Below are 113,056 nucleotides of genomic sequence, written 5' to 3' on the forward strand. Positions count from 1 at the left end.
CCCCCTGCAGGGCGATCCCGGAGGACCTACCTCCATCTCTTGCACAGCACCGCTTCCAGAAGCTCTTACATCAACGCCTCCTTCAGCGTTCGTGGCACACGACCTGCGGGAACACGCGGACGCGGCCGGGTTGATCAACTGGGACCCGCCGGTGGATTCACGATCGCCCGGGCGCACCAGCACGCAGTCGAGGTGCGCAAAGGGGGGCGAAAAAGGGGGAAACCCGGTGAAATCTACGCCGAGTCAGCCGACCATGGGCTCGGCCGAACCCGGGGCGGGTTGACCACGAAGATACACGTGGCCGCCGAGCAAGGCCAGAAACCTCTCTCAGCGTTTGAGACCACCGGCCACCGAGACGACAGCCCGTAGTCAAGATTTTTTGTTTTGGGACGAAATGGTGAGGCCTCATCGACCAATGAAGAGGGCGTTCGCATCCCGTATCGAGTGGAGGACGTCACGATGGGAACCGCCCGTGCCAGATGACACCGACAGGTTCGAAGCCGTCTATAGGGCGACCTACGACCAGATCATCGCCTACGCCGGACGTCGCTGCGACTCCCCGCAGGACGCAGCCGACGTGGTCGCCGAGACCTTCACCATTGTCTGGCGCAAGATGGACGAATTACCTCCAGGCGCGGAGGCCAGGCTCTGGGTGTACGGAGTGGCGCGCAACGTGCTGGCCGACCACCGCCGCAGCACGCTCCGACACCAGGCACGTCACCGGGAGCTCGACGCGGAGATGGCCGACCTCTATGGCGATCCCGCTGACCACAACGTCGAGCTGAACGCGATCGCCCAGGTGTTCAGAACGCTTTCCGACGACGACCGCGAGCTCCTCTCGCTGGTCGCGTGGGAGGGCCTGGACCGCAAAGAGATCGCCACGATGCTGGGGCTCTCCCGCAATGCCGTACGCATCCGGCTGTACCGGGCCCGCAAACGCTTTTCCCTTGCCCTCGACGAAGCCGATGTCCGATTCACGCCAACCACCGCCATCGTTCCCGCCGGGAGAGCACTATGAAGGACATTGATGAGATCAACGAGCTGCTGAGGCCGCTAGCCCGGATCGGGACCGACGAACCGGGCGGACGTGCCGGCGGCACCCGCGCACAAGCGTTGTTCACGGACATCATCGCCCAGGAGCGGCAGCCGACGCCGTCGGAGCCCTCGCGACGCCTGCGCGACCGGCACTGGGCTCGTCGCACGCTGCTCGGACTCGCCGCCTCCGTCGTCCTCGCCCTCGGCGTCGTCCTCGGACCGAGCCTGCTGGGACACGGCGGCGGTACCGCGATCTCCTACGCCAACTCCGCAGTGGAGATCCGGGAAGAGGCGGACACCTATGTCGCCCGGATCAAGGACCCATATGCGGATCAGCGGAGATTCTCCGAGGCGTTCCGGGCTCTTGGCCTCAACGTCGAGCTCAACGTGATCCCCGTCTCGCCGACAGCGGTGGGCAAGATCGTGAGAATGGGCGGGACTATGCGCTCGGCGATTGAGAATGTGCCCTTCGGAGCCAACCGGGAACCGGCAGACTGCGATTTGACCGACAGCGGCTGCTTCATGGTGGTGACCGTCCCAGCAGCGATCAAGGGCACCTCCGACGTGATGCAGTTCGAGTTGGGCCGACCGGCCAAGCCAGGCGAGTCCTACACCAACGAATGGCAGTCGGCCACTCGTGCCGGAGAGCAACTGGCCGGGGCCAAGGTGAGCGGCCGGACCGTCGGTGATGTGCTGGCCGAGGTACGGAAGCGCGGCTTGACCGCCGACTTCAACCTCGTCGCCGTCCATGAAGGCGGGTACGAACTCAAGCCGCTGGCGGCGGATCAGGTCGGCGCCAAATGGATCGTCTACAAAGTCGCGTCGGTGCGCGTCGGTGTGGTCCGTCTGCAGGTAACCCCCGAGCGCAATCCCGCCCTCGAATACGAGCAGGACTGAGCAGAGTCGAGCGGCCCGCCAACCGGGGGCCGCTCGATAGGGGCGTTCTGGCTCGGCCTCTGGAAGAGTCATCAGCCGGAGAATGGCCGAATTGGGTGCGGACCGACGCTGGCTGACCCCGGGTCCGCGCCAAACGGCTTAGCGCTGGGTAGGAGCGACGACCACCTCGACGCGCTGGAACTCCTTGATGTCCGAATAACCCGTCGAAGCCATCACCCGCTTCAACGCCCCCATCAGATTCATCGACCCATCAGCCACGCTGGACGGCCCGTGCAGGATCTGCTCCAAGCTGCCCACCGTGCCGAAAGCCACCCGCCGCCCGCGAGGCAGGTCCGGGTGGTGCGCCTCCGAGCCCCAGTGGAAGCCGTGGCCGGGCGCCTCGGTGGCGCGGGCGAGCGGGGAGCCGACCATGACCGCGTCGGCGCCGCAGGCGATGGCCTTGGCGATGTCGCCCGAGGTGCCCATGCCGCCGTCGGCGATCACGTGCACGTAGCGTCCGCCCGACTCGTCCATGTAGTCGCGGCGGGCGGCCGCGACGTCGGAGATCGCCGTGGCCATCGGCACGGCCACGCCCAGCACGTTGCGGGTGGTGTGGGAGGCGCCGCCGCCGAAGCCCACCAGGACGCCCGCCGCGCCGGTACGCATGAGGTGCAGGGCGGCCGTGTAGGTGGCGCAGCCGCCCACGATGACCGGCACGTCGAGCTCGTAGATGAACTGCTTGAGGTTCAGCGGCTCGGCCCGGCCCGAGACGTGCTCGGCCGAGACCGTGGTGCCGCGGATGACGAAGATGTCGACGCCCGCGTCGATGACGGCCTTGTGATACTGCACCGTACGCTGCGGAGACAGGCGGACGGCCGTGGTCACGCCGGACTCCCGGATCTCCGAGATCCGCTGCCCGATCAGCTCTTCCTTGATCGGCGCCGCGTAGATCTCCTGCAGCCGCTTGGTCGCGGCCTCGGAGTCGAGCGAGGCGCACTCCTCCAGCAGCGGCGACGGGTCGTCGTAGCGGGTCCAGAGGCCTTCGAGGTCGAGCGGCGCCAGGCCGCCGAGCCGGCCGATCTCGATCGCGGTGGCGGGCGAGACCACGCTGTCCATGGGCGCGACGACCACGGGCAGTTCGAACCGGTAGGCGTCGATCTGCCAGGCGATCGAGACCTCCTCCGGGTCACGAGTGCGCCGGGAGGGTACGAGGCCGATCTCGTCGAGCGCGTAGGCCCGGCGACCGGTCTTGCCCCGGCCGATCTCCACCTGCTGAGTCATTTCTTACCTTCTGTGATAGTTCGGGGCTTCCACGGTCATCTGAATGTCGTGGGGATGGCTCTCCGTGAGACCCGCCGCCGTGATCGGCATGAGCTCACAGTCGGTGTGCATCTGGCTGATCGTGCGGCAGCCGGCGTACCACATGCCCTGGCGCAGTCCGCCGATCAGCTGGTGGGCCACGGCCGCGACCGGGCCCCGGAAGGGGACCTGGCCTTCGATGCCTTCGGGGATGTACTTGTCGTCGCCGCCGACGTCGGCCTGGGCGTAGCGGTCCTTGCTGAAGGACATGCCGCCGCGCTCGCGGTTGCGGACCGCGCCGAGCGAACCCATGCCGCGGTACGACTTGAACTGCTTGCCGTTGATGAAGATCAGCTCACCGGGCGACTCCTCGCAGCCGGCGAGCAGTGAGCCGAGCATGACCGTGTCGGCGCCGGCGGCGATGGCCTTGACGATGTCGCCGGAGTACTGCAGGCCGCCGTCGCCGATGACCGGCACGCCGGCCGGCCCGCACGCCAGCGACGCCTGGTAGATGGCGGTGACCTGCGGCGCGCCCACCCCGGCCACGACGCGGGTGGTGCAGATGGAGCCGGGGCCCACACCGACCTTGACCGCGTCGACGCCCGCGTCGACGAGCATCTGGGCACCCGCCCTCGTCGCGATGTTGCCGCCGATGACGTCGACCTTGCTGTTGGCCTTGACCTTGGCGATCATCTCGGCGAGGCCCTTGGAGTGGCCGTGCGCGACGTCGACCACGACCACGTCGACGCCCGCCTCGATCAGCGCCTTGGCCCGCAGCTCCGCGTCGCCGCCGACACCCACCGCGGCGCCGACGACCAGGCGGCCGTCGGCGTCCTTGGTGGCCAGTGGGTACTGCTCGCTCTTGGTGAAGTCCTTGACCGTGATCAGGCCGCGCAGCTTGCCGTCGGGGTCGACCAGGGGCAGCTTCTCGATCTTGTTGCGCCGGAGCAGCGCGAACGCGTCGTCACGCGACACCCCCACCGGAGCGGTGACCAGCGGCATCTGGGTCATGACCTCGCGCACGGGGCGCGACTGGTCGGTCTCGAAGCGCATGTCGCGGTTGGTCACGATGCCGACGAGTACGCCGGAGACGTCCGTGACGGGCACCCCGGAGATCCGGTACGTCGCGCACAGCCGCTCCACGTCGGCCAGGGTGTGGTCGGGAGTGCAGGTCACCGGGTTGGTGACCATCCCGGCCTCGGACCGTTTGACCAGGTCCACCTGCTGGGCCTGCTCTTCTGCCGACAGGTTGCGGTGCAGGATGCCGATGCCGCCCTGGCGGGCCATCGCGACGGCCATGCGGGCCTCGGTGACGGTGTCCATCGCGGCGGAGACCAGCGGGATCGACAGTCTGATCCCACGGGAGAGACGCGACCCGGTATCCGCGTCACCGGGTTGCAGATCTGAGTAGCTCGGGACGAGCAACACGTCGTCGAAGGTCAGACCTGTCTCGGTGAACTTGGACATGCTGCGGCCCCTCCTGCCGATGCTGATGCAGGCAAGTCTAGGGCCTACGTGCAAAACGTCTTGAGACCGGGAGCACGATGGCCCCCACGGCCCGTCGTACCCCCGGCATCCAAAAGTGCCGAGGGATGGGGCGGTCGGTGATCCGCCCCATCCTCCGGCCACCGGCATCCGGGCGGAAGCGCGTAAAGCGCCACCGAACCCCCCTCCGCGTCCTGATGGCCAGCGCTGCCAGCTCAAGTGGATGCCGACGCTGGGTTAAGCCTGCGTTACTCATCGGCACACCGCAATGTGAAAACGTGCAATTGCACGAAGTTGCACATGTGACCAGGGAGTCCAACGCAAGGAGCGGACAAGGACGTATCGCCGAGTTATTCTCACGACACGCCCGTGTCCTCCCTACGGAGCCCCTTATATGCGCACCGAGTCCCACACCCTGCCCGATCCCTTGGAGACGCTGGGCCTCGACCCGGCTCAGACCGCGCTGTACACGGCGGTGCTGCGCCTGCACAGGACCACGCGTACCGAGCTGGCCGAGGCCATGGACGGCCCCGTGGACAAGGTGAGCAGGCAGCTCGACGACCTGGTCAGGCTTGGTGTGATCGACGAGCAGTCGGGCGAGTACCTGGCCAGGCACCCCGCCGCCGCGCTCGGCCGGCTGATCGCCGAGCGCCTCGACCGGCTGGCCGAGGAGAGCAGGCGCATCGACTCCGCGCTGGGCTCGATCCGGGGGCTGATCCGCGACTACGACGTGGGGCACGACTACCAGAACGGTGCGTTCCGGGTCGAGATGGTGAGCGGGGCCGACGTGCTCTACGAGAGCGTGGTGGGCATGGCGGTGCAGTCCCAGTCCCGGCCGATGCGGCTGCTCACCGCGATCCCCGACGAGCGCACCATGGCAGACTTTGTACGAAAATTTGCCGATCCTTGGATCGATGCACAGCAGCGGAAACTCCTGAACGTGCGGGCCATCATCCCGGTCTCCACGCTGACCCTGCCCGGCGTACGCGACCAGCTGACCAGGCTGCTGGCGACCGGCGGAACGGTCCGAACGCTGGACCGGGTGCCGAGCTGGTTCATGACCGCCGGTTCCGACGCCGCCGGCCTGCCCGCTTTATGGGGCGGCAACCTGCCGGATCACGCTTACAACTTCTACTTGGTACGAACGCCGATCGTCGTCGGCGTGCTCCGATCGCTCTTCGAGGAGCTGTGGGGCCGGGCCGTACCCCTGCCCTGGGGTCGCCGGGGCGAGGGCGTGGTGCAGGTGCTCCGGCTCGCGGCGCAGGGCATGTGCGACGACTCGATCGCCCGCCAGCTCGGCGTCTCGGTGCGCACGGTACGGGCCAGGTTCGCCGACGCCATGGTTCAGCTCGGCGCGCAATCACGCTTTCACGCAGGTGTGGAGGCCGCGCGGCGTGGCTGGCTGAGCTAATAGCCACCGCGCCGGCCGCATCGGTCATATGGTGGGAAGGTGCTGGAAGACGTCCCCCGCGACCCGTTCGCGGACGACCCGAACGACCCTTCCTCAGCGATGGGCGAGCTCGACGACGCCGAACCGCTGACCGCGAGCGAGCGCGACGAGGCCATTACCGACTTGGCCGACGTCGAGGTCTTTCGCTCCTTGTTAGAGCAACAAGGAGTGCTGGGACTCGTGCTCGACTGCCCGGAATGCGGCGAGCAGCACTTCTTCGACTGGGAGCTGCTGCGCGGCAATCTGCGCCAGATGATCGACAAGGGCCAGCCCCAGATGCACGAGCCGGCCTTTCTTCCCGACCCGGCCGACTACGTGACCTGGGAGTACGCCAGAGGCTATGTCGACGGTGTCATCGACACCGAGGAGCGCCGCTGATCCACGTCGTCCAGCAGCACGGCGAGCAGCCGTGCGGCCGGATCGCGCGAATCAGGCAGCTCGCCGCGGGCTAGCACGTCGAGGAGCGCGTCAGTCTGCTCCTCCGGCGTCAAGCCGACTCCAGTTCGGCCATCTGCCGCAGCCTCGCCAGCGCTCGATGCTGGGCGACGCGGACCGCACCTGGTGACATACCGAGTACATTACCGGTCTCCTCCGCTGACAACCCCGACACCACTCGCAACAGCAGCAACTCACGCTGGTTGTCGGGCAGCCTGGCGAGCAGCCTGCGGGCGTACTCCACCTCGATGTAACGGACTACCGTCTCCTCGGGCCCCGGTCCATCGTCGGGCCCGTCCGGTAGATCCTGAGTCGGTACGGCCGAGCGGACCGAACTCCGCAACGCATCGGCCACCTTATGCGAGGCGATACCGAAGACGAAGGAGGCGAAAGGCCGCCCCATGTCTCGGTATCGCGGCAGCGCGGACAGGACCGCGATGCACACCTCCTGGGCTACGTCATCGGCAATGTGATATTGCCCTGAAACCCTGCCCAGCCTGGCGCGACAATAGCGCACCACCATCGGACGCAACTCGCCCAGCAGGGATTCGATCGCAGTGCGATCTCCCTGCACGGCGAGGCTCGTCAGTTCCCTTAGGTCGGAGTCATCCGTCCGTGCCGGAAGTCTCGACGCGAGCCTTACCCCAATTTTGGCGTCGGCGACGCTTCCCTCGCTCACGATAGGCATGATGCCCGCACTGATCGGGCCTGTCGTCATCGCGAACGGCTACGGATTGGTCACATTGACGAGACGATAACGGGCAGTAATCAAACGACGACACTAAGCCTTTATTGCGGAAGAATATTTCATCCCATAACCCGAAATGTGCAGAAATTGCCAGGCGGCTAGACGTTTACGGCACACATCAGGTTTACCCGAATAAAGGACTTTTCCCACTTCATCATCGTTCGGACACCTCTCCAGCAGCCTGCCTGGATTGAGCGTATGTCATATGCCATACCCGGTGCCGGGGGTTGGGCCAACGTCGGCGACCCGTGAGAGCGGCCCGGAGTACGCCACGCGCGGGGCCTCAGCGCCCGAGGAAGCGAGGGGACGGCAACCGAGCAAGAAGGGGATGGCCGTGGCCCACTGTGCGCGCGTCACGGCGCTCAGCCACCTCCACCGGAGGAGCGTGCCCCTGGATAACCATCGGCCTTCCGGGGGCGGTGGCGAGACGTCGTTACCGCCCTGGTCGGGGGTTGTTCTATGCCGTGACCTGGGGAAAAAGGGAGAGCGCGAGACTTGGCTGTCTCATAGAGTCCAACAGAGTCTCACTGTAGCTCACGGTTTGTGGGCCATACGCGGGCCGGATCGTGGCGGCCTTCCCCAGGTCGGGGGCCTGCCCCTGGAGCGGCGGGGAGGGGGTTGACGAATCGTTGCGGTGGCGCTGACTTCATGGGGCAAGATCACCAAAGGGGGGCATTACAATCGTCCGCTAATCGGGGAGGGGCAGCGCCCCCACCCCGTATCTCCCTCCCGGCCCCCCTTTGGTGATCTTGGAGGGGTCCCCATGAAGTTGGCTCCGAAACGATTCGGTGACCCCCGTCGTGCTCCGATGCCGGGTCTACGGTGAGTCCAGCGGGCCGTAGGCGCGCATGGCGGCGGTTAGCCCGAGGGGTTTCCCAAAAGAATCTTTCGCCTTTGCGTCGGGTCTTGGGCTTAGAGGTCGTCCGACACTCCCGCAGAGGCTAGAAGGTCGGGCCAAGCCGTTGTCCAGTACTCGATGGCGGTCCGGCTGAGCGTCCACGGCCGGTAGATCACTATGGACGGCTCGTCGGACCAGTCCGAGCTGGAACAGTGAGCTTGATGCGGTTGCCACTGGATACGTCGTAGTACCTCGTCTAGCGGCTCGGTGGATGCTATGGACCAGTCGATCAGTGTCTGCACCATCTCGGGATAGATGAGGGGATGGTCAACACGATGACCCTCGGCGCAGATCCCCCACGCGTACTCGCCTAGGGCCCACTCTGACGCTCGCTCGATGTGGAGCGTCCACCCGTGAGAGGCACCGCACCGCGGACATGACACGCGGTAGCTGCCCCATCGGATGTCGTCAGTCTGGACAGTGTCTATCAACGGTGGTCCTGGAGGTGGGAAGGCGTCAGTTGAGTGGAACGGCATGCCCTGTCCTCCTTGGGGATGGCGCTGTTGATCCCGTAATCGTGTTCGTGGCCAAGTGGGGACGTCAAGGCTTGTAACGTCGGGTATCTGCGCTTGACCTCGTGGGGTTGCGTCCAGATGATCAGATGCTATGGCACTTCTGACTTCGGCCGGCTGGGCAGCCTTGCTAGAGGGTTTTGAGCGGGAAGCCCTGCACCTTGAGATGCGAGACGTCTACACCATGGCAGCAGAGCAAGAGAGCTATGGGGACTTCCTGGCAGGTAGACCCAGAGGTCGGGAGCAGGAAGCAGAGAGGCGGAAGGAATGGCTCTCCTTGGTACGTCAGGCTGTCACAGCAGGCAAGGCCATGCGACGCGCCAGGATCGTCTCAGAGCCCGTCAGTGACTACGTCCGTTGGGAGTGGCACGGGTCGGAACTCAGTATCGAAGCGGGGGAAGAGATCCGCTGGCTGACCCGGCAGAGAGTGGGGGCGATCGGGCTTCCAGCGAACGACTTCTGGCTGTTCGACGGGCGAACGTTGGTGGTCAATATTTTCGACGGAGACGGCAGACTCATAGACAATGAGGTGTCAACCGAATCAGACTTGGTAGACCTGTGTAGCACGGCGTTTGAGAAGGTATGGGCGAAAGCAATCACGCATCGGGCCTACTGTCCACTGTGACCAGCCCGGCCGAGAAGGCTAGGCAGGCGCTCGGCTTGCGTCTACGGGCGCTGAGGACGGACGCCGGGCTTCTAGGCAATGGTCTGGCGAGCCTCGCAGGGTGGCAGCCCTCCAAGGTGAGCAGGATCGAACGCGGACTACAGAAGGTGAGCGAGAGCGATCTGCGGGCGTGGTGCAAGCATTGCGATGCTCCGTCTGGCGAGTTGGAGAGCCTGACCGCAGCGCTGCGCAACGTGGATCAGATGTACTCGGAGCTGCGGCGAAATGTAGCGAGCCTGAAGCGGTTCCAGGAAGTCTTTGCGGTCATCTGGCGCGATGCGACCAGTTTTCGCATCTACGAACCCGGTCTGGTTCCTGGGATCTTTCAGACACGCGACTACGCGCAAGAAGTCCTGAAGACAGCGGGCACACGACTGGGGCTCACTGATCATGAGGCGGCAGCAGACGCGCGCGTGGCTCGCCAAGATGTCCTCTATAGGGGAGCCAAGCGGTTCGTCGCGGTAATCGAGGAGCAGGCACTACGAACCAAGGTTGGCGACCGTGGCGTGATGCTTGGCCAGTTGGACAAGCTGATGAACCTGTCCGCGTTGTCCAATGTGAGTCTTGGGATCATTCCGAGGGGCGCTGAGAGGCTGGCATGGTGGTCAGAGGGGTTCTGGATCTACGACTCCAGGCAGGTAATGGTGGAGACTAGGACAGCTCAACTGACGATCACACAACCTGCCGAAGTCGCTGTGTACGCGGAGATCTTCGACCGACTGCAACAGTCGTCCTTGCGCGGTGAGCCCGCGAGAGAACTGATCAGAGAAGCTATCGGCGCAATTTAGCGCAATTTCATTGAGTGCAGCGTTTGCGCGCTCCTAGCCTCTCCGTATGAGCAATGGTGCTGGCCGAGAGGCCACCGCAGGATCTCCAAGCGGGGGTCTAGTACCCAACCTGTCGGTGCCCAACACGCCCAATGTGGCGCGCATCTACGACTGGTTCCTCAGTGGTAAGGACAACTTTGCGGTAGATCAGGCGGCGGCCCTAGAGGTCCTTCTGGCATACCCGGACGCTCAGTTGGCCGCGATCCATAACCGGAGCTTTCTCGGGCGGACCGTACGCTATCTGGCTGGGGTGCAAGGGATAGATCAGTATCTCGATTTCGGTACCGGCCTTCCCAGCATGGGCAATGTGCATGAGGTCGCCCAAAGCCTGATCCCCCATGCCCGTGTCGTATACACAGACGTGAGCCCACTTGTGTGCTCTCATGCGCGGGCGCTACTGGCGACCGATCACCGCACCGTCGTGGTACAGGAAGATCTGCGCAACACAGAGAAGGTCTTGGAAGCCAGCTCCTCCCACCTGGATTTCTCCATGCCGGTGGTCGTCCTCTACGTGGCGTCACTGCACTTCATCGAGGATGAGGATGACCCGTACAAGATCGTGAAGACGGTTATGGACGCAACAGCTCCGGGTAGCTTCTTGGTGCTCTCGCATGGCTTGAGCACGCCGCAGACCACGGCGGCGGCTGGCGCGTATGCCACGGCGAACGCTCCGGCAGTGATGCGCTCCAAGGAGCAGATTCAGCGGTTTTTCACATATCCCAAGTTGGGGCTCATACGTCCAGGTTTGGTGCCGGTGCCGCTGTGGCGTCCCGAGGACGATCTATACGCGGACGAGGACGCCGAGAAGGTCTTTGTCCTGGGCGGCGTGGCGAGGAAGTCATGAACGCGACAGGTGAACTGACTACCTCTCCGGCTGGCCAGATGGCATGCGAACTAGCTCGGCAGTTGGAGTGTCGTCGGATCGTCGCCACGGTCTCCGAGGTTAAGGGAGTGGCGTTGGTCGGGCTGTGGGCGGTCGGCCTGCCCGTGTGGTGTGAGTGGGACCAGACTTTTGGCTGGCGTTACCGCTGGTGGACGGACACTAACACTGACACGGGAGACAGAAAGTTTGCCCAGTGCGCCGGTATCGCCACGGACACGGCGGTGCGCCGGATCGTTGATCGGTACTGGGAGCTGCACGGGGCACTGGTCGCGTCGCCAAAGTTGCGCGTGCCCGGCGAGAACGCCGTCTCTACCGGCGGCTGACACCAAAGAGCTGCCTTAACCCGCCGTCATCCCAATGACTCTATGCGACGGGTTGGGGCTTGGTCCCGCACTGGTCGCTGGCGTGCCCAGTGCGGGGCCTTCCACCTCCGGCAGTTTCGCGCCCCCGCTGCTGCCGGATGCGGCCCTGTACTCCGGGATAGGGCCGCTGGCCGGGGGCCACGTTGTGTTGGCTCGCGTGGTCCTCGGCCTCTCTCGCCTGACGGAAGCGCAGCCGTCAGGTAGCAGCGCGGCGGCGTTGGCGTCGAAAGGTCCGCCGCCGCGCTGCGGAGCCTTCGAGAACGCGATGATCAGGAAGGAGGCCGTTCGTATGTTAGAGATCAATGTCGTTTCATTGATCATGCCAGCGTGGGGTTTCGTCGGCGTCTGGTTAGTACTCAGGCGGGACGCACGCCTGCATAACGGTGATCCAGCGCTGATGTGCAAGGGATGCAAAGCACGACGGCAATCCATGGAAGAGGACCGGTTCGGCTTGGCCCTGCTGGGCGCCGTGGGGCTCGCGGGTCTGGTCTGCCTGAAATACCTGGAAGCCTGGGAAGCGCTCGTGCCTGCTGGCATCCGTAGGCGCCTTGGGAGTGAGGTTCCGCCTCGCTGCGTCGGGCCGTCCTGCTCCGCCCACCGACACCACACCGTTGCAAGGCTCGCCCAGAGAGCTTGAGTTCCCTGTTCGGCAGGGCGGCGACAGACGTGGTGTGTCGGCGTCCGCATCTTCGGAGGAGATCACACCTTGAACGAATACACGATGCCTGGCACCGGCGCGAGCGTCGGCGCCATCGCGTTCGACTACGGCGGCACTCTGGCGCGCGGTCGTATCGATCACGAGCTTGGGCAACGGCCGGTGGACTCGACCGTCATAGGCGCCTTGCGCGCCCTACACCGAGCGGGCGTACGCCTGCTGCTGGCGAGTAACACCCTGCCGGGAGAAACCCGGTGGCCAGCACTCCAGAAAGCCAACGTGCACACGCTGTTCAGTGCCGCGCTGCTGTCATACCCGCTAGGCGTAGCCAAGCCAGAGAAGCGGTTCTATGACCTCGTGGCCGCTGCTGCCGGATGCCCGCGTGATCGGGTGTTGTGCGTTGGCGATCACCTGATCAATGACGTAGAGGCGCCCCTTGCGTGTGGTCTTGGGGCCGTGCTGATCCGTCCTAACGGGTTGCTGCCCACCGAAGAGTTGCCCCAGGGTGCGGTGACGGTGAGCGATGTCGCTGCCCTGCCTGGACTACTGGCCAGGCACGTTTCTTGACGCTCTAGTGCATAGCCTCGAATCTCGCGTTTCGTCGGTTAACCCGTTCGGAGGTGACTCGATGTCGTCCGATGGCCTTCTCAAGATTGCAACCTGGAACTTCGAGACGTTCGGTTTCGATCAGGCAAGTCGCCTCTTCGAGCGGCTGCATCTGCTACCAGGCGTGATCAGCGCGGTTCCGGACGTGGATATTCTGATCATGCAAGAGGTGTGGCAGGGGGCGGTGGATGGCTCCCGCCTGTTGTTCGAGGTGGAAGAACTGCTGAGCCCGTTCACCAATTGGCGTGGCGCGCTGCGGGCGTTTCATAGCCCTCCCAAGCAGGGGGATAGCTGTCTTGGGGAAGTCGTCGTGCTGCGCTGGCCGCGCATCCGGCCGGTGCGGCATTACGTCAACGGGGCTCCGGACCTCTTCCATGACCAGGCCGGTTTCCTGCATGTGGTGGTCGAGGGGCTGAAGTGGTCGCTCAAGGGTCCGCTGAAGATCAAGAGCCTGCATTGGCCGTACTGGAGCGGTGATGAGCGCTTGAGCCAGGCATTGAAGCTGACCGGGCATGCCGCTGGCCTGAGCCTGCTGGCGGGTGACTGCAATGGCCTTTGGCCAGGTGAGGCCGAGTTCGAGCCAGATTGGGAGGTACGGCCGCCTCACAAGCGCCATCACAAGACCCTGCCGCCTGGCATGCACCCCACTGGTCAGCGGTGGCTTTCCGATCGGCGGGCGTTGCAGGTGCTCGCGGAGTCAGAGTTCGTCAACGCTGGAGCGCTGGCGAAGGACTTCACACCCACAGTCCTCGGGCATATCGACGACGGGCAGGGGGCGAGGATCGATCACATCCTGTACTCGCCGGGACTAGCGGCAGCCGTCGTCCCCAACCGTTACCGGGTGCACCATGAGGGCGCCATCAATCGGGCGGGTGATCACGCACTGGTGGAGGACACGATGGACCTCGACCGTTTGGCCGCATAAGGGCAAGCGGGCGTTCGACGAACTTGAAAGCGGGGAACATGAAGGACGCAAAGGTCGGGAGAGAACGTCGGCTCGATTCATAGGGGCGCGAATAAGTCGCCGAAGTTGACATGCTAAAGGGCGGATGGCCATTACCGGCCATCCGCTCTTTGCGTTTTTAGCGGGGCTAGATCACGCGCACACAGGTGGCGGGGACGTGACCGGTGACACCGGTCCGTGAGCGGACGGCGTACCAATCGTGGCCGCCACTGCCACACTTGATTTCGTAGCCGTTCGAGCCGTTGCCGCGCAGGAATCCACATGACGTGAGGAGGGTCCCGTGCGGGACCGTAGCGAGGATTTCCCCGTTCGTGAACGGGAATTCGCGAATGGCGACTTTCCCTCCGGTTACCTGGATGGTGCGGCAGGCTGCGGCGGCTTGCGAGGTGGAGGACTGCGCGTTCGCCGCAGCCGGTGCGAGGATCGCGAGAGCGGCCGGAATGGCAATGCAAACGGCGCTGATTGAACGAAACATGAACTTCTCCCTGTCTCGGAGGGGATGGAATGACAAGCCGTACGCACGCAAGCGGCGGAGGGGTTCAAAGTTTTTGAATTTTTTTCAAGAGATGCCGCTAGGGCATCAATCGGCCGTCGGATATGTTTATCTCTCTAGAGAACATGTATTTCTTTCCCGTTTTGTTTCGCCAACTCGGTGCCATTGCTCGGCGTAGGTGAGCTGCGGGAGGCGCCGGTGGAGACGGGGCGATGAGGCCGCGTCTGAGGGCGGAGAGTGGCTCGGAACCCTCATGCGGACACAGCACCGTGGCCAGCGGAATGCCGTAGGCACCCGAAGGGCGAGCGTTGAGCGAGTTCGGCCGGCGACGGTGCGGCCGAACGGGTGAGACGGGTGTGACTCGCTGGCCACTGTCGGCGGGGACGGTTGGGTCCTGGGGAGGCTTGCGGCTCGTGCCCGCGCGGGTCCCCCGTGCGAGACCGGCCTCCAGGCCGCATGCTCGCGCGGGGCGGGCCGCGCGGGCGCGGCGGCGTAGCCGCCGCCTTGATACCCATAAGGGAAATTCGGCAATGAGGCGGGCGCGTCGTTCAGCAGGTGCGCGAGAAGGTCGCTCAAGGTCGATGTGGAAGTTATGGTGGTGGAGATCCACGGACGGTACCTGACTGCGCTGGGAGAACGACCGTGAGTGACGTGGCGGCTGAGGCGAGCAATGAAGTGCCGGGGTCCAGAAAGGGACGTTTCGGGCAAGACCTATCGCGCGTTTTGGGCGAAGGGCGCAAATCGGAACGAGTCAGGATCCTGGTAGAACACGTTCGTTGGCTGGTAGGGGAAGAGGGGTTTCCCTGGATTAGCGAGCTAGCCCGGGTAGGGAAGAGCGAACGGCTTACGGTGGCGGAGATCAGAAACGTCACGTCAGACATCGCGTGGATTAGCCGTGAGGCTGGCGAAGCCATACCGGAAAGGGATCTGAGACCGGACGACGACATTGACAAAGATGTCTTCGGGCTGGTGCTCGTCTACGTACGCGGTCAGCGACTCCGCTTCGATTTCCGATTCCGGGAACTCTTCCATTGCGCGGAGGAATGGCGGAGAGAATATGACGATGCGCTGATTTGTGCGTTCGGCGCTTTCGCCGCTTGCGGGCTTCGACTGCCCGACGCTCTAAGCATCTATAAGCGGTCCATTGAGATGGACGACGTGGATAAAGTGTCGCGCCACGTTAGCCTCACGGCAATCTGGATGGCCCAACAGGTGCCTAATCAGGCGGCGCTATTGCTTGAGCTGGCAGATAGGATGATCACCCTCGGCGAGGGAAATGCGGTCCTCTACTTCAGGCGGGCGCGAGCATATTCACGGCTAGGTGACTACGAGCGGGCGCTAGATGACATCTATCAGGCAATGGATCTGGTAGGGCCGGATAACAACCTAGTACACGCGGATTATGTCAGAGAGTGGCAGATAATAGTCACCAAGATGGACTTCGAGGAGACGGCTAAGAGACTAGTCGGGGAGGTGGTAGAAGAAACAGCAAAGGAAGCAATTTCGCGGATCCAAGAAGCGGAAAGAGCTTTGTCCGATGGACAGCTCAGGATGGTGGAAATTCTGGGCCTTTTCATGGCTCTGGTCGGATTCTTGGTAGCAGGCGGCTCGACCTTTCTTCAAACGGCGAGCTGGCAGCAGGCGGTAACAAACGTAGTCTTAATTGGACTGGGATCCATCAGCTTCTTCATGGTGCTGCGCTGGATCATTCATTTTAGACGGAGCTGAACGTCATGCAGGTGTACTACCCCAAGCTCATTGCGCCGACACGGAGAGTGGGGACGCGAGAATTCGACCTAGCGCGGCACATAGTCGTGATGGGAATTGTTAATCGTACGCCAAACTCGGGCCTAGATCCGAATCGGTCGATGGACGTTGGCGAGGCGATTGCGACGGCGGAGCGGGCACTACGGGATGGCGCGGAATGGCTTGATGTAGGGGGTCGGGCGTTCCGCTCTGATCAGCCACCGTTGTCGGTGGCGGAAGAGATAGACCGAGTGGTGCCCGTAATCAAAGGCATTCGGGAGAAGAGCGACGCTGTGATCAGCGTGGACACCCACCTGCCGGAGGTCGCGGAGGCGGCTTACAAAGCGGGCGCCGACGTGATCAATGACACGAACGGGCTCAGGGCGCCGGGGATGGCGAGCCTTATAGCCGAAACGGGGATGAGCGTTGTCATTACACACAGCATCGGCGGGCCGGGGGAGGTAGTAGCGACTCCCCACTATGACGATGTCATCAGCGAGGTGACGGAATTCCTTCGTCAACGGGCGGACGCCGCGGTTGGGCATGGCATCAAACCGGAGAAAATCTTTATCGATCCAGGGCACGACCTGAACAAGACCACTGAGCACTCAAACACGATAACTCGCCGTTTGGGGGAGATCGCGGCGATTGGATATCCGGTGCTCGTGGCATGCAGCAATAAGCATTTCATCCGGGAAAGCCTCGGAGTAGAGCGAGATAGCGAAGCACTGAAAGTAGGAACGATCGCGGCGAACACGATGTGCGTTTACGGGGGCGCGAGGGTCGTGCGGGTCCATGACGTTGCAGGGAATGTCGCTGCGATGAGGGCGGCGGAATCACTGCTCGGTTTGGCGTAAATCTGTGCGATGGGAGCCAAGCCGCCCGCCTAATGCGTAGCATCCGAAGGGCGAGCGTTAAGCGAGTTAGGCCGGCGGCTTGGCGGACATTTTTCTGAGGCGCGCGGCCGGTGCGTGGGCTTGGCGAGTCGAGCGGGCCAACGGCACGCAGTGCGGCGCCCAACCCGGGGGTTCCCCAAAGAGCCTTAAAAGGCGAGATGACGCGGCGGTGGTCAGCTTTGAGAAATTTGCTGACTCGTGTGGAGAATGATGCGGTCCGCGCGAAGCACACTGTGAGTTAGAGCAAGAGGCGTTTTGTTAGCGTAGTGGATACGCTGAATCTCAATTACGGGAACGCCTGGACGGACACTCATCAGGTGAGCCTCCTCCGACGTCGGCATTCGCGCACTGGTCGTCTCCTCCACGTCGGTTACCTGAACTCCTGCGCGTGCGAACCGCGCTATTACGTCGTGGTCAAAGGATGAGCCTTTCGGAGCGGGACGGGCGGTAGCGTGCCCTGGAATGGCAAGCGGCTCGTAATACTCGGACGTTTCAACGACTTCGTCATTGACGGTCCAGCGGTAAAGGATTTGAGTCACGTGGTCGTCGCTAGAAAGACCGAGAGTCTTAGCGACGTGGAAAGGAACAACCACGTCCGAAACGTGCGCAGAGAGTAGGCGGTCGTCGCCTTCGGGCCGGAGATCGCGCCCATCGCGGAGACTCACGATGGGCTCGGGCTGCTCGGCGACGAAACTGCCCTTGCCTTGCCGACTGACGATCAAGCCTTGGCTGCGAAGCCTGCTGATCGCAGCTCGGGCCACGTTTTGTGAGACGCGGTGCTGCTCTGTGATCTCCCGTTCCCCGGGGACCTGGTCCCCGGGGCGCAGCTCTCCACGGTGGATCTGAGCGGCGATGCGGTCCGAGATCTCAACGTATGCGGGTGTGCGCCCTGTCACAGTCATACCTCCTGAGCATGAATTCTACCACTAACCCCACTTAGTGGGTTAACCTCCTAACACCACGAAGTTCGTGGAGGCAGGTAGACAAGAGGAGCGACGTTGGCCTTATCTGGGCCTATCCCGGTGCACATGGAGACGGTGTTCCCACACGGGTGTTACCTCGTGGGCGAGGTGGAGCCGGTGAGGGACTTCGAGAAGTCCACGAAGGAGCGCTTCGTGCAGTCGCGCGACAAGAACACCAATGAACTGGTGTGGCAGGTCGCGGTCATGGACGGCGATCCCAAGGTCAAGGCCGCCCAAAAGACGGTCGCGATCAAGATGGTGGGCAACGAGGAACCGCAAACTCCGGCGTTCCCCCCGGGGATGCCGTTCGTGCCGGTCGCGTTCGACCAGATCGCGGTTACGCCGTACGTGCACCAGGGAACCGGACGGCTGGCCTACGCCTACCGGGCGAAAGGGCTGCGGCCGGTCCGCACCACCACGGGGACGGGGACGGCGACGGCTAGCGGGAGTGCCTCGTGATGCAGGCACAGAACGCGCCGTACACGTACATCGCGAGCACTGACAAGGGCGGTTGCTCGTACGGGGTGAGCTTCTACGACGCAAGGTTGAGGGCGTCGGCGGGAGTGGTAGCCGAAGAGTTCCGACCGTACCTGTACCTGGGCACGCGGAACGCGGAAGTCACGGTCTCGACCACGGGCGGCGGTCCCGTCTCGCTGGCAGACGTGGAGACGGCCGAACGGATCCTGCGGGCGGCCAAGAGGTACAGAGACCTGGTGAAGCTGGCGTACAAGCGGCAGACGAACGCCGCTGAGGTCGTCAACGAGGCGTAGACGAACGCCGGGGAGGCTGGCGAGTGGTCAGCCTCCCCCTTAGTCGCACAAGACATGATCACCTAGCCAAGAAAGGACTGAGCGACTAAGTGTTCCGACGCCTGCCAGGCGAAACGGCGGGGCTCGTCACGACCACGCCAGAGACAAGCATCGTTTTCCGGCCAACCGTCGTCAGGACTCCAGCAATCGTCACGCTGGCGATCTGGGGATACCGGCTGATCGCGGGAGTAATCCGGCTCGTCGTGCGCCACCCCATAGCGGTGGGACTCACAGGCGGGACGGCGGCACTGTGGTGGCACTACGACTGGCAAGAAGCCGGTTTCGTCACTGCGGCGACTCTGGCGGAGGTCGGCCTGTGGTGGATACTCGCGCCACGGTTATGGGCTCGCTGGGTGGGCTGGCCACTCGTCGCCTGGTGGCGACTGGTGTGGATCTACCGGCCACGCTGGCACTCAGTCATGGCGATAGCTGGACTGACGGGCACGATCAAGGGACGGCTTTTCGCTCCTCGGCTGGTGCGAGTGCGCTCGTCCTCGTGGGCGGACACGCTGACGGTGCGCATGCTGCGAGGACAAGCGGCGCAGAGCTGGGGCGAGAGAACCCCGAACCTTACTCAGGCGTTCGGGGGGCTGGGGTGCCGGGTGGCGGTGCTCAAGGGCGGACGGCTGAAAATCACGATGCTGAGACGAGATCCCTTGATCACACCGCTGAGAGCAGTACCGATCCCCCGCAGAGCCACGGTCGGGCCGGTGGAGATCGGCCTACAGGAGGACGGCACACCGTACAAGCTGCGCGTGCATGGCACACACCTGCTGATTGCGGGCGCAACGGGGGCGGGGAAGGGGTCCTACCTGTGGGGCATCGTTCGCGGGCTGCTGCCTGGGATGCGGGCTGGCCTGGTGGTGGCGTATGGGCTGGACCCCAAGCTGATGGAGCTGTCTTTCGGGCGCGGTCTGTTTGGAGACCGGTACGCGGCGAAGCCGGAGGACTGCGCGGAGCTGCTAGAGCGGGCCGTGGAAGTGATGCAGGAGCGGGCCGCCCGGTATGCGGGGAAACGGCGCTCCCACGTGGCCACGACAGATGATCCGTTCGTCCTGGTGATCGTGGATGAGGTGGCGTTCCTGACGGCCTACCAGCCGGACAGGAACTTACGGCAACGGATCATGGCGGCGCTCGCGACGCTGACCACGCAGGGGCGTGCGGTGGGCGTGGGCGTGGTGGCGGCACTACAAGATCCCCGCAAGGAGGTGCTGAACATCCGGAACCTGTTCCCGGACAAGATCGCGCTGCGACTGGACGAGTCAGAACAGGTGGACATGGTCCTGGGAGAGGGCGCGAGAGAGCGCGGGGCACTGGCGGACGAAATCTCAGAGATCCCGGAAGAGGGCGCGGGCATCGGATACGTGCGGCTAGAGGGATCACCCGAGCCCATGCGCGTTCGGGCGGCGTACGTCTCGGATGCCGACATCCGAGAGATGGCAGCGATCTACCTCAGGGACGGCGGCAAGTGAAAGAGCGGCTAAGCGGTCTGCGGTGCGCCGAATGCGGCACGGGCGAGAGTCTGACGCTCGACGTCGTACGAGGGGCGGTGAGCTGCGGAGAGTGCGGAGCAACAGCGCACGTCGCGAGTGAGACGGAGACGGTGTCACAGCGGGAGCGACCGTGGCCGGTCGATGCCGTAGGCACCCGTCAGGGCGAGCAAAGCGAGTCAGCCGGCGACGGGCGCGGCCACGAAACAGAGAGGGAGGAGCGGGCGTAGCGCTGAACGAGAAGGAGGAAGGGGGCGTGCTGGGAGAGCCGGAGATGTCGGCGCGGGGCTTGCTCTCGCTGGCGGTAGTGGAAAGGGCGGCGGTCGGGCTGGGCGTCTGTGTCCGGCCGTTGGCCTTCCGGGTGTACGACGCAGACAGCGGAGAGACGAAAGTCGTAGAGGTCGCCTGCGGGGCGCTGGTGGCGGCCAAGTGCCCGTCGTGTGCACAAGCCGCACGCAAGATGAGGGCGGCGCAGTGCCGCGAGGGGTGGCACCTGGAGGCGGAGCCAGAAGGGCGGCCGAAGAGGCGGAAGAGTGCGGAGGAAGAGGCGGAGACGGTGAACAGGCGGCGAGTGCGCTCGACGCGGCGACGCCAGGACACGCCAGAACTGCCCCGGCGAGAGAAGCGGGAGGGAACCCTAGGGCAGACGTACACCGGGCGCGACGGCAGGGTGTATCGGCCGTCGATGTTCGTAACGCTGACGCTGCCGTCCTACGGCAGGGTCAAGGATGGTGCGCCGGTTGACCCACGGTCGTACGACTACACGGGGGCGGCGCGAGACGCGATGCACTTCGGGCGGCTGGTGGATCGGTTCGTACAGAACCTTCGGCGGGTGGCGGGCTACGCGGCTCAATACTTCGCGACCGTGGAGCCGCAACGCAGGCTCGCTCCCCACCTGCACATGGCGATCCGGGGAACGCTGCCTCGGCGAGAGCTGCGGCAGATCGTTGCAGCGACGTACCACCAAGTGTGGTGGCCTGCCGACACCGGGAGAGTTCTGGTGGGAGAGCACCTGCCGGTCTGGTGTGAGGGCGTGGGCTACCTGGATCCCGCGACCGGGGAAGTCCTGGAGACCTGGGAGGAGACGTTAGACGGCCTGGACGCGCCGCGTCACACCCTGAGGTTCGGCACACAGATGAATGTCCGGGGGGTGCTGATCGGGAGTGCAGAGGCAGATCGACGGGTCGGGTACTTGGCGAAGTATCTGACCAAGAGCATGGCCGATGCTCTGGTGAGCCAGTGGGGCACGCTGAGCTGGGCGGAGCGGCAACACGTGGCGCGGCTGATCGAGACGGTGACGTACGAGCCGTGTTCGGCGGAGTGCCCGAACTGGCTGCGATACGGGATCCAGCCGAAGGGCGCGCGGAGTGGCCTGGTGCCTGGCAAGTGCACGCGGCGGGCACATCGGCCGGAGCGGATGGGCTATGGCGGACGGCGGGCGCTGGTCTCGCGTAACTGGTCTGGGCGGCGGCTCACGGACTACGCGGCGGAGCGGCGGGCCTGGGTACTGCAAGCGCTCGGGGAGGAGGAGGCAGAGGAGTCAGGTGGACGGCACGTGTGGGAGGCGGTGAAGGACGGAGACGAGGGTTTGCCGTCGCGGACGCTGCGACTGTGGCGGCTCGTGCGAGAGCGACAGGCGGCGTACGCGGAGATGGAGAAGCGACGCAGGGGTGATGCGGGACGGCGCGATGGGGAGGCGTGAGGGCCGCCCAGAAGGAAGGCGCGCCGAAGGCACGATTCAGGGGTTGAAGGGCCTGTATGTGCCCTGAAGTGCAGACTCCTGGCGGCGGTCAGCGGCCTACGGACCCCTTGGGCGGGTGGGAGGGCCCCCCAGCGCACACGCAGAGTAGCCAGTGATCACGGAGAGAGTGCAAGGGGGCGGGCTGTTACCGCTGGCGGGCGGCGGCTCGGCCACTGCCTGCGGGCGGATGGCTCGCCTTTCTCGGCGATAAACGCCATTCAGTCGAAACGCTTTCCCGTCATTCGTGAATGGTGTAGATGCATTCCGGTTCCGGCAATTAATGGAAGGGTGAAAGGCGTTCGACGCGAAGCGCTTAGAGGCGAATTCGAGTGCTCCCTCTGCTGGCCCGTGGTTGGCCCGTGGCTGGCCCGTAGGTGCAACTCGGAAAGGGGCGTCTGATGAGTCATGACGACTTTCTGACCGTGGCTGATGCCCTGCGTATCCTGCATGTTCCTCGCTCGACGTTCTATAAGTGGCTAGCGGTCGGATGCGGTCCAGAAACATATAAGCTGCCCAACGGGAAAAGGCTTATAAAGCACGATGATTGGGTAAAATGGTTAGAGGAGCGGAAATCGGAATAGAGGGGCGGCTAAATGTCTACCATTCGAATCCAATTCTGGACCATCCGGAAGCGTGCGGGTCGAAAGAAGCCGTACGAACTTCGGTGGCGGCTCGGCGAACGGTCCTACTCTAGGTCGTTCTTGTTAAAAGCAGAAGCGCAGAACCATCAGGCCAAGCTCACCAACGCGGCACAGCTCGTCGGCCAACTCTGGGACGTCAAGACCGGTGAGCCCGTCTCCTGGGGGCGTGAGCAAGTCACCTGGTTCGATCACGCGTTACTGGTCGTCAAAGAGCACTGGGCGGGTACCTCTGCTAGCGCTCGGCGCAACACGGCGCGAGACCTGACAGAGATCATGCTCGCCATGATCGACGATACGGCCAAAGCGCGGCGTACCCGGCCCGACGATGCGATCCTGCGGCGGGCTCTGATGAACTGGGCCTACCGGTACGGGCGGCTGGAGGCCGAAACGCCTCCCCCGGAGATCGCCTCGGCGCTGGCCTGGCTGGCCGAACACTCTCGGCCCGTGGCAGACCTCGGCACCGATGAGCACATCCGTACCGTCCTGGCCAAGCTGGCTACCCTGCAAGACGGCAGGAAAGCTAGCGCAAGCACCATGCGCACTCGGCGGGCGATCCTCTTTCAGAGCGTGGACCTCGCGGTTCAGCGCAAGCTGATCACGGTCAACTTGCTGGTGACCATCAAGACCAAGCGTCGGCATGCCGATGATGCGGTCTCTCCGCTGCTTGTGCCCACCCTGGTGCAAGCGCGACGGATCATCGAGGCCGTACGAGAGCTGCCCTTCTACGCGCACACTGCCCATCGGGGGCCGATGCTGGCCACCTTCTTCTATGTCATGGCGTTAGCCGGGCTGCGCCCTTCTGAGGTGCTGGCCCTGACCGTCGGCAACTGCCAGCTACCGCTGAAGGGCTGGGGGCGGCTCACCCTGACCGGCGCGGCGCCCGACGTCGGCGCCTTGTGGACGGACGATGGCGAACGGCACGATAAGAAGGGGCTCAAGCAACGCGCTAAGACGGCCGTGCGCATCGTCCCTATCCCTCCGGAGCTGGTGGCGATCCTGCGTCGTCACCTGATGGCCTACCCTCCGGCTCCCGATGGCCGCCTGTTCTATGACGGACCAAGTCACACCTACTACCGGGCGCGCGTCTATCAAGACGTGTGGCGACGTGCCCGCAAAGCGGCCCTGAGCGACGCTGAGCACGCCTCCCAGCTCGCCCGACGTCCCTATGACCTCCGGCACTTCAACGCCTCTACGCTCATCCTGGCGGGCGTAGACACTGCCCAGGTCGCTCGCAGGCTCGGCCACTCCATCCAAGTTCTCCTCACGGTTTACGCGCACTGGATCGACACCGGGGAAGACGCAGCGAACGCGAAGATAGAAGCGGTGCTGAACTCGCAGACGCTTCCGATCAAGGCGCTGACCAGCGAAAACGCAGATCGCGGGCCATACGCGGGCCAAATGGCCCAAAACGCGCCCATTCCGGCGTAAACCCCCAGGTCAACCCCCTGATCGTGGACGGACCGATGTTCTCCCTGGACAGGCCCCGGCCCCGGACGGCGGTTGGGGCCGGCCCATGCCGGCCGTAAAACCCCAGGAAACCAAAACACGGCCCGCACCCAGAGAACAGGCGTGGACCGTGTAAGGGAGAAACAGATCAGTGACCGTGGCCGTGACCGTGGCCCCCACCGGCAGGAGCGGACTCCTCCTCCGGCTTGTCGACGACGAGCGCCTCGGTGGTGAGGAGCATGCCGGCGATGGACGCGGCGTTCTGCACGGCCGAGCGGGTGACCTTGACCGGGTCGATGACGCCCTGGCTGAGCAGGTCGCCGTACTCGCCCGTGGCGGCGTTGAGGCCGTGGCCCGCGGACAGCTCCGAGACCTTGTGGGTGACCACGTAGCCCTCGAGACCGGCGTTCTCGGCGATCCAGCGCGTCGGCTCGACCAGCGAGCGGCGGACGATGGCGACACCGGTCGCCTCGTCGCCCGTCAGGCCGAGGTCGTCGAGGTCCTTGGAGACGTGGATCAGCGCGGAGCCACCGCCGGAGACGATGCCCTCCTCGATCGCGGCCCGCGTAGCGGAGATCGCGTCCTCGAGACGGTGCTTCTTCTCCTTGAGCTCCACCTCGGTGGCAGCGCCGACGCGCAGCACGCACACGCCGCCGGCCAGCTTGGCGAGGCGCTCCTGCAGCTTCTCGCGGTCCCAGTCGGAGTCGGACTGCTCGATGGCGAGCTTGATCTCCTTGACCCGGTCCTCGATCGCCTTCGCGTCGCCGGCGCCGTCGACGACGGTCGTGGCGTCCTTGGTGACGACGATGCGGCGAGCGGTGCCGAGCACCTCAAGGCCGACGTTCTCGAGCTTGAGACCGACTTCCTCGCTCACGACCTGGCCACCGGTGAGGATGGCGATGTCCTGCAGCATGGCCTTGCGGCGGTCGCCGAAGCCCGGAGCCTTGACGGCCACGGAGGTGAACGTGCCGCGGATCTTGTTGGTGACCAGAACGGCCAGGGCTTCGCCCTCGACGTCCTCGGCGACCACGAGCAGCGGCTTCTTGGTCTGGGCGATCTGCTCGAGCAGCGGCAGGAAGTCCGCGATCGAGGAGATCTTGCCCTGGGTGAGCAGAATGTAGGCGTCCTCGAGGACGGACTCCATGCGCTCGGGGTCGGTCACCATGTACGCCGACAGGTAGCCCTTGTCGAACTGGAGGCCCTCGGTGAACTCGAGCTCCATGCCCATGGCGTTGGACTCTTCGACGGTGAGAACACCGTCCTTGCCGACCTTGTCGAACGCCTCGGCGATCAGGTCGCCGATCTTGGCGTCCTGGGCGGAGATGGTCGCGACGTTCGCGATCTCCTTCTTGTCCTCGACCGGGCGCGCGCTGGCGAGCAGCTTGTCGCTGACCGCCTTGGCGGCCTTGTCGATGCCGCGCTTGAGCGACAGCGGCGAGGCGCCGGCTGCCACGTTGCGCAGGCCCTCGCGGACCATCGCCTGGGCCAGGACGGTCGCGGTGGTGGTGCCGTCACCAGCGACGTCGTTGGTCTTGGTGGCGACTTCCTTGGCGAGCTGGGCGCCGAGGTTCTCGTAGCGCTCCTCCAGCTCGATCTCACGAGCGATGGTCACGCCGTCGTTCGTGATCGTCGGAGCACCGAACTTCTTGTCGATGACGACATTGCGGCCACGCGGGCCGAGGGTTACCTTCACGGCGTCCGCGAGGGCGTTGACGCCGCGCTCAAGCGCGCGGCGGGCGTCCTCGTCGAACGCTAGGATCTTCGCCATGCTGAAAGTCCTCTCCTAGCGTCGACAGCCCCGGCCGCACGCGCTCAAACGAGAGCGCGCGCCCGGGGCCCGACGCATCCGGCTTACTTCTCGATGATCGCGAGAACGTCGCGGGCGGAGAGCACGAGGTACTCCTCGCCGCCGTACTTGACCTCGGTGCCGCCGTACTTGCTGTAGAGGACGATGTCGCCCTCAGCGACGTCAAGCGGAATACGCTTGTCGCCGTCCTCATCCCAGTTGCCCGGGCCCACCGCGAGGACCTTGCCCTCTTGCGGCTTCTCCTTGGCGGTGTCAGGGATGACAAGGCCGGAAGCGGTCGTCTGCTCGGCCTCAAGCGGCTGAACCACAATGCGGTCGCCGAGCGGCTTAACGGGAACCTTGGTGGCGGTCGTCACGATCGGACCTCCCCTTCAGATTTGAATGATCTAGAAGAGGCGACCAGCGGGGCCTGCCGTCGCGGGTGTCAGACCTGCCTCGTCGCACGTTGGCACTCTCAAGGGGAGAGTGCCAACAGGAAACATATGCAAGAGGGGCTTGACAGTCAACACGAACGCGTCTGCTCAGAGCGATCAGGCCCAAGAGCTTGCCCAAGGTTGGGGGTAAATGGGGTGACACGCACCCGTGGGGCACGGCGGATGTGTGAGTACGCACGACTACCCGCTTTACGCGCACAGCGGACAGCCGACTTCGCACTCGTCAGGCCACCCGCCGCACACACGGGCAGACCCGTCAGGCCGCCTGCCAGACCCGGACGGGCACACCCGTGAGGCCACCCGCCACACGGACGGGCGTACGCATGAGGCCACCAGTCAAGCCACCCGCCAGACCCGGAAGGGCACACGCGTGAGGCTGCCCGTCCCTTCACCATCGCCTTCGCACCTATGGGGTCACGGACGGGCCGGGGCCTGGAGTGCGGCGGGAAGGCGCTAGCGTGGTGTTACGTGGATCTCGACGCCTTCACCGAGTTGCTCACCCCGCGCGGGCAGCGCGCTCTCGCTGAGGCCGTCGAGCTGGTGGGAGCCGACCCGGTGGCCGCGGCGACGAGACTGCGCAAGACGTACGACGCCGCGCTCACCTCGGCCGCGCTCACCCAGGCGGGACTACGCGACCGCGCCAGAGCCAAGTTCGGCGCCGACGCGGCCAGCATGTACTTCACTCCGCACGGCCTGGAGCAGGCCACCCGCGCCGAGGTCGGCGCCCACCGCGCCCGCCGCCTGACCGCACTCACCGACGGAACGCAGGCCGCATCCGGTGGAGCGCAGAGCACGGCCAGGGAAACGCGGGTTGCGGCCAGTAGGGCGCCTGGCGTCTCCGCAGAAACGCGGGTCGTGGCCGGTGGAGGGCAGGGCGCGGCCGAGGGACCGCGGGTGGTGGACGTCTGCTGCGGCATCGGCGGCGACTTCATCGCGCTGGCCCGCGCCGGGTGCGTCGTGGACGCCCTGGACCTCGATCCGCTGACCGTCGCAGTCGCTCGGGCGAACGCCGAGGCGCTCGGGCTCGGGGATCGGGTCACCGTCCGGGTGGGCGACGCCGCGACGGTCTCGCCGGAGGACTACGACTGGCTGTTCGCCGACCCCGCCCGCCGTACGAGCCGGGGCAGGACGTTCGACCCCATGGCCTACTCCCCGCCGTGGCCGGTCGTGCTCGACCTGGTCGCCAGAGCCCCGCGGGCCTGCCTGAAGGTGGCTCCGGGGATCCCGTACGAGTTCATCCCGGCCGGCGCCGAAGCCGAGTGGGTGTCGTACAAGGGCGAGGTAAAAGAAGCGGCCCTCTGGACAGGCTCCACCGACGCCGCAGACACAATCGGCGCTGTTGAGCGGCCGGGCAGTGCGGTGCCACCGACGACAGTGCCGGGTGGTGTGGTGCGGCGGGCGACGTTGCTGCCCGGTGGGGAGACGCTCGTCGCCCGCGGGGTCGAGGCGCCGATCGGCCCCGTCGGGCGTTATGTGTACGAGCCCGACGGGGCCGCGATCCGTGCACACCTCGTCGGGGAGGTCGCCGAGATGGTCAATGGCCGCCTCCCCGACCCGATGATCGCCTACATCACGAGCGATGAGGCGTTCGACACCCCGTGGGCCGCGCGTTACTCGGTGGAAGAAGTGCTGCCGTTCTCGCTGAAGCGCCTCCGGGCCACCCTTCGCGAGCGGCAAATCGGAAATGTCGTTATCAAGAAGCGGGCCTCGGCGGTCGACATCGAGCGGCTCAGAAATGACCTCCGGCTTTCTGGCGATAAATCAGCGGTAATCGTCCTTACCCGCATCATGAATAAGCCTTCCGTTTTGATTTGCCATGCCACCCCACCTGCGTAGATGACAAATCCGGGCACTCCCGGGCCAATACCTATCTTTCACTTCGCCCCTGACGTACCTTGATCGAGAGGCTAAGGTGGGCACGCGGGAGTCCTCCCCCTTTGGCGGTTAGCCGCGCTCTCTTTCTTCCATCTGCAAACCGGACCTATCCCACCGCTGCGCGGCAGACCGTCGGCGAGCGAAGGAGCCTTTCGGTGGATCACTCCAACCACACCACCCTTCTACAGGCAGGCGGCGATTCCGCCATCTCCGAAAGGATGCGGGACCTGCTCGCGCGTGCTTCCCAGGATCACGTGTACGAGCAGCGCACCCAGGGCGCCGTCCTCGACGAGATCCGCCAGCGCCTCGAAGGTATGGAGTGGCTGCTCCGCGAGGTTCGCGAACGGGAGCTTGGAGGGCTGAGCGGCACGCTCGAGACGGTGAGCGGGCGGCTTGAGGAGATCGCGGCCAAACCGCCGATGTGGGCCGAGGGTCTCGCCCAGCATGTGGAGGCGGTACGCGACCACGTTGACGCCGTCGGCGAGCAGGTGGGCACCGTTGACGCGCATGTGGAGTCGGTTCATCAGCGGGTGGCGCCGGTGTCGGAGTTGCCGGGGCTCTGGGCCGAGGTCGGCAGCGTCGGCGACAACGTGGATGAGGTGCTCAAGAAGCTGCAGTCGGTCCTCGACTGCACCGACGGCATCACCAAGCGGATGGGCGACCTGGGCACGAGGCTGGGCCAGCTCACCACGGGCATGGAGGCCGCCGCCAGCCGCTTCACCCGCATCGACAAGTCGCTCGCCGAGCTGACCGCCCGTACCGACCGCATCGAAGGCGCGGTGCTGGAGCTGCCCGACGACTTCGACGGCAAGCTCGCCGCCACCGCCGCACAGCTCGACGGCAAGTTCACCGCCACCGCCGCGCAGCTCACCGCCGCCACCGACCAGTTCGACAGCAAGTTCACCGCCACCGCCAACCAACTTGGCGGCAAGCTCACCGCGGCGACGGACCGGCTCGGCGCCCAGGTGGACGGCACCGAACAACGCCTCACCGGACGCCTCGACGAGACCGAGCAGCAGCTGGCCGACCTGGACCAGCGGCTCACCGGCCGCCTCGACAAGACCGAGCAGGCCCTGACCGCGCGTCACGACAAGACCGAGCAGGCCCTGACCGCGCGTCTCAACGAGGCAGGGCAGACCCTGGCCGAGACCCGGCAGAGCGTGACAAGCCGCCTCGAAGAGACCGAGCAGCGTTTGGCCGGTCGCCTCGACGGCGTCGACAGCCGGATCGGCCGGCTCGACGGCAAACTCCTCGGCATCGACAGCCACATCGAGGCCGCCGACGGGCACCTGACCGGCATCGACACCCGCCTCGACGGCATCGACGGCAAGCTGCTCGACGCCCACAGCGGGCTCGACGACCGGCTCGGCGGCTTCGACCAGCACCTGAGCTCCGTGAACAGCCACCTGACCACGGTGAACAGTCACCTGTCCCGCCACGACGACCGGTTCGACGCACTCGACGGCCGCGTCGACGGCCACTTCATCCGGCTCGACGAACGCCTGGCCGTCGCCGACCGGCACCTCACCGAGTCCGCCACCCGCAACGAGGGCCGCTTCAACCAGCTCGACAACGGCCTGGAGTCACTCGACGAACGCCTGGGCGAGGTGGAGGAGCGCCTGACCACCCGCTTCGACGGCCTGGACAACCAGCTCACCAGCGTCAACACCACCGTGACGGGCCTGAGCGAGAGGCTCACCGACGTCGACACCTCGATCAACGGCCTCGGCACCCAGATCGACAGCGTGGAGACCAACCTGACCGGTCTCGCCGTACACACCGAACAGGCCAACGAGCACCTCGAAGCCGTCGACGACCGCATCGAGGCGGTCAACCAGCGCATCGGCCAGCTACCCGCGACGCTCAGCATCGGCGAGCGGATGAGCGAACTCCTCGACTCCCAGACCACCGACCAGGGCGAGCGCCTGACCGCCGCCGCGTCCGCGCTCACGGAGCTGGTCACGGCGCGCCCCGACCGCTCCGAGCTCACCCAGACGGTCACCGACATCGTCGAGCCCGCCACCAGCGACCTCACCAAGCGCCTGGGCGCCCTGGAGGAGACCATGCTCGCCCTCGCCGAGGCCCTCCTCCGTCCCACCAGAAAAGACTGACCTTCCTGTACGGCACAGCCAAGGTCACCCGCACGCGCCGCCCTGGGCGCGCGACCTTCCTGGCCGGTCGTGAACGCTCACGGGGTTCTCGCCGTGACGACGCGTATTCTCAGCCGTCGCCGGGGCAGGCCGACACCCCGTCACGCCGGCAACGCGCGCCAGGAGCTCGGCTGGGCGCCCGCCTACCCTTCCCATCGCGACGGCCTGTGAGCTGCCACAGGCGCAGTGGGCCGGGCGCGGCGGCGCCGCCAGTACACGACGGTGACCGCTCCCAGCAGCGGGCCACACAGCAGCAGCGGCGCATAGGCCGCATTCCCTCACACGCCCGAAGACCGATCGCACTCCATCACACGCCCGAAAACACACGCCCGAAAACTCCGTCACACGCACCGAGGACCGGTGCAACGCCTCATACGTGCACGGTCGTGATCGGCATCGACGAGTCAGCCGGAATGTCCAGCCTCGACGGGGCGACCCCCGCCGCGACCAGATCGGACCCCAGCGCCGCGACCATGGCGCCGTTGTCGGTGCACAGCCCCGGACGCGGCACCCGCAGCCGTACGCCCGCCGCGTCACACCGCTCCTGAGCCAGGGCGCGCAGCCGGGAGTTGGCCGCGACACCCCCGCCGATCAACAGGTCGCGCACCTCGTACTTCCGGCAGGCCTGGAGCGCCTTGCGGGTCAGCACGTCGACCACGGCCTCCTGGAATGAAGCCGCCACGTCGGGCACGTGGATGGACTCGCCGGCCGTCTCGCGGGCCTCCACCCAGCGCGCCACGGCGGTCTTCAGCCCGGAGAAGGAGAAGTCGAGCGTGCCGTCGTCGATCTTGCCTCGCGGGAAGGTGATGGCCGTGCCCGAGCCGGCGGTGGCCGCCTTGTCGATGTGCGGGCCGCCGGGGAACGGCAGGCCGAGCACCCGCGCCACCTTGTCGAACGCCTCCCCGGCCGCGTCGTCGACGGTGGAGCCGAGCGAGATCACGTCATCGGCGACGTCGGGCACGAGCAGCAGCGACGAGTGGCCGCCCGACACCAGCAGGGCGATGCACGGTTTGGGCAGCGGGCCGTGTTCGAGCTGGTCGACGGCGACGTGGGCGGCCAGGTGGTTGACGCCGTAGAGGGGCACGCCGAGGCCGAGTGCGTAGGACTTGGCCGCGGCGACGCCGACGAGCAGCGCCCCGGCCAGTCCCGGACCCGCGGTGACGGCTATCGCGTCGATGTCTGCGAACTTCAGCCCGGCCTGCGCCAGCGCGGCCTCCACCGTCGGCGTCATCGCCTCCAGGTGGGCACGCGAGGCGACCTCGGGCACCACGCCGCCGAACCTGGCGTGCTCTTCCATGCTGGAGGCGATCGTGTTGGCCAGCAGCGTGTGGCCTCTGACGATGCCGATGCCGGTCTCGTCGCAGGACGTCTCGATGCCCAGGACCAGGGGTGCGTCAGCCATCCAGCTTCCTTCTCATCATGATCGCGTCCATGCCGTCGTCGTAGTAGCGGCGGCGCCGGCCGATCACCTCGAACTCGAAGTGCTCGTAGACCCCCCGCGCCTGCGGGTTGTCGGCGCGTACCTCGAGGAAGATCTCCCGCGCCGCGCGCCGGGCGGCCTCGGCCAGCAGTTCCGTCAGCAGCGCGCCGCCGATGCCGGTGCCTTGATGCGGGTGATCGACCGCGATGGTCTGAACGTCGGCCTGGTCGGCCGCGGCGGCCAGGCCGGCGTAGCCGACGATCTCCTCGCCGACGACGGCCACCACGTAGTGCCTGGTCCGCGGCTGGTCGGCCAGCTCGCCGCGGAGCATGCCCTCGCTCCACGCGTCCATCGGAAACGTGTCGCGTTCGATCCCCATGACCGCCGGCAGGTCGGCCTCGGTCATCTGCCGGAGCTTCACGTCCATCTGCCGGGGCTTCATGCCGTCACCCGCTTGGGCGCGCCGGGCACCACCGCGTCGGGCCGCCGCAGGTAGATCGGGCGCGGCGGGCCGAGCGCCACCCCCGCCGCGATGCGCTCGGCCGCCAGGGCGGCCAGGAACCCGGCATAGGGGTACGGCGGCGCATCGGATCGCCCCAGGAGGTCGGGGTAGAGGCCGGCTCCGGCGCCTGCCACGGGCAGGCCGTCCACCGGCACGTCGGCGGGCCGGTCGACGAACGGCCCGTCGAGTCTGGTGCGCGCGTCGGAATAGCGGGCCCAGAACACCTCCTTGCGCCGCGCGTCGGTGGCGACCAGGAACGGTTCGGTGAACCCGCTGCCGTAGGCGACGGCGTCGAGGGTGCAGATGCCGTACGCGGGGATGCCCAGCGTGGTGGCGAGCCCCTGCGCGGTCATCAGCCCGACGCGCAGCCCCGTGTAGGGGCCGGGGCCGCTGCCCGCGACGACGGCGGTGACCTCGGACAGGGCGGTGCCCGCCTCGCGCAGCACGGTTTCGATGGTGGGGACGAGCAGCTCTCCGTGTCGCCGGGCGTCGATCGTCGTCGACTCGGCGAGCACTCGCTGCCCGTCATGGAGGGCGGCCGTGACGGCGGGCGTCGCGGTATCAAAGGCCAGGACCAGCACGACTGTTTAGCCTACCTGCCTGTCGGGTCACACCCAGCCGGTGCGCTGTTTCAGCCAGTCGAGCGCCACGACGCCCTGCGCCCGCTGGAACGCCCTGACCGTGGGCAGACCGGGTGGCGGCGGCCGGCGGCCCTGCCGTACCAGGTAACCCGTGAACGCGGCGATCACCGCGGTGGCGGCGGGATCGGGGTCGGGGAACAGTTCCTGCGGCGGCGGGCCGCCCTGCATGGCGACCGAGGGCAGCATGCCCAGGAAGTCGAACCAGCTCGCACCGACGCAGGCCCACGGCCAGTCGACCACGTAGACACGGTCTTCGGTGAGCAGCAGGTTGTCGGCTCGCAGGTCGGCGTGGAGCAGCGTGTCGCCGGCGGCGGCGGCGGCCCAGCCGGACTCCAGCTCGGCCAGCGCGCCGAGGTGGCGCAGCGCCCACGGGTCGAGGCCGGTGGTGTCCTCGTCGAGCAGGTCGCGCCAGCCGCGGAAGGCCTGCCCGAACAGCTCCGCGATCGGCGGCGCCTCGATCGGCGAGGGCGTGAGCGCGGCCGACATGCGCCGTACGGCCTCCATCACCCGGTCGAGCTCGTCGCGGCGCCAGGGCAGCTCGGGGTGGCGGCCCTCGACGTCCTCGAAGACCAGCACCACCCAGCCCTCGATCTCGAAGTCGGTCAGCAGCCGCGGCGCGGGCACGGACTCGGGCAGGGCGGCGGCGATCTTGGCCTCGGCCTGGTAGAGGCGGACGCTGTCGGGGTTCGGCTCGGGGCCGACAGCCTTGACGAAGGCGCGCCGGCCGTTCGCGGCGCGGAGCCGGGCCGCCGCCGCGGGCGAGAACCCGCCCTGCTGCGTCACGGCCTCGATCACGGGAGCGCCGATGAACTCCTCGACGGCCGCGCGGGCGGCCGGGTGCACTTCCTGCCAGGGCACCCGCGCCCCTGAGGCGGGCGGGTTGGTCTCTTCGCTCACGCTCGGGAAGCGTAGACGATGATGTTGTCGAGGTATTCGCCCTTGGCGTAGTCGAACTTGCCGCCACAGGTCACCAGCTTGAGGCCTTCTCCGCCGTAGACGCGATCGGCCGGGAAGTGGTCCTTCGACACCTGCTCGATCGAGTCGACCTTGTACTTGACGACTTTGCCGTCACTCCGCTCGACCTTGACGATCTCGCCCTTGCGTACCTGCTTGAGCTTGTAGAACACCGCCGGGGCCGTCTTGGTGTCGACGTGGCCGATGATGACCGAGGCGCCCTTGTCGCCGGGCACCGCGCTGCCGGTGTACCAGCCGGCCATCTTGGGCTTCTCGTACGGCGGCAGCTCGACCTCGCCGTCCTTGCTCAGGCCGAGCTTCATCAGCGGCGCCTCGACCTCGATCGACGGGATGTCGATGCTCTGGGGCACGACGGAGCCGGTGGTCTTGGTGGAGGTCTGGTACGACTTGCCGAACGCGACCAGCAACAGACCGGTGACGGCTCCCGCGAGGACCACGCGTCCAGGGCGGGCCACCGGCTAACCCCGGATGCGGCGCTTGATCAGCAGCCCGGCAGCCGCCAGCACGGCCACGCCGGCCAGCACGCCGCCGACCGGCATCCCCGAGCCCTCGTCGAGGTCCTTGCCGAAGGTGCCGCCACCGCCCGCTCGGGGTGCCTTGGTGGGCTTGGTGTCGTCGTCCGCGGCGTCCGCGGTCGCTCTGACGACCTGCAGGGTGGCCTTGCCGGTGTCGTTGGTGCCGTCGCACTTGACGTCGACCACGTAGGAGCCGCGCTTGACGGTGCTCGACACCTGGGCCTCGCCGCGTACCCACGGGTTGGCGGCCGTGACGCGGCCGGTCGGGGTGGGCGTGGCCGTGGCGCCGGTCGGCGCGGTGGTCAGCGGCACGCCGCTGAGGAACGCCTTGGACGTGGCGGTGCCCGTGTGCGCGGGGCCGCCGCTGGGGACCGGGCAGTTGGCTAAAATCCACACCTTGGAGTTCTCACCCGCGGTGACCTTCGTTGGGCTCAGCCGGACGAGGATGGGCTTCCTGCTGGCGGTCGGGGTGGCGACCGCCGGGCTGGTGCTGACCGAGGCTGATGGTGTGGTGGTCGGTGTGGTTTGGGCGGAGGCTGAGCAGCCGACCGCGCCGATCATGACGATGGCTCCCGCATACGCGACTCGCCTGACCCTGAGCACCGCCGCACCCCACTCCGCGCCGTCCTGCACCAAGCATCCACCAAAAAAGTAGACGCCGCCCCTCCTGATACCCAGATTTTCTGGGCGAACCCCTTACCAATGATCATGATTTCTGTCGATGGTGAGGTAGGTCAAGGGTGACAGCTTTGCCGGAAGTCAGGGCGGATTTTACTTTTCCGCAGGTTCGGACGGCGTGTCGGCCCACCGGGCGCCGACACCGCGCAGCGTCACGACGCGGATGTCGTCGCCGCCCTCGCGGTCGATGTGGATTTCCAGCCGGTCGTCGGACAGCCCTTCGACCAGTCCCTCGCCCCACTCCACGACCGTCACCGACTCCTCGAGCGAGGCGTCGAGGTCGAGGTCGTCGACCTCCAGGTCACCGCCCAGCCGGTAGGCGTCGGCGTGGACGAGCGGCGGGCCCTGCCGGAGCGACGGATGCACCCTGGCGATCACGAACGTGGGCGAGGTGATCGGGCCGCGTACCTTGAGCCCTTCGGCGATGCCCTGCACGAGCGTGGTCTTGCCCGCGCCGAGCGGGCCGGACAGGATGAGCAGGTCGCCGGGGCGCAGCGTGCCGGCCAGGCGGGCGCCGTAGGCGCGCATGTCCTCGGCCGTCGGGAGCCTTTCCGCCACTACAGCTCCACCCTCTTGATCAGGTCGCGCAGCGCGTCGTTGACCACGCCCGGGCGCTCCAACTGGATCAGGTGCGACGTGTCCGGCACCTCGGTGAGCTGGGCCTTGGGCAGCGCGGCGGCGATCGCCTTGCTGTGCTCCGGCGGCGTCAGCCAGTCCTTGTCGCCGACCAGGATCGCGGTCGGCACCGGGTCGAGGACGTGCAGGGCGGCCAGCTTGTCGTGGTTCATCAGTGCCGGGTAGAAGTCGGCGAACACCTCGGTCGGCGTCGCCCTGATCATCGTCTCGGCGAAGTCGACCAGGGTCGGGCTGACGTTCTTGGAGTCGCCGAAGCCCATGAGACGGGTCATCAGGAACGCGATGTCGCTGCCCGCGTGACGGGTCTTGTCGACGAACGAACCCCGCTTGCCCAGCATCGAGATCGTCGGTGGGGCGATCTTGTGCACGACCTTGGACAGCAGCGCGGGCAGGCCCAGCGTGAGCTCGGCCAGCTTGCCCGCCGAGGTGGCGATGAGCGACACCGCGCGGATCTTGTCACCGAACAGCTCGGGGTGGCGGTCGGCGAGCGCCATGATCGTCATGCCGCCCATGGAGTGGCCGACCAGCACGCACGGGCCGGGTACGAAACGGTCGATCACCTCGGCCAGATCGTCGCCCAGCCGGTCGATCGTGCTGTCCTCGGCGGTCGCGCGCTGGGAGCGGCCGTGGGAGCGCTGGTCCCACAGCACCATGCGGTAGCTGTCACGCAGGTCGCGGCGCTGGTAGTGCCACGACTCCAGGCTGAGGCAGTAGCCGTGGCAGAACACGATGGTCAGCGGCGCGTCCTCGGGCCCGTCGACCTCGATGTGCAGGGCCGTGCTGTCAGAGGTGATGAGCGTGCGGTCCCGGCCGCGCAGCTCGCCGAACGGCTCGCTCGCCTCGGCGTCGGGGCGCAGCCTCATGCGGCCCACCGCGTAGCGTTTGGCCAGCGCCGCGGCGGCCACACCGGCCGAAGCGGCACCGACGATCGCGCCGGCGATCCCGACCTTCCGCCGTGTTGTCGTCGTCATGTCCCTGATCCCCTATACACCCGCGGCACCCGCGAACCGATCCTGGTCACGATCTCATGCGTAATCGTGCCGAGGTTATCCGCCCACTCCTGAGCGGTCGGCTCACCTCTCCCACCTGGCCCGAACAGGATGACCTCGTCCCCCGCGGCCAGCGGGTCGTCGCCCATGTCGATCATGAACTGGTCCATGCACACCCGGCCGGCTATCGCCCTGCGGCGACCCCCTGCCAGGACCTCCGCCTGCCCCGTCGCGTGCCTGAGGATCCCGTCGGCGTACCCGAGCGGTACCAGCCCAAGCGTGGTCTCAGAACTCGTGACATAAAGGTGTCCGTAGGACACTCCTGAGCTCTCCGGCACCCGCTTGGCCAGCGCGATCCGCGCCACCAGCGTCATCGCCGGCCGCAGCCCGAAGTCGCCCAGCTCGGGGACCGGGCTGAGCCCGTACATCGCGATGCCGGGCCGGACCATGTCGTAGTGGGTGCGCGGCAGCGTCAGGATCGCGGCGGAGTTGGCCAGGTGCCGGATGACGTGGGACCCGGCGGCGCCGGCCTGCTCGGCCTGCTTGAGCGCCGCCTCGAACGCCTCGATCTGCCGGTCGATCGAGCCATGCCCCGGCACGTCGGCGCAGGCGAAGTGCGACCACAGGCCGACGATCTCGATGACGCCCTCGGCCTGGAGCGCGAGCGCCCTGGCCAGCAGCCCCGGCCAGGCGGCGAGCGGTGCGCCGCCCCTGCTCATGCCGGTGTCGGCCTCAAGGTGCGTACGGGCGGTCCGTCCGGTGCGCCGCGCAGCGGCGGCGATCTCGTCGAGCAGCCCCTCGTCGGCCGCCGACAGCTCGATCTCGGCTTCGAGCGCCTCGTCGAGCGGTTCCCCCGGTGTGATGATCCAGGCCAGCAGCGGCGCGGTGATGCCACCGGCCCGCAGCGCGAGCGCCTCACGGATGTAGGCGGTGCCGAGCCTGCTGGCGCCGCCCTGCAGCACGGCCTCGGACGTCGGGACGAGCCCGTGCCCGTAGGCGTCGGCCTTGACGGCCCCCAGCACTTCGGCGCCGCCCGCGCGCTCCTTGATCAGCGACACGTTGTGCCTGATCGCGGCCAGATCGACCTGCGCCTCGGCGGGCGTCGCCATCGGGGATGTCATCCCTCCAGTCTGGCAGCTCACTCGCGTGGTCGAGCGCGATTCGCCCTCTTGAGGCCAGCCGACCGAACGGGATTCGCCTTCCGGCTCACCTGGGAGAACGAGCCGCGCCCCGCAGCGTACGGATCGCCGCCGGAACCGCCTCGGCCACGTCGGCGGCGGTCAGCGGGGCGTCGTCGGCCGCGATCCGCCCCGCCAGCCCGTGCAGGTAGGCACCGCACGAGCCCGCGTCGTAACAGTCGAGCCCCTGCGCCAGCAGCGCGCCGGCCACGCCGGAGAGCACGTCGCCGGTGCCGCCGGTGGCCAGCCACGCGGTGCCGGTCCCGTTGACCCGTACCGGCAGGTCCCGCGCGGCCACGACCGTGGTCGAGCCCTTGAGCAACACGGTCACGCCCAGCTCCGCGGCCGCCCGGCGGGCGTGTTCGAGCCGCCCCGCCTCGATCGCCGCGCGGTCGGCCCCCAGCAGCCGTGACAGCTCCCCCGCGTGCGGCGTGATCAGCACCGGCGCGGTACGGCGGAGCAGCGCCCTGTCCTCGGCGACCAGGGTCAGGGCGTCGGCGTCGATCAGGACGGGCACGTCACTGGCCAGCACCCTGGCGGCCAGCTCGTGCGCCCAGTCGCCGGTGCCCAGACCCGGCCCCAGCACCCATGCCTGCACGCGGCCGACCTCGTCGATCGACGGCTCGCTCAGCTCGGCGACGACCGCCTCGGGCCAGCGGGCGCGTACCTGGGCCACCGGCTCTTCCGGCCCCACGTAACGCACCATCCCCGCGCCCGCGCGCAGCGCCCCGCCCACGGCGAGCACGGCGGCGCCCGTGTAGCGGTCACTGCCCGCCGCCACGCCCAGGACGCCCCTGCGGTATTTGTCGGACTCGCCCATCGGGTGCTTCAGCAGGCCGTCGACGTCACGATAGGAGAGCGCCACCACGTCGGGGTCGGGCAGGTAGGGGTCGAGCCCGATGTCGACCAGCTCGAGCTCGCCCACGTAGCTCGCGCCCGGATCGACGAGCAGCCCGGTCTTGCGAGCCCCCATGGTCACCGTCACCTGAGCCGCGACGGCCGACCCGGCCACCTGCCCGGTGCTCGCGTCGACGCCGCTGGGCAGGTCCACCGCGACGACCAGGCCGGGCGCGGCGTTGGCCGCCTCGGCCAGCCGTGCGTACGGCTCCCGCAACGCGCCGGTCGCCCCGATGCCCACCAGCCCGTCGACGATCAGCTCGGCCCGGTCGAGGGCGTCCGGCCCGGCTATCGTGCCGCCCGCCCGGCGGAACGCCTCCAGACCGGCCTCGTGGGTCTTGGCACCCGCCAGGACGGCCTCGACCCGGGCGCCGCGTCCGGCCAGCCGGGCCCCGGCGTAGAGGGCGTCGCCGCCGTTGTCGCCGCTGCCGACGAGCAGCAGGACGCGTGTGCCGTACACCTTGCCGAGCAGGCCGGCGCAGACGGCGGCGAGCCCGGCGGCGGCGCGGTCCATGAGCGTGCCGTCGGGCAGCCGCGCCATCAGCGCGCGCTCGGCGGTCCTGATCTGGTCGGCGGTGTAGGCGGTAGGCATGATCCGAAGCTATCCTTCCGCGATCACGTAGGCCATCGCCACACCCGCGTCATGGCTGAGGGAGACGTGCCAGCGCTTGACGCCCAGGCCGTAGGCGACTTCGGCGGCCTTGCCGGTGACGTGGAGCTCGGGCTTGCCGGTCTCGTCGCAGCGCACCTCGGCCTCCAGGTGCCCGAGCCCTTTCGGCGCGCCCAGCGCCTTGGCGACGGCCTCTTTGGCGGCGAACCTGGCCGCCAGCGAGTGCACCGCGAGCGGCCGTTCGACCTCGGTGAACAGCCGCTCACGCAGCCCCGGCGTGCGCTCCAGCGCCGACTCGAACCGCGCGATGTCGACGACGTCCACGCCGATGCCCAGGATCATCCCCCCAGGTTAACGGCCGCGCCTACAACCAACTGGCCCGGACGCTGTCGGCCGGCCCGTCGTCGGGCAGCGTGCCGAGCTCGCCCTTGGCCACTCTGGCGAGCAGGCGGCTGACGCTGTCGATGATCTCGGGAACGCACGCGCGCAGCTCGGTCACGTCCGCCGCGATCGACTCGTCGCGCTCCACCGCCGCCTTCTCCAGCACGGCGTCCAGATCCGCCAGCTTGCCCGCCAGCCACGTCAGGGGATCACTCGACAGTTCCTTGTCGAACACGCGGGGGCCCGGGTTCCATTCGGTGAAGACCGGATGGTGATGGGTCCGGTCGAAGCTGCCGGGGCGGCCGTCGACCGATTCCAGCAGATCGACGCGCCAGATGGGCCGGTCGAGGTTGATGGGCCGCGCCGAATAGATGGAGCCTTTCAGCCGCCCTTGTTCGAGCATCCGTACTTCGAGACGTACGCCGTGCTCGGCTCCCTCCTGACCCTTGCCCGGGTTCGGGTCGACGAAGTACAGATCGCTCACTGCCACGCCGATCCGCTCGAAGCCGAAGATGTACAGCACGAGGCGCCCTCCTATCGCGGGTGTCCCTCGGAGTATGAACAACCCCTTGGTCGCCTTCAACAGACGTGCGCCAGCCTCCGTACGCCCTCGACCAGCTCGGCGGCGTCGGCCGTGGCGGCGAACCCGAGGCGCAGCCACGCGGCGGGCACCTCGGTGGCGAAGTAGCGGCTGCCCGCGCTGACCGCGACCCCGAGCTGCCGGGCGGCGCCGGCGACCGCCGTGTCATCCAGCCCCTCGGGCAGGCGGACCCACAGGTGCAGCCCACCGGCGGGCACCCGCGTGATGGTCCAGCCGGGCAGTTCGCGCGAGACGGCGGCGGCCAGCTCCCCGCGCCGGTCCCGCAGGGCCGTGGCCAGCGTGCGGAGGTGCCGTTCCCAGGCCGGCGAGCTGACCAGCTCCAGCGCGGCCTCCTGGAGCGGCCGGGTGACGAAGAAGTCGTCGACCAGGCGGACCGCCCGCAGCCGTGCCATCACGGGCCCGCGCGCGATCAGCGCTCCGATGCGCAGGCTCGGCGCGGCCGGTTTGGTGAGCGAGGTCAGATAGACGACGGTGCCGTCACGGTCGCCGGCCACCAGCGGAGGCGGCACGGGCCCGCCGTGGCCGAGGTGCCTGGCGAAGTCGTCCTCGATCACGAACGCGCCCGCCGCCCTGGCCACCTCGACCACCTGGCGGCGCCGCTCGGGCGCCAGCACCGCGCCGGTCGGGTTGTGGTGGACCGGCTGGCAGTACAGCGCCCGCGCGCGGGTCAGCTCGAACGCCTCGGCCAGCAGGTCGGGCCGCAGGCCGTCGGCGTCCATGGGCACCGGCACCGGGCTGAGCCCGGCCGCGCGGGCGGCGGCCATGGCTCCGGGGTAGGTGGGCGATTCCACCAGCACCGGGTTGCCGGGGCCGGCGATGGCGCGGAACGCCATCGACAGCGCGCTCTGCCCGCCCGCCGTGATCAGCACATCGTCCGGGGTGATACCGCCACCCGCCATGGTGGCGAACACGGCGCGCAACGGCGACAGGCCGCTCGCGGGCGCGCGGTCCCACGCGTCGGGGCGGCGGGCCGCGCGGCCCAGTGCCGCGGTCAGTTCGCGCGTCGGCTGCAGCGATCGATGCAGGTAGCCGCCGTCCAGCATGATCGTCCCGGCGGGCGGCGGGCCGAGCGCGTCGGTCAGCGAGCGGGTGTCCACGGCCCGGTCGGTGAGCGCGACCGTCTGCCAGGCGGTGTCGGCGACCACGGCGCCCGCCCTGGCGCGCGGCGCCACGAACGTGCCGCTGCCCGGCCGGGTGATCACCGCGCCCTCGGCGGCCAGCGCGGCGATGGCCTGCGACACGGTCACCGGGCCCACCCGGTAGCGCTGGACCAGGTCACGGCTGCTGGGAAGGCGGTCACCCGGCGCCATCCCGGACAGCAGGGCACGCAGCCGCACCGCGAGTTCCGCCGAACTGCTACTATCCGACATGAAACTTGATAATAGCGCTTTCAACACAAGCCCTGAACCGCTACTCGACGTCGAGAGCCTGCGGGCCGACACTCCAGGGTGTGCGCAGGTCGTGCACTTCAACAACGCCGGGTGCGGGCTGCTGGCCGCTCCGGTGCTGGCCACGATGCTCGATCACCTGCGGCTGGAAGCCCAGATCGGCGGCTACGAGGCGGCGGCGGCCCGCGCCGGCCAGGTCCGCGAGTTCTACGCGGAGCTCGCCGGCCTGATCAACTGCGGACCGGAGAACATCGCGTTCTCCGGTAGCGCCACCCACGCCTTCGCCACAGCCTTGTCCGCGATCCCGTTCGAGGCCGGCGACGTCATCCTGACCACGCGCAACGACTTCATCTCCAACCAGATCGCGTTCCTGTCGCTGCGCAAGCGCTTCGGCGTACGCGTCATGCACGCGCCGGACGCGCCGGAGGGCGGTGTGGACGTGGCGGCGATGGCCGCGCTCATGCGGGCGCACCGCCCCCGGCTGGTGAGCGCCACCCACATCCCCACCAACTCCGGGCTGGTCCAGCCGGTCGCCGAGATCGGCCGCCACTGCCGCGAACTGGACCTGCTGTACCTGGTCGACGCGTGCCAGTCGATCGGCCAGCGCCCCATCGACGTGGCCGAGATCGGCTGCGACCTGCTCACCGCCACCTGCCGGAAGTTCCTGCGCGGACCGCGCGGCTCCGGCTTCCTCTACGTGTCGGACCGGGTCCTGAAGGCGGGGTACGAGCCGCTGTTCATCGACATGCACGGCGCCCGCTGGACCGGACCGGACCGCTACCAGCCCGCCGAGTCCGCCTCGCGGTTCGAGGAGTGGGAGTTCCCGTACGCGACCGTGCTGGGCTGCGCGGCGGCCGCCCGCTATGCCCGCGGGGTCGGCGTCGAGGCCATCGCGCGCCGCTCACCCGCGCTCGCCGCCCGCCTGCGCGTCCTGCTCGACGCCGTTTCGGGGGTACGGGTGCTCGAACACGGCCCCGAGCTGGGCGCCATCGTCACCTTCACCATCGAGGGGTGGCGGCCGGAGCCCTTCAAGGCGGCGATGGACGCGCGGAAGATCAATTCGGCGCTCAGCTTCCGGGAGTTCGCGCAGTTCGACTTCGGCGACAAGGACGTCGACTGGTGCCTGCGCCTGTCACCGCACTACTACAACACCGACGAGGAGGTGGACCAGGTGGCCGCCGCGGTCGCGGAGCTGGCCGTCTAGAACGAGCCCTGCTGCCAGGGTCCCCAGATGGCGAAGGACATGCCCTCTTTGGACTGGATGTTGACGTACAGGGTGTGACCGCCGGGGCCGAAGGTGGAGCCCGCGAACTCCGCGCCCGGGTCTCCGTCCACCGGCTCCAGGCGGGCGAAGTCGAAGATCTCGCCCTTCTTGGTGAGGCCACGCAGGAAGTTGTCGCCGTCGCCGTCCTCGCAGAGCACCAGCGTGCCGCGGGGACTGGCCGTCACGTTGTCGGGCAGGTCCAGCACGGACGAGCGCGGCGACTCGTACACGAGCCTGAGCCGCCCGGTCCACGTCTCGTACGCCCACACCTGCCCGCGCCCCTTGCCGAACCCGGACGGCGGCGTGTCACCGTCGGCGGTGGCGCCGCCCTGGGTGGAGCAGAAGTACACGGTGCCCTGGTGGTAGATGGCCCCTTCGAGCCGGGCGAAGATCGCCGCGCCCTCGGCCCGGCCCTGCTTGCCGACAGCCTGGACGGCCTCGTCGTTCGACGGCTTGCCGGTGAAGGTGGGGTCGGGGTCGTCGATGGTCACCCATACCGTGTTGTACGTGGCGCCGGCCCGCTGCCCCTTGGACAGGTCCTTGCGCGGGGAGCCCTTGATCGCGAGCATCTGCAGCCGGCCGCCGTCGAGCAGCCGCCCGGCCTTGAGCGGGTGCTTCGGCGGCGTGTAGCGGTAGAAGCCGGAGGCGAACGCGAAGCAGTCCTCGGTCAGGTAGAGGGCCCCGGCCTGCGGGTCGAAGGCGGCCGACTCGTGCGCGAACCGGCCCGCCGCCTTGATCGGCTTGGCGTTGGAGGTGCCCGACACCGGCACCTCGAAGATGTAGCCGTGTTTGCGGGTCAGCTTGCTGTTGTCGTTGCCGGAGAAGTCGTTGGCGATGTCGGGGCCGTTGACGGTCTCCTCGCAGCTCACCCAGGCGTTCCAGGGCATCGGGCCGCCCGAGCAGTTCATCATGGTGCCGTTCAGCGACGGGGCGCTCTTGAGCACCTCGCCGTAACGGGTGACCTGGAGGGTCGAGGTGCCGCCGCCGGCCGCCGGGTCGTAGGCCTTGTCCTTGTTCCCGAACGCGCCGACCGGCCCGGCGACCTCGTGGTTGCGCACCAGGATCGCGGTGTCGCGCGGCCCGCGGAAGGCGGCCATCCCGTCGTGCTTGCCCGGCACGATGGAGCCGTCGGAGTATTTGCTGCCCGCCGGGCTGAAGGAGCGGTACTTGAACCCGTCCGGCAGGTTCAGCCTGACCTTCCCGTCACGCGCGTCGCGCACCGCTTTCAGCGGCCCGTACCCGGTCGCCCGGGCGACGCCGCCTCTGGCGCCCGCGCAGGCGACTCCGGCGAACGGCCCGGCGATGCCGGCCGCGGCGGCCAGACCTGCTCTGGTCAGAAAGCGACGACGATCCACAAGACCTCCCAGGGCTCGGTATCCGAACAGTAGCCTCTGACAAATCGCCGCATGCCCCGTTTCACCGAGATCCCAGGCGGGAGCCGCCGCTCATACCCAGAACTGCGACAAAGTAATCCCATGTCTTTATCCACAGGCTGTGGATAAAGACGGGTACCCGGTCGAGAGCGCGTTTGGACGTCGTCGCTACGCTGCCAAGGTGAACAACGGCTACGTTGAATTGAGCAGGGAGCAGTGGAGCGAACTCCGCAAGAACACGCCCTTGACTCTCACCGCGGCAGAGCTGGAAGAGCTGCGTGGCGTCGACGATCCCATCGACCTCACCGAGGTCACCGACATCTACCTCCCTTTGACCCGGCTGCTCAATCTCCACTTCACCGGGTCCAGACAACGCAGTAGCGTGCTGACCGCGTTTCTCGGGCATCCGGAGCAGCGCGTGCCGTACATCCTGGGCATCGCGGGCAGCGTCGCGGTCGGGAAGTCGACGACGGCGCGACTGCTGCACACGCTGCTGGCCCGCTGGCCCGAGCACCCGCACGTGGAGCTGCTCACCACCGACAGCTTCCTCTACCCCAACGCGGTGCTGGAGTCCAAGGGGATCATGCATCGCAAGGGGTTCCCGGAGAGCTACGACCGCAGGGCGCTGGTCAGGTTCGTGGCCGAGGTCAAGGCCGGGCAGTCCGAGGTGTACGCCCCGATCTACAGCCACCTCGAATACGACATAGTCCCCGGCGCAAAACAAGTGGTGAAAAATCCGGATATCTTGATCATCGAGGGGTTGAACGTGCTTCAGCCTGCCCCGCCCACGTCCCTCGCGGTCAACGACTACTTCGACTTCTCGATCTACGTCGACGCCAAGGTGGAGGACATCCGGGCCTGGTACGTCGACCGCTTCCACAAGCTCCGCCGCACCGCCTTCGAAGACCCGCAGTCGTACTTCAAGTACATCGCCGACCTGTCCGACGAGGAGGCGACCGAGTTCGCGGTCAACGTCTGGCGCGACATCAACGAGCGCAACCTGGTCGAGAACATCGCCCCCACGCGCGGCCGCGCCAGCCTGGTCATGCAGAAAGGCGCCGACCACTCCGTCAGGCGGGTACGGCTTCGCCGTACCTGAACATCTCCTCGAACAGGTAGGCAGCGAACCTGCCCGCGCACCCCTGATCGTCGATGTCGGCGAACCAGCAGTCCTCGCCGTCGTCGTGACACCTGAACGTCTGCCTCATGCGAGAAACCCTCGCGTACCACTGTCAACACATCATCAACATCCGATCGACAAAAACGACCTAGTGCTACATCTGTGATTGATCCGCCCATACCGGCGAGGTGACGACCGTGCTCGACGAGTGCACGGGCGTCACCGACGTCGCCGTGCCGCCCGGCGCGATCACGGCCATCTGCTGCGGAAATTCCGGCCTCAAGTAGGACATCGTTCATCCGTGTGAACGAGGCCACGCCCCATCCCCGGCCGGTAGGGTCCGGACCATGCACATCCTCGCTACCGAGGGGCTGACCAAACGCTTCCCGACCGTCACGGCAATCGACCAGCTGACGGTCACCGTCGGGTCCGGCGTCACCGGCCTGGTCGGGGCGAACGGCGCGGGCAAGTCGACGCTGATCAAGATCCTGCTGGGCTTACTGCCACCGACCGGGGGCGGCGCGCGCGTGCTCGATCTCGACGTGACCACGCAGGGCGCCGAGATCCGCAGGTTCGTGGGCTACATGCCCGAGCACGACTGCCTCCCCCCTGACGTGTCCGCCACCGAGCTGGTCGTCCACCTCGCCCAGATGTCCGGGCTGCCGCGCACGGCCGCCCGAGAGCGCGCCGCCGACGTGCTGCGCCACGTGGGGCTGGCCGAGGAGCGCTACCGCGCCATCGGCGGCTACTCCACCGGCATGAAGCAGCGCGTCAAGCTGGCGCAGGCGCTCGTGCACGACCCCAAACTGATCTTCCTCGACGAGCCGACCAACGGGCTCGATCCGCGTGGCCGCGACGAGATGCTGGCGCTGATCCGGCGCATCGGCACCGACTTCGGCATCAGCGTGCTCGTCACCTCGCACCTGCTCGGCGAGCTGGAGCGGATCTGCGACCACGTGATCGTCATCGACGCGGGCCGGCTGCTGCGCTCGTCCGCGATCGCCGAGTTCACCCAGGCCACGCAGACCGTCACGGTCGAGGTCGAGGAGGGCACGCAGCCGCTCGTCGAGCGGCTGTCCGAGCTCGGCCACACCGCCACCCAGCACGGCCGCCTGCTGGTGGTCAAGGTGACGGGTCCGGAGACGTTCGACGCGATCCGCGACGCGGCCGTCGATCTCGACCTCTGCCTGATCCGGCTGGAACAGGGCCGCCACCGCATCGAGGACGTCTTCAGGGAGGAGGCGGCGAATGTCTGAGATCTATGACATCGGTTACCGCCACTACGACGGTCCGCGACTCGGCCGCGGCTATTCGACGCGCGCCCTCACCGTCCACAGCCTGCGCGGCGTCTTCGGCCTCGGCCGTACGGCACGCAGCAAGATCATGCCGTTCGCCCTGGGCTTCATCATGCTGCTGCCGGCGATCGTGTCGATCGCGATGATGGCCCTGATGAAGCAGCGCGGCATGGCCTACAGCGGCCTGGCGGTCTACATGCAGACGGTCGTGGCCATCTTCCTGGCCGCGCAGGCGCCGACGGTCGTCGCGCCCGACCTGCGCTTCCGGGTGTTGCCGCTGTATCTGTCACGTCCGGTCGCGATCGCCGAGTACGTGACCGCCAAGGTCATCGCCATGACCGTGGCGCTGTTCCTGCTGGTCGCCGTACCGCTGACACTGATCTACGTGGGCGAGCTGCTCATCGACCTCGACGGGCCGCCGCAGACCAAGGAATACCTCGGGGCCATGGCCATGGCGCTGCTGGTCTCGCTCCTGCTGTCGTCGTTCGGCCTGGCCATCGCCGCGCTGACGCCCAGGCGCGGCCTCGGCGTCGCCTCCATCATCGCGGTCTACCTGCTGACCTCGGCCTCAGCTCCGGTCATGTACGCCACGCTGGAGTCGACGAACAACTCGTCGGGTGCCGCCTGGGCCTGGCTGATCAACCCGTTCTGGCTGGTCGACGCCGTGCAGGTGTGGCTGTTCAGCACCACGCCCAACATTCCCGACGGCAGCTACCCGCCGGGCCCCCTCCCGGCGATCATCGTGATCGTGCTCATCGCGATCGGACTGGCGGCGCTCGCGGCGCGCTACCGGAAGGCGGCCGCCCGATGAACATCGAGCTCGCACAGGTCTCGCGCTGGTACGGCAACGTGGTGGCGGTCAACGACGTCACGATGACGATCGGCCCCGGCGTCACCGGCCTGCTCGGCCCCAACGGCGCGGGCAAGTCGACACTGCTGCACATGATGGCCGGGTTCCTGGCCCCCTCGGGTGGCACGGTGACGATGGACGGCACGCGGATCTGGAAAAATCATCACATCTACCGGAACATCGGTCTGGTTCCTGAACGGGAGGGTGTCTACGGGTTCCTCACCGGCTGGCAGTTCGTTCTGTCCGCCGCCAGGCTGCACGGCCTGCCCGATCCGGTCGAGGCCGCGCGCAAGGCGCTGGCCACGGTCGAGATGGAGGAGCCCAAGGACCGTCGCGTCGAGACCTACTCCAAGGGCATGCGCCAGCGGGTGAAGGTCGCCGCCGCGCTCGTCCACGACCCGCCGGTGCTGCTGCTCGACGAGCCGTTCAACGGCATGGACCCGCGCCAGCGGATGCACCTGATGGACCTGATCCGCTCGATGGGCACGGCGGGCAAGACGATCCTGTTCAGCTCGCACATCCTGGAGGAGGTCGAGCGGGTCGCCCAGCAGATCGAGGTACTGGTCGCGGGCAGGCACGCCGCCTCGGGCAACTTCCGCGAGATCCGCCGGCTGATGACCGACCGGCCGCACCTGTTCAGGATCCGGTCGAGCGACGACAGGAAACTCGCCGCCGCCCTGATGCTCGACAGCTCGGCGGGCGGCGTCGCGCTCGGCCCCGACGGGCTGGAGGTCCAGGCGGCCGAGTTCCGGCGCTTCGCGCGACTGCTGCCACGCGTCGCCCGCACCGAGGGCATCCGCCTGCACCAGGTCTCCCCCGCCGACGAGGACCTGGAGAGCGTGTTCGCCTACCTGATCAACCGGAGTACCTGATGAACCCACGAGAGCGCCAATGAATACCGTCGTTGCGGGTATTACCTACCGGGCGCTGCTGGGCAGGCGCAGGATCATTCTGCTGCTCCTGCTGCCGCTTGCGCTGATCGCGCTGGCCGTCCTGCTGCGCGTGTTCGGGGCCGCCGACCCGCGCTCGGCCAAGATGCTGATGGACAATTTCGCCATCGCTATAATGCTCCCGTTGCTCGGCCTCATCGTGGGGACCGGGGTGATCGCCCCGGAGATCGACGACGGCACGATCATCCACCTGATGTCCAAGCCGATCTCGCGGCCGGTCATCGCGCAGACGAAGTTCCTGGTGGCCGCCTCGCTGATGGCGGTGTTCGCGGCGGTCCCGACGTACTTCTCGGCGTGGCTGCTGGTGGGCAACGAGGACGGCCTCGCGGCGGGCTTCGCGCTCGGCGCGCTGGTCGCGGGCTTCGCCTACGTCGCGGTGTTCCTGCTGCTCGGCACCATCACCCGCCACGCGGTCACGATCGGGATCATCTACGCGCTGCTGTGGGAGACGCTGGTCGGCACGGTCGTACCGGGAGCGCAGAAGTTCTCCATCCAGCAGTGGGCCAAGACGATCGCCGTCCAGATCTCCGACAACCCGTTCCTGACGGCCAACGTGACACTTGGCTTCGCCATACCGGCGCTGATCATCGTGACGCTGGGCGCGGTGTTCTGGGCGGGACAGCGGCTGCGGGTCTTCGCCCTCACGGGCGACGAATAGCCGTACGCAGCGCCGCCCGGTCGAGCTTGCGCCTGCTGGATCGCGGGAAGTCCGCGAGCACCGCGATCCGGTCGGGCAGCGCGCCCGCGTCGACCAGCGCGGGCAGCCGGGCGCGTACGGCCGCCTCCTGGAAGCCGTCGCCGGGCACCAGCGCCAGCACGACCTCCTCGTCGCCGGTGACCGGATCGGCCAGGCCGACGATGGCGGCGTCGGCCACGCCGGGCAGCGCCGCGATGGCCGGTTCGTACAGGCTCGGGTAGATGTTGAACCCGTCGCGAAGGATCATGTCCTTCTTCCGGCCGAGTAGCACGAGGCGGCCCTGTCCGTCCAGACGTACCAGGTCGCCGGTGGCCACCTCGTCGTGCGGCGGCTCGCCCAGGTAGCCGCGCGCCAGGTGCGAGCCGCTGACGATCAGCTCCTGATCCTCGGTGAACCGCACGCCGACGCCCGGCAGCGGCGCGCCGAGCAGGTCTCCCTCGGTGCAGGCCAGCTTCTCCGCCGCGCTCGCCAGCGCGATCGGCAGCACCTCCGTCATCGCGTAGATGCTCAGCACCTCCGCGCCGGGCGCGGCGGCGATCGCCTTCCGCAGTACGGCCGGCGGCGCGGGAGCCGAGCCGAGCAGCAGGTGGCGCAGGCTCTCCGGCAGCCGTTCCACCCGCTCGACGAGGGCGGCCAGCTCGACGGGCACGCAGTACAGGTGGGTCACCCGGCGCTCGAAGATCAGCTTGTCCGGGCCGGGCATCGACCAGGTGGCGCCCCCGATGAGCGCGGGCAGGCCCAGCATCAGGCCGTCGGTGTGGACGACGTCGCCGGGTTCGACGGGGAAGCGGTCCCTGAAGATCTCCAGCCCGGCGGCGAGGGACGCCCGGGTGTGCACGACAGCCCTGGGGTGCGCGGTGGTGCCGGAGGTGAAGATCACCGCCGCCGGATCGTCCGCATCGCCCCGGCTCGCACCGGTCGGTGGGCCGTTCAGGTCGCGTAACCGTACGGCGTCCCTGGGCACACCGGGCAGCCAGCGGCCGGTGTAGGCGTGGCGCAGATCCAGCTCGGGCAGCGGATCGCGGAGGCCGGGCAGGAGCACGCCCCGGCGCCTGGCCAGGGCGCGCAGCGGCGCGAACGACGTGACGGCGTACAGCAGCGACCCCGCCACCACCCAGCGCGGCCGGGCCAGCCGGAGCCGGGCCTGCAGGATCTCCGGCGCGAGGCCGGGATCGGCGAGCACCAGCACCCCGCCCGCGGCGACCACGCCCAGCGCCACGGCGATCGCGTCCGGCGAGGGCTCGACGGCGTAGAGCACACCGTCCCCGCGCGCGAGCCCGTCAGCCACCAGCCGGTCGCGGATGCGCAGCGCCCGCTCGCGCAGCCCGCCGAACGTCAGCTCCCGCCCCCGCGCCCCCACGATCGCCGTCGCCCCCGGCGTACGCTCACAGGCGGCGAACACCTGAGCCAGCAGATCGCTCCCCATCCCACTCCCTCAAAGCTCATATCCCTCAAAGCTCCTGTCCCTCAAAGCTCGTAACGCCGCATGACCGGCACCGCCACCCGCTTGAGCAGCCAGGCCAGCACCACCCAGCCCGTACGACGCCGCCACGGCAGATGCCCGACGTGCACGGCCCGGTACTCGATCTCCGGCACCCCGCCGCGCAGCCGCTTGAACTCCCCCGCACCAGCACTGTCGTTGACCGCGAGCCCCTCGTCCACCGCGATCTGATAGACCAGCGCGCTCAGCATCCGGTACAGCCCGATCTGCTGCGGCAGCGCGGTGTCGTACCCGAAGATCGGCGTGGTCAGCGTCCCGTCACGGTGGAAGTAGCCGAGCACCCCGGAGATCCGCCCGTCCCTGGCCAGCGCCCAGTAGGTGATCGTCCCCGCCCGCATGGTCTCGCGGACGAACCGCTCGGTGAACTGCGGATTGTTCCGCGAGTATTTATCCAGATAAAGCAGGTTATAGAGCTCGACCACCCGAGCCGCGTCATCCTCGCCCGGCCGCACCACCTCGTACCCCCGGCGCTCGATCAGCCGCAGATCACGCCGCCACTTCTTGCGCTGCCGGGCCCCCTGCTCCCCCGGCCGGACCAGGTAGACCCGCCGCCCCGGCACCATCACACAGCCGTCGATCCGCCGGTTCACCGAGCAGAACCCGACGGCGTGCCCGGGGAACCGCTCGCGCAGGAACCGGATGGCGGCCTGCTCATGGGCGGGCTCGATCGCCGGATAGAGGTTCGTGGACAGCAGCCAGTTGTTGACCAGCACCACCCGGTCCAGCTCCGTCCACCGGCACAGCGCCCCCAGCGCGGACAGCGCCGCCGCCAGCACCACGCGCAGCACCCCGCTTCGGAGCACGCGCAGCTCCTCACCGGCATAGGTCACATAGTGCGTGTACGGCGAGCACACCCACGCGTTCCCCTGTTCGCCGTCGTTGACCGACACCGGCAGCACCACGCGCCCGTCCACCAGCAGAACCCCGTAGGTCGTGGCCACATTGCCGACGAACGCCTCGGTCCCGCCCTCGACCAGCGGCACCAGGTAGTCCCGCGCGTAGGCGCCGTCCTCGGTCTCGGGCCAGGGCAGCTCGCCGAGGTCGTCCCGCGTGTACAGCTCGGCCTTCACCGGCCGTTCCACTCGATGTCGTACGTCGAGCACTCGATCAGCGACCGCCGCGTCCACAGCGAGCGGATCCAGTTCTCCCACAGCACCCCGAACTGCGCCACGAACGGCCCCCGATCGCCCTTCACCGCGATCACGTCGTCAGCGGACGACACCACGCTCACCCACCGGCGCAACTCCGGCCAGGACCGCACACCGGCCAGCCCGAAGCCGAGCATCGCCAGCCCGATCATCGCCCGCGCGCCGGGCGCGGGCCGCAGTGGCTCGTCCGGCAGGTCACCGAGCAACACCCCGGCCAGCTCTTCGCCCAGCAGATGGACCCCGCTGGTGGCCCGCGGATTGCACTCCATCGGCAGCACCCGGTCGCCGGCCATGAAGTCGAAGGCGATCTGCCCGCTGAAGTTGGCCCGCTCCACGAACCGCGTCACCCAGGCATCCACCTCGGCATGCTCCACCGGCTCAAAACTGACACAAGCCCCGGAAGCCGTGAACTCCACCGCGTAGGCGGCATGAGCCACCACCCTGCCCTTGACGGCCACGGAGTACGTGCAGATCTGCTCCCCACCGAGCAACTCCTGAGCCACCCAGGGCCCCTCATCCACCCTTAACCCGATATTTCCCCGCACCACCTGCACCTTCGTACCAAAGCGCGAAAAAACCGGCTTTAGCACGAAGGGGCGTCGGATCCCCACCAGGTCGTCCTGCGACGTCACCAGCACCGTCTCCGGCACCGGCAGCCCGAACCCCTTCGCCAGCTGGACGAACTCCCACTTGCTGTGCAACGCCCGCAGCGTCCCGAGCGGCTCGGCCAGCACCTCGCAGGGCAGCCGCTTCCGCCCCCGGGCGACCCAGAAGATCTCCTCGCAGGTGGGCACGACCAGCCGCACGCCCTCCAGCTTGACGATGTCGGCCAGGGCGTCGATGAACGCCTCGGGGGCCCGGTTGGGCGGCGGCACCCGATGGCTCACCGCCACGGCCGCGGACCGCGCGCAGAGCTGCGCCCGCGAGCTCTCGGCCACCACGACCCGCGCGCCCGACCTGGCGAACTTCCTGGCCAGGTCCAACGCCACAGGGGCCCGCCCACCGGTGATCAGCACAGTCACGCTCACCAGCCGCAGAATACGCGTGAGGGGCACGGCGGTGCCGTGCCCCTCACCGGAAAAGACTCAGACGCAGGCGGCCCGCACCACGTCGGCCAGCCGGCCCGCGACCTCGGAGGCGTGCTCCTCGGACGAGGCCTCGACCATCACGCGGATCATCGGCTCGGTGCCGCTGGGCCTGATCAGCACCCTGCCGGTCTCACCCAGCTCCTTCTCCGCCAGCGCCACGGCCTCGGTGAGCTCGGGCACCGACGCCTTGCCCCGGTCCACGTCCTTGACGTTGATCAGGATCTGCGGCAGCGCCGTCATCACCGTGGCCAGCTCGTGCAGCGACTTGCCCGACCTGGCCACGACCGAGAGCAGGTGCAGCGAGGTGAGCAGACCGTCTCCGGTGGTGGCGTGGTCGAGCATGATGACGTGACCCGACTGCTCGCCACCGAGGTTGTAGCCGCCGGACTTCATGCGTTCGAGCACGTAGCGGTCGCCCACCGCGGTCTCCACCACCTGGATGCCGGCGTCGCGCATGGCCAGTTTGAAGCCCAGGTTGGACATGACGGTCGTGACCACGGTGTCCTTGGACAGCGTGCCCTCGGCGTGCATGTCGGCCGCGAGGATCGCCATGATCTGGTCACCGTCGAGGATCGCACCGGTGTGGTCGACCGCCAGGCAGCGGTCGGCGTCGCCGTCGTAGGCGATGCCGAGGTCGGCGCCGCGCGAGACGACGACCTGCTGCAGCTTGGGCAGGTAGGTGGAGCCGTAGCCGTTGTTGATGTTGAGGCCGTCGGGCCGCGCGCCGATCGCCTCCACCCTGGCTCCGGAGCGCACCAGCGCCTCGGGGGCGACCATGTGGGCCGCGCCGTGAGCGCAGTCGACGACGATGTCCAGCCCGTCGAGCCGGCCGCTGACGGTGGTCAGCACATGGGAGATGTAACGGTCGGCTTCACCGTACGCGTCGCGGACCCGGCCCACGGCGGAGCCGACGGGAAAGGTCCAGTCCTCGCCGAGCCGTCGCTGGATCTCGTCCTCGACCGCGTCGGACAGCTTGAAGCCGCCGCGGGCCAGGAACTTGATGCCGTTGTCCGGCGCGGGGTTGTGCGAGGCCGACAGCATGACGCCGATGTCGGCGCCGAGTGCGGCGGTGAGGTAGGCGACGGCCGGGGTGGGCAGCACGCCGAGGCGCAGCACATCCACTCCGGACGACGCGAGGCCGGCGACCACGGCGGCCTCGAGGAACTCCCCCGAGGCACGCGGGTCCCGGCCTACGACGGCCACAGGACGACGTCCTGTGGCCGAGAACGCGCCCGCATCGCCGAGGACGTGAGCCGCCGCGACCGAAAGGTCCATGGCGAGCTCCGCCGTGAGATCGCGGCCAGCGACCCCACGAACCCCGTCGGTGCCGAAAAGGCGCGCCAATTTAGCGCTTGCTGTACTGCGGAGCCTTGCGGGCCTTCTTGAGGCCGTACTTCTTCCGCTCCGTGGCGCGGGCGTCACGGGTGAGGAAGCCGGCCTTCTTCAGAGGCGCCCGGTTGACCTCGACATCAAGGGCCGTCAGCGCACGGGACAGGCCCATGCGGAGCGCGCCGGCCTGGCCGGTCACGCCGCCACCGTCGATGCGCGCGATGACGTCGAACGCCTCTTCGGCGCCGAGCACCACGAAGGGCTCGTTGACGATCTGCTGGTGGACCTTGTTGGGGAAGTAGACGTCCAGCGAACGACCGTTGATCGTCCACTTGCCGGTGCCAGGGACGATGCGCACGCGGGCGATCGCCTCCTTCCGGCGGCCGGTTCCGTACGAGTTGCCCGTGGTGACGGGCTTACGCACGGGAGCGTCAGCGCTGGCGGTGGACTCGGTGGTGTACTCGGAAGGGAACTCCTCGCCGGAGAAGCCTTCCACCTCGGCCTCGACGGCCGTCTCGACACCGGTGGGCTCAGCCACGGTTCTCCTCTAAATCTTTCGGAAACTACTGGGCGATCTGGGTGATCTCGAACGGCACCGGCTGCTGGGCCTGGTGCGGGTGCTCGGACCCCGCGTAGACCTTCAGCTTCTTGGCCATCTTCCGGCCGAGGGAGTTCTTCGGCAGCATGCCCTTGACGGCCTTCTCGACGGCCTTGTCCGGCCGCTTGTCCATGAGCTCGCCATAACTGACGGAACGCAGACCGCCCGGGTAACCCGAGTGACGGTAGGCCTTCTTCTGCTCACGCTTGTTGCCGGTGAGCGCGATCTTCTCCGCGTTGATGATGACAACGAAGTCACCGGTGTCGACATGGTTGGCGAAGATCGGCTTGTGCTTGCCGCGGAGCAGGATCGCGACGTGGCTGGCCAGCCGGCCCAGCACGACATCGGTCGCGTCGATGACGTACCACTGACGCTGGACGTCGGCGGGCTTCGGTGAGTACGTGCGCACGGTCGTAGCCTTCTTATGCTCGCGTCTTCGGCGCTGTCGGAAGTGACAGCTCTAGGGTCGGTTGGTGCGGGCACACGACGGCCCGGACCTTCCGTCTCCCCGCCCGATGGGCTGATGATGGGAGATGACGCCGGACGCGCCGCGCATTGGTCACGCTGGACCTATGCACACAACGATTGATTAGGCTACCCGCACTTAAGGGTGCTGGTCAAAAGACCGGTAACCCGAGGTCGAGTCTACCTGACACAGAACGGTTCGATTTCGGTTCCCTGGGATCCCTTCTTTCCCAGGACCAGACATCTCTATCGTTGGCCATGGCATGGGGCACAACTCTCACACCCGGCACACCCAGCGGAGCGCACGGCGCCGGAACCATCTGGGGGTGCTCGCCTGCCTCATGGCGGTTCTCTTCACGGGCGTGTTGATCGGGCGGATGACCGACGAGGCGGAGCCCGCCGGCCACATCTACCTCAACGAGACGGCCCCGCCCGCCGCCGCGGCCAAGGTCACGACCACACCCAAGCCCAAGAAGGCGCAACCGTACGCCGGGCGCATCGCCAGGGAGACCACCACCGGGATCCCGCGCGGCAGGGCCAGCATGCGGCCCACCAAGAGCCCGGACAAGAACACGGTGCCCGGCTACACCGCGGAGGACCCCACCCGGGTGCTCGGCGAGCAGACCGTCGAGGTGTCGCCGGCGATGGCGGCCAAGGTCGTCAGCCTCACCAACGCCGCCAGGGTCAAGCGCGGCTGCGGCCCGCTCCGGACGGACGCGAGGCTGACCCGCTCGGCCCGCGCGCACTCCATCGAGATGGCGGAGAGCGGCCGCTTCACCCATGACTCTCCCAACGGCTCGTCACCGTGGGACCGGATGGAGCGCGCCGGATACCGGATGGGCGCCGCCGAGAACATCGGCCGCGGCTACACCTCGCCGGAAGAAGCGGTCCGCGGCTGGCTCGACAGCGCCGACCACCGCCAGAACATCCTCAACTGCCGCATCGAGTCCATCGGCGTCGGCGTGGTGGCCGGTCCCGGCGGACCTTGGTGGACCCAGGACTTCGGTTATTCATGACCGCCTTCACGGTAATGTCGCCGCATGGGTTTTCCCGACGAACGTGACACCAGCACGGAGAGCACCCCCCGCCGTTCTCGCAGGGCCCGTGACGCGGCCGAACCCGGCGGCACCCGCAACCCGTTCGAGCCGGTCGCGGCGGCCGGCTCTCCCCGCAAGGCCAAGGCCAAGGAGCCGGTGGCGGCCGAGCCGGCTGTCGAGCCGGTGCGGCGCAGCACGACCTGGAGCCCCTATGACGAGGGCAAACGCTCGCGTGGACCGCTCTGGTTCACGCTCGGCGGCCTCGCGGTGCTCGGCGTGCTCGTCGCGGGCCTCGTGGTGATGTTCAAGTCGGGCGACTCCCAGCAGGCACAGACCGAGGCGGCCCGCCGCACCTCCGCGCCGCTGCCGTCGGCGCCTCCCGGCAAGTACAGCTACGCGGAGGCGCGCAAGACCGACCCCGACCCGCTCACGGTCAAGGAGCTCTTCCCGGCCAAGAAGGTCACCGTCGCCGGCCGCTCGTACACGATGACGACCACCAGCAAGATCAAGAAGTGCGCCGACGGAGCCACCGGCGGCAAGATCCAGAAGGCCCTCAAATCCGGCAAGTGCACGCAGATCATCCGCGCCACCTTCCGCGACAAGGCCGGCAAGGTGATGGGCACGGTCGGCGTGGCCAACCTCACCTCCACCAAGGCCGCGACCAAGGTGCGGTCGGTCGGCAGCAAGACCGACTACGTCAAGCCGCTGACCGGCAAGGACTCGCTCACCAAGAGCCTCGGCACGGGCAGCGGCGGCACCCAGATCTGGATGTACGGCCACTACGCCGTCATGATCTGGTTCCAGAACAAGGACGGCAGCAAGCCCGACAAGAAGGGGCAGAAGAAGCTCTTCCAGGCGGTCGACGACATCACCAAGGCCACCGTCTTCAAGGCTCTCGACGCCCGCACGCTGACCGGCCACTCGGGTGCATAAACGCGCCTAAACCCGTTCATAAGTACTCAAATAGCATCGCTGATCCAGTCGGGAACGCCCATACCGGCATAACGATCTCGCGACTCTCGCTAGGCTCCCCCTTATGCGTGGCCAGGAACCTGGGTCTGAGAACGATCGTAGGGAATCCGACGGCTCGGCCGCACCGGCGACGCCACCGCCGAGCTTCGGCCAGCCCATTCAATATCCCGAGTCACGGGCGTCCCAAGAGGCGCCCGGGTCCAATCAAGCATCGCCGGCGCCGTCCGAACCGGGCACGGGTGCTGATTCCGGCTCTGACAGCGCCGGTTATAGCGATGCCAGTTATGACCGTGCCGATGACGACGGCTCCGAAACCCGTCCGGGCGGCCATTCGCCGTACGGCCCTGCTCCCGTGGCGGAGAGGCTGCCTGCCTTCCCGGGTACGCCGGATGCCGAGCAGACGGTGATCGGGGCATCGGCCTTCGACGCGTCGGCCGACTGGCAACCGTTCGAACCACACCCGGCGGACCCGGCATCGGCCGAGGCCGAGGACCAGTCCGACCTGCCCGGCCTGCCGGCCTTCCCCGGCGCGCAGCCGTGGGAGGTGGCCGGCGACGACGCCGCCCCGTACGACTGGTTCGCCGACCCTCAGGGGCCGCCCCGCCCCATGCGTGGCCGCCTGCCCCGCAACCTCGGCGCCCAGCCCGGCACCCCGTCCCCCGCACCGCGACCTCCCGGCGGCCCCCAGGCCACCGGCTCCGGACAGCCACGGCAGCCCGCCGCACCGGAGCCGGGCGCCGAGCCGCCGTCGCAGCCCGGCGTGTCGCAGCCCGGCGCCCAGGCTTCATGGCAGTCCACCGCACCCGAACCGGGCGCACCGGCCTCCGGCGCCCAGTCTTCGTGGTCGGCCGCGGAGCCGGAACCCGACCCCCCGGCACCCGGCCAGTCCGGCGCCCGGCGGTCGCCGTCGAGCGGCCCGTGGCCCGCGCCCGTCCCGGAGGAGCCCGCCACCTGGGCGGTCGATCCCGTGGTGCCCGGCGCGCCGACGTGGGAGCCGCCACCGGCCTTCACCGCCGCGGCCGCGGGCATGCAGGTATGGCCCGCGCCCGTCTCCGACCCGCCCGCCATGCCGCCCTGGCCCGCCGCCACGGGCGAGCTCGCCGTGGAGCCGGACCTCGACGACGCGGCGGACCGGACGTCCCCCTGGAACGTCCTGTCGGAGGGTTCGGCCGAGCCACCGGACGACGCCCCCACCTTTCCGGGCGGCATCATCCCGCCTGTCGCCCCCGCGTCCGGCGCCAAGAGCTCCGTCTACGGCGGCCCCACCACCAGGGGCCCCGCATTCGGAGAGCCCGCACCCGACTTCGAAGAGGACGACCTCTCGGAGGACGCCGAGGACTTCCAGACCGACCCGAACCTGACCGCCCCCCACCATTTCGACGCGAGGGACGCGTCCGCCCGCCCCTTCGGCGCCAAGGACACGGCCCAACCCGGCTTCGACGCGAACACCACCGCGCCTGACTTCGACACGCCCGCGCCCGGGTTCGACGCGACCACTCCGGCCGCCTCCGCCCTCACCAGCCCAGCGCGCGCGTTCGACCCCAACGCCCGAGCGCATGCCTTCGACGCGAGCCCGGGGCCGTCCGCGTTCGACCCGAACTCCCTCTCCGCCGGACACCCGGTAGAGCCCAGCGATGTCCCGGTCTGGCCCCCGCTCCCCCACGGCGGACCCGAGCAGGAGAGCCGGGTCCCCGACCTCCCCTTCGAGGTATGGGGCCAGAAACCCACTCCCGCCCTGTCCGTCCCGATGGCACTGCCTCAGGGGTCGCAGGACCGCCCCACACCGCCGCAGGGCCTGCCCGTCACCTACGGGCAAGGACCGTTCAAACAGTCGCCGTTCCAGGCGCCACCGCCCGCCAGCGGCCCGCCCGGTAAGCCGGCGGGCCGGAAGGCGCTCTTCATCACCCTGGGCGTACTGGCTCTGGCAGGCGTCGCCACAGGCGGCTTCTTCGCCTACAAGTCGGTGAGCGCGCCGGCCCCGCCCGCCGCCACGGCGGTCGCCAAGGAGCCGTCGGCGACGGCTCCCCCGACCATCGTCAGCACCGACTCGACCACGACCCCGGTCGTCCCGGCCACCTCGGTCCTCAACTCCGAAGAGACCGACCCGCGCAAGATGTCACTCTCCGAGGCGTTCCCGCAGAAGAAGATCGAAGCGGGTGGCGCCGTGTTCTCCAAGGTCAAGACCGACATGACGTCGAGCTGCGAGAAGGCCGCCTCCGGTCCCTTCGCCGACGCGCTGCGCGACCAGAAGTGCAGCCGGATCGTACGAGCGACCTATGTCGACGCCAAGCGCCGCTACGCCGTGACGACGGGCATCGCCGTGCTGCCGACCAAAGAGGCCGCCATGAGCGCCGACAAGGCCAAGAACCTCGGCCGCAACATCTGGTTCCGCGGCCTCCCCTCGGCGGCGGGCACGGGCGGCGAACGAGTGGAGATCGCCGGCGGCTACGCGGCGGGCCTGGTCTGGGGCCGGTACATCGTCTTCAGCTACGCCACGTACGCCGACGGCCACACGCCCGGCGTCAAGGAGAAGACACTCGGCAAGGTCAGCGGCGCCTTCCGCGACCAGACCTCACAGGTCCTGGAACGCCGCCTCACCAACGACTGACCGGCTACGGCCAGTCGGTCAGTCGTTGGCGGGCGGAACGTCGCCCAACGTGCGGACCCGCCGGGTCGCGAGAGCGCGCCCGGCGAGTTCCGCGTCCGGCGGGTAGCTCACCTCTTCCAGGCACAGGCCGTGCGCGGGCGCCACGTGCACCCCGGAGTCCCGCACGGCCCGCGCCAGCACCTGGCCCGGCCACTCCATGGGCCGGCGCCCGTCGGCCGCCGACAGGAGGGACCCGACCAGCGATCGCACCATCGAATGGCAGAACGCGTCGGCGACCACGGTGGCGACCAGCACCCCGTCGCCCTCCCGCACCCAGTCGAGCCGTTGCAGCCGCCGGATCGTGGTCGCCCCCTCGCGCTTCTTGCAGAAGGCGGCGAAGTCGTGCTCACCGAGCAGGTGTCCGGCCGCCGCGTTCAGCGCGTCGAGATCCAGCGGGCGGTTGTGCCAGACCACCTCCCGGCGCCGCAGCGGATCCACCCCACCGGGTGCGTCACTCACCCGGTACGCGTACCGGCGGGACAGCGCGGAGAAACGCGCGTCAAAGCCCTCAGGAGCCACGCAGAGCCGATGAACCCGCACATCCGACCCCAGCACCCCGGCCAGCCGCCGCAGAAGCGTAGCGAGCCGCTCATCCACGTCCAGCACCCCTACGGCGCTCCCCGACACCGGGCCAGCCGACGCCGAGCCAGCCGACGCCAGGCCGGTCGGCGCGGGGCCGGTCGGCGCGGGGCCGGTCGGCGCGGGGTCGGCTGACGCCGGGCCGGTCGGCGGGGGGCCGTCAGACGGGAAGGTCGCCGAGGGTTCGCGGACGGCGGATCTCCGGTGGTTGCGGTCGAGTGCGGACAGCGCCTCCACCGGGAGATCCACGTGCGCCACCTGCCCGCGCGCGTGCACCCCGGCATCCGTACGCCCGGCGACGGTCAGCACCGGCGGCTCGATCAGCCGCAGGATCCGGCCGAGCGCCTGCTCGATCTCCCCCTGGACCGTACGCAGCCCCGGCTGCCTGGCCCACCCGGAGAAATCCGTCCCGTCGTAGCCGAGATCAAGGCGGAGCCGTACCACGATCACCCTCCCGCAACTCTCCCCGGACCACCTGAAACGCGAATGGGCCCGAACCCCCACAAGAGGGGTCCGAGCCCGATTCAACCGACCTGACGGATCAGGCCTCGTCCTTCTTCGCCTCGCCGGCCTCGCCGGCCTCAGCGACCTCCGCGGCGGGGGCCTCGGGGGCCTCGTCCGACGCGACGGTCTCGGCAGCGGGCTCCTCAACGGCAGCCGGCGCCTCGGCCTCAACGGCGGGAGCGGCAGCGGCGGCCGGGGCCTCCGAGCGCGAGACGCGCACCGGGTTCAGGGGCTCGGTCACCAGCTCGATCACCGCCATAGGAGCGTTGTCACCCTTACGGGCGCCGATCTTGGTGATCCGGGTGTAGCCGCCCGGACGCTCCGCGAACGTCACCGCGAGCTCCGTGAAGAGGTGGTGGACGACGCCCTTGTCCTTGACGACCGTCAGCACCTGGCGACGGTTGTGGATGTCGCCCTTCTTCGCCTTGGTGATCAGGCGCTCCGCCAGCGGACGGACGCGCTTGGCCTTGGCGACCGTGGTGCGGATCTTGCCGTGGCGGAACAGGTCCGTGGCGAGGTTGGCCAGGATCAGCCGCTCGTGCGCCGGGCTGCCGCCAAGACGTGCACCCTTGGGAGGCTTGGGCATTGCGTTCTCCTTGTGAGTTAACCCGCCCCGGCCGTACCAGGTACCGAAGTCGGGCCGGGTCGCAGTCGTTCTCTGTGCGACCCGTTACCGTCGCCCGCGCCGGGCGGCTGAGCCGTCCGGCGCGGGGGTTCGCGAGGAAGAGCCCTCGCGATGGCTTAGTACTGCTCGGTCTCGACGTACGCGCTGTCGTCGTCGTCGTAACCGGCGCCCGCCACCGCGCTCGGGTCGAACCCGGGCGGGGAGTCCTTGAGCGCCAGCGTCATCTCGTGCAGCTTCTGCTTGACTTCTTCGATCGACTTGGCGCCGAAATTCCTTATATCGAGAAGGTCCTGCTCACTGCGGGCGACGAGCTCACCCACGGTGTGGATGCCCTCGCGCTTGAGGCAGTTGTAGGAACGAACCGTCAGGTTCAGCTCCTCGATCGGCAGCGCCAGATCGGCGGCCAGGGCGGCGTCGGTCGGCGACGGGCCGATGTCGATGCCCTCGGCCTCGACGTTGAGCTCGCGGGCCAGGCCGAAGAGCTCGACGAGGGTCTTACCGGCGGAGGCCACCGCGTCGCGGGGCTTCATGGCCGGCTTGGTCTCGACGTCCAGGATCAGGCGGTCGAAGTCGGTACGCTGCTCGACTCGGGTCGCCTCGACCTTGTAGGTGACCTTGAGCACCGGGGAGTAGATCGAGTCGATCGGAATGCGACCGATCTCCTGACCCGGCTGCTTGTTCTGCGCGGCGGAGACGTAGCCGCGACCGCGCTCGACGGTCAGCTCCATCTCCAGCTTCGCCTTGCCGTTGAGCGTGGCGATGCGCAGCTCGGGGTTGTGCACCTCGACACCGGCCGGAGGCGCGATGTCGGCGGCGGTGACCTCACCCGGGCCCTGCTTGCGCAGGTACATCACGACCGGCTCGTCGTGCTCGGACGAGACGACCAGTTCCTTGAGGTTGAGGATGATGTCGGTGACGTCTTCCTTGACCCCGGGAACGGTCGAGAACTCGTGCAGCACGCCCTCGACCCGGATGCTCGTCACGGCCGCGCCCGGAATGGACGACAGCAGCGTGCGGCGGACCGAGTTGCCGATGGTGTAGCCGAAACCCGGCTCCAGCGGCTCGATGACGAATCGGGATCGGGTGTCGTCGATCGACTCTTCGAGAAGAGTCGGGCGCTGAGCGATCAGCATGCGGGTTCTCCCCTTTTCGTGTGGCGCCCGCTATATGACGCCACTCCGATAAAAGCTTAGTTGAGGCGCGGCGAACCGCACCTCAACCACTACTGCTTACTTCGAGTAGTACTCGACGATCAGCTGTTCCTGAACCTGGGTGTCGATCTGCTGGCGAACCGGCAGCTGGTGGATCAGGACGCGGATCTTGTCCGGCACGACGCCGAGCCACGGCGGGACCGAACGGTCGCCGGCGGTGGCGCGAGCAACCTCATACGGCAGCAGGTTGCGCTTGGTCTCGCGGACCTCGATGATGTCGTGCTCGCGCACACGGTACGACGGGATGTCGACCTTCTTGCCGTTGACCAGGAAGTGCCCGTGACGGACCTGCTGGCGAGCGGCGTCGCGCGACTGGGCGAACCCGGCGCGGTAGACCACGTTGTCGAGACGGCTCTCCAGGATCTGGAGCAGCGCCTCACCGGTCTTGCCGCTCTTGCGAGAGGCTTCCTCGTAGTAGTTGTGGAACTGCTTCTCGAGGACGCCGTAAATGCGGCGGGTCTTCTGCTTCTCACGAAGCTGAAGCTGGTACTCGGACTCCTTGGGACGTCCGCGGCCGTGCTCACCCGGAGGGTAAGGACGGATCTCGATGGGGCACTTCGCGGACTCGCACTTGCTGCCCTTGAGGAAGAGCTTGGTCTTCTCCCGGCGGCAGAGCTTGCAGTCCGCACCCGTATAACGAGCCATTTCTCAGATTCTCCTGGGTGTCAGACGCGGCGGCGCTTCGGCGGACGGCAGCCGTTGTGCGGAACCGGGGTGACGTCCTGGATCGAGCCCACTTCGAGCCCGGTGGCCTGAAGGGAACGGATCGCGGTCTCACGACCGGAGCCGGGACCCTTGACGAAGACGTCGACCTTACGCATGCCGTGCTCCATGGCGCGGCGGGCGGCGTTCTCGGCAGCCATCTGAGCGGCGAACGGGGTGGACTTCCGGGAGCCCTTGAAACCCACGTGGCCGGCGCTGGCCCAGGAGATCACGTTCCCGCTGGGGTCGGTGATCGAAACGATCGTGTTGTTGAACGTGCTCTTGATGTGGGCGTGCCCATGAGCGACGTTCTTCTTTTCCTTGCGGCGCACCTTCTTGGGCGCACCCTGACGGCTCTTAGGAGGCATCCTTTGCCTTCACTCCTGAGGTGTTCGGTCCCGCGGCTGCGAGGACTACTTCTTACCGGGCTTCTTCTTGCCGGCCACGGTCTTCTTCTTGCCCTTGCGGGTGCGCGCGTTGGTCTGGGTGCGCTGACCGTGGACAGGCAGGCCCTTGCGGTGCCGGATGCCCTGGTAGCAACCAATTTCGATCTTGCGACGAATGTCGGCCTGAACCTCGCGGCGCAGGTCACCTTCGATCTTGAAGTTCGCCTCGATGTAGTCACGCATCGGGACGAGCTCGGCGTCGGTGAGCTGGTGGACGCGGGTGTCGCCGTTGACGCCGGTGGCCTCGAGGACCTCCAGCGCGCGGGTACGGCCGATTCCGTAGATGTAGGTGAGAGCGATCTCCAGCCGCTTTTCGCGGGGGAGGTCGACGCCAACCAGGCGAGCCATGGTCGGGCATTCTCCTTCGTTGTGGCGGAGGTCTTGCGCCTCACGTCCCCTCCCCATGCCCGGGGTGAGGGCCCCGGCCTCCGACCGGGGGTCTCCTGGGTGGTACAGCCTGGAAACAGGCCGCCTGCTCAGGTGTGACGCGCGATTACTGTCTCAGGCTTCTCATGCGTCGAGCCCGCTCCCGTGCTGGGGCGGACTCGGAGAAGCCTTGCGGCGACTAACCCTGACGCTGCTTGTGGCGCAGGTTGTCGCAGATCACCATGACGCGACCGTGCCGGCGGATCACCTTGCACTTGTCGCAGATCTTCTTGACGCTTGGCTTTACCTTCATTGTCCTTCGTGTTCCTCAGACGTCTTACTTGTATCGGTAGACGATCCGCCCACGACTGAGGTCGTAGGGGCTCAGTTCCACGACTACCCGGTCGTCGGGCAGGATCCGGATGTAGTGCATCCGCATCCGTCCGCTGATGTGGGCCAGGACCTTATGGCCGTTGTCAAGCTGCACCCTGAACATGGCGTTCGGGAGCGACTCGACCACAGTGCCCTCGATCTCGATGGCGCCGTCTTTTTTGGCCAAAATTCCTCGCGTTTCACTGATCGATCGTCTGAGGCTCCGGTTCACTAAGCAGCCGCGACCTCACGCTTCGAAGAGAGCGGCGACCGGCAACGGGCGCCGACGCGTGATAGTCATAGTGAGCCGAGTAAGGAGTGTACGACACCTGAGACTAAAACGCGAAACGCGTGCCAGGTGTCCTGACACAACCACGAGTGAGTTTACCCCATCCTTGTACTCCTGGCGCCCGCGACAGCACGAAGGCCCGCCGGACACCCGGCGGGCCTTGTGCTGGTCAGCACACCTCCTGGGGATGAAGCTCCCTGATGCGCTTAGAAGACGTCGTGGTAGCTGCCGCAGCCGCTGTCCCGCGTGTCACCCTCGCACACGCGGATCTGGAAGTCGCGCTTGAAGCGGATGCCCTCGAAGTGACGACGGTCGTCGGAGCGGTACCAGTTGCGGTGGAAGTTGCCGTGCTGGTCGTAGTACTTGAACCACACGTAGCTGTAGTCGCCGTCGTTGTGGTGACGGTCGTACAGGTCGCCGTAGAAGTAGTAGTTGCCGCTGCGCTTCTGCCAGTAGCCCCTGAAGTACGACTCGTGGCCGCCGTTCTCAGAGCCGTTGGAGAAGTAGGGGCCGAAGAAGTGCTTCGGGCTGGCCTGGGCGCTCTGCGCCTGGGTGGCGGTAGCGGCGTCGGCCTGGGCGGCGGGAGCGATGGCCAGCGCTCCGGCGACCATCGATCCTGCGAGAGCGGTGCCGGCGAGCAGGTTACGGATACGCACTGTGTCCTCCTGTAAGACGGATTCCCCGCCGGACTGGGACTGCTCGGGTCAGTCCCTTTTTGTCCGGGCACCGCTTACGTTATGGAGGTCATGTCAGGCCTTCTGCGGACGAATGCACACAGTGCACTACTACACACTCAACGGTGCTTTTGCCCGCTCCCGAAGATGGTGCTCATCAGCAGAATCGCACCCCAGGGGCCCATCACCCACAGTGGCCAGGCATAGATCACGTGCCCGGAGGTGATGCTCACGATCAGCCAGATCACCCAGTTGATCGAGCTCGCCGCGGCCCACGCCCCCCAGGCCGCGCGCATCCCCGAGTGCATGCCGCTCTTGGGCGCCGGGGCGGTGCCGGGCAGCTTGGCGGGCGGGTTGCGCAGGTCCACGTCCGGCAGGTCGGAGGTCAGCCGGGCCAGCTCACCGTACGTCTTGCTCTGGTAGAGCTGTTCGAGACGCTCGTTGAACTCGTCCATCGTGATGCGGCCCTGCGCGGTGTGCTCCCGGAGCACAGCGGCCACCCGATCGCGGTCGACGTCTGAGGCACGCATCTCGGGGCTCTGCGCCATACCCACCACTCCCGGCTCGTTCTACGGCTGCGCCAAGCGCTCTTTGCCCCCATCGAGGGCGGTAAGCACCCAAGGACCATTATGTGTCACCGCGACGCTGTGTTCGAAGTGTGCGGACTGCTTGCCATCGATCGTTACGACGGTCCAGTCGTCGGCCAGTACGCGCGTGCGCTCCGTACCCAGGTTGACCATGGGCTCGATGGCCAGGCACATCCCGGCCTCCAGCACCGGCCCCTTGCCGGGGCGGCCGTGGTTGGCGATCCACGGCTCCATGTGCATCTCGGTGCCGATGCCGTGCCCGCCGTACTCCGGAGGGATGCCGAAGCGGCCCTGCGCCTTGACGTAGCGCTCCACCTCGTACCCGATGTCCGACAGATGGCGGCCGACGGTCAGCGCGCCGATGCCGCGCCACATCGCCTCCTCGGTGATCCGCATCAGCTCGGTGAGCTTCGCGTCCACCTCCCCCACCGGCACCGTGACCGCGGAGTCGCCGTGCCAGCCGTCGAGGATGGCGCCGCAGTCGATGGAGATGACGTCGCCCTCGCGCAGCGCGCGGGCGTCCGTCGGGATGCCGTGCACCACTTCCTCGTTGACCGAGGCGCAGATCGTGGCGGGGAACCCCTGGTAGCCCTTGAACGACGGGATCGCACCCTCGTCCCTGATCGCCTTCTCGGCGATGGCGTCGAGGTCCAGAGGCGTCATCCCCGGCTCGACCGAACGCTTCAGCAGGTCGAGCGTGCGTCCGACCACCAGGCCGGCCGCTCGCATCTTGTCGAGCTGCTCGGCCGTCTTGATCTGAATTCCATGCTTGTTCTTCTTGAACACGTGTGGCACCCCCCGGGGTCTCAACGGGCAGTCGTGGGAGACCAATTCCCCCACAATAGCCGCGAGGTGGCACGGAAATCCGTGCCACCTCCGCACTCGGCCATCGGGCCTACCCCATGAAAGGGCTGATTGCCTCCATGGCCCGCTGGGTGACCTCCTCGACCGGACCGGTCGCGTCGACACCCACGAGGATGCCCTCGTCCGCGTAATAGGACACGAGCGGCGCCGTCTGCTCCTGGTAGACCTCCAGGCGGTGCCTGACGGTCTCTTCCTTGTCGTCGTCACGCTGGAACAGCGTGCCGCCGCAGGCGTCGCACCTGTCGTCCTTCTTGTCGTCGAACTCGACGTGCCAGATGCGACCGCACTGGCTGCAGGTGCGGCGGCCGGCCAGCCGCCTGACCACCTCGTCGTCGTCCACCACGAGCTCCAGGACCAGGTCGAGCGCCTGGCCCCACTCCTTCAGCATGTCGCGCAGGATCTCGGCCTGAGCGACGTTCCTGGGGAAGCCGTCGAGCAGGAAACCGTCCTGCGCGTCGTCCTCGCCGAGGCGATCACGGACCATGGCGATGGTGACCTTGTCGGGCACCAGGTCGCCACGGTCCATGTAAGCCTTGGCGAGCTTGCCGAGCTCCGTGCCCCCGGAGACGTTGGCACGGAAGATGTCACCTGTCGAGATCTTCGGGATTGACAGGTTCGACGCGATGTACTGGGCCTGTGTCCCCTTACCCGCTCCGGGGGGCCCGACTAGAACGAGACGCACTACCGCAGGAAGCCTTCGTAATTACGCTGCTGCAACTGGCTCTCGATCTGCTTCACGGTGTCCAGGCCGACGCCAACCATGATCAGAATGCTCGTCCCTCCGAACGGGAAGTTCTGGCTCGCCCCGGCCACCGCGAGCGCGACGATCGGGATCATGGCGATCAGACCCAGATAGAGAGCGCCAGGGGCGGTCAGACGGGTGAGCACAAAACTCAGGTAGCCAGCCGTCGGCCGGCCCGGACGGATGCCCGGAATGAACCCACCGTACTTCTTCATGTTGTCGGCTACTTCAGTGGGGTTGAAGGTGATGGACACGTAGAAGTAGGTGAAGAACACGATCAGGACGAAGAACGTGATCATGTAGACGGGCGTGTCACCCTTGGTGAGGTTCTGAGAGATCCACTCCACGACCGGGTTCGGAGTCTCCGCGTTGGCGAAGAGCGAGGTCAGGAGCTGCGGCAGATAGAGCAGCGAGGACGCGAAGATGACCGGGATGATGCCGGCCTGGTTGACCTTCAGCGGGATGTAGGTGGACGTGCCGCCGTACATCCTGCGCCCGACCATCCGCTTGGCGTACTGGACCGGAATGCGGCGCTGCGCCTGTTCGACGAAGACCACGGCGGCGATCATGAAGACGCCGACCACCATGACGACCGTGAAGGTGAACTTGTTGGCCTGGAAGATGCTGGCCAGCTCGGACGGGAAGACCGCGACGACCTGCGTGAAGATCAGGATCGACATGCCGTTGCCCACACCACGGTCGGTGATGAGCTCGCCCAGCCACATGATCACCGAGGTGCCGGCCGTCATGATGACGACCATGGTGACGATCATGAAGATGTTGTCGGGGTCAAGCAGGACGTCCTTGTCGCAACCCTGGAAGAGCTGACCGGAGCGCGCCAGCGCGATGAACGCCGTCGACTGCAGAATGCCCAGACCGATCGTCAGATAACGCGTATATTGGGTGATCTTCGTCTGACCGGCCTGTCCCTCCTTCTTGAGGGCTTCGAGGCGTGGGATCACGACGACGAGAAGTTGAAGGATGATGCTCGCGGTGATGTACGGCATGATGCCCAGCGCGAACACCGACAGCTTCAGGAGCGCGCCGCCGCTGAACAGCTGCACCATCCCGTAGATATTTCCGTTTTCACCATTGCGGACCTGATCAAAACAGGCCGCAAGGTTCTGGACGTGAACGCCCGGAGTCGGAAGAACCGAGCCGAGTCGGAACAGCGCGATGATGCCCAGAGTGAAGAGCAACTTCTTGCGCAGGTCCGGCGTCCGGAACGCCCGGGTAAACGCGGTCAGCACGGTCCCTCCTGCGCGCCTATAAGGCGGTGTGAGTATGCGATGGTGCGGGGATCTGCCATCAGAAGTCTCTGGTAAAACGAGCCGGACAGAAGCCTGCCGTCTCGCGAACTCTAACGCACTACGGGCGTGGGGGCCCATGGACAGAGCCCCCACGCCTCGTAATAGCTCTTACAGCTCGGTAACGGAACCCCCAGCAGCGGCGATCTTCTCCTTCGCGGCGGACGAGAAGGCGTGAGCCGACACGTTCACCGCGACCGAGATATCGCCGGTGCCGAGCACCTTCACCAGCTGGTTCTTGCGGACAGCACCCTTGGCGACCAGCGTCTCGACGGTGACATCGCCACCGTCGGGGAACAACTCGCCGAGCCTGTCCAGATTGACGACCTGGTAGGTCGTCTTGAACAGCGCGTTGGAGAAGCCCTTGAGCTTCGGCAGACGCCTCTGCAGCGGCACCTGGCCACCCTCGAAACCGAGGGGGACCGACGTGCGGGCGCGGCTGCCCTTCGTACCGCGACCAGAAGTCTTGCCCTTGGACGCCTCGCCACGGCCCTTGCGGACCTTGGACTTGTTGGATCCGGGAGCCGGACGCAGGTCGTGAATCTTGAGCGGAGCCTTGTCAGTCATGACTAGTCGACCTCTTCCACCTCGACGAGGTGCGTCACCACGGTGACCATGCCGCGAATTTCGGGCCGGTCCTCCTTGACGACGACATCGCCGATTCGCTTCAGGCCAAGAGAACGCAGCGAGTCACGCTGGTTCTGCTTGCCACCGATCTTCGAGCGAACCTGAGTGATCTTCAGGCGTGCCATGACTAGCTCACCGCCTTGGCTGCCGCGGCTTCGGCGAGGCCTTCGCGCTGAGCCTTCAGCATCCTGGCCGGAGCGACGTCCTCGATCGGCAGGCCGCGGCGGGCAGCGATCTCCTCGGGCCGGGAAAGACCCTTCAGAGCCGCCACCGTGGCGTGCACGATGTTGATGGGGTTGTCCGAGCCGAGCGACTTGGACAGGACGTCGTGGATACCGGCGCACTCCAGAACGGCGCGCACCGGGCCACCGGCGATGACGCCGGTACCGGCCGAGGCCGGACGCAGGAAGACGACACCGGCCGCCTCTTCACCCTGCACGGTGTGCGGGATGGTGCCCTGGATGCGAGGCACCTTGAAGAAGTGCTTCTTCGCCTCCTCGACACCCTTGGCGATGGCCGCGGGGACTTCCTTGGCCTTGCCATAGCCGACGCCGACCGTGCCGTTGCCGTCACCGACGACGACGAGGGCGGTGAAGCTGAAGCGACGACCACCCTTCACGACCTTGGCCACTCGGTTGATCTTCACTACGCGCTCGATGTACGAGACGCCCTTGTCGGCGGCGCCGCCGCGGCGATCGTCACGACGGTCACGCCGCTCGCCACCGGTGCCGCCACCGCGACGCGGAGCTGCAGCCATCAGTGGTTCCTCATCTCAGTTGCCATTAGTTGCGATACCCGGGCCCGCATCAGAACTCGAGCCCGCCTTCGCGGGCGCTGTCCGCCAGAGCGGCGATGCGCCCTGCGTAGCGGTTGCCACCACGGTCGAACACAACCGCGGTGATCCCGGCTTCCTTGGCCCGCTGAGCGAGGAGCTCGCCGACCTTCTTGGCCTTCTCGGTCTTGTCAACCTCGAGCGTGCGCAGCGCGGAGTCCATGGTGGACGCGCTCACCAGCGTGTGGCCGACGGAGTCGTCCACGATCTGCACGAACAGGTGACGAGTCGAGCGGTTGACGACCAAGCGCGGACGCGCGGCCGTACCGACGACGTTCTTGCGGACGCGGCGGTGACGGCGGGCCCGCGAGACGCTGCGGGCAGCCGTGTGCTTGCCGAACGCAGTCTTCGGAGCCATGCCTACTTACCAGCCTTTCCGACCTTGCGGCGGATCTGTTCGCCCTGGTAACGCACGCCCTTACCCTTGTACGGGTCAGGCTTGCGCAACTTGCGGATGTTGGCCGCGACCTCGCCGACCTTCTGCTTGTCGATGCCGTCCACGTGGAACAGGGTCGGCCTCTCGACACGGAAGGTGACGCCCTCGGGGGCGTCGACGATGACCGGGTGACTGAAGCCCAATGCGAACTCCAGCTGCGTCGGGCCCTTGGCCTGAACGCGGTAACCGACGCCGACGATCTCCAAGGTCTTGGAGTAGCCCTGCGTGACGCCCTGCACCATGTTGGCGATCAGCGTCCGCGACAGGCCGTGCAGCGCACGAACCTTGTTCTCGTCGTTCGGCCGGGTGACGGCGATAGCGCCGTCGTCGTCGCGACCCACCACGATGGGTTCCGCGACCGTATGAGAAAGCGTGCCCTTCGGGCCCTTGACCTGAACATCCTGGCCGCTGATCGCGATGTCTACGCCATTCGGCACAGGGATGGGCAGCCGTCCGATTCTCGACATGCTGTGTTCCTCCCCTCTACCAGACGTAGGCGAGGACTTCCCCGCCTACACCACGCTTGCCGGCCTGCTTGTCGGTCATGAGACCGGCGGACGTCGAGATGATCGCGACGCCCAGCCCGCCCAGGACTCGAGGCAGATTGTCCTTCTTCGCATACACCCGCAGACCGGGCTTCGACACCCGGCGCAGTCCCGCGAGCGACCGCTCACGGGTAGGCCCGAACTTGAGCTCCACCACGAGGTTCTTGCCAACCTTGGCGTCTTCGACGGTCCAAGCCTGGATGTAACCCTCCTGCTGGAGGATCTCGGCGATGTGCGCCTTGATCTTCGAATACGGCATCGTCACGCTGTCGTGGTACGCCGAGTTCGCATTACGCAGACGCGTCAGCATGTCTGCGATCGGGTCGGTCATCGTCATGGCCAGTGGCCTTCCTCGCCGCGGTTTCCAGTCGGTGAAGCGGAGCTCTACCGGTGGACCTTCGGCGCGGTCATGGGCGCCCTCTGCGAGAGCACCCTGGTTTGAGAGTTCTACATATGTACGGCCGGCAGCCCCGCGGGGGCGACACGTGGTCGCCCCCAAGGGTAACTACCAGCTGGACTTGGTGATGCCGGGCAGCTCGCCCCGGTGTGCCATCTCACGGAAGCACACGCGGCAGAGCCCGAACTTGCGGTAGACGGCGCGGGGCCGGCCACAACGCGTGCAACGGGTGTACGCCCGGACTTCGAACTTCTGCTTACGCCCTGCCTTGGCGATCAGCGACTTCTTCGCCATGATCAGGCCTCCTTGAAGGGGAACCCGAGGAGCTTCAGCAGCGCCCGGCCCTGGTCGTCGTTCTTCGCGGTGGTCACGACCGTGATGTCCATGCCCCGCGGCCGGTCGACCTTGTCCTGGTCGACCTCGTGGAACATGACCTGCTCGGTCAGACCGAACGTGTAGTTGCCGTTGCCGTCGAACTGCTTGGGCGACAGGCCACGGAAGTCCCTGATGCGGGGCAGCGCCAGCGACAGAAGCCTGTCGAGGAACTCCCACATCCGGTCGCCGCGGAGCGTGACGTGCGCGCCGATCGGCATGCCCTCGCGCAGCTTGAACTGGGCGATGGACTTGCGCGCCCGGACGACGGCCGGCTTCTGACCGGTGATCGTGGTGAGGTCGCGAACGGCCCCCTCGATGAGCTTCGAGTCGCGAGCCGCCTCGCCGACACCCATGTTGACCTTGATCTTCACCAGGCCGGGGATCTGCATGACGTTCTCGATGCCGAAGTCCTCGCGAAGCTTGGCCGCGATCTCCTCGCGGTACTTCGTCTTGAGGCGCGGCGTCGGACGCTCGGTCTCAGTAGTCGTGGCAGTCATCAGCTGTCCTCACCCGTCTCGTCGGCCGTGTCGTCGGCCTTCTTGTCGGCGGGCTTGTCGTCGCGCTTCTCGTCCTTGAGCTTCTTCACGTTGCTCACGTGGATGGGAGCCTCCATGGTCTGCACGCCGCCGGTCTTGGCGCCGCGCGGACCCTGGTGGGTCTCCTTCGTGTGCTTCTTGATCATGTTGATGCCCTCGACCACCACGCGGTCTTCCCGCGGGAGGGTGGCGATGACATGACCCTTGGCACCCTTGTCCTTACCGGCGATGACCTGGACGAGGTCACCCTTCTTCACATGCAGCTTCGGCATTACAGCACCTCCGGCGCGAGCGAGATGATGCGCATGAACTTCTTGTCGCGCAGCTCACGGCCGACCGGGCCGAAGATACGGGTGCCACGAGGGTCGCCACTGTCCTTGATGATGACGGCGGCGTTCTCGTCGAAGCGGATGTAGGAGCCGTCGGGCCGGCGGCGCTCCTTGACCGTGCGGACGATTACGGCCTTGACCACGTCGCCCTTCTTGACGCCCGTGCTACCGGGCAGGGCATCCTTGACAGTGGCGACGATCACGTCGCCGATACCGGCGTAGCGTCGGCCCGAGCCACCGAGAACGCGGATGCAAAGAATCTCCTTCGCACCCGTGTTGTCGGCGACCTTAAGCCGCGACTCCTGCTGGATCACTTTTCTTCTCCTGATTAGTCGCGCTGGTTCTCGTCGTTGCCGAGCCTGGCGGAACTTGTATGGTCTTTTTCCTCCGGCCACAGCTCTTGGAGCCGCACCGCAGGCGACGCGAGGCCGGGGCCTCGCGTCCTTGGACACCGTCATGGGGGCCTTGCGGGCCCCCACGAGGCGCGGTATATCCGAGAAGCGTTACTTGGCCTTCTCGAGGATCTCCACGACCCTCCACCGCTTGGTGGCGGAGAGGGGGCGGGTCTCCATCAGCAGCACACGGTCGCCGACGCCACAGGCGTTGGCCTCGTCGTGTGCCTTGTACTTGGTCGTACGGCGAATGACCTTGCCGTACAGACGGTGCTTGACACGGTCCTCGACGGCGACGACGACGGTCTTGTCCATCTTGTCGCTGACGACCAGGCCCTCACGGACCTTGCGGAAGTGCCGCGCGTCGTCGTTCGTCTCGGTGGTCTCTGTGGTCTCGGTCTCAGCCATCGCTCGTCTCCTTCTCAACCGTGATGATGCCAAGCTCGCGCTCGCGCATCACGGTGTAGATACGGGCGATCTCGCGGCGGACGGCGCGCAGCCGCCCGTGGCTCTCCAACTGTCCGGTCGCTGCCTGGAAGCGGAGGTTGAACAGCTCCTCCTTGGCTTCCTTGAGCTTCTGGACCAGGGTGTCCTCGTCCTCGACTCGCAGCTCGCCGGCGGTCAGGCCCTTAGCCATCACGCCTCACCAACTTCACGCTTAACGATCTTGCACTTCATGGGCAGCTTGTGGATCGCGCGAGTGAGCGCCTCGCGGGCAACCGACTCGGCGACACCGGAAAGCTCGAACATGACGCGCCCCGGCTTGACGTTGGCGATCCACCACTCGGGCGAACCCTTACCGGAACCCATGCGGGTCTCAGCCGGCTTCTTGGTCAGCGGGCGGTCGGGGTAGATGTTGATCCACACCTTTCCACCACGCTTGATGTGACGGGTCATCGCAATACGAGCCGACTCGATCTGGCGGTTGGTCACGTAAGAGTGCTCAATCGCCTGGATGCCGAACTCGCCGAACACGACCCTGGTGCCGCCCTTGGCGGCACCGCTGCGGTCGGGCCGGTGCTGCTTGCGGTGCTTGACCCTGCGCGGGATCAGCATGGTCAGCTCCCTTCAGCACCCGGCTGCGCAGCCGGGCCGGTCTCGGGGGCAGCCTGTGCGGCCGCCTCAGTCCTGGGGGCGCGGTCCCCACGGCCGCCACCGCGACGGGCGCCACCGGCGCCACCACGGCGCGGACGGTCGCCGCCGCCGCCGCCGCCACCTGCGCCGCCGCCACCGCGGCGGTCGTCACGGTCGCGACGCTGGCCGGCACGGGCACCGGCAGCGGCCGCCTCGCGCTCGGCGCGGCTGGTGGGCGCCTCGCCCTTGTAGATCCATACCTTCACGCCGATACGGCCGAAGGTGGTGCGGGCCTCGTAGAAGCCGTAGTCGATGTCCGCGCGGAGCGTGTGCAGCGGCACACGGCCCTCGCGGTAGAACTCCGATCTCGACATCTCAGCGCCGCCAAGACGGCCCGAGCACTGCACCCGGATGCCCTTGGCGCCGCTCTTCATGGCCGACTGCATGGCCTTGCGCATGGCACGACGGAACGAGACACGGCTGGAGAGCTGCTCGGCGACACCCTGCGCGACGAGCTGGGCGTCGATCTCGGGGTTCTTCACCTCGAGGATGTTGAGCTGGACCTGCTTCTTGGTCAGCTTCTCCAGGTCACCGCGGATGCGGTCGGCCTCCGCGCCGCGACGGCCGATGACGATGCCCGGCCGGGCGGTGTGGATGTCGACCTGGACGCGGTCGGTCGTGCGCTCGATCTCCACCTTGGAGATGCCGGCCCGCTCCATGCCCTTTTGCAGCATGCGACGGATCGCCACGTCCTCGGCGACGTACGCCTTGTACAGCTTGTCGGCGTACCACCGGCTCTTGAAGTCGGTCGTGATGCCGAGGCGGAACCCGTGCGGGTTAACCTTCTGGCCCACTATCGGGTCCTTCCCTTCGGCTCGCGGGACTCCACGATCACAGTGATGTGGCTCGTCCGCTTGTTGATCCGATAGGCACGACCCTGGGCACGCGGACGGAACCGCTTCAGCGTCGGGCCCTCATCGACCCACGCGCGGCTCACGAAGAGCGACTGGGGGTCGAGATCGAAGTTGTGCTCTGCATTTGCCATGGCGCTCGAGAGCACCTTGTAGATCGGTTCGCTCGCCGACTGGGGAGCGAACTGCAGCACGGCCTGCGCCTCCGAAGCGGGCAGCCCGCGAATAAGGTCCACCACGCGGCGGGCCTTGAGGGGCGTGACGCGGACGAACCGCGCCTGAGCCCTGGCTTCCATCGCTTACTCCTCTTAACTGCTTCTGAAGGCGTCTATCGCCGGCTGCGGCGATCTTCCTTGACGTGGCTGCGGAAGGTGCGCGTCGGGGCGAACTCTCCCAGCTTGTGGCCGATCATCGACTCGGTGACGAACACCGGGACGTGCTTGCGGCCGTCGTGCACGGCGATCGTGTGCCCGAGCATGTCCGGCACGATCATGGAGCGCCGCGACCACGTCTTGATAACGGTCTTGGTGCCCTTCTCGTTCTGAACGTCCACCTTCTTGGCGAGGTGGTCGTCCACGAAGGGACCCTTCTTAAGGCTACGTGGCATATCGGCTGCTCCTACCGCTTCTTCCTCTTGCTCCGGCGGCGGATGATCAGCCGGTCGCTGGACTTGTTGGCCTGGCGGGTGCGGCCCTCGGGCTTGCCCTTCGGGTTCACCGGGTGGCGACCGCCGGAGGTCTTACCCTCACCACCACCATGCGGGTGGTCAACGGGGTTCATGGCGACACCGCGGACGGTCGGGCGCTTGCCCTTCCACCTCATACGGCCGGCCTTGCCCCAGTTGATGTTGGCCTGCTCGGCGTTGCCGACCTGACCCACCGAAGCCCGGCAGCGCACGTCGACCATGCGCATTTCGCCGGACGGCATACGCAGCGTGGCGTACTGGCCTTCCTTGGCGAGCAGCTGGATCTGAGCGCCCGCGGAGCGGCCGAGCTTGGCGCCGCCGCCCGGACGGAGCTCCACCGCGTGGATGAAGGTACCCGTCGGGATGTTGCGCAGCGGCAGGCAGTTGCCCGGCTTGATGTCGGCCCCGGCGCCGTTCTCGATGCGGTCGCCCTGCTTGAGGCCGGTCGGCGCGATGATGTAGCGCTTCTCGCCGTCGGCGTAGTGCAGCAGAGCGATGTTGGCGGTGCGGTTGGGGTCGTACTCGATGTGAGCGACCTTCGCCGGGATGCCGTCCTTGTCATGCCTCCGGAAGTCGATGATCCGGTAGGCGCGCTTGTGACCGCCGCCTTGGTGGCGAGCGGTGACCCGGCCGTGTACGTTGCGGCCGCCCTTGCTGTGAAGGGGCGCAAGCAACGACTTCTCGGGCGTGCTGCGGGTGATCTCGGAGAAGTCCGAGACACTCGAGCCGCGGCGACCCGGAGTCGTCGGCTTGTACTTACGGATGCCCATCTTTTTCGTTCATCCTTCGTCGGTTACATGGGTGAGCCCGCCGCACGAACGTGCGACGGTCTCTACCCTTGGCAAGCCCTACGGCCCGCCTACTTCTATGGCTGCTAGCCGATCTGACCGAAGATGTCGATCCGATCGCCCTCGACCAGGCTCACAATCGCGCGCTTGGTGTCGGGACGCTTGCCGAAACCGGTGCGGGTGCGCTTGCGCTTGCCCTGCCGGTTGATCGTGTTCACGCTGGTGACCTTGACCCCGAAGATCTGCTCAACAGCGATCTTGACCTGGGTCTTGTTCGCGGTATTGCGCACCAGGAACGTGTACTTGTTGTTCTCATCGATCAGGCCGTAGCTCTTCTCAGAGACGACCGGCTTGATGATGATGTCGCGCGGGTCGGCGATCTTCTCCATCAGGCGTCTGCCCCTTCACTCGCATTGGCCGACCCTGCCGACAGCCGCGCCACGACCTGGTCGTACGCCTCCTGGGTGAAGACCACGTCGTCGTGCACGAGCACGTCGTAGGTGTTGAGCTGCCCGGAGTCCAGCAGGTGGACCTCAGGAGCGTTGCGCAGGCTCAGCCAGGTCAACTCGTCGGCCTCGTCAACGACGAGGAGAACGGTCCTGGACTGGGTGATCTTACGCAGGGCCTCGAGAGCCGCCTTGGTCTTCGGCGTCTCGCCGGTGACCAGACCGCTCACGACGTGCACGCGACCGCCGCTGGCCCTGTCGGACAGGGCACCGCGCAGGGCGGCGACCTTCATCTTCTTGGGCGTCCGCTGCGAGTAGTCGCGCGGCACCGGGCCGTGGACGACGCCACCACCGGTGAACTGCGGCGCGCGGGTCGAGCCCTGACGGGCGCGACCGGTGCCCTTCTGGCGGTACGGCTTCTTGCCGCCGCCCCTGACCTCACCACGGGTCTTGGCCTTGTGGGTGCCCTGCCGGCGAGCGGCGAGCTGGGCCACGACCACCTGGTGGATCAGCGGAATGTTGACCTTGGCGCCGAAGATGTCTTCGGGCAGGTCGACGGTGCCGGCCTTGGAACCGCTGGCGTCGAGGACGTCAATGGTGCTCACTTGGCAGCCCCCTTCTTGGCAGCGGTACGGACGAGGACCAGGCTGCCGTTGGCGCCGGGGATCGCACCCTTGATCAGGATGAGACCGTTCTCGACGTCGACGGCGTGAACCTTGAGGCTCTGCACGGTGGTGCGGACGTTACCCATCCGACCAGCCATGCGAAGACCCTTGAATACGCGGCCCGGGGTGGCGCAGCCACCGATGGAACCCGGCGAGCGGTGCTTGCGCTGCGTACCGTGCGACGCGCTCAGGCCCTTGAAGCCGTGTCGCTTCATGACACCGGCGAAGCCCTTGCCCTTGCTCTTGCCCGTCACATCGACGAACTGGCCGGCCTCGAAGGTGTCGGCCAGGAGTTCCTGGCCCAGGGTGTAGTCGCTGGCGTCGTCGGTGCGGATCTCCGCGAAGTAACGGCGCGGGGTGATGTCGTGCTTACGCAGGTAGTCGCCGAGCGGCTTGTTGACCTTCCGTGGGTCGACCTGCCCGAAGCCGAGCTGGACGGCGGAATAGCCATCCTTGTCGGCGGTACGGACCCTGGTAACCACGCACGGACCGGCCTCGACCACGGTCACCGGAACCATCCGGTTGTCCGTGTCGAAGACCTGGGTCATGCCGAGCTTCTTGCCCAGGACGCCCTTGATCGTCTTAGCCATGTCAGTGCGTTCCCTCAGAGCTTGATCGAAATGTCGACGCCCGCGGGGAGGTCGAGCCGCATGAGCGAGTCGACGGTCTTGGGCGTCGGGTCGATGATGTCAATCAGCCGCTTGTGCGTGCGCATCTCAAAGTGCTCGCGGCTGTCCTTGTACTTGTGCGGCGAACGGATGACGCAGTACACGTTCTTCTCGGTCGGCAGCGGCACCGGGCCCGCGACCTTCGCGCCAGTCCGCGTCACCGTCTCGACGATCTTCTTGGCCGAGCTATCGATGACCTCGTGGTCATAGGCCTTAAGCCGGATGCGGATCTTTTGTCCCGCCATAGTGGCCTCGGTGTCCTTCGCTGTCGTCTGAAAAAGTATCGTGCGGCCTGTTGCCGCTATTTGTGCGGGACGAGCCCGCACAGCCCCACGTGACAGACGTTGATGATCTGCCGTTTTCTTCCGTGATCCGGCAGTTACTTCGGTCACTCCGAAGCCACTGCGAGATCACGGCTTTCCCGTGGAGCCTGAGGGCGGAAGCCGTAGGGACTTCTGCCCTCTCGTGGTGCGGCGGTCGGCCTCGATATCCGAGGGACGACCGCCGCCCCGCGATCGCGCTACTTGATGATCTTGACGACCCGGCCGGCGCCGACGGTGCGGCCACCCTCACGGATCGCGAACTTCAGACCGTCCTCCATGGCGATGGGCTGGATCAGCTCAACGCGCATCTCGGTGTTGTCGCCCGGCATGACCATCTCGGTGCCCTCGGGGAGGTGCACGACACCGGTCACGTCAGTCGTACGGAAGTAGAACTGCGGGCGGTAGTTGTTGAAGAACGGCGTGTGGCGGCCGCCCTCGTCCTTCGACAGGATGTAGACCTGGCCGTTGAACTCGGTGTGCGGGGTGGTCGTGCCCGGCTTGATGATGCACTGGCCGCGCTCGACATCGTCGCGCTTGATGCCGCGGAGCAGCAGCGCGGCGTTGTCACCCGCGACACCCTCGTCGAGGATCTTGTTGAACATCTCGATGCTGGTGACGGTGGTGGTCGTCTTCTCCGGCTTGATGCCGATGATGTCGACCTGCTCGTTGGTCTTGACGATACCGCGCTCGATACGGCCGGTGACGACCGTGCCACGACCGGTGATCGAGAAGACGTCCTCGACCGGCATGAGGAACGGCTTGTCCGTCTCACGGGGCGGCTCGGGCACGTTCTCGTCGACCGCGTCCATCAGTTCGATGATGCTGTCGGCCCACTTCGCGTCGCCCTCAAGAGCCTTGAGCGCGGAGACGCGAACGACCGGAAGGTCGTCGCCGGGGAACTCCTGAGCCGAGAGCAGCTCACGGACCTCGAGCTCGACGAGCTCCAGGATCTCCTCGTCGTCGACCATGTCGGCCTTGTTGAGGGCCACGACGATGTAGGGAACGCCGACCTGGCGGGCCAGGAGGACGTGCTCCTTCGTCTGCGGCATCGGGCCGTCAGTGGCGGCGACCACGAGGATCGCACCGTCCATCTGCGCGGCACCGGTGATCATGTTCTTCACGTAGTCGGCGTGACCGGGGCAGTCCACGTGGGCGTAGTGGCGCTTCTCGGTCTGGTACTCGACGTGCGCGATGGAGATCGTGATCCCGCGGGCCTTCTCCTCGGGCGCCTTGTCGATCTTGTCGAACGGCGTCGCCTTGTTCAGCTCGGGGAAACGGTCGTGAAGCACCTTGGTGATCGCCGCGGTGAGCGTGGTCTTACCGTGGTCGATGTGACCAATGGTGCCGATGTTCATGTGCGGCTTGTTCCGCTCGAACTTGGCCTTGCCCACTGGTTCTCTCCTTGAGAATCTGTCTGACTTTCGTCTGCACACTCGGGCCCGGGTGATCCCGAACCCCTAGGCGGTGAGGCGGCTCGCACCGCCCCACCAGAGGCCGAAGCCCCTTGACGGCCGGGCGAGGCCCGGCCGGGGGTCCCGGGACTATTCGCCCCGGACCTTCGCGACGATCTCCTTGGCGATGCCCGGGGGCACCTCCGAGTAGGAGTCGAACTGCATGCTGTAGCTCGCGCGCCCCTGCGTCTTGCTACGCAGGTCGCCCACGTAGCCAAACATCTCAGAAAGCGGTACGAGCGCCGAGACGATACGGGCGCCGCCCCGCTCGTCCATCGCCTGGATCTGCCCGCGGCGACCGTTGAGGTCACCGATGACGTCACCCATGTAGTCCTCGGGCGTGGTGACCTCGACGGCCATCATCGGTTCGAGGAGCACGGCGTCGGCCTTGCGAGCGGCCTCCTTGAAGGCCATCGAGCCGGCGATCTTGAAGGCCATTTCCGAGGAGTCGACATCGTGCGCGGCACCGTCGATCAGCGTCACCTTCACGCCCACCATCGGATAGCCGGCCAGCACGCCGAACTCGGCGGCCTCCTGAGCACCCGAATCGACCGAGGGGATGTACTCCCTCGGGATCCGGCCACCCGTGACCTTGTTCTCGAACTCGTAGCCGTCGTTGCCTTCGCCCAGCGGTTCGAGCTTGATGATGACCCGCGCGAACTGGCCGGACCCACCCGTCTGCTTCTTGTGGGTGTAGTCGACCTTGTCCACCGTGCGGCGGATGGTCTCGCGGTAGGCCACCTGAGGACGACCGACGTTGGCCTCGACCTTGAACTCGCGACGCATACGGTCGACGAGGATCTCCAGGTGAAGCTCGCCCATGCCCCAGATGACCGTCTGGCCGGTCTCCTCGTCACGACGGACCTGGAAGGACGGGTCCTCCTCGGCCAGCCGCTGGATCGCGGTCGACAGCTTCTCCTGGTCGCCCTTGGTCTTGGGCTCGATCGCGACGTTGATGACCGGAGCCGGGAACGTCATGGACTCGAGCACGACCTGGTTGGCCGGGTCGGACAGGGTGTCGCCGGTGGTGGTGTCCTTCAGACCCATCACGGCGACGATCTGCCCAGCGATCGCCGACGGGCGCTCTTCGCGCTTGTTGGCGTGCATCTGGTAGATCTTGCCGATCCGCTCCTTCTTACCCTTCACAGAGTTGACGACCTGTGAACCGGTCTCGAGCGTGCCCGAGTAGATGCGGATGTAGGTGATCTTGCCCAGGTGCGGGTCGCTGGCGATCTTGAATGCCAGTGCGGAGAACGGCTCGCTCGGGTCCGCGTGACGCTCGACGACCTTCTCCTCGTTGCCGACCGCGTGGCCCGCGATGGCGGGGATGTCGATCGGTGCGGGGAGGTAGGCCACGACCGCGTCGAGCAGGGGCTGTACGCCCTTGTTCTTGAACGCGGTGCCGGTGAGGACCGGGTTGACGGCGCCGGACAGCGTGGCGCGGCGGATCCCCGCGACCAGCTGCTCCTCGGTGGGCTCGATGGCCTCGAGGAAGAGCTCCATCAACTCGTCGTCGTTCTCGGAGACCGTCTCGACGAGCTTGTCACGCCACTCGCGAGCGGCCTCGGCGTGGTCGGCCGGGATGTCGACGACGTCGTACATCTCGCCCTTGGCCGCGTCCTCGCTCCAGAGCAGGCCCTTCATCTTCACCAGGTCGATGACGCCCTTGAAACCGGCCTCGACGCCCCAGGGGAGCTGAACGACCGCCGGGGTGGCGGCCAAGCGGGTGACCATCATGTCGACGCAGCGGTGGAACTCCGCGCCGACGCGGTCCATCTTGTTCACGAAGCAGATGCGCGGGACGTTGTAGCGGTCAGCCTGACGCCACACCATCTCCGACTGCGGCTCGACGCCGGCCACACCGTCGAAGACGGTTACGGCGCCGTCGAGGACGCGCAGGTTGCGCTCGACTTCGATGGTGAAGTCGACGTGACCCGGGGTGTCGATGAGATTGATCGTGTGACCGTCCCACTCGCAGGTCGTCGCAGCGGACGTGATCGTGATGCCACGCTCCTGCTCCTGCTCCATCCAGTCCATGGTGGCTGCGCCATCGTGGACTTCACCGATCTTGTAGTTGATGCCGGTGTAGAACAGGATGCGCTCAGTCGTGGTGGTCTTACCCGCGTCGATATGGGCGATGATCCCGATGTTACGGACCTTTGCCAGGTCTAGAGCGGTCGTTGCGGCCACTTCTCTCGCGTCCTCGTCGTCTCGTCGAAACCCGCCGGGTTACCAGCGGTAGTGGGCGAAGGCCTTGTTGGACTCGGCCATCTTGTGGGTGTCCTCGCGCTTCTTGACACTCGCTCCGAGGCCATTGCTGGCGTCGAGGAGCTCGTTCATGAGGCGCTCGGTCATGGTCTTCTCGCGGCGGGCGCGGGAGTACTGCACCAGCCAGCGCAGGGCCAGGGTCGTGCTGCGCGCGGCGCGCACCTCGACCGGCACCTGGTAGGTCGCGCCACCGACACGACGGCTGCGAACCTCGAGGGTCGGCTTGACGTTGTCAAGCGCGCGCTTCAGGGTGACGACCGGGTCGTTGCCCGTCTTGTCCCTGCAGCCCTCAAGGGCGCCGTACACGATCGACTGCGCGATGGAACGCTTGCCGTCCAGGAGCACCTTGTTGATCAGAGCGGTGACCAGCGGCGAGCTGTAGACCGGGTCAGACATGAGCTGACGGCGGCCGGGAGAACCCTTGCGAGGCATAGTTAGCTCTTCTCCCTCTTGGCGCCGTACTTGCTGCGAGCCTGCTTGCGGTTGCGGACACCCTGGGTGTCCAGCGAGCCGCGAATGATCTTGTAGCGGACACCCGGCAGGTCCTTCACACGACCGCCGCGCACGAGCACGATGGAGTGCTCCTGCAGGTTGTGGCCCACACCCGGGATGTAAGCCGTGACCTCGATGCCGTTGGTGAGCCGAACACGGGCCACCTTGCGCAGTGCCGAGTTGGGCTTCTTAGGAGTCGTGGTGTAGACGCGCTGGCACACACCTCGACGCTGCGGATTCGCCCTTAGGGCAGGAGTCTTGGTCTTGGCGACCTTGTCCTGCCGGCCCTTGCGGACCAACTGCTGAATAGTGGGCACTGCCACTCCGTTTCGTGCTGGCCGGTGATACGTCTTGTGCATTTCGCAGGTTCTGCCGGTGTCATGACCTGCTGGTTTTCCCCGTCTCGGCGCCCCCGCGCTCGGGCGTGTCGCGCACTTCGCACAGACACATCCGCAGGGACAACAAGCCAGGAAGCCGCCTGGCGCTCCCGTATATGAGCGCACAGCCGAGAGCCCGCTAACGACGGGCACGAAGCTCTAGAGTACCCAGGCCCGCGCGACACGTCAAAGCAGCGCGACAAAGCGGACACGCTTTTGCCACTACTGCTGGTCGCTGGGCCCTCTTCGATACATGCCCGGCTACTGCTCCGCGCTCATGATATCCGGCCCGCAGAGTATTTGGTCGCGGTTCACCAGGATATCGCGCGGTCGCCACGCACGGCCATGCGCGCGCTGGATGGACGCACCGGGCATCGGGACCTGTGGGGTGGCCTTCGGGTACCCTCCGACCACCCAGGCGGCCCAGAGCGCGCACGTAGCGGCGCCCAGCCCCGTAAACCGGAGGAGCGTGCCCCTGGAGGGAGCCCAGCCCCGTATGGCGGGTGGGGCCCACCGGGCCGGCCGTAACGACAAGAGGCACCGCCGCCCCCGTGAGGACAAAACAAAGCACCGCGCCCGGATCACCAAGATCCGGACGCGGTGCTTCGAAGAGCTGACTAGCGGTTGTACTGACCGAAGTCGTACTCCTCCAGCGGAACGGCCTCGCCGCTGCCGGTGCCGAAGGTGTAGTCGGCCGCGGAACCGTCGTATCCACCAACGGTGTACATGGCCGCCTTGGCCTCTTCGGTGGGCTCGACCCGGATGTTGCGGTACTGGGGCATGCCCGTACCGGCCGGGATGAGCTTACCGATGATGACGTTCTCCTTCAGGCCCAGGAGCGAGTCGGACTTGGCGTGGATCGCCGCGTCCGTCAGGACCCTGGTGGTCTCCTGGAAGGAGGCCGCCGACAGCCACGACTCGGTGGCGAGCGACGCCTTCGTGATGCCCATGAGCACCGGACGACCGGCGGCCGGGGAGCCACCTTCCGCCACCGTCTGACGGTTCATCTGCTCGAAGCGCGGGCGCTCGACGAGCTCGCCGGGCAGCAGGTCGGTCTCGCCGGACTCCAGCACGTTCACGCGCTTGAGCATCTGCCGCACGATGATCTCGATGTGCTTGTCGTGGATCGACACACCCTGCGAGCGGTACACCTGCTGGACCTCGGCCACCAGGTGCAGCTGCACGGCCCGCGGGCCGAGGATGCGCAGCACCTCGTTGGGGTTGACCGCACCGGCGACCAGCTGCTGGCCGACCGTCACGCGCTGGCCGTCGGAGACCTGCAGGCGCGAACGCATCGAGACCGGGTACGCGATCTCCTCCGAGCCGTCGTCCGGCGTGATGACGATCTTGCGGGACTTGTCGGTCTCGTCGATGCGGACCCTGCCCTCGGTCTCGGAGATCGGGGCGACACCCTTGGGGATGCGCGCCTCGAAGAGCTCCTGGACACGGGGCAGACCGTGGGTGATGTCGGCGCCCGCCACACCACCGGTGTGGAAGGTACGCATCGTCAGCTGCGTGCCCGGCTCGCCGATCGACTGGGCGGCGATGATGCCGACCGCCTCGCCGACGTCGACGAGCTTGCCGGTCGCCAGCGAGCGGCCGTAGCAGGTCGCGCAGACGCCGATCTTGGCCTCGCAGACGAGCGCGCTCCGCGTGCGGACGGTCTCGATGCCGGCCTCGACCAGCGCGGTGACGTGGATGTCGTTGATGTCGGCACCCGCCGCCACGATGACCTTGCCGTCGACCTCGACGTCCTCGGCCAGGATGCGGCCGTGCACGTTGGACTCGGCGTTCTCCGCCTTGACCAGGTTGCCCGACGAGTCCCGATCGGCGACGTGCAGCGGGACCCCGCGGTCGGTGCCGCAGTCGATCTCACGCACGATGACGTCCTGCGCCACGTCCACCAGACGACGGGTCAGGTAACCCGAGTCGGCGGTACGCAGGGCGGTGTCGGCCAGACCCTTCCGCTGTCCGTGGGTGGAGATGAAGTACTCCAGCACCGACAGGCCCTCGCGGAACGAGGCCTTGATCGGACGCGGGATCGTCTCACCCTTGGTGTTGGACACCAGGCCACGGATGCCGGCGATCTGACGCACCTGCATCTTGTTGCCTCGGGCACCGGAGTTGACCATCATCCAGACCGGGTTGGTCGCCGGGAAGGCGTTGACCATGTCGGTCTCGACGTCGGCCGTGGCGTGCGTCCAGATCTCGATGAGCTCCTGACGGCGCTCCTCGTCGGTGATCAGACCGCGCTCGTACTCACGCTGGACCTTGTCGGCCCGGCGCTCGTAGTTCTCCATGATGGTGGCCTTGTTGGGCGGCGCGACGACGTCGTCGATCGAGATCGTGACACCGGAGCGGGTCGCCCAGCGGAAGCCGGCGTCCTTCAGCGCGTCGAGCGAGTTGGCCACGTCGACCTTGGGATAGGTCTCGGCCAGCTCGTTGACGATGACGGACAGCTGCTTCTTGCCGACCTGGAAGTTGACGAACGGGTAGCTCGCCGGCAGCGTCTGGTTGAACAGGCACCGGCCGAACGTCGTCTCCAGACGGATCGGGTCACCCTGCTCCCAGCCCTCCGGCGCGACCCACTCGCGGGGCGGCAGGACGTCCTTGAGCCGGATCTGGATCTTCGCCTGGATGTCCAGCTCGCGACGGTCGAAGGCCATCTGAGCCTCGGCGATCGAGCCGAAGACCCGGCTCTCGCCCGCCGCGCCGTCCTTCTGGGTGGTCAGCCAGTAGAGGCCGATGACCATGTCCTGGGTGGGCATCGTCACGGGCTTGCCGTCGGCCGGCTTGAGGATGTTGTTGGTCGAGAGCATCAGGATGCGTGCCTCGGCCTGGGCCTCAGCCGACAGCGGCAGGTGCACGGCCATCTGGTCGCCGTCGAAGTCCGCGTTGAACGCGGTGCAGACGAGCGGGTGAATCTGGATGGCCTTGCCCTCGACCAGCTGCGGCTCGAACGCCTGGATGCCCAGACGGTGGAGCGTCGGAGCGCGGTTGAGCAGCACGGGGTGCTCGGTGATGACCTCTTCGAGCACGTCCCACACGACCGGACGAGCCCGCTCGACCATCCGCTTGGCCGACTTGATGTTCTGGGCGTGGTTGAGATCGACCAGCCTCTTCATCACGAACGGCTTGAACAGCTCCAGCGCCATCTGCTTGGGCAGGCCGCACTGGTGCAGCTTGAGCTGCGGGCCGACGACGATGACCGAACGGCCGGAGTAGTCGACTCGCTTGCCCAGCAGGTTCTGGCGGAACCGGCCCTGCTTGCCCTTCAGCATGTCGCTGAGGGACTTGAGCGGACGGTTGCCGGGACCGGTGACCGGGCGACCACGACGACCGTTGTCGAACAGCGCGTCGACGGCCTCCTGGAGCATCCGCTTCTCGTTGTTCACGATGATCTCGGGCGCGCCGAGGTCGAGCAGACGCTTGAGGCGGTTGTTCCGGTTGATGACCCGGCGGTACAGGTCGTTCAGGTCGGAGGTCGCGAACCGGCCACCGTCGAGCTGCACCATCGGGCGCAGGTCCGGCGGGATGACCGGGATGCAGTCGAGCACCATGCCACGCGGCGAGTTGGTGGTGTTGAGGAACGCCGACACGACCTTGAGCCGCTTGAGCGCGCGGGCCTTCTTCTGGCCCTTGCCGCTGCGGATCGTCTCGCGCAGGTTCTCGGACTCGACGTCGAGGTCGAAGCTGATCAGGCGGTCCTGGATCGCCTGAGCACCCATGCCGCCCTTGAAGTAGCGGCCGAAGCGGTCGCGCATCTCGCGGTAGAGCAGCTCGTCGCCCTCAAGGTCCTGGACCTTGAGGTTCTTGAAGCGGCTCCACACCTCGTCGAGCCGGTCCAGCTCGCGCTGGGCCCGGTCGCGAAGCTGACGCATCTCGCGCTCGGCGCCCTCACGGACCTTGCGGCGCTGGTCGCCCTTGGCGCCCGCGGCCTCAAGCTCGCCCAGGTCGCCTTCGAGCTTCTTCTGCCTGGCCTCGACGTCGGCGTCACGGCGCTGCTCGATGTGCTGCCGCTCGACGGAGATCTTCGCCTCCAGCGACGGCAGGTCACGCTCACGCATCTCGGTGTCGACCTGCGTGATCATGTAGGCCGCGAAGTAGATGACCTTCTCCAGGTCCTTCGGGGCCAGGTCGAGCAGGTAACCGAGGCGCGACGGGACGCCCTTGAAGTACCAGATGTGCGTGACGGGCGCGGCCAGCTCGATGTGGCCCATCCGCTCACGACGCACCTTGGCGCGAGTCACCTCGACGCCACAGCGCTCACAGATGATGCCCTTGAACCGGACGCGCTTGTACTTGCCGCAGTAGCACTCCCAGTCGCGGGTCGGGCCGAAGATCTTCTCGCAGAAGAGCCCGTCCTTTTCCGGCTTGAGGGTGCGGTAGTTGATGGTCTCCGGCTTCTTGACCTCGCCGTGCGACCACTGACGAATGTCGTCGGCCGTCGCGAGGCCGATCCTGAGCTCGTCGAAGAAGTTGACGTCTAGCATTTTCTGCGATCTCCCCCTCAGACTTCTTCCACGCTGCTCGGCTCACGCCGGGACAGATCGATACCGAGCTCCTCCGCCGCGCGGAAGACGTCCTCGTCGGTGTCACGCATCTCGATGGACATGCCGTCGCTGGAGAGAACCTCGACGTTGAGGCACAGCGACTGCATTTCCTTGATGAGGACCTTGAAGGACTCCGGGATGCCCGGCTCGGGGATGTTCTCACCCTTGACGATCGCCTCGTAGACCTTCACGCGGCCCAGGACGTCGTCGGACTTGATCGTCAGCAGCTCCTGGAGGGCGTAGGCGGCGCCGTACGCCTCCAGAGCCCACACCTCCATCTCACCGAAGCGCTGGCCACCGAACTGGGCCTTACCGCCGAGCGGCTGCTGGGTGATCATGGAGTACGGGCCGGTCGACCGGGCGTGGATCTTGTCGTCGACCAGGTGGAGCAGCTTCAGGATGTAGATGTAGCCGACCGCGATCGGGTACGGGAACGGCTCGCCGGAGCGGCCGTCGAACAGCTTGGCCTTACCGCTCTGCTGCACCATTCGGTCGCCGTCGCGGTTGGCGATGGTGTTGTCGAGCAGACCGACGATCTCCTCCTCGTGGGCGCCGTCGAAGACCGGCGTGGCCATGTTGGTGCGCGGGGCGACCTTCTCGAAGCCCTTGTCACGCAGCCGCTCGGCCCAGGCCTCCTGGACGCCGGAGATGTCCCAGCCTCGGGCGGCGATCCACCCCAGGTGAGTCTCCAGCACCTGGCCGACGTTCATTCGGCCGGGCACGCCCAGGGGGTTGAGGATGATGTCGACCGGGGTGCCGTCCTCCAGGAACGGCATGTCCTCGACCGGCAGGATCTTGGAGATGACGCCCTTGTTGCCGTGCCGGCCGGCCAGCTTGTCGCCGTCGGTGATCTTACGCTTCTGGGCCACGTAGACGCGGACCAGCTCGTTGACACCCGGCGGCAGCTCGTCGCCCTCATCACGGGAGAACACGCGAACGCCGATGACCTTGCCCTGCTCGCCGTGCGGCACCTTCAGCGAGGTGTCACGGACTTCGCGGGCCTTCTCGCCGAAGATCGCGCGCAGCAGCCGCTCCTCCGGAGTCAGCTCGGTCTCGCCCTTCGGGGTGACCTTGCCGACCAGGATGTCGCCGGGTACGACCTCGGCGCCGATGCGGATGATGCCACGCTCGTCGAGGTCGGCCAGGACCTCCTCGGAGACGTTGGGGATGTCCCGGGTGATCTCCTCCGGGCCCAGCTTGGTGTCACGGGCGTCGACCTCGTGCTCCTCGATGTGAATCGAGGACAGGACATCGTCCTGGACCAGTCGCTGGGACAGGATGATCGCGTCTTCGTAGTTGTGGCCCTCCCATGGCATGAACGCCACGAGCAGGTTCTTGCCCAGCGCCATCTCACCGCTGTCGGTGCAGGGACCGTCGGCGATGACCTGGTTGACCTCGACCCGGTCGCCCTCGGCGACGATGGGCTTCTGGTTGAAGGAGGTGCCCTGGTTGGACCGCTTGAACTTGGCGACACGGTAGGTGGTGCGGGTGCCGTCGTCGTTCATCACGGTGACGTAGTCGGCGGAGACCTCCTCGACCACACCGGCCTTCTCGGCGCTGATGACGTCACCGGCGTCGGTCGCGGCACGGTATTCCATGCCGGTGCCGACCAGCGGCGCCTCGCTCTTGAGCAGCGGCACCGACTGGCGCTGCATGTTGGAGCCCATGAGCGCGCGGTTGGCGTCGTCGTGCTCGAGGAAGGGGATCATCGCGGTGGCGACCGACACCATCTGACGCGGCGACACGTCGATGTAGTCGACCTCGTCGGCCCGCATGAGTTCGGTCTCGCCGCCCTTGGTACGGACCAGGACCCGCGGGTCGGCGAACGTGCCGTCGCTGTTGAGGATCGAGTTGGCCTGCGCCTTGACGAAGCGGTCTTCCTCGTCGGCGGTGAGGTAGTCGATCTGTTCGGTCACCTTGCCGTCGACGACCTTGCGGTAAGGCGTCTCGACGAAGCCGAAGGCGTTGATCCGGCCGTAGGAGGCCAGCGAACCGATCAGGCCGATGTTCGGGCCTTCCGGGGTCTCGATCGGGCACATCCGGCCGTAGTGGGACGGGTGCACGTCACGGACCTCGAAGCCGGCCCGCTCACGGGACAGACCACCGGGACCCAGCGCGGACAGACGCCTCTTGTGCGTCAGGCCGGCCAGCGGGTTGGTCTGGTCCATGAACTGCGACAGCTGCGAGGTGCCGAAGAACTCCTTGATCGACGCCACGACCGGGCGGATGTTGATCAGGGTCTGCGGCGTGATCGCCTCGACGTCCTGCGTGGTCATCCGCTCGCGCACGACGCGCTCCATGCGGGCCAGACCCAGGCGGACCTGGTTCTGGATGAGCTCGCCGACGCTGCGCAGGCGGCGGTTGCCGAAGTGGTCGATGTCGTCGACCTCGACGATCACGGTGTCGACCGGCGCCTCCTGGGCGGCCGGCATCGAGTCCTCGCCGGCGTGCAGCCGGACGATGTACTCGATCGTGGCGACGACGTCCTCTTCGGTCAGCGTCCCCTGCTGGATCTCACTACCGACCCCGAGCTTCTTGTTGATCTTGTAACGACCCACCTTGGCGAGGTCGTAACGCTTGGGGTTGAAGTACAGGTTCTCCAGCAGGGTCTGCGCCGACTCCTTGGTCGGCGGCTCGCCCGGACGCAGCTTGCGGTAGATGTCGAGCAGCGCGTCGTCCTGGCCGGCCGTGTGGTCCTTCTCCAGGGTGGCGCGCATCGACTCGTACTGGCCGAAACGCTCGAGGATCGCCTCGTTGGTCCATCCCAGTGCCTTGAGAAGCACGGTGACGGCCTGCTTGCGCTTGCGGTCGATGCGGACACCGACGCTGTCGCGCTTGTCGATCTCGAACTCGAGCCAGGCACCCCGAGACGGGATGACCTTGCAGCCGTAGAGGTCCTTGTCCGACGTCTTGTCGACATTACGTTCGAAGTAGACGCCCGGCGACCGGACGAGCTGCGAGACCACGACACGTTCGGTGCCGTTGATAATGAAGGTGCCCTTCGGCGTCATGAGCGGGAAATCACCCATGAACACCGTCTGGCTCTTGATCTCGCCGGTGGTGTTATTGATGAACTCCGCCGTGACGAACATCGGGGCGGAGAAGGTCATGTCCTTGTCTTTGCACTCGTCTACTGAGTACTTGGGCGGCTCGAACCGGTGGTCGCGGAACGACAAGGACATGGTCCCCGAGAAGTCCTCGATGGGACTGATCTCTTCGAAGATCTCTTCGAGGCCCGACTGGGTCGGGACGTCCTTGCGCCCGGCCTGACGAGCCGCCTCTACCCGGGCCTTCCATTTCTCGTTCCCGAGCAGCCAGTCGAACGACTCGGTCTGCAGGGCGAGAAGGTCAGGAACTTCGAGGGGCTCCTGGATACGCGAAAAAGAGACGCGACGGGGACCAGCGGGTACGGCGGAGGCGTTGCGCGAGGCTGCCAACAGATGTCCTTCCGAGGGCTCGCGGCGGACTGACTACACGCACGCCAGACAACCTCGCAACGTGAGCAAGCGGAGCGGGTCGTCAAAGGGCAGCGCAAAGGGGCAGTGTAGCCGAACGGCACACGCCTGTCCACTTCACTCTCGCTGCATGCTCCACGTTGGTCGCAGCATCGCCCGTTCGAGCGGAAACGTCAAGCCCGTAAGCGCGACTTTCCGCCGACCTAGGGGCCGGACGCTGGGTTTTCTCCCCTGCGTGATCGGGCGCCTACCGTCAGGCCCAAGACGATACCCGCGAACGGGGACGGTTAACGCTCCGTCACACCGAGGGTCGAACCCATGCCGACAACCGGTGCTGCTATGACTCAGGTACCCGTTACTTGGGCTTCACTAAACCTTATTTTTGGTAACAATTGAACATTGGGACGCGCCCGGTGACTCAAGCCGTACCGATCAAGGTCGACAACTCGGCCACCAGCCAGCGCGAATCTTGCCGGATCATGACGAGCCTGGCCCGGTTCTGGCTGACCTGTTGCTGTGATTCGGCCTTGCCGGGGATCTCCTTGACCGTACCCGTGTTCACGAAGAGCAGAACCTCAACTCGATCACCTTCTGCCCGCTCCACGCCCGCGTCGACGACGGCCGCCGTCTGCACCGTCTTCTCGGCCTTGGCCTTGGCGACCAGGGTGGCCGACAGTTCCTTGTAGTGCTTGGCCAGCTCGCCGGTCGTGTGCTCGGTCGCCCGGGCCAGGTCCCGCTCGACCGTCCGGTAGTCGTACGACAGCAGGTCCGGCGCCACCTTACGGGCCGCGGCCATGGCCTCTCTCCCGGCCTCCTCGTCCACGCGCAAGGCGTGCGCGTCGTACCAGAACACTCCTGACACCGCGCCGAGCCCGAGCACCAGGACCAGCAGCGCGATCACGACCGCCCTCACACCACCTGCACCGCCCTCGACACCAACCAGACTCCCTTCTCCTTGGCCACGTCCATCGACCACCGGTAGAACCGCTCCCGCTTGAGGGTCTTGGAACCGTCCCAGCGGATCTCCACGTCGGCCACGACCAGCACCCGCGCGGTCGCCTCCGTCATCGACACGAGCCCTGTGGCGCGGAGCACGCCGTGCTGCACGACCTTGTTCTTCAGCGTGGTGGACTTGAGCTTGCCCGCGTTGGCCGTGTACTCCTCCTTGGCCACGCCGGTGGAGGTGGCGAGGATGCGCCCCACGTCGGCGTCGACGGTCTTGTAGTCGAGCGAGATCAGGTTGATCGCGTGCGCGCCCGCCGCGTCGAGCGCGGCCTGTCGATCGTCCGCCCTGGCCTGCTCGGCCAGATCCTGCCCGCGAAGGAACACCACGGCGGCGCCGAGCAGCACCACCAGCAGGACGAGTACGCCGGTCAGGACGCGGAATGGCCGGGCGGCGGGTTCGTCCACGTCTGCTCACCTCCCGGCTTGGTTGCGCGGATGATAACCCGCCGATCCGTCCCGCAGCCCGGGAAACGACAGAGGCGACATAGGACCCTCTCAGGGCGGGGCGCGTTGCTCTGGCCGATCTCGACGAGGCAAGCACCTGACAAACACCGTCAGACGGCCCCCTGAGGCCCGTTGCGCGGACAACGCGGCATTCCGGCCTTTCCATCACCGAGGTCGTGGAAAGCGCCTTCTCGGCCCGTCTGGCGCCAGGGGATATCCCTCGCCCCCGCCGCGAGCCCTGCGGGGGTCACGAACCGGTCCAGACCGCCTGCGACAGCCGCCCCGATACCTGCCGGGGCGTCATCGGGAAATGTCGCGATCTCTACCTGACGCCGTTGAGGTGGGCGTTGATCAGGCGTGGATACTCTTCCAGCCAGTTGCGCCCGCGATCGTCCACGAAGGAGCCTTGGGGCGGGATGACCCCGTTGGCCGCCAACCAGGTGCCGGGCGGCCGCTGCGTACGGCGGAGCCCGTTGCCGCTCGGCATCAGCTGCGGCGGGATCGGCGGCAGCGAGCCGGGGTCGTGGCCCAGCTGGGCCTCGGCCTCCAGCTCGGAGACGTCCTTCTCCTCCGACATGCCGATCGGGCCGTGCTTCCTGGCGTTGAGGAACTGCCGGACCACCGGTTCGTCGCTCGACAGCAGCATCTCGCGCGGCCCGAACATGATCAGCTCTCGCCTGAACAGCAGCCCGATGTCGTCGGGCACCGTACGGGCGGTGTTGATGTCATGCGTGACGATCAGGAACGTCGCCTCGATCTCGGCGTTCAGATCGACGATGAGCTGGTTGAGATAGGCGGTCCGTACCGGGTCGAGACCCGAGTCGGGCTCGTCGAACAGGATGATCTCGGGGTCGAGCACCAGTGCCCTGGCCAGCCCGGCCCGCTTGCGCATGCCGCCGGAGATCTCGCCGGGCAGCTTGGTCTCGGCGCCGAGCAGGCCGACGAGCTCCATCTTCTCCAGTACGATCTGGCGGATCTGCGACTCGCTCTTCTTGGTGTGCTCGCGCAGCGGGAAGGCGATGTTGTCGTACAGGCTGAGCGACCCGAACAGGGCGCCGTCCTGGAACAGCACGCCGAACAGGCGGCGCAGTTCGTAGAGCTTGTTCTCGTTGCAGTTGGCGAGGTCGTAGCCGTCGATCCAGATGTGCCCGCGGTCCGGCCTGAGCAGCCCGACCAGGGTCTTCAGGAAGACCGACTTGCCGGTGCCGGACGGGCCGAGCAGCACCGAGATCTCGCCCGCGGGCAGAGTGAGTGAGACGTCCTCCCAGATGACCTGCCGGCCGAACGACTTGGTCAGCCCGTCGACCACGACTTCGACGCCCACGGGTCACCTTCCATGCACAAGGAGTAACGTGCCGCACACATTAACCACACATTTGCCATCACGGTAGCGGCGTGCGAGCGAATTGGAACCAGTTCCAATAACTTGTTACTGGCCGGTTATGAGACATCGAGTCCAGCAACGGCGCCTGGAGCCTCTATTCGGCCTGAGGGCCGGCGATCGCTTTCAGGGCCGGGCGGAGGACCCGTGCGATGTCCGCTTGAGGCACTCCGCGTAGCTCGTCGAGTTCGAGCAGTTGATGGCCCACGGTCACGCCCAGCATGATCGTCGTCATCAGCGCCGCCCGCATCCGCGCGTCGTCGCCGGGGATCGACTCGCCGATCTGGTGAATCTGGCGACTCAGTACGGCCCGCGCCGACGCGGCCGCCTCCGGGTGGGTGAGCATCGACCGCATCATGGCCAGGGACCCCTGCGGCAGCTCCCCCATCTTCATGCCGAGACTGCCGAGGAGCTGTTCGACCAGCTCGTCGGTGTCGCCCGGGGCCACGGGCGCCGGAGCCACGCGTACGGCCTCGCTGAACAGGTCCTGCTTGCTGCCGAAGTACTGCATGACGAGCGCGGGGTCGACCTCGGCCGCCTTGGCGACCGCTCGGATCGTGGTCCGTTCGAATCCCAGGTCGGCGAAGAGCTTCCTGGCCGCCTCCAGGATCCGTTGCTCGGTCCTGCGACGGCGTTCCGCCCGTTCGGTCACGCCACCCACTCCGTCATGCCGTTCACTCTACAGGCGTTGACCGTTCGTCCCATTTCGCTCTACGCTCGTTGAGTCAACGTCCGTTGAGCGAAATGGGGTTCCCATGTCCGTTACTGGTGTCGTCGCCGCCTATCACACGGCGATGCTGCACAAATCGGCCGACGAGCTGGCCGATCTCTATGCCGAGGACGGTCTGCACGAGTTCCCGTTCGGCGGGCTGCCGCCGTTCAAGGGCCGGGAGGGGGTCCGGGCGGGGTACACGATGATGTGGGGCGCCATGGAGGCTCTGGTGAAGGAGATCCGCGACGTGGCCATCCGCCGGACCACGGACCCGGAGGTGGTCGTGGCGGAGCACGAGACGGTGGTCACGGTGGCCGGCCAAGAGCTGGCGGTGCCGGGTCTGCTGATCCTGCGGGTCAGGGACGGACTGATCGTCCATACGCGCGACTACATGGACACCAGCGCCATAGCCCGCGTCCGCGCCGCCTAGCGCGGTGTCCGGCTGACATTCACCGGCCTGACAAAGGCAGCCGCCCGCGCGTACCTGGGCCACGCGGACGGGGCGCATCGGCCAGGCCGCGCGGACAGCACGAGCCGGCTGCGGTCGGTTACTTGGTTGCGGTGAGGTCGTAGATCGTGGTGTTGCCGACGGTGCTGGCCGTGAACGTCTCCTGCACCCACGCCGCGATCTCGGTCGCGTCGCTGCTACCGCCTGTGCCACCTGTGCCGGCCCCGCCGCGCATGCCACCACCCATACCACCACCGATGAAGTAGTGGATCTTCCCGTCGGCCACGTACTGCTTGAACTGGGCCAGTGTCGGCGCGGGGTCGGTCCCGTTGAAGCCGCCCACCGCCATCACCGGCTGACCCGCGGCCAGCTGGTATCCGGCGGCGTTGTTCGAGCCGACGGCCGCGGCGACCCAGTTGTAGGCGGAGGCGTTGCTCTTCAGGAGTGCGGTCAGCTCGGCGCTGGGGGTGGCGGACTGGAGCAGACCGCCCATCCCGCCTCCCCGGCCGCCGCGAGCGAACCCGTCGGCGCCCGTACCGTCAGACCGCGCATTGCCGCCGGTGCCACCCGGCTGACCGGCCCCACCGGTAACGCCCTGCTGACCGCCTCTACCGGCAACGCCCGGCTGGCCACCCCCGCCGAACCCACCCGGTCCCATAGCCGAGGGCCCGCCGCCACCACGGAACCCTCCAGGTCCGCCGAAACCTCCCGTCGAGGGACCCGCCGTGGGGATCGCGCCGGTGTGCGCGGATACGGCGGTGTCCAGCGCGTACGCGGCCGGCCCTGCCAGGCACACCACGACCGCCACGGCGGCGACAATCCCCGACAACCGCCGCGACCACCAACCACGTCCCGCAATCGCCACCCCTCCGGGCCCACCAGACCGCACCGCGCCAGGCCCCTCGGATGACGCCCCTACAGAACCCCGAGACAGCACCTCGGCAGGCCTCTCGGACGGCACCCCCACGGGACCCCGAGACAGCACCTCGGCAGGCCCGTCCGATGACACCCCCGAGGCTGCCGCGGACGGCGCGCCCGAGGATTCCGCGGGTCCCGCGGACAACACCCATGCGGTTCCCGCAGACGGCACCCTTTCAGGTCCCACTGCCGGCACCGCCGCGGTTCCCGCCGACGGCACGCTCACCAATCCCTCAGACGAAGCGCCCGCCAATCCCGCAGGCGGCATGCCTGCCGACCCCTCAGAGGCCGGACCCCTCTCGACCTCCTGATAGCGCCCGACGACCAGGAGACCCACTGCCGCCGCCAACCCGGCGACGAGCACGATCGGCCCCAGCCAGGAATTCCACTCCGAACTACGCGACAGCAGGACGTACGCCCACCCAGCCGTCACAGCCGCCGCCAGCGCCAGCACCCGGTTCTCCCGCCGCTCCCAGAGCAGCGCCGCCCCCGAACCCACCAGCACCGCGATCGCCGGAGCCAGCGCCACCGTGTAGTACGCGTGGAAGATGCCCTGCATCAGGCTGAAGATCAGCCCGGTCACCACCAGCCAGCTCCCCCACACACCGACCTGAGCCCGTACGGAATCAGTCCGCGGCGCCGACCGTGTCAGCCAGATCGTGGCCACGAGGAGCACCAGCGCCGCCGGCAGCAGCCAGGAGATCTGTCCGCCCGCCTCGGTGTCGAACATCCGCAACCAGCCGGCCTCCTGGTTGAGGTTGCCGAGCCCTCCGTAGTCGCCGCCGTTCAGCCGCCCGATCCCGTTGTAGCCGAGCGCGAGCTCCAGCACGCTGTTGGTCTGGGAGCCGCCGATGTACGGCCGGTCGGCGGCGGGCACCAGCGCCACAGCCACCAGCCACCACCCGGCCGACACCAGCATGGCCGCACCCGCGAGCACGAGCTGCCAGAGCCGCCGCCCTATCGTGGTCGGAGCCGTGATCAGGTAGACGAGCGCGAACCCCGGCAGTACCACGAAGGCCTGCAGCATCTTGGCCAGGAAGGCGAACCCGATGCACGCCCCCGCCAGCACCAGCCACCGCGTCCCCGCCTTCTCCTGAGCCCGTACGACGCAGTAACCCGCGACGGTCAGCAGCAGCACCAGCAGCGCGTCCGGATTGTTGAAGCGGAACATCAGCACCGCCACCGGCGTAAGCGCCATGACCGCCCCGCCGAGCAACGCGGCCCACGCGGGGAATCGGCGCCGTACGGCGGCATAGACCACGCCCACGGTCGCCACGCCCATGAGCGCCTGGGGCACGAGGATGCTCCAGGAGTTCAGCCCGAAGATCCTGGCGCTGAGCTCCATCGGCCACAGCGAGGCCGGTGTCTTGTCCACGGTGATGGCATTGGCCGCGTCGGACGACCCGAAGAAGAACGCCTTCCAACTCTGGCTGCCCGCTTGTACGGCAGCCGAGTAGAACGAGTTCGCCCATCCGGAGGCGTTGAGCCCCCATACGTAGAGCACCGCGGTGGCGGCGAGCAGCCCGGCCAACGCCCATCGATCTCTGATACGCGCATCCTTGAACACACTCGAACGCTAAACACGGCCTCTCGCCATGCGATGAGACGACCATGAGAATCTCGTGAGCTCTGTACGCCGGGCGCCGGCCAGGCAGAAAACACAAAAGAGGCGGCGCACCCGGCACCTGGGTGCAGCCGCCCCTTCTGGGGTGAAACGCCACAGCGGGCGATTCGGTAATGCTCTTCGAGTGATATGCCTCGAAAGTGTTACTTGACGGTGACGGAAGCGCCGGCGCCCTCGAGGGCAGCCTTGGCCTTCTCCGCCTGCTCCTTGTTGACCTTGCCGTCGAAGACGTTCTTGGGAGCGCCGTCGACCAGGTCCTTGGCCTCCTTGAGGCCCAGGGACGTCAGGGCGCGGATCTCCTTGATGACCTGGATCTTCTTCTCGCCGGCACCCTCGAGGATGACGTCGAACTCGTCCTGCTCCTCGACGACGGCGGCCTCGCCACCAGCGGCGGCGGGGGCGGCAACCGCGACGGGGGCGGCGGCCTTGACGTCGAACACTTCCTCGAACTGCTTCACGAACTCGGAAAGCTCGAGGAGGGTCATCTCCTTGAACGCGCCGAGCAGCTCGTCGGTGCTGAGCTTCGCCATGATGGTTTCCTCCGTATGGATCTTGCGATAACTAGGAACGGGACCGCGGGATTTGCGGCAATCCCCGTATTACTCGCCCGCCTCTTCGCGCTTGGCGCGAAGGGCGTCGGCCAGCTGGGCCATGTTGGTGGGCAGCGCGGCGAACATCGCGGCGGCAGTACTCTGCTTCGCCTTGATGGCACCGGCCAGCTTCGCGAGGAGAACCTCGCGGGACTCGAGGTCGGCGAGCCTGGTGATCTCTGTAGCGTCCAGCCTCTTGCCGTCAAGGACGCCGCCCTTGATCACCAGAAGGGGATTGGCCTTGGCGAAGTCACGCAGACCCTTGGCTGCCTCGACAACGTCACCGTTGACGAAGGCGATCGCGGTCGGACCGGCGAGCAGGTCGTCAAGACCCGCGAAACCGGCCTCATTGGCCGCAATCTTGGTCAGGGTGTTCTTCGCCACGGCGAACTTCGCATTCTCACCAAGAGAAACGCGCAGCTGCTTGAGCTGTGCGACGGTGAGACCGCGGTACTCGGTCAGAACGGCCGCAGCGCTGCCTTCGAACTCGCTCCTGAGCTCGGCAACTGCTGTCGCCTTATCCGCCCTCGCCATGGGCCTCCTTCCAGATGTGCCACCGGTGAAGGCCCAGAAATGAGAATGGCCCCGGGCGCAGGGCGCACACGGGGCTCACACACGGACGAGACCGTGTAGGAAACTCGTATAACACCTGCGCGGGCCGTCCACAGACTGTGGATCCTTCGGTCATCAGGTCTTGAGAACCTGACGACAACCGGCGGTCTTCGGCAACGACCAGAGTACGTCCTGGTCGCCGAGTTTCCAAATCGCTCTCAGCCGACGACGCTTTCGGCGCCGCGCTCAGGCGGCGCCGCTCAGCGATCGTCCTTAGTTGGAGACGTTCTTCGGCAGCTCACCGATCTGGTCGGCGGGCGGCGTCTGGATGTTGACGGCCTCGTTGAACCCCTTGAAAAGCAGGGTGGCGTCCATCGTGGCGCCTTCCTTGGCACCCTTCAGCGCGACCTTGCGCGGCAGGCCATCGCTGCCGACCCAGATGTCGAACTTGATGTCCTTGAGCTCGGCCAGGTTGGAGCGGGCGGCTTCCTGCTTGTCCGCGGGCAGCTGCTGCACCGCCGCGTCCACCGGGAACGTCCCGCTGTAGTGGGTGGTGTCCACGCCGCCGACGGTTTCGTTGCCGGCCGCCTTGACGTCCTGGGAGGCCGTCACCATCTTGGTGACCGCCGCCAGGTCGAACTGCTGGATCTGGTCGAGGTACGTCTTGATCTCGCCGGGGCCGCCGACATCGGTCAGCGGCACCTTGATCCACGGCTTCGTCGCGCCGACGAGCTGCTTGAGCGCCTCGACCTTGACGTAGACGGCGTCGCCCTGGAGCACGGCTCGCGCTCCGCCGGGCAGACCCTTACCGCCCATGTCGATGGTGTCGAGTGTGAGGTCGACGGCCAGCTGCGGCTTGCTCTGGTAGAGCATCCGTCCCTGTACCTTGCCGTTCCCCTCCTGGGGGTGTGTGACGTCGACGACGGCGTCGACGGTGTAGCTGGTGACCTCCGCAGTCTTCTGCGCGGCCTGCGTGAGTACCTCGGACGCGGCCAGATTGACCTGGATGGGCTGCGCGTTCGTTCCACAACCGGCAACCGCTACCGCGACCAGAGCGGCACCGGCCGCGGCGGTAGCGAGAGAAATTCTGCGCTTCAGCATGTTTTGACCCTACGTGTCGGTGACCCGATCTGCCGTCTTCCCCTGACTTTTCAGGGAAAACCCAGGGTCTTCCCCGACCCGCTTTCTCTCCCGGGTAAACATGCTCTCTGCCTCGGCGTCTGTCTTGTGCGGTGCTCTGATCTTTCTTTCCTGTACGGCATCACCTGCGGTGCTCGTCCCCCGGATTCCCCTGCCGACCGCACGAGACCGCGCTCATCAGACGCACACCATCAGGGAGGCCCCGCAAGGCACACGCCGCAACGAAGGCAGCACGCGACGGCGAAAGCCCGCCCACGGGGAACGCTGCGGCGGAGGCCGTCCGCGAGGCCCCTGTGGGGGCGCGCGACGGCACCCGCTGGCCGCAGTCCGCGAGACCCCTGTGGGGGCACGACGGCACCCGCGGGCCGCACGACGCCCACACACAGCGCACGCCACAGCGGAGGGTGCGACGGACAGCGGGCGTGTTCGTGACCGTCGGTCGTGCGAAGCGAGCCCGAGAACGCAACAAGCCCCCGCCGAAGTCGGCGGGGGCCAGGTGGTGCGATGAGCGCCGGAAGCAAGGCTTCTGGCGGTGGTGTTCGCTACGCGTCCAGATCGGCGGTCAGGCCGCGCGTGAGGTTGGGGTCGACCGGGACGCCGGGGCCCATGGTCGTGGAGAAGGTGACCTTCTTCAGGTAACGACCCTTGGCGGCCGACGGCTTGAGACGGAGCACCTCGTCAAGGGCAGCGGCGTAGTTCTCGATGAGCTGGCGCTCGTCGAACGACGTCTTGCCGATGATGAAGTGCAGGTTCGCCTGCCGGTCCGTACGGAACTCGATCTTGCCGCCCTTGATCTCGGTCACAGCCTTGGCCACGTCGGGCGTCACGGTGCCGGTCTTGGGGTTGGGCATGAGGCCACGCGGGCCGAGGACACGGCCCAGGCGGCCGACCTTGCCCATGAGGTCAGGGGTGGCCACAACGGCGTCGAACTCGCCGAGCCGGTTGCCCTTGGCGATCTCGTCGATGAGCTCGTCGGCGCCGATGATGTCGGCGCCCGCCTCGCGGGCCGCCTCGGCACGGTCACCGGTGGCGAAGACCAGGACCCGGGCGGTCTTGCCGGTGCCGTGCGGGAGGTTGACCGTGCCGCGCACGATCTGGTCGGCCTTGCGAGGGTCGACGCCCAGTCGCAGCGCCACTTCGACGGTGGCGTCGAACTTCGTGGTGGACGTCTCCTTGGCCAGCTTCGCGGCCTCGACAGGGGCGTAGAGCTTGTCGTGGTCGACCTTGGCCGACGCGTCCTTGTGCGCCTTGCTGCGCTTCATGTCTGTCTCCTTGTGGTGTGCGGGCCGGTGTGCGGCCCTCCCACTGATCGGGTGCGGGTAGGAGCCGGAAACCGGCTCTCCCACGGATCGCGGTGTGGGCCAAGGTGCTGGCCCTTCCGCGGATCGGGAAGGTCTTAGTCGGCGACGGTGATGCCCATCGACCGGGCGGTGCCGGCGATGATCTTCTCGGCCGCGGCGATGTCGTTGGCGTTGAGGTCCGGCATCTTGGTCTCGGCGATGCTGCGGAGCTGCTCGCGGCTGAGCTTGCCGACCTTCTCCTTGTGCGGGACCGCGCTGCCCTTGTCGAGGCCGAGAGCCTTCTTGATCAGCTCGGGCGCCGGGGGCGTCTTCGTGATGAAGACGAAGCTGCGGTCTTCGAAGATCGTGATCTCAACGGGGATGATGTTGCCCCGCTGGGACTCCGTGGCAGCGTTGTACTGCTTGACGAACTCCATGATGTTGACGCCGTGCGGGCCGAGGGCGGTACCGACCGGCGGCGCGGGCGTGGCCTGGCCAGCGGGCAGCTGCACCTTTACCAGCGCCGCGATTTTCTTCTTTGGAGGCATGATCCTTCTCCGGGTCCTGAGAATGGTGTTGCAGACCCCCACGGGCGTGCGGACCCCAGAACACAGGGGTCACCGTCCACGCGTGTGGGGACGACATATCAGCTTACGTGATCGTCTTAGATCTTCGAGACCTGGTTGAACGACAGCTCGACCGGAGTCTCACGGCCGAAGATCGAGACGAGCACCTTGAGCTTCTGCGACTCGGGGCTGATCTCGCTGACCGAGGCGGGCAGAGTGGCGAACGGGCCGTCCATGACCGTGACGGACTCGCCGATCTCGAACTCGACGGTCGGGCCGGTGCTGGTCTTGGCCGAGGACTTCTTGCTCTCCTCGGTCGGCTCGGGCGCCAGCAGTTTGGCGACCTCGTCGAGGTTGAGCGGGCTCGGCTTGTTGGACAGGCCCACGAAGCCGGTCACACCGGGCGTGTTACGCACGGCGGCCCAGGACTCGTCGGTCAGCTCCATGCGCACCAGCACGTAGCCGGGCAGCACGCGCTCCTTGACCGGCACCTTCTTGCCGCTCTTGAACTCCTGGACGGTGTGCGTCGGCACCTCGACCTGGAAGATGTAGTCCTCCATGTTGAGAGACACGTTGCGGCTCTCGATGTTGGACTTCACCCGGTTTTCGTAGCCGGCGTAGGAGTGGATCACGTACCACTCGCCGAGCTGACCCCGGAGTGAGCGCTTGAACTCCTCGACCGGGTCGACCTCAGGCAGGATGTCACCGTCTTCGTCGACGGCGGGAGCCTCGTCGGCGACCTCGTCCTCGTCGCCTTCGTCGCTGTCCGCGACGTCGGCGTCGAACTCGTCGACGGTCTCCTCAGTGGCCTTGGCGGCCTCTTCCGGCTCGGTGTCCCACTCCTCGCGGGACTCGTCCGCCGGCACTGAAGACTCGGACACGGTGACTTTTCCTCTTTCGTCGAATCGAATGGCGACCCCGTCGGCCGAAGCCGACGGTGTCCGGATCAGGATCCGCCGAAGACGCGGAGAACGGCCCAGCCGAGCGCGGCGTCGAAGCCGTACACGATCCCAACCATGATCAGAACGAATACCAGAACGACCGTGGTGTAAGTGATGAGATCCTTGCGTGTCGGCCAGATGACCTTACGCAGCTCGGTGACTACCTGCCGGTAGAAAAGGGCCGGCGAGGTGCGCGTCTTCTTCTCGCCACTAGGCTTACCTGCGGTCTCGCCGCGCGTGTCGATCGCCACAGTCCTCACCTGAATCTGTCGTATCCAACGCAGTTTGCGGCGCGCTTACACGCCATTGCGCGGACCGCACTCGCAGGGCACGAGGGACTCGAACCCCCAACCGCCGGTTTTGGAGACCGGTGCGCTACCAATTGCGCCAGTGCCCTATGTCGCCAACCACACTACCCTGATCAGCTCACTGCCTGGACCGAACCGCACGTCGACATGCGGCGGCACGACCAGGCGAAAGTGTATCCGGGTAATGCCCGCTACGTCGAACCAAAAGCCGATCGCCCAGGTCACGGGGCGCGTGGCAGCATGGACCCATGTCCACCCGACCTCGTATCTCCACCCGAATTTCCGCGATTTCCGAATCTGCCACGCTCGCCGTGGACGCCAAGGCGAAGGCGATGAAGGCGGCCGGCCGCCCGGTCATCGGCTTCGGCGCCGGCGAGCCCGACTTCCCGACGCCGGACTACATCGTCGAGGCGGCGGTCGCGGCGACGCACGATCCCCGCTTCCACAAGTACACCCCGGCCGGCGGCCTGCCCGAGCTCAAGAAGGCGATCGCCGCCAAGACGCTGCGCGACTCCGGCTACCAGGTCGAGGCGTCGCAGGTCCTGGTCACGAACGGCGGCAAGCAGGCCGTCTACCAGGCGTTCGCCACGCTGCTCGACCCGGACGACGAGGTCCTGGTGATCGCTCCGTACTGGACCACCTACCCCGAGGCGATCAAGCTGGCCGGGGGCGTCCAGGTCGACGTCGTCACGGACGAGACGACCGGCTACCTCGCGAGCGTCGAACAGCTCGAAGCGGCCCGCACCGAGCGCACCAAGGTCCTGCTGTTCGTCTCGCCGTCCAACCCGACGGGCGCCGTCTACTCACGCGAGCAGACGGAGGCGATCGGCCGCTGGGCCGCCGCCAACGACCTCTGGGTCGTCACCGACGAGATCTACGAGCATCTCGTGTACGGCGGCACGGAGTTCACCAGCATCGCCACGGCCGTCCCCGAGCTGGGCGACCGGGTCGTCATCCTCAACGGCGTGGCCAAGACGTACGCCATGACGGGCTGGCGGGTGGGCTGGCTGATCGGCCCGTCCGACGTGGTCAAGGCCGCGACGAACCTGCAGTCGCACGCCACGTCCAACGTCTCGAACGTGTCCCAGATGGCCGCTCTGGCCGCCGTCTCCGGCGACCTGTCGGCCGTGGCGGAGATGCGTGAGGCGTTCGACCGCCGCCGCCAGACGATGGTCCGGATGCTCAACGAGATCCCGGGCGTGCTCTGCCCGGAGCCGAAGGGGGCGTTCTACGTCTACCCCTCGGTCAAGGAGCTGATCGGCAAGGAGCTGCGCGGGCGTCGGCCGCAGTCGTCGGCCGAGCTGGCCGAGCTGATCCTGGAGGAGGCGGAGGTGGCGGTGGTGCCGGGCGAGGCGTTCGGCACGCCCGGATATTTCCGGCTTTCGTACGCCCTGGGGGACGACGATCTGGCGGAGGGCGTCAGCCGCCTGGCCAAGCTCCTCGCCGAAGCCCACTGACCGGCCCGCTCATCGGAGGCCGCGCGGGTCAGCCGACTCCCGCGGCCACCTTCTCGATGTCGCGGGCCAGTCCGGGCGTGGCGCCGATGTAGACCGCGGTGCCCGGCCGTTCCAGCCACATGAAGTTGCTCAGCCCGCCCCGCGTGCGCCAGCGCAGGGCGGGCTTGCCGTGGTAGGAGCCCAGGCTCGACCGGCTGACCAGCGTGGCGAACCGCTCGGCACCATGAACCCCGCACACCACGGCGACGAGCAGTTCCTCGTCGTTCCTGCGCCATCGCACGCCCCGCACCTTGAGCTGCTCGCGCAGCGACTTCACCCGCGCGAACCTGCCCGCGCGTTCCACCCCCGCGGGCAGGTTCCCGATGTCGAGCTCTCCGGAGTCGCAGGTCAGAGACGTGTTCGCCAGCTCGGCCCGGCTCGGTTCCGGTGTGGCCGTGTTCGCCTCCTGTTCCGCCTCCGGCACAGCGGGTCCGCCGCACGCGGTCAGCGCGAACACGAGGAAGACCGCTGCCAGGCGTCGCATAGCCCCCCATGACTTCGAGTGAAATACCGCAGAAAAGGTCCCTAGTCTCCTACAGGAGCCCTGACCGAGGCGGCAACACGAAGGAGTTCGTCACTCAAGGATTCGCTGACCCGGATCCACGCTCCGGTGCCCGCTCGCTCCAGCCAGACGATCATCAGGCCGCCCCCGGGATACCTGCCGACCAGGGCGGGTCTGCCGCGGACGGTGGAGTCCCTGGGGGTTCGGAGCGAGATCCGCCGCTGGTAGGTGAGCCAGTCGGCGGCCACCGGACCGTGCTCGACCCGCACCTCGACGTACCGGCCGTGGGTGGCGCCCGGCCCGGTCCTGGGGGCGAATCTGGCCCAGGCGCCCTGGTCGGGTTCGATCGCTCCCCCGTCGGCGCGATCCAGCCCGGCGGGCAGGTAGGTGAGCCAGAAGTCGTTCGAGACCACCGCGATCCGGGGCACCGCGGTGGAAGCGGTGACGGTCGCACCCCGGACGGGGGCCGGGGCGGGCGCGGGTGCGGGCGCCGGGGCAGTCGCCCCACCCGCGACCGGCGAAGGCCCATCGGTCCGTACCAGTGGGGGCGCCCCCACTGATACGGGATGAACCCGCCCGAATCCGGAGGAGAACAGCCCGTAGATGATCGAGGCAGTGGCCCCGAGCGCGAGGAACGCCAGCATCGCGCGCAGCGCCTGACCGCTGGTCCCGCCCTCCGGCATCATGCACGGTAGATCCCCGGTCTGATCTCACCCGTACCGCCCATTCACTTGATGGGTTCGATCCCTTCGGCGATCTTCTTCAGCTCGGTCCCCGCGTCGATCTTTTTCGCATAGTCCGGGCTGATATACACCTCGACCGCCAGCCCTCGGCGCAGCGTCCAGCCGATGGTGCTCGTCGAGACGTCGTCGTCCTCGGCGGCGACTTCACCGCCTTCGGTGATCTTCGTGAGGTAGGCCCGCTTGCCACCGATGTCGGTGGTTTCGGCGCCCTTGCTGGAGTACGTCGTCAGATGCTGCGCGATCTGCTTGCTCGCCTCACCCGTGAACACGACCACCTGAACGGAGTAGAGGCCCTCTTCCTGTCCGGGCTCCACGAAACTGGTCGTGTAGCTCGTCTTGCCGAAGCCGTTCTTGCCCGACCACTTGCCCCATTCGAGCCCCTCGGGCAGGTAGCCGATATGGATGCCGCCGAACTTCCGGCCGTCGCCCAGGTCGCCGAGGTCCTGCGGCACCGAGGATTCCGGGCCCACGGTGAGCTGCACATTCGTCCCCCTCGTCACCTCCTGACCGGCTGTGGGGCTCTGCATGCGCACCTGGCCCGTGTCGGTGGCCGTCTCCGGGTCATCGACGACCAGTCCGGCCTGCTTCAGCGCCTCGACCGCCTCGGCGACGGGCTTGCCGACGACGTCCGGGACGATCACCGAGTCCACCACGGCCCGGTCCGGGCCGGTGGCGGCGTGCTGGGTCTTGGCGGGTTCCGCCGAGTTCAGCAGCGCCGACCCGGCCACCGCGACCAGGGCGGTGGCGAGGGCGGCGCCGGCCGTACGGAATCTGATCACGTGCGCGCGGTGGCGGCGGCGCACGTCCCTGCCCAGCGACGGCGTGGCCCGCACGTCGGCGACGTGCGCGGCCATGGCCTCGGCCAGGGCGTCTTCAACCTTCATCGGGTCGCTCCTTCTGCGAGGGTCATGCGTTCGCGGATCTTGGCGAGGCCCCGGGCCGCCTGGCTCTTCACCGTGCCGAGCGAGCAGCCGAGCAGCGACGCGGTGGCCGCCTCCGACTGGTCCTCCCAATAGCGAAGGACGATCACCGCCCGCATCTTCGGCGGCAGCCTGCGCAGCTCGTCGATGAGCGTGTCGCGCAGGTCCAGGTCGGGGGAGTTCGCGGCGGTGTCGGGCGGCCGGGCGAACGTGATCTCCTGTATGACGCGCCGTCGCCGTGCCCGGCTGATCGCCGCGTTCACGACGACCTTCCGCGCGTACGCCTCGGGGTTGTCGTGCCGGATCCGAGGCCAGTGCCGGTAGACCTTCTCCAGGGCGTGCTGGACCAGGTCCTCGGCGTCGTGGTGGGTGGCTCCGCAGACCAGGATCGCGGTGCGTGACAACGAGGTGCCGCGGGCGGCGAGGAACTCGTCGAATGCCGTTTCGTCTTCATCCGTCATGAGCGGGGTCCCCTTTCGCCCCTCCCAACGCGCGAACGCCCGGACAGGTTGAGTGGCAAGATATGGAAATGCCACGCCCGCTTGACCTGCTGCCCAAGGCTCATCTGCACTTGCACTTCACCGGCTCGATGCGGCATACGACGCTGATCGAGCTGGCTCGCGAACAGGGCCTGCACCTGCCCGACGCACTGGAGCAGGATTGGCCGCCCCAGCTGCGCGCCACCGACGAGCGGGGCTGGTTCAGGTTCCAGCGACTGTACGACATCGCCAGGTCGGTGCTGTGGCGGCCGGAGCACGTCTACCGGCTGGTGCGCGAGACGGCCGAGGACGAGGCGGCGGCCGGGTCGCGGTGGCTGGAGATCCAGGTGGACCCGTCGGGGTTCGCGCAGCGGTTCGGCGGGTTGACGGCGACACTGGAGCTCATGCTGGACGCCGCCGCCCAGGGCGCCGCCCGGGCGGGCATCGGGATCGCGGTGATCGTGGCGGCCAACCGCACCAGGCACCCGCTCGACGCCAACACGCTGGCCAGGCTCGCGGCTCAATACCTGGACAAGGGGGTCGTCGGGTTCGGGCTGTCGAACGACGAGCGTCGCGGTGCGGCCCGGGAGTTCGAGCGGGCGTTCCGCATCGCCAAGCGCGCCGGGCTCCTGGCCGTACCGCATGGGGGTGAGTTGCTCGGGGCCCGTAGCGTCGCGCAGTGCGTGGACGACCTCGGCGCGGATCGCGTCGGGCACGGGGTGCGGGCGGCGGAGGATCCGTGGCTGATGGAACGGCTGGCCGAGCGGCAGATCTGCTGCGAGGTGTGCCCGACCTCGAACGTGGGCCTGGGGGTCGTCGAGCGGGTGGCGGACGTGCCGTTGCGCAGGCTGTTCGACGCGGGGGTGCCGATCGCGTTGGGGGCCGATGACCCGTTGCTGTTCGGGGCGCGGTTGTTGCGGCAGTACGAGCTGGCGCGGGAGGTCTACGGCTTCGGCGACGCGGAGGTCGCCGAGCTGGCACGGCAGTCGATCAAGGCGTCCACGGCGCCGGAGGGCGTGCGCAAGGAGCTGCTGAAGGAGATCGACGATTGGCTGGCCTCACCGGAGTGAGGCGGCTATTTCGGCGGCGTGCTCCTTGGTGCCGGCTCCTTCCAGGCGGTAGCCGGTGGTGCCGGACTGCCAGATGAGGGTGGGTTCGGCCTGGCGCAGGGGGACCGACGTGCCGTCCTCGCGCTTGATGTAGCCGAGGGGGTGCGAGCCGCCGAGCCACCAGGCGGTGACGCCCGCGACCTGGATGTCCTCGGGCCAGGGTGGGCCCAGGGTTTTGAAGAAGTACGGGCTGGGCGTGCCGTCGAACTGGTCCAGGCGGATGCCGCCCGGCCAGAACATCGACGCCACGCGGCCGTTGTCGCTCACCGTGGCGCGCTCGGGGGTGCCCAGCGCGGTGGGGGTCTTGATGGAGAACCTCACCTGCTTGGCCAGGTCTGCCGGGGCCACCGTGTGCTCGCCCGGCAGCGGGGTGGGGGTGGTGACGGGTTGGGGGGTGGAGTCGCCCAGGCGTAGCTCGATGCCGGCGTAGTGGAGGATCGCGCGAACGGCGGCGCGGCCTTGGGGGGTTGCGGCGGTGATGGCTATGACGGCCAGGACGATGGCCGTCACGATCTGCCATCTGGCCCGCCGCCTGCGTTGCGCCGGAAGCCGCCGCTCATCGTCTCGCCGACCCGGCGCCGGGGGGTGCCGCCTGGCGCCGGGCACACCGGGCACACCGGGCGCCTCGGGGGCGGCCTCGGGCGTCACCTCGGGCGTCACCTCGGGTGTCACCTCGGGCGTCGTCTCGGGAGTTGCTTGGGGGGTCGCAGGCGTGTCCGGGGTGGGCTCCAGGCGGGCGCGGACGGCTGCCGCCACGTCGTCCGGCGGTGGGTTGGGGACGTCGAGGAAGCCGGCGAGGGCCGTGAGTTCGGCGGCCAGGTCGTCGAAGGGGTCATGCGAGCTCACTGCCCACCTCCTCCCTGAGCCTCGCGAGGCCGCGATGCGTGGTGGACTTGACGGTGCCGAGCGGCCAGTCGAGCACCTGGGCGGTTTCCGCTTCCGACAGCTGTAAGAAGTACCGGCAGACGACCGCCTGACGTTCCCGTTCGGGCAGGTGGCGTACCGCCTCCAGCAGGCGGGCGCGCCGGTCCGTGGCGACGGCCGAGCCCGCCGGGTCGTCGGGGGCCGTGACGTCGGTCGTGGCGTTGAGACGTACGGCGAGCTCGGATCTGCGCCCGCGCGACCGGGTCAGGTTGTGCGTCTCGTTGGCCACGATCCGCAGCAGCCATGGCCGGAAAGGGGCGTCCCTGCGGAAGGACGACAGATGCCTGAACGCCTTGACGAACGCCTCCTGCACCACGTCCTCGGCCTCGTCCCCCGCCCCGAGCATCGCGGCGGTGCGGTGCGCGAGCGCGCTGTAGCGGGCGACCAGCGCCTCGTAGGCGGACAGGTCACCGGCGAGCGAGCGGCTTATCGCCTCGTCATCGTCCATGGACGAGTCAGATTTCACCGCATTTAAGGGGGTTCAGGGAAGGGCGGTTGGCACATCAGGTGACCATCGGCGCTGCTGGGGCATTAGACTCGGGCAAATCCATGAGCCCTTCGAAGGAACGGCACTATGTCTTCTGGGTATGACCGTGTAGTACAACCGGCGGCCGGCGACGAGGCCCTGGAGAACCACCTAGGTGGGGACGAGGCCAAGAACTATCGGCAGTACGAGTTCGACATGGTCGCCCCGCATGTCGGTCGTTCGATGCTGGAGATCGGCTCTGGGCTGGGACATTTCGCCGAGCAGTTCCTGCCGCGTCTTGACCGGCTCGTGGTGAGCGACTTCGACCCCTACTGCGTCGAGCAGCTCGGCAAGCGCTTCGAGGGACGCGACGACATCAGCGTGCTGCAGTTCGGGCTGCCGACCGAGATCCCGCTTGAGGACAAGGTCGACACCGTCGTGCTGATGAACGTCCTGGAGCACATCGAGGAGGACGCCGAGGCGCTGCGTTCGCTGGCCAGGGTCACGCAGCCCGGCGGGCGGATCATCATCTGGGTGCCCGGCTACATGCAGCTTTATGGAGACTTCGACCGCAAGGTCGGGCACGTCCAGCGCTACACCCCCAAGACCCTGGGCGCGACGGTCGCCAAGGCGGGGCTGGAGGCCGAGGTGCTGAAGCCGATCAACTTCCTGGGCGGCATCGCCTGGTGGGCGGCCGTCCGCCGGGGCGGCGTGGGCTACCCGGATCCGCGTCTCGTGAAGATCTATGACCGGACGGTGGTCCCGGCCACGCGCCTCATCGAGCGCTTCATCCGGCCTCCGTTCGGGCAGACCGTCTTCTGCGTCGCGCGCGTACCCCAGTAACCACCTCAGCCGCCACCGGCGAGCGGGGCGGCTGAGGGGCCCGGGCCGGTGGAGGAGGGCCCGGGCGGGGATGGCTGGTGCGGCCGGCTATTTGATGGAGCCAGCCGTCAGACCTCCCACCACCTTTCGCTCGATCAGAGCGAAGAGGATGATCACTGGGATGGTGGCGATCACCGAGCCGGCGAAGAGGTTCTGCCAGTCCACCTGGTATTGACCGATGAACGAGTTGAGCGCCACCGTCAGTGGCTGGTTCGCCGGTGTCGTGGTCAGCGTCAACGCCACCACGAACTCGTTCCACGCGGCGATGAAGGTGAAGATCAGCGCGGTGATGACCCCGGGCATGGCCAGCGGCAGCGTGATCCGGAACAGCGCCCCGAAGCGCCCGTTGCCGTCGATGAACGCCGCCTCCTCCAGCTCGCGCGGGATCGAGGAGAAGTACGCGTTCAGGATCCACACCGCGAACGCCAGGTTGAACCCGCCGTTGACCAGGATCAGCGACCAGATCGAGTCCACCAGCCCGAACTGGAAGAACTCCCGGTAGATGCCGACCAGCATGGCCGTCGGCTGGAACATCTGGGTGATCAGCACCAGGATCAGGAACGCCGTGCGTCCCCTGAAGTTGTGCCGGGCCGAGTAGTACGCGGCCGGCAGCGCCACCAGCAGCACCAGAACGGTCGAACCCGCCGCCACCTTGAGCGTGACCATGAGGTTCCCGGCCAGGCCGCTGGTCCAGAAGTTGGCCAGGTTCGACCACTCCCACTGCGACGGGAAGAACGTCGCGTCGCGCAGCGTCTCCTGGGGACGCAGCGAGGTGAGCAGCATCACCACGTACGGGAACAGGAAGATGAGCGCGATCACGTACGCGCTGCCCGCGACGATCACGGTCTTGAGCTTGGGCATCCGGCGCGCGGGGGTGCGGTGGGCCTTGGCGTGGTGGTGCGTGGCCAGCGTCGGCGCGGTCTTGACGGCCATCACGCCACCTCCTTGTTCCAGCGGGACACCTTGAGGAAGATGGCGGTCAGGATGATCACCATGCCGAAGTTGACGACCGACATGGCGGCGGATTCGCCGATGTTGGAGCCCTTGAGGATGAACATCAGGATCGTCGAGGTCGCCGTCGAGTATCCGGGCTGACCGTGCGTCATCGCCCAGATGATCGGGAAGCTGTTGAAGACGTTCATGACGTTGATCAGCGCGGCGACGGTCAGGGCGGGCCGGAGCAGCGGCAGGGTGATCGACCAGTACGTCCGCAACCGGGTGGCGCCGTCCATCTTGGCGGCCTCGTAGACGTCGGCGGGGATCGTCGCCAGACCGGCCAGCAGCGCGTACGTGGTGAACGGCACCGACACGAAAACCGCCACGAAGATCAGCCACGGCATCGCCGTCGATGCGTCGCCGAGCTGGTCGGCCGAGGCCCCGCCCATCGCGTCGATCAGGCCGAGCTTGAACCTGATCTGGTTGATGACGCCGACCTCCGGGTCGAGCATCCACTTGAAGATGATCGCCGTCATCAGCACCGAGGCCGCCCACGGCGCGATCAGCGCCCAGCGGGCCACCTTACGGCCGGGGAAACGCTGGTTGAAGAGCTGGGCCAGGGCCAGCGAGATCAGCACGGTCAGGGCGACGACCGCGACCACCCAGATCACGCTGCGGACCATGATGTCGGCGAAGTCCTTCTCACCGAACAGTTTTTCGTAGTTCGCCACGCCGTTCCCGCCCTGGACCACACCGAACCGGCTGATCTTCAGAAACGACGAGCGGATCATCTCGACCACCGGCCAGAGCACGACCAGGGCGATCAGTACGACAGCAGGCCCGACCCAGGCTAGGGGCTCCAG

General features: G+C 67.3%; 121 protein-coding genes, 1 tRNA gene and 1 pseudogene (1 of these 123 cut by a window edge). 34 read left to right on the top strand and 89 right to left on the bottom strand.

Going from position 1 to position 113,056, the window contains the following annotated elements:
* Window positions 1–159 precede the first annotated feature (159 nt).
* The 3 genes and pseudogenes from AB0F17_RS23465 to AB0F17_RS23475 all read left to right on the top strand — a co-directional run.
* A pseudogene (locus tag AB0F17_RS23465) lies at window positions 160–303 on the top strand (IS5/IS1182 family transposase); the annotation flags it as partial.
* Between the two features lie 169 nt (window positions 304–472).
* A complete protein-coding gene (locus tag AB0F17_RS23470; protein WP_358026222.1) occupies window positions 473–1,018 on the top strand; it encodes a sigma-70 family RNA polymerase sigma factor in 546 nt (181 codons plus the stop codon).
* Window positions 1,015–1,932: a hypothetical protein gene (locus AB0F17_RS23475; RefSeq protein ID WP_358026224.1), complete on the top strand. Its 918-nt coding sequence runs from the start codon at window positions 1,015–1,017 to the stop codon at window positions 1,930–1,932. Before AB0F17_RS23470 ends, AB0F17_RS23475 begins: the two co-directional genes overlap by 4 nt.
* Before the next feature lie 138 nt (window positions 1,933–2,070).
* Here the strand turns inward: AB0F17_RS23475 and AB0F17_RS23480 are convergent, their stop codons facing one another.
* Window positions 2,071–3,192 (bottom strand): GuaB3 family IMP dehydrogenase-related protein, encoded by a 1,122-nt coding sequence (locus AB0F17_RS23480; protein WP_358026226.1) that lies wholly within the window; start codon window positions 3,190–3,192, stop codon window positions 2,071–2,073.
* A gap of 3 nt (window positions 3,193–3,195) precedes the next feature.
* Window positions 3,196–4,677: an IMP dehydrogenase gene (gene guaB / locus AB0F17_RS23485; RefSeq protein WP_358026228.1), complete on the bottom strand. Its 1,482-nt coding sequence runs from the start codon at window positions 4,675–4,677 to the stop codon at window positions 3,196–3,198.
* Between the two features lie 412 nt (window positions 4,678–5,089).
* Here guaB and AB0F17_RS23490 point away from each other — a divergent pair, with 412 nt between their 5' ends.
* Entirely contained in the window at window positions 5,090–6,106 is a 1,017-nt protein-coding gene (locus AB0F17_RS23490; protein WP_358026230.1) for a LuxR C-terminal-related transcriptional regulator, read from the top strand.
* A gap of 39 nt (window positions 6,107–6,145) precedes the next feature.
* The gene (locus tag AB0F17_RS23495; protein ID WP_214633227.1) at window positions 6,146–6,523 is read left to right on the top strand and encodes a DUF5319 domain-containing protein; all 378 of its coding nucleotides are present in this window, start codon (window positions 6,146–6,148) and stop codon (window positions 6,521–6,523) included.
* Window positions 6,524–6,632: 109 nt separating this feature from the next.
* On the opposite strand, the gene AB0F17_RS23500 is transcribed toward AB0F17_RS23495, so the two are convergent.
* The gene (locus tag AB0F17_RS23500) at window positions 6,633–7,268 is read right to left on the bottom strand and encodes a sigma-70 family RNA polymerase sigma factor (protein ID WP_357651164.1); all 636 of its coding nucleotides are present in this window, start codon (window positions 7,266–7,268) and stop codon (window positions 6,633–6,635) included.
* A gap of 1,564 nt (window positions 7,269–8,832) precedes the next feature.
* Between AB0F17_RS23500 and AB0F17_RS23505 the strand changes: the two genes are divergently transcribed.
* From AB0F17_RS23505 to AB0F17_RS23530, 6 genes are all read left to right on the top strand, one after another.
* On the top strand, window positions 8,833–9,363 hold the full coding sequence (locus tag AB0F17_RS23505) for a DUF6879 family protein (RefSeq protein WP_358026233.1): 531 nt from the start codon (window positions 8,833–8,835) through the stop codon (window positions 9,361–9,363).
* A complete protein-coding gene (locus AB0F17_RS23510) occupies window positions 9,321–10,190 on the top strand; it encodes a helix-turn-helix transcriptional regulator (protein ID WP_358026235.1) in 870 nt (289 codons plus the stop codon). Before AB0F17_RS23505 ends, AB0F17_RS23510 begins: the two co-directional genes overlap by 43 nt.
* 115 nt (window positions 10,191–10,305) lie before the next feature.
* Window positions 10,306–11,073: an SAM-dependent methyltransferase gene (locus AB0F17_RS23515; protein WP_358026237.1), complete on the top strand. Its 768-nt coding sequence runs from the start codon at window positions 10,306–10,308 to the stop codon at window positions 11,071–11,073.
* A 113-nt stretch (window positions 11,074–11,186) separates the two neighbouring features.
* Window positions 11,187–11,435 carry a hypothetical protein gene (locus tag AB0F17_RS23520; protein WP_358026240.1) on the top strand — a complete coding sequence of 83 codons (249 nt, stop codon included), beginning with the start codon at window positions 11,187–11,189 and terminating at the stop codon, window positions 11,433–11,435.
* 745 nt (window positions 11,436–12,180) lie between these two features.
* A complete protein-coding gene (locus tag AB0F17_RS23525) occupies window positions 12,181–12,696 on the top strand; it encodes an HAD family hydrolase (protein ID WP_358026242.1) in 516 nt (171 codons plus the stop codon).
* 61 nt (window positions 12,697–12,757) lie between these two features.
* A complete protein-coding gene (locus AB0F17_RS23530; protein ID WP_358026244.1) occupies window positions 12,758–13,660 on the top strand; it encodes a hypothetical protein in 903 nt (300 codons plus the stop codon).
* 166 nt (window positions 13,661–13,826) lie between these two features.
* Here AB0F17_RS23530 and AB0F17_RS23535 read toward each other — a convergent pair whose 3' ends face one another.
* The gene (locus tag AB0F17_RS23535; protein WP_358026246.1) at window positions 13,827–14,174 is read right to left on the bottom strand and encodes a hypothetical protein; all 348 of its coding nucleotides are present in this window, start codon (window positions 14,172–14,174) and stop codon (window positions 13,827–13,829) included.
* Window positions 14,175–14,834: 660 nt separating this feature from the next.
* On the opposite strand from AB0F17_RS23535, the gene AB0F17_RS23540 reads away from it, so the two are divergent.
* Both AB0F17_RS23540 and folP read left to right on the top strand, forming a co-directional pair.
* Window positions 14,835–15,920, top strand: coding sequence for a hypothetical protein (locus AB0F17_RS23540; protein WP_358026248.1), 1,086 nt, complete (start codon window positions 14,835–14,837; stop codon window positions 15,918–15,920).
* Between the two features lie 5 nt (window positions 15,921–15,925).
* Window positions 15,926–16,795, top strand: a complete 870-nt coding sequence (gene folP / locus AB0F17_RS23545) for a dihydropteroate synthase (RefSeq protein WP_358026250.1) — start codon at window positions 15,926–15,928, stop codon at window positions 16,793–16,795.
* Between the two features lie 212 nt (window positions 16,796–17,007).
* On the opposite strand, the gene AB0F17_RS23550 is transcribed toward folP, so the two are convergent.
* On the bottom strand, window positions 17,008–17,730 hold the full coding sequence (locus tag AB0F17_RS23550) for a GntR family transcriptional regulator (protein WP_358026253.1): 723 nt from the start codon (window positions 17,728–17,730) through the stop codon (window positions 17,008–17,010).
* Window positions 17,731–17,862: 132 nt separating this feature from the next.
* Here AB0F17_RS23550 and AB0F17_RS23555 point away from each other — a divergent pair, with 132 nt between their 5' ends.
* From AB0F17_RS23555 to AB0F17_RS23580, 6 genes are all read left to right on the top strand, one after another.
* Window positions 17,863–18,255, top strand: coding sequence for a plasmid replication, integration and excision activator (locus tag AB0F17_RS23555; protein WP_358026256.1), 393 nt, complete (start codon window positions 17,863–17,865; stop codon window positions 18,253–18,255).
* Complete coding sequence (locus AB0F17_RS23560; RefSeq protein WP_358026259.1) at window positions 18,252–18,566, top strand: hypothetical protein; 315 nt, start codon at window positions 18,252–18,254, stop codon at window positions 18,564–18,566. Before AB0F17_RS23555 ends, AB0F17_RS23560 begins: the two co-directional genes overlap by 4 nt.
* 641 nt (window positions 18,567–19,207) lie before the next feature.
* Entirely contained in the window at window positions 19,208–20,077 is an 870-nt protein-coding gene (locus AB0F17_RS23565) for an FtsK/SpoIIIE domain-containing protein (protein ID WP_358026262.1), read from the top strand.
* 274 nt (window positions 20,078–20,351) lie between these two features.
* On the top strand, window positions 20,352–21,797 hold the full coding sequence (locus tag AB0F17_RS23570) for a replication initiator (protein WP_358026265.1): 1,446 nt from the start codon (window positions 20,352–20,354) through the stop codon (window positions 21,795–21,797).
* 437 nt (window positions 21,798–22,234) lie between these two features.
* Complete coding sequence (locus tag AB0F17_RS23575) at window positions 22,235–22,417, top strand: helix-turn-helix domain-containing protein (RefSeq protein WP_358026268.1); 183 nt, start codon at window positions 22,235–22,237, stop codon at window positions 22,415–22,417.
* Window positions 22,418–22,537: 120 nt separating this feature from the next.
* Window positions 22,538–23,905 (top strand): site-specific integrase, encoded by a 1,368-nt coding sequence (locus AB0F17_RS23580; protein ID WP_358026271.1) that lies wholly within the window; start codon window positions 22,538–22,540, stop codon window positions 23,903–23,905.
* 166 nt (window positions 23,906–24,071) lie between these two features.
* Here the strand turns inward: AB0F17_RS23580 and groL are convergent, their stop codons facing one another.
* Window positions 24,072–25,691 carry a chaperonin GroEL gene (gene groL / locus AB0F17_RS23585; RefSeq protein ID WP_358026274.1) on the bottom strand — a complete coding sequence of 540 codons (1,620 nt, stop codon included), beginning with the start codon at window positions 25,689–25,691 and terminating at the stop codon, window positions 24,072–24,074.
* A gap of 83 nt (window positions 25,692–25,774) precedes the next feature.
* A complete protein-coding gene (gene groES, locus AB0F17_RS23590) occupies window positions 25,775–26,089 on the bottom strand; it encodes a co-chaperone GroES (RefSeq protein ID WP_214633886.1) in 315 nt (104 codons plus the stop codon).
* A 543-nt stretch (window positions 26,090–26,632) separates the two neighbouring features.
* Between groES and AB0F17_RS23595 the strand changes: the two genes are divergently transcribed.
* Window positions 26,633–28,000: a class I SAM-dependent methyltransferase gene (locus tag AB0F17_RS23595; protein WP_358026277.1), complete on the top strand. Its 1,368-nt coding sequence runs from the start codon at window positions 26,633–26,635 to the stop codon at window positions 27,998–28,000.
* A 194-nt stretch (window positions 28,001–28,194) separates the two neighbouring features.
* The gene (locus AB0F17_RS23600; protein WP_358026280.1) at window positions 28,195–30,150 is read left to right on the top strand and encodes a hypothetical protein; all 1,956 of its coding nucleotides are present in this window, start codon (window positions 28,195–28,197) and stop codon (window positions 30,148–30,150) included.
* Window positions 30,151–30,559: 409 nt separating this feature from the next.
* On the opposite strand, the gene tsaD is transcribed toward AB0F17_RS23600, so the two are convergent.
* From tsaD to AB0F17_RS23665, 13 genes are all read right to left on the bottom strand, one after another.
* Complete coding sequence (tsaD, locus tag AB0F17_RS23605) at window positions 30,560–31,591, bottom strand: tRNA (adenosine(37)-N6)-threonylcarbamoyltransferase complex transferase subunit TsaD (RefSeq protein ID WP_358026282.1); 1,032 nt, start codon at window positions 31,589–31,591, stop codon at window positions 30,560–30,562.
* Window positions 31,584–32,051, bottom strand: a complete 468-nt coding sequence (gene rimI / locus AB0F17_RS23610) for a ribosomal protein S18-alanine N-acetyltransferase (protein WP_358026285.1) — start codon at window positions 32,049–32,051, stop codon at window positions 31,584–31,586. Before rimI ends, tsaD begins: the two co-directional genes overlap by 8 nt.
* A complete protein-coding gene (gene tsaB, locus AB0F17_RS23615; RefSeq protein WP_358026287.1) occupies window positions 32,048–32,692 on the bottom strand; it encodes a tRNA (adenosine(37)-N6)-threonylcarbamoyltransferase complex dimerization subunit type 1 TsaB in 645 nt (214 codons plus the stop codon). Before tsaB ends, rimI begins: the two co-directional genes overlap by 4 nt.
* A gap of 27 nt (window positions 32,693–32,719) precedes the next feature.
* Window positions 32,720–33,649 (bottom strand): aminoglycoside phosphotransferase family protein, encoded by a 930-nt coding sequence (locus tag AB0F17_RS23620; RefSeq protein ID WP_358026290.1) that lies wholly within the window; start codon window positions 33,647–33,649, stop codon window positions 32,720–32,722.
* Window positions 33,646–34,182: a class F sortase gene (locus AB0F17_RS23625; RefSeq protein WP_358026292.1), complete on the bottom strand. Its 537-nt coding sequence runs from the start codon at window positions 34,180–34,182 to the stop codon at window positions 33,646–33,648. The genes AB0F17_RS23620 and AB0F17_RS23625 overlap by 4 nt, the downstream gene beginning before the upstream one ends.
* Window positions 34,183–34,185: 3 nt before the next feature.
* A complete protein-coding gene (locus AB0F17_RS23630; RefSeq protein WP_358026295.1) occupies window positions 34,186–34,875 on the bottom strand; it encodes a hypothetical protein in 690 nt (229 codons plus the stop codon).
* A gap of 138 nt (window positions 34,876–35,013) precedes the next feature.
* Complete coding sequence (tsaE, locus tag AB0F17_RS23635; protein ID WP_358026298.1) at window positions 35,014–35,478, bottom strand: tRNA (adenosine(37)-N6)-threonylcarbamoyltransferase complex ATPase subunit type 1 TsaE; 465 nt, start codon at window positions 35,476–35,478, stop codon at window positions 35,014–35,016.
* The gene (locus tag AB0F17_RS23640; RefSeq protein ID WP_358026301.1) at window positions 35,478–36,527 is read right to left on the bottom strand and encodes an alpha/beta hydrolase; all 1,050 of its coding nucleotides are present in this window, start codon (window positions 36,525–36,527) and stop codon (window positions 35,478–35,480) included. Before AB0F17_RS23640 ends, tsaE begins: the two co-directional genes overlap by 1 nt.
* Window positions 36,524–37,654 carry an alanine racemase gene (gene alr, locus AB0F17_RS23645; protein ID WP_358027053.1) on the bottom strand — a complete coding sequence of 377 codons (1,131 nt, stop codon included), beginning with the start codon at window positions 37,652–37,654 and terminating at the stop codon, window positions 36,524–36,526. Before alr ends, AB0F17_RS23640 begins: the two co-directional genes overlap by 4 nt.
* A 97-nt stretch (window positions 37,655–37,751) precedes the next feature.
* Entirely contained in the window at window positions 37,752–39,212 is a 1,461-nt protein-coding gene (locus tag AB0F17_RS23650) for an NAD(P)H-hydrate dehydratase (protein WP_358026304.1), read from the bottom strand.
* A gap of 9 nt (window positions 39,213–39,221) precedes the next feature.
* Window positions 39,222–39,572, bottom strand: a complete 351-nt coding sequence (locus tag AB0F17_RS23655) for a holo-ACP synthase (RefSeq protein ID WP_358026306.1) — start codon at window positions 39,570–39,572, stop codon at window positions 39,222–39,224.
* Window positions 39,573–39,594: 22 nt separating this feature from the next.
* The gene (locus tag AB0F17_RS23660; RefSeq protein WP_358026309.1) at window positions 39,595–40,134 is read right to left on the bottom strand and encodes a hypothetical protein; all 540 of its coding nucleotides are present in this window, start codon (window positions 40,132–40,134) and stop codon (window positions 39,595–39,597) included.
* Window positions 40,135–40,190: 56 nt separating this feature from the next.
* Window positions 40,191–41,582, bottom strand: a complete 1,392-nt coding sequence (locus AB0F17_RS23665; RefSeq protein WP_358026312.1) for a PLP-dependent aminotransferase family protein — start codon at window positions 41,580–41,582, stop codon at window positions 40,191–40,193.
* Between AB0F17_RS23665 and AB0F17_RS23670 the strand changes: the two genes are divergently transcribed.
* On the top strand, window positions 41,581–42,804 hold the full coding sequence (locus AB0F17_RS23670) for an aminotransferase class V-fold PLP-dependent enzyme (protein WP_358026314.1): 1,224 nt from the start codon (window positions 41,581–41,583) through the stop codon (window positions 42,802–42,804). The genes AB0F17_RS23665 and AB0F17_RS23670 overlap by 2 nt on opposite strands.
* Here the strand turns inward: AB0F17_RS23670 and AB0F17_RS23675 are convergent.
* Window positions 42,801–44,219 carry an alkaline phosphatase PhoX gene (locus AB0F17_RS23675; protein WP_358026317.1) on the bottom strand — a complete coding sequence of 473 codons (1,419 nt, stop codon included), beginning with the start codon at window positions 44,217–44,219 and terminating at the stop codon, window positions 42,801–42,803. The two genes, AB0F17_RS23670 and AB0F17_RS23675, sit on opposite strands and share 4 nt — an antisense overlap.
* Window positions 44,220–44,418: 199 nt before the next feature.
* Between AB0F17_RS23675 and coaA the strand changes: the two genes are divergently transcribed.
* On the top strand, window positions 44,419–45,336 hold the full coding sequence (coaA, locus tag AB0F17_RS23680) for a type I pantothenate kinase (protein WP_358026320.1): 918 nt from the start codon (window positions 44,419–44,421) through the stop codon (window positions 45,334–45,336).
* Here the strand turns inward: coaA and AB0F17_RS23685 are convergent.
* On the bottom strand, window positions 45,308–45,445 hold the full coding sequence (locus AB0F17_RS23685) for a hypothetical protein (RefSeq protein ID WP_358026322.1): 138 nt from the start codon (window positions 45,443–45,445) through the stop codon (window positions 45,308–45,310). The two genes, coaA and AB0F17_RS23685, sit on opposite strands and share 29 nt — an antisense overlap.
* A 259-nt stretch (window positions 45,446–45,704) precedes the next feature.
* On the opposite strand from AB0F17_RS23685, the gene AB0F17_RS23690 reads away from it, so the two are divergent.
* From AB0F17_RS23690 to AB0F17_RS23705, 4 genes are read left to right on the top strand one after another with little or no spacing between them, the layout of a single operon-like run.
* Window positions 45,705–46,613: an ABC transporter ATP-binding protein gene (locus tag AB0F17_RS23690; RefSeq protein ID WP_358026325.1), complete on the top strand. Its 909-nt coding sequence runs from the start codon at window positions 45,705–45,707 to the stop codon at window positions 46,611–46,613.
* Window positions 46,606–47,463 (top strand): ABC transporter permease, encoded by an 858-nt coding sequence (locus AB0F17_RS23695; protein ID WP_358026328.1) that lies wholly within the window; start codon window positions 46,606–46,608, stop codon window positions 47,461–47,463. The genes AB0F17_RS23690 and AB0F17_RS23695 overlap by 8 nt, the downstream gene beginning before the upstream one ends.
* The gene (locus AB0F17_RS23700) at window positions 47,460–48,374 is read left to right on the top strand and encodes an ABC transporter ATP-binding protein (protein ID WP_358026330.1); all 915 of its coding nucleotides are present in this window, start codon (window positions 47,460–47,462) and stop codon (window positions 48,372–48,374) included. The genes AB0F17_RS23695 and AB0F17_RS23700 overlap by 4 nt, the downstream gene beginning before the upstream one ends.
* A 19-nt stretch (window positions 48,375–48,393) precedes the next feature.
* Complete coding sequence (locus AB0F17_RS23705; protein ID WP_358026333.1) at window positions 48,394–49,110, top strand: ABC transporter permease subunit; 717 nt, start codon at window positions 48,394–48,396, stop codon at window positions 49,108–49,110.
* Here the strand turns inward: AB0F17_RS23705 and AB0F17_RS23710 are convergent.
* The 6 genes from AB0F17_RS23710 to rplM are packed head-to-tail and all read right to left on the bottom strand — an operon-like array spanning window position 49,094 to window position 55,222.
* On the bottom strand, window positions 49,094–50,575 hold the full coding sequence (locus tag AB0F17_RS23710; protein ID WP_358026335.1) for a class I adenylate-forming enzyme family protein: 1,482 nt from the start codon (window positions 50,573–50,575) through the stop codon (window positions 49,094–49,096). The genes AB0F17_RS23705 and AB0F17_RS23710 overlap by 17 nt on opposite strands.
* Before the next feature lie 41 nt (window positions 50,576–50,616).
* A complete protein-coding gene (locus AB0F17_RS23715) occupies window positions 50,617–51,720 on the bottom strand; it encodes a GNAT family N-acetyltransferase (protein ID WP_358026337.1) in 1,104 nt (367 codons plus the stop codon).
* Window positions 51,717–52,826 carry an ATP-grasp domain-containing protein gene (locus AB0F17_RS23720; RefSeq protein ID WP_358026339.1) on the bottom strand — a complete coding sequence of 370 codons (1,110 nt, stop codon included), beginning with the start codon at window positions 52,824–52,826 and terminating at the stop codon, window positions 51,717–51,719. Before AB0F17_RS23720 ends, AB0F17_RS23715 begins: the two co-directional genes overlap by 4 nt.
* 57 nt (window positions 52,827–52,883) lie before the next feature.
* Window positions 52,884–54,230: a phosphoglucosamine mutase gene (glmM, locus tag AB0F17_RS23725; RefSeq protein WP_358026342.1), complete on the bottom strand. Its 1,347-nt coding sequence runs from the start codon at window positions 54,228–54,230 to the stop codon at window positions 52,884–52,886.
* Window position 54,231: 1 nt separating this feature from the next.
* On the bottom strand, window positions 54,232–54,753 hold the full coding sequence (gene rpsI / locus AB0F17_RS23730) for a 30S ribosomal protein S9 (protein WP_214633200.1): 522 nt from the start codon (window positions 54,751–54,753) through the stop codon (window positions 54,232–54,234).
* 25 nt (window positions 54,754–54,778) lie between these two features.
* Complete coding sequence (gene rplM, locus AB0F17_RS23735; RefSeq protein WP_358026345.1) at window positions 54,779–55,222, bottom strand: 50S ribosomal protein L13; 444 nt, start codon at window positions 55,220–55,222, stop codon at window positions 54,779–54,781.
* 319 nt (window positions 55,223–55,541) lie between these two features.
* Here rplM and AB0F17_RS23740 point away from each other — a divergent pair, with 319 nt between their 5' ends.
* The 3 genes from AB0F17_RS23740 (at window position 55,542) to AB0F17_RS23750 (ending at window position 59,895) form a co-directional block, all read left to right on the top strand.
* Complete coding sequence (locus AB0F17_RS23740) at window positions 55,542–56,294, top strand: CAP domain-containing protein (RefSeq protein ID WP_358026348.1); 753 nt, start codon at window positions 55,542–55,544, stop codon at window positions 56,292–56,294.
* Between the two features lie 24 nt (window positions 56,295–56,318).
* Window positions 56,319–57,248, top strand: a complete 930-nt coding sequence (locus AB0F17_RS23745; RefSeq protein ID WP_358026350.1) for a hypothetical protein — start codon at window positions 56,319–56,321, stop codon at window positions 57,246–57,248.
* A gap of 391 nt (window positions 57,249–57,639) precedes the next feature.
* Complete coding sequence (locus AB0F17_RS23750; protein WP_358026353.1) at window positions 57,640–59,895, top strand: hypothetical protein; 2,256 nt, start codon at window positions 57,640–57,642, stop codon at window positions 59,893–59,895.
* Between the two features lie 18 nt (window positions 59,896–59,913).
* Here AB0F17_RS23750 and AB0F17_RS23755 read toward each other — a convergent pair whose 3' ends face one another.
* From AB0F17_RS23755 to AB0F17_RS23970, 44 genes are all read right to left on the bottom strand, one after another.
* Window positions 59,914–60,957 (bottom strand): tRNA pseudouridine(38-40) synthase TruA, encoded by a 1,044-nt coding sequence (locus AB0F17_RS23755; RefSeq protein ID WP_358027056.1) that lies wholly within the window; start codon window positions 60,955–60,957, stop codon window positions 59,914–59,916.
* Between the two features lie 97 nt (window positions 60,958–61,054).
* Window positions 61,055–61,603 carry a 50S ribosomal protein L17 gene (gene rplQ / locus AB0F17_RS23760; RefSeq protein ID WP_358026356.1) on the bottom strand — a complete coding sequence of 183 codons (549 nt, stop codon included), beginning with the start codon at window positions 61,601–61,603 and terminating at the stop codon, window positions 61,055–61,057.
* 155 nt (window positions 61,604–61,758) lie between these two features.
* Window positions 61,759–62,775: a DNA-directed RNA polymerase subunit alpha gene (locus tag AB0F17_RS23765; RefSeq protein WP_358026359.1), complete on the bottom strand. Its 1,017-nt coding sequence runs from the start codon at window positions 62,773–62,775 to the stop codon at window positions 61,759–61,761.
* Window positions 62,776–62,871: 96 nt separating this feature from the next.
* Complete coding sequence (rpsD, locus tag AB0F17_RS23770; protein ID WP_358026362.1) at window positions 62,872–63,498, bottom strand: 30S ribosomal protein S4; 627 nt, start codon at window positions 63,496–63,498, stop codon at window positions 62,872–62,874.
* Window positions 63,499–63,518: 20 nt separating this feature from the next.
* Entirely contained in the window at window positions 63,519–63,923 is a 405-nt protein-coding gene (gene rpsK / locus AB0F17_RS23775) for a 30S ribosomal protein S11 (protein WP_012887860.1), read from the bottom strand.
* A 45-nt stretch (window positions 63,924–63,968) separates the two neighbouring features.
* Window positions 63,969–64,349, bottom strand: coding sequence for a 30S ribosomal protein S13 (gene rpsM / locus AB0F17_RS23780; protein WP_358026365.1), 381 nt, complete (start codon window positions 64,347–64,349; stop codon window positions 63,969–63,971).
* 217 nt (window positions 64,350–64,566) lie between these two features.
* Complete coding sequence (gene rpmJ, locus AB0F17_RS23785) at window positions 64,567–64,680, bottom strand: 50S ribosomal protein L36 (RefSeq protein ID WP_003956441.1); 114 nt, start codon at window positions 64,678–64,680, stop codon at window positions 64,567–64,569.
* Between the two features lie 24 nt (window positions 64,681–64,704).
* Window positions 64,705–64,926: a translation initiation factor IF-1 gene (gene infA / locus AB0F17_RS23790; RefSeq protein WP_012887858.1), complete on the bottom strand. Its 222-nt coding sequence runs from the start codon at window positions 64,924–64,926 to the stop codon at window positions 64,705–64,707.
* Window positions 64,927–65,234: 308 nt separating this feature from the next.
* Complete coding sequence (locus AB0F17_RS23795) at window positions 65,235–65,684, bottom strand: hypothetical protein (RefSeq protein ID WP_358026368.1); 450 nt, start codon at window positions 65,682–65,684, stop codon at window positions 65,235–65,237.
* Between the two features lie 137 nt (window positions 65,685–65,821).
* Window positions 65,822–66,250 (bottom strand): DUF1707 domain-containing protein, encoded by a 429-nt coding sequence (locus AB0F17_RS23800; RefSeq protein WP_358026371.1) that lies wholly within the window; start codon window positions 66,248–66,250, stop codon window positions 65,822–65,824.
* Window positions 66,251–66,271: 21 nt separating this feature from the next.
* Window positions 66,272–67,075 (bottom strand): type I methionyl aminopeptidase, encoded by an 804-nt coding sequence (gene map, locus AB0F17_RS23805; RefSeq protein ID WP_358026374.1) that lies wholly within the window; start codon window positions 67,073–67,075, stop codon window positions 66,272–66,274.
* A 109-nt stretch (window positions 67,076–67,184) separates the two neighbouring features.
* Window positions 67,185–67,835 carry an adenylate kinase gene (locus tag AB0F17_RS23810; protein ID WP_358026377.1) on the bottom strand — a complete coding sequence of 217 codons (651 nt, stop codon included), beginning with the start codon at window positions 67,833–67,835 and terminating at the stop codon, window positions 67,185–67,187.
* Window positions 67,835–69,145, bottom strand: a complete 1,311-nt coding sequence (secY, locus tag AB0F17_RS23815; RefSeq protein ID WP_358027059.1) for a preprotein translocase subunit SecY — start codon at window positions 69,143–69,145, stop codon at window positions 67,835–67,837. Before secY ends, AB0F17_RS23810 begins: the two co-directional genes overlap by 1 nt.
* Window positions 69,146–69,313: 168 nt before the next feature.
* A complete protein-coding gene (gene rplO / locus AB0F17_RS23820) occupies window positions 69,314–69,769 on the bottom strand; it encodes a 50S ribosomal protein L15 (RefSeq protein ID WP_358026379.1) in 456 nt (151 codons plus the stop codon).
* Between the two features lie 2 nt (window positions 69,770–69,771).
* Entirely contained in the window at window positions 69,772–69,954 is a 183-nt protein-coding gene (gene rpmD / locus AB0F17_RS23825) for a 50S ribosomal protein L30 (RefSeq protein WP_132509679.1), read from the bottom strand.
* Between the two features lie 2 nt (window positions 69,955–69,956).
* Window positions 69,957–70,586: a 30S ribosomal protein S5 gene (gene rpsE / locus AB0F17_RS23830; protein ID WP_358026382.1), complete on the bottom strand. Its 630-nt coding sequence runs from the start codon at window positions 70,584–70,586 to the stop codon at window positions 69,957–69,959.
* Between the two features lie 49 nt (window positions 70,587–70,635).
* On the bottom strand, window positions 70,636–71,019 hold the full coding sequence (rplR, locus tag AB0F17_RS23835; RefSeq protein WP_219539592.1) for a 50S ribosomal protein L18: 384 nt from the start codon (window positions 71,017–71,019) through the stop codon (window positions 70,636–70,638).
* Between the two features lie 2 nt (window positions 71,020–71,021).
* Window positions 71,022–71,564, bottom strand: coding sequence for a 50S ribosomal protein L6 (gene rplF, locus AB0F17_RS23840; protein ID WP_214633184.1), 543 nt, complete (start codon window positions 71,562–71,564; stop codon window positions 71,022–71,024).
* 16 nt (window positions 71,565–71,580) lie between these two features.
* Entirely contained in the window at window positions 71,581–71,979 is a 399-nt protein-coding gene (gene rpsH, locus AB0F17_RS23845; RefSeq protein ID WP_192789898.1) for a 30S ribosomal protein S8, read from the bottom strand.
* A 168-nt stretch (window positions 71,980–72,147) separates the two neighbouring features.
* The gene (locus tag AB0F17_RS23850) at window positions 72,148–72,333 is read right to left on the bottom strand and encodes a type Z 30S ribosomal protein S14 (protein ID WP_090769707.1); all 186 of its coding nucleotides are present in this window, start codon (window positions 72,331–72,333) and stop codon (window positions 72,148–72,150) included.
* A gap of 2 nt (window positions 72,334–72,335) precedes the next feature.
* On the bottom strand, window positions 72,336–72,911 hold the full coding sequence (gene rplE / locus AB0F17_RS23855) for a 50S ribosomal protein L5 (protein ID WP_358026385.1): 576 nt from the start codon (window positions 72,909–72,911) through the stop codon (window positions 72,336–72,338).
* Window positions 72,911–73,213, bottom strand: coding sequence for a 50S ribosomal protein L24 (rplX, locus tag AB0F17_RS23860; protein WP_358027062.1), 303 nt, complete (start codon window positions 73,211–73,213; stop codon window positions 72,911–72,913). Before rplX ends, rplE begins: the two co-directional genes overlap by 1 nt.
* A gap of 8 nt (window positions 73,214–73,221) precedes the next feature.
* Window positions 73,222–73,593, bottom strand: coding sequence for a 50S ribosomal protein L14 (gene rplN / locus AB0F17_RS23865; RefSeq protein ID WP_026214151.1), 372 nt, complete (start codon window positions 73,591–73,593; stop codon window positions 73,222–73,224).
* Between the two features lie 189 nt (window positions 73,594–73,782).
* Window positions 73,783–74,079, bottom strand: a complete 297-nt coding sequence (gene rpsQ / locus AB0F17_RS23870) for a 30S ribosomal protein S17 (RefSeq protein WP_358026387.1) — start codon at window positions 74,077–74,079, stop codon at window positions 73,783–73,785.
* On the bottom strand, window positions 74,072–74,308 hold the full coding sequence (gene rpmC / locus AB0F17_RS23875; RefSeq protein WP_214633180.1) for a 50S ribosomal protein L29: 237 nt from the start codon (window positions 74,306–74,308) through the stop codon (window positions 74,072–74,074). The genes rpsQ and rpmC overlap by 8 nt, the downstream gene beginning before the upstream one ends.
* The gene (gene rplP, locus AB0F17_RS23880; RefSeq protein WP_214633179.1) at window positions 74,308–74,727 is read right to left on the bottom strand and encodes a 50S ribosomal protein L16; all 420 of its coding nucleotides are present in this window, start codon (window positions 74,725–74,727) and stop codon (window positions 74,308–74,310) included. Before rplP ends, rpmC begins: the two co-directional genes overlap by 1 nt.
* Before the next feature lie 2 nt (window positions 74,728–74,729).
* On the bottom strand, window positions 74,730–75,599 hold the full coding sequence (gene rpsC / locus AB0F17_RS23885) for a 30S ribosomal protein S3 (protein WP_358026390.1): 870 nt from the start codon (window positions 75,597–75,599) through the stop codon (window positions 74,730–74,732).
* Entirely contained in the window at window positions 75,599–75,952 is a 354-nt protein-coding gene (rplV, locus tag AB0F17_RS23890) for a 50S ribosomal protein L22 (protein ID WP_214633177.1), read from the bottom strand. The genes rpsC and rplV overlap by 1 nt, the downstream gene beginning before the upstream one ends.
* Window positions 75,953–75,984: 32 nt before the next feature.
* Complete coding sequence (rpsS, locus tag AB0F17_RS23895) at window positions 75,985–76,263, bottom strand: 30S ribosomal protein S19 (protein ID WP_358026393.1); 279 nt, start codon at window positions 76,261–76,263, stop codon at window positions 75,985–75,987.
* Between the two features lie 11 nt (window positions 76,264–76,274).
* A complete protein-coding gene (gene rplB / locus AB0F17_RS23900) occupies window positions 76,275–77,111 on the bottom strand; it encodes a 50S ribosomal protein L2 (RefSeq protein WP_214633175.1) in 837 nt (278 codons plus the stop codon).
* 104 nt (window positions 77,112–77,215) lie between these two features.
* Entirely contained in the window at window positions 77,216–77,518 is a 303-nt protein-coding gene (gene rplW / locus AB0F17_RS23905) for a 50S ribosomal protein L23 (protein WP_358026397.1), read from the bottom strand.
* A complete protein-coding gene (gene rplD / locus AB0F17_RS23910; protein ID WP_358026400.1) occupies window positions 77,518–78,180 on the bottom strand; it encodes a 50S ribosomal protein L4 in 663 nt (220 codons plus the stop codon). Before rplD ends, rplW begins: the two co-directional genes overlap by 1 nt.
* Window positions 78,177–78,830, bottom strand: a complete 654-nt coding sequence (gene rplC / locus AB0F17_RS23915) for a 50S ribosomal protein L3 (protein ID WP_214633172.1) — start codon at window positions 78,828–78,830, stop codon at window positions 78,177–78,179. Before rplC ends, rplD begins: the two co-directional genes overlap by 4 nt.
* A 14-nt stretch (window positions 78,831–78,844) precedes the next feature.
* Complete coding sequence (gene rpsJ / locus AB0F17_RS23920) at window positions 78,845–79,153, bottom strand: 30S ribosomal protein S10 (RefSeq protein WP_012887830.1); 309 nt, start codon at window positions 79,151–79,153, stop codon at window positions 78,845–78,847.
* A 275-nt stretch (window positions 79,154–79,428) separates the two neighbouring features.
* Window positions 79,429–80,622, bottom strand: a complete 1,194-nt coding sequence (gene tuf / locus AB0F17_RS23925; RefSeq protein ID WP_358026403.1) for an elongation factor Tu — start codon at window positions 80,620–80,622, stop codon at window positions 79,429–79,431.
* Between the two features lie 150 nt (window positions 80,623–80,772).
* Window positions 80,773–82,872 carry an elongation factor G gene (fusA, locus tag AB0F17_RS23930; protein WP_358026406.1) on the bottom strand — a complete coding sequence of 700 codons (2,100 nt, stop codon included), beginning with the start codon at window positions 82,870–82,872 and terminating at the stop codon, window positions 80,773–80,775.
* A 39-nt stretch (window positions 82,873–82,911) separates the two neighbouring features.
* Window positions 82,912–83,382, bottom strand: a complete 471-nt coding sequence (gene rpsG, locus AB0F17_RS23935; protein WP_138670613.1) for a 30S ribosomal protein S7 — start codon at window positions 83,380–83,382, stop codon at window positions 82,912–82,914.
* Between the two features lie 2 nt (window positions 83,383–83,384).
* Window positions 83,385–83,759 (bottom strand): 30S ribosomal protein S12, encoded by a 375-nt coding sequence (rpsL, locus tag AB0F17_RS23940; protein ID WP_214633169.1) that lies wholly within the window; start codon window positions 83,757–83,759, stop codon window positions 83,385–83,387.
* A gap of 677 nt (window positions 83,760–84,436) precedes the next feature.
* Window positions 84,437–88,312: a DNA-directed RNA polymerase subunit beta' gene (locus AB0F17_RS23945; protein WP_358026409.1), complete on the bottom strand. Its 3,876-nt coding sequence runs from the start codon at window positions 88,310–88,312 to the stop codon at window positions 84,437–84,439.
* Between the two features lie 17 nt (window positions 88,313–88,329).
* Window positions 88,330–91,809 (bottom strand): DNA-directed RNA polymerase subunit beta, encoded by a 3,480-nt coding sequence (rpoB, locus tag AB0F17_RS23950; RefSeq protein WP_358026412.1) that lies wholly within the window; start codon window positions 91,807–91,809, stop codon window positions 88,330–88,332.
* Window positions 91,810–92,245: 436 nt separating this feature from the next.
* Window positions 92,246–92,740 carry a hypothetical protein gene (locus AB0F17_RS23955; RefSeq protein WP_358026414.1) on the bottom strand — a complete coding sequence of 165 codons (495 nt, stop codon included), beginning with the start codon at window positions 92,738–92,740 and terminating at the stop codon, window positions 92,246–92,248.
* Window positions 92,737–93,237, bottom strand: coding sequence for a hypothetical protein (locus tag AB0F17_RS23960; protein WP_358026416.1), 501 nt, complete (start codon window positions 93,235–93,237; stop codon window positions 92,737–92,739). The genes AB0F17_RS23955 and AB0F17_RS23960 overlap by 4 nt, the downstream gene beginning before the upstream one ends.
* Before the next feature lie 361 nt (window positions 93,238–93,598).
* On the bottom strand, window positions 93,599–94,600 hold the full coding sequence (locus tag AB0F17_RS23965) for an ABC transporter ATP-binding protein (RefSeq protein ID WP_214643298.1): 1,002 nt from the start codon (window positions 94,598–94,600) through the stop codon (window positions 93,599–93,601).
* A gap of 154 nt (window positions 94,601–94,754) precedes the next feature.
* Window positions 94,755–95,309, bottom strand: coding sequence for a TetR family transcriptional regulator (locus tag AB0F17_RS23970; RefSeq protein ID WP_358026419.1), 555 nt, complete (start codon window positions 95,307–95,309; stop codon window positions 94,755–94,757).
* A gap of 103 nt (window positions 95,310–95,412) precedes the next feature.
* Here AB0F17_RS23970 and AB0F17_RS23975 point away from each other — a divergent pair, with 103 nt between their 5' ends.
* The gene (locus AB0F17_RS23975; RefSeq protein ID WP_358026421.1) at window positions 95,413–95,799 is read left to right on the top strand and encodes a nuclear transport factor 2 family protein; all 387 of its coding nucleotides are present in this window, start codon (window positions 95,413–95,415) and stop codon (window positions 95,797–95,799) included.
* Between the two features lie 118 nt (window positions 95,800–95,917).
* On the opposite strand, the gene AB0F17_RS23980 is transcribed toward AB0F17_RS23975, so the two are convergent.
* The 9 genes from AB0F17_RS23980 to AB0F17_RS24020 all read right to left on the bottom strand — a co-directional run bounded on the left by AB0F17_RS23980 (window position 95,918) and on the right by AB0F17_RS24020 (window position 103,825).
* On the bottom strand, window positions 95,918–98,302 hold the full coding sequence (locus AB0F17_RS23980) for a glycosyltransferase family 39 protein (RefSeq protein WP_358026425.1): 2,385 nt from the start codon (window positions 98,300–98,302) through the stop codon (window positions 95,918–95,920).
* A gap of 200 nt (window positions 98,303–98,502) precedes the next feature.
* Window positions 98,503–98,889, bottom strand: a complete 387-nt coding sequence (rplL, locus tag AB0F17_RS23985; protein ID WP_358026427.1) for a 50S ribosomal protein L7/L12 — start codon at window positions 98,887–98,889, stop codon at window positions 98,503–98,505.
* 69 nt (window positions 98,890–98,958) lie between these two features.
* On the bottom strand, window positions 98,959–99,483 hold the full coding sequence (gene rplJ, locus AB0F17_RS23990; RefSeq protein WP_358026429.1) for a 50S ribosomal protein L10: 525 nt from the start codon (window positions 99,481–99,483) through the stop codon (window positions 98,959–98,961).
* 291 nt (window positions 99,484–99,774) lie between these two features.
* Window positions 99,775–100,602 (bottom strand): LppX_LprAFG lipoprotein, encoded by an 828-nt coding sequence (locus AB0F17_RS23995; RefSeq protein WP_358026432.1) that lies wholly within the window; start codon window positions 100,600–100,602, stop codon window positions 99,775–99,777.
* A 581-nt stretch (window positions 100,603–101,183) separates the two neighbouring features.
* The gene (rplA, locus tag AB0F17_RS24000) at window positions 101,184–101,903 is read right to left on the bottom strand and encodes a 50S ribosomal protein L1 (protein ID WP_358026435.1); all 720 of its coding nucleotides are present in this window, start codon (window positions 101,901–101,903) and stop codon (window positions 101,184–101,186) included.
* Window positions 101,904–102,037: 134 nt separating this feature from the next.
* A complete protein-coding gene (gene rplK, locus AB0F17_RS24005) occupies window positions 102,038–102,469 on the bottom strand; it encodes a 50S ribosomal protein L11 (RefSeq protein ID WP_358026437.1) in 432 nt (143 codons plus the stop codon).
* A gap of 116 nt (window positions 102,470–102,585) precedes the next feature.
* Window positions 102,586–103,368: a transcription termination/antitermination protein NusG gene (nusG, locus tag AB0F17_RS24010; protein ID WP_358026439.1), complete on the bottom strand. Its 783-nt coding sequence runs from the start codon at window positions 103,366–103,368 to the stop codon at window positions 102,586–102,588.
* A gap of 65 nt (window positions 103,369–103,433) precedes the next feature.
* On the bottom strand, window positions 103,434–103,679 hold the full coding sequence (secE, locus tag AB0F17_RS24015) for a preprotein translocase subunit SecE (protein ID WP_358026442.1): 246 nt from the start codon (window positions 103,677–103,679) through the stop codon (window positions 103,434–103,436).
* Window positions 103,680–103,752: 73 nt separating this feature from the next.
* A tRNA-Trp gene (locus AB0F17_RS24020) sits at window positions 103,753–103,825 on the bottom strand.
* Between the two features lie 159 nt (window positions 103,826–103,984).
* On the opposite strand from AB0F17_RS24020, the gene AB0F17_RS24025 reads away from it, so the two are divergent.
* Complete coding sequence (locus tag AB0F17_RS24025; RefSeq protein WP_358026445.1) at window positions 103,985–105,193, top strand: pyridoxal phosphate-dependent aminotransferase; 1,209 nt, start codon at window positions 103,985–103,987, stop codon at window positions 105,191–105,193.
* A gap of 28 nt (window positions 105,194–105,221) precedes the next feature.
* On the opposite strand, the gene AB0F17_RS24030 is transcribed toward AB0F17_RS24025, so the two are convergent.
* The 4 genes from AB0F17_RS24030 to AB0F17_RS24045 are packed head-to-tail and all read right to left on the bottom strand — an operon-like array spanning window position 105,222 to window position 107,858.
* The gene (locus tag AB0F17_RS24030) at window positions 105,222–105,716 is read right to left on the bottom strand and encodes a hypothetical protein (protein WP_358026447.1); all 495 of its coding nucleotides are present in this window, start codon (window positions 105,714–105,716) and stop codon (window positions 105,222–105,224) included.
* A gap of 41 nt (window positions 105,717–105,757) precedes the next feature.
* On the bottom strand, window positions 105,758–106,420 hold the full coding sequence (locus tag AB0F17_RS24035) for a hypothetical protein (RefSeq protein ID WP_358026449.1): 663 nt from the start codon (window positions 106,418–106,420) through the stop codon (window positions 105,758–105,760).
* 41 nt (window positions 106,421–106,461) lie between these two features.
* A complete protein-coding gene (locus AB0F17_RS24040; protein ID WP_358026451.1) occupies window positions 106,462–107,361 on the bottom strand; it encodes a PASTA domain-containing protein in 900 nt (299 codons plus the stop codon).
* Entirely contained in the window at window positions 107,358–107,858 is a 501-nt protein-coding gene (locus AB0F17_RS24045; protein ID WP_358026453.1) for a SigE family RNA polymerase sigma factor, read from the bottom strand. The genes AB0F17_RS24040 and AB0F17_RS24045 overlap by 4 nt, the downstream gene beginning before the upstream one ends.
* 68 nt (window positions 107,859–107,926) lie before the next feature.
* Between AB0F17_RS24045 and AB0F17_RS24050 the strand changes: the two genes are divergently transcribed.
* Complete coding sequence (locus tag AB0F17_RS24050; RefSeq protein WP_358026456.1) at window positions 107,927–108,946, top strand: adenosine deaminase; 1,020 nt, start codon at window positions 107,927–107,929, stop codon at window positions 108,944–108,946.
* On the opposite strand, the gene AB0F17_RS24055 is transcribed toward AB0F17_RS24050, so the two are convergent.
* Window positions 108,935–109,831, bottom strand: a complete 897-nt coding sequence (locus AB0F17_RS24055; RefSeq protein WP_358026459.1) for a hypothetical protein — start codon at window positions 109,829–109,831, stop codon at window positions 108,935–108,937. The two genes, AB0F17_RS24050 and AB0F17_RS24055, sit on opposite strands and share 12 nt — an antisense overlap.
* Window positions 109,818–110,357, bottom strand: a complete 540-nt coding sequence (locus tag AB0F17_RS24060; RefSeq protein WP_358026462.1) for an RNA polymerase sigma factor — start codon at window positions 110,355–110,357, stop codon at window positions 109,818–109,820. The genes AB0F17_RS24055 and AB0F17_RS24060 overlap by 14 nt, the downstream gene beginning before the upstream one ends.
* Before the next feature lie 126 nt (window positions 110,358–110,483).
* Between AB0F17_RS24060 and AB0F17_RS24065 the strand changes: the two genes are divergently transcribed.
* Window positions 110,484–111,218, top strand: a complete 735-nt coding sequence (locus AB0F17_RS24065; protein ID WP_214643282.1) for a class I SAM-dependent methyltransferase — start codon at window positions 110,484–110,486, stop codon at window positions 111,216–111,218.
* An 87-nt stretch (window positions 111,219–111,305) separates the two neighbouring features.
* On the opposite strand, the gene AB0F17_RS24070 is transcribed toward AB0F17_RS24065, so the two are convergent.
* Both AB0F17_RS24070 and AB0F17_RS24075 read right to left on the bottom strand, forming a co-directional pair.
* Window positions 111,306–112,190 carry a carbohydrate ABC transporter permease gene (locus tag AB0F17_RS24070; protein ID WP_358026465.1) on the bottom strand — a complete coding sequence of 295 codons (885 nt, stop codon included), beginning with the start codon at window positions 112,188–112,190 and terminating at the stop codon, window positions 111,306–111,308.
* A protein-coding gene (locus AB0F17_RS24075; RefSeq protein ID WP_358026468.1) for a sugar ABC transporter permease crosses the window boundary here: on the bottom strand, window positions 112,190–113,056 show its 3' portion. 18 nt of this gene lie beyond the right edge of the window; only the last 867 of its 885 coding nucleotides appear in the window; its start codon lies off the right edge, out of view; it ends in the stop codon at window positions 112,190–112,192. The genes AB0F17_RS24070 and AB0F17_RS24075 overlap by 1 nt, the downstream gene beginning before the upstream one ends.

Source organism: Nonomuraea sp. NPDC026600, assembly GCF_040638335.1.
Lineage (GTDB): Bacteria > Actinomycetota > Actinomycetes > Streptosporangiales > Streptosporangiaceae > Nonomuraea.

Bases quoted from the DNA above. Each gene is read 5' to 3' on its own strand.
- AB0F17_RS23640 (WP_358026301.1), bottom strand. From the start codon at position 36,527: ATGACGACGACAACACGGCGGAAGGTCGGGATCGCCGGCGCGATCGTC.
- AB0F17_RS23690 (WP_358026325.1), top strand. From the start codon at position 45,705: ATGCACATCCTCGCTACCGAGGGGCTGACCAAACGCTTCCCGACCGTC.
- AB0F17_RS24065 (WP_214643282.1), top strand. From the start codon at position 110,484: ATGTCTTCTGGGTATGACCGTGTAGTACAACCGGCGGCCGGCGACGAG.
- rpsM (WP_358026365.1), bottom strand. From the start codon at position 64,349: ATGGCTCGCCTGGTTGGCGTCGACCTCCCCCGCGAAAAGCGGCTGGAG.
- rpsJ (WP_012887830.1), bottom strand. From the start codon at position 79,153: ATGGCGGGACAAAAGATCCGCATCCGGCTTAAGGCCTATGACCACGAG.
- folP (WP_358026250.1), top strand. From the start codon at position 15,926: ATGCAGGTGTACTACCCCAAGCTCATTGCGCCGACACGGAGAGTGGGG.
- AB0F17_RS23505 (WP_358026233.1), top strand. From the start codon at position 8,833: ATGGCACTTCTGACTTCGGCCGGCTGGGCAGCCTTGCTAGAGGGTTTT.
- AB0F17_RS23535 (WP_358026246.1), bottom strand. From the start codon at position 14,174: ATGTTTCGTTCAATCAGCGCCGTTTGCATTGCCATTCCGGCCGCTCTC.
- AB0F17_RS23705 (WP_358026333.1), top strand. From the start codon at position 48,394: ATGAATACCGTCGTTGCGGGTATTACCTACCGGGCGCTGCTGGGCAGG.
- guaB (WP_358026228.1), bottom strand. From the start codon at position 4,677: ATGTCCAAGTTCACCGAGACAGGTCTGACCTTCGACGACGTGTTGCTC.
- AB0F17_RS23500 (WP_357651164.1), bottom strand. From the start codon at position 7,268: ATGCCTATCGTGAGCGAGGGAAGCGTCGCCGACGCCAAAATTGGGGTA.
- AB0F17_RS23510 (WP_358026235.1), top strand. From the start codon at position 9,321: ATGGGCGAAAGCAATCACGCATCGGGCCTACTGTCCACTGTGACCAGC.
- rplC (WP_214633172.1), bottom strand. From the start codon at position 78,830: ATGGCTAAGACGATCAAGGGCGTCCTGGGCAAGAAGCTCGGCATGACC.
- AB0F17_RS23575 (WP_358026268.1), top strand. From the start codon at position 22,235: ATGAGTCATGACGACTTTCTGACCGTGGCTGATGCCCTGCGTATCCTG.
- rpmJ (WP_003956441.1), bottom strand. From the start codon at position 64,680: ATGAAGGTAAAGCCAAGCGTCAAGAAGATCTGCGACAAGTGCAAGGTG.
- AB0F17_RS23650 (WP_358026304.1), bottom strand. From the start codon at position 39,212: ATGCCTACCGCCTACACCGCCGACCAGATCAGGACCGCCGAGCGCGCG.
- rpsS (WP_358026393.1), bottom strand. From the start codon at position 76,263: ATGCCACGTAGCCTTAAGAAGGGTCCCTTCGTGGACGACCACCTCGCC.
- rplL (WP_358026427.1), bottom strand. From the start codon at position 98,889: ATGGCGAAGCTCAGCACCGACGAGCTGCTCGGCGCGTTCAAGGAGATG.
- AB0F17_RS23995 (WP_358026432.1), bottom strand. From the start codon at position 100,602: ATGCTGAAGCGCAGAATTTCTCTCGCTACCGCCGCGGCCGGTGCCGCT.
- AB0F17_RS23695 (WP_358026328.1), top strand. From the start codon at position 46,606: ATGTCTGAGATCTATGACATCGGTTACCGCCACTACGACGGTCCGCGA.
- AB0F17_RS23710 (WP_358026335.1), bottom strand. From the start codon at position 50,575: ATGGGGAGCGATCTGCTGGCTCAGGTGTTCGCCGCCTGTGAGCGTACG.
- rplR (WP_219539592.1), bottom strand. From the start codon at position 71,019: ATGGCTCCGAAGACTGCGTTCGGCAAGCACACGGCTGCCCGCAGCGTC.
- AB0F17_RS24025 (WP_358026445.1), top strand. From the start codon at position 103,985: ATGTCCACCCGACCTCGTATCTCCACCCGAATTTCCGCGATTTCCGAA.
- rpsD (WP_358026362.1), bottom strand. From the start codon at position 63,498: ATGGCTCGTTATACGGGTGCGGACTGCAAGCTCTGCCGCCGGGAGAAG.
- rpsQ (WP_358026387.1), bottom strand. From the start codon at position 74,079: ATGGCTGAGACCGAGACCACAGAGACCACCGAGACGAACGACGACGCG.
- AB0F17_RS23685 (WP_358026322.1), bottom strand. From the start codon at position 45,445: ATGAGGCAGACGTTCAGGTGTCACGACGACGGCGAGGACTGCTGGTTC.
- AB0F17_RS23765 (WP_358026359.1), bottom strand. From the start codon at position 62,775: ATGCTGATCGCTCAGCGCCCGACTCTTCTCGAAGAGTCGATCGACGAC.
- rplV (WP_214633177.1), bottom strand. From the start codon at position 75,952: ATGGAAGCCAGGGCTCAGGCGCGGTTCGTCCGCGTCACGCCCCTCAAG.
- AB0F17_RS23475 (WP_358026224.1), top strand. From the start codon at position 1,015: ATGAAGGACATTGATGAGATCAACGAGCTGCTGAGGCCGCTAGCCCGG.
- AB0F17_RS23700 (WP_358026330.1), top strand. From the start codon at position 47,460: ATGAACATCGAGCTCGCACAGGTCTCGCGCTGGTACGGCAACGTGGTG.
- AB0F17_RS24060 (WP_358026462.1), bottom strand. From the start codon at position 110,357: ATGGACGATGACGAGGCGATAAGCCGCTCGCTCGCCGGTGACCTGTCC.
- AB0F17_RS24030 (WP_358026447.1), bottom strand. From the start codon at position 105,716: ATGCGACGCCTGGCAGCGGTCTTCCTCGTGTTCGCGCTGACCGCGTGC.
- AB0F17_RS23800 (WP_358026371.1), bottom strand. From the start codon at position 66,250: ATGGCGCAGAGCCCCGAGATGCGTGCCTCAGACGTCGACCGCGATCGG.
- AB0F17_RS23490 (WP_358026230.1), top strand. From the start codon at position 5,090: ATGCGCACCGAGTCCCACACCCTGCCCGATCCCTTGGAGACGCTGGGC.
- AB0F17_RS23555 (WP_358026256.1), top strand. From the start codon at position 17,863: ATGGAGACGGTGTTCCCACACGGGTGTTACCTCGTGGGCGAGGTGGAG.
- rplP (WP_214633179.1), bottom strand. From the start codon at position 74,727: ATGCTGATCCCGCGCAGGGTCAAGCACCGCAAGCAGCACCGGCCCGAC.
- rpsH (WP_192789898.1), bottom strand. From the start codon at position 71,979: ATGACGATGACCGACCCGATCGCAGACATGCTGACGCGTCTGCGTAAT.
- groL (WP_358026274.1), bottom strand. From the start codon at position 25,691: ATGGCGAAGATCCTAGCGTTCGACGAGGACGCCCGCCGCGCGCTTGAG.
- AB0F17_RS24035 (WP_358026449.1), bottom strand. From the start codon at position 106,420: ATGATGCCGGAGGGCGGGACCAGCGGTCAGGCGCTGCGCGCGATGCTG.
- AB0F17_RS23655 (WP_358026306.1), bottom strand. From the start codon at position 39,572: ATGATCCTGGGCATCGGCGTGGACGTCGTCGACATCGCGCGGTTCGAG.
- rpmC (WP_214633180.1), bottom strand. From the start codon at position 74,308: ATGGCTAAGGGCCTGACCGCCGGCGAGCTGCGAGTCGAGGACGAGGAC.
- rplO (WP_358026379.1), bottom strand. From the start codon at position 69,769: ATGACTGACAAGGCTCCGCTCAAGATTCACGACCTGCGTCCGGCTCCC.
- AB0F17_RS23670 (WP_358026314.1), top strand. From the start codon at position 41,581: ATGAAACTTGATAATAGCGCTTTCAACACAAGCCCTGAACCGCTACTC.
- rplB (WP_214633175.1), bottom strand. From the start codon at position 77,111: ATGGGCATCCGTAAGTACAAGCCGACGACTCCGGGTCGCCGCGGCTCG.
- rpmD (WP_132509679.1), bottom strand. From the start codon at position 69,954: ATGGCACGCCTGAAGATCACTCAGGTTCGCTCGAAGATCGGTGGCAAG.
- AB0F17_RS23975 (WP_358026421.1), top strand. From the start codon at position 95,413: ATGTCCGTTACTGGTGTCGTCGCCGCCTATCACACGGCGATGCTGCAC.
- AB0F17_RS23945 (WP_358026409.1), bottom strand. From the start codon at position 88,312: ATGCTAGACGTCAACTTCTTCGACGAGCTCAGGATCGGCCTCGCGACG.
- rpsG (WP_138670613.1), bottom strand. From the start codon at position 83,382: ATGCCTCGCAAGGGTTCTCCCGGCCGCCGTCAGCTCATGTCTGACCCG.
- alr (WP_358027053.1), bottom strand. From the start codon at position 37,654: ATGGCGACGCCCGCCGAGGCGCAGGTCGATCTGGCCGCGATCAGGCAC.
- rplK (WP_358026437.1), bottom strand. From the start codon at position 102,469: ATGCCTCCAAAGAAGAAAATCGCGGCGCTGGTAAAGGTGCAGCTGCCC.
- rplQ (WP_358026356.1), bottom strand. From the start codon at position 61,603: ATGCCCAAGCCTCCCAAGGGTGCACGTCTTGGCGGCAGCCCGGCGCAC.
- AB0F17_RS23740 (WP_358026348.1), top strand. From the start codon at position 55,542: ATGGGGCACAACTCTCACACCCGGCACACCCAGCGGAGCGCACGGCGC.
- tsaD (WP_358026282.1), bottom strand. From the start codon at position 31,591: ATGGCTGACGCACCCCTGGTCCTGGGCATCGAGACGTCCTGCGACGAG.
- rplE (WP_358026385.1), bottom strand. From the start codon at position 72,911: ATGACTGCCACGACTACTGAGACCGAGCGTCCGACGCCGCGCCTCAAG.
- AB0F17_RS24040 (WP_358026451.1), bottom strand. From the start codon at position 107,361: ATGAAGGTTGAAGACGCCCTGGCCGAGGCCATGGCCGCGCACGTCGCC.
- AB0F17_RS23665 (WP_358026312.1), bottom strand. From the start codon at position 41,582: ATGTCGGATAGTAGCAGTTCGGCGGAACTCGCGGTGCGGCTGCGTGCC.
- AB0F17_RS24045 (WP_358026453.1), bottom strand. From the start codon at position 107,858: ATGACGGATGAAGACGAAACGGCATTCGACGAGTTCCTCGCCGCCCGC.
- rplW (WP_358026397.1), bottom strand. From the start codon at position 77,518: ATGGAGAAGATCGCCGACCCGCGCGACATCATCATCAAGCCGGTCGTC.
- rplF (WP_214633184.1), bottom strand. From the start codon at position 71,564: ATGTCGAGAATCGGACGGCTGCCCATCCCTGTGCCGAATGGCGTAGAC.
- AB0F17_RS23480 (WP_358026226.1), bottom strand. From the start codon at position 3,192: ATGACTCAGCAGGTGGAGATCGGCCGGGGCAAGACCGGTCGCCGGGCC.
- rpsE (WP_358026382.1), bottom strand. From the start codon at position 70,586: ATGGCTGCAGCTCCGCGTCGCGGTGGCGGCACCGGTGGCGAGCGGCGT.
- AB0F17_RS24070 (WP_358026465.1), bottom strand. From the start codon at position 112,190: ATGGCCGTCAAGACCGCGCCGACGCTGGCCACGCACCACCACGCCAAG.
- AB0F17_RS24050 (WP_358026456.1), top strand. From the start codon at position 107,927: ATGCCACGCCCGCTTGACCTGCTGCCCAAGGCTCATCTGCACTTGCAC.
- rimI (WP_358026285.1), bottom strand. From the start codon at position 32,051: ATGAAGCCCCGGCAGATGGACGTGAAGCTCCGGCAGATGACCGAGGCC.
- AB0F17_RS23745 (WP_358026350.1), top strand. From the start codon at position 56,319: ATGGGTTTTCCCGACGAACGTGACACCAGCACGGAGAGCACCCCCCGC.
- AB0F17_RS23850 (WP_090769707.1), bottom strand. From the start codon at position 72,333: ATGGCGAAGAAGTCGCTGATCGCCAAGGCAGGGCGTAAGCAGAAGTTC.
- rplJ (WP_358026429.1), bottom strand. From the start codon at position 99,483: ATGGCGAGGGCGGATAAGGCGACAGCAGTTGCCGAGCTCAGGAGCGAG.
- rplA (WP_358026435.1), bottom strand. From the start codon at position 101,903: ATGAAGCGCAGCAAGGCGCACAAGGACGCGTCGGCCAAGGTCGACCAC.
- rpsK (WP_012887860.1), bottom strand. From the start codon at position 63,923: ATGCCTCCTAAGAGCCGTCAGGGTGCGCCCAAGAAGGTGCGCCGCAAG.
- AB0F17_RS23530 (WP_358026244.1), top strand. From the start codon at position 12,758: ATGTCGTCCGATGGCCTTCTCAAGATTGCAACCTGGAACTTCGAGACG.